Source organism: Bacillus sp. 22483 (genome assembly GCF_052044605.1).
GTDB lineage: Bacteria > Bacillota > Bacilli > Bacillales > Bacillaceae > Bacillus > Bacillus altitudinis.
This window is the reverse complement of sequence record NZ_JBQENU010000003.1, coordinates 228,545-343,887: the sequence shown is the minus strand read 5'-3', so window position 1 is coordinate 343,887 and position 115,343 is coordinate 228,545. Positions and strand designations below refer to the sequence as shown.

At 41.1% G+C, this 115,343-nt stretch carries 114 protein-coding genes and 1 other RNA gene (2 of these 115 running past the window's edge); 34 read left to right on the top strand and 81 right to left on the bottom strand.

Going from position 1 to position 115,343, the window contains the following annotated elements; translation table 11 throughout:
* The 3 genes from nirB (ACTJJQ_RS07155) to nirB (ACTJJQ_RS07145) form a co-directional block, all read right to left on the bottom strand.
* Positions 1 to 2,085 carry the 5' portion of a nitrite reductase large subunit NirB gene (nirB, locus tag ACTJJQ_RS07155; RefSeq protein WP_108611633.1) on the bottom strand. 327 nt of this gene lie to the left of the window's left edge, so 2,085 of the gene's 2,412 nt are visible here — the first part of the coding sequence; the start codon lies at positions 2,083 to 2,085; its stop codon lies beyond the left edge, outside the window.
* An 89-nt stretch (positions 2,086 to 2,174) separates the two neighbouring features.
* Complete coding sequence (gene nasC, locus ACTJJQ_RS07150; protein WP_440600064.1) at positions 2,175 to 4,313, bottom strand: assimilatory nitrate reductase catalytic subunit NasC; 2,139 nt, start codon at positions 4,311 to 4,313, stop codon at positions 2,175 to 2,177.
* The gene (nirB, locus tag ACTJJQ_RS07145) at positions 4,310 to 6,571 is read right to left on the bottom strand and encodes a nitrite reductase large subunit NirB (protein ID WP_268450498.1); all 2,262 of its coding nucleotides are present in this window, start codon (positions 6,569 to 6,571) and stop codon (positions 4,310 to 4,312) included. The genes nasC and nirB (ACTJJQ_RS07145) overlap by 4 nt, the downstream gene beginning before the upstream one ends.
* A gap of 170 nt (positions 6,572 to 6,741) precedes the next feature.
* Between nirB (ACTJJQ_RS07145) and ACTJJQ_RS07140 the strand changes: the two genes are divergently transcribed.
* Complete coding sequence (locus ACTJJQ_RS07140) at positions 6,742 to 7,944, top strand: nitrate/nitrite transporter (RefSeq protein ID WP_048002875.1); 1,203 nt, start codon at positions 6,742 to 6,744, stop codon at positions 7,942 to 7,944.
* A 63-nt stretch (positions 7,945 to 8,007) separates the two neighbouring features.
* On the opposite strand, the gene gltD is transcribed toward ACTJJQ_RS07140, so the two are convergent.
* On the bottom strand, positions 8,008 to 9,492 hold the full coding sequence (gene gltD / locus ACTJJQ_RS07135; RefSeq protein ID WP_440600063.1) for a glutamate synthase small subunit: 1,485 nt from the start codon (positions 9,490 to 9,492) through the stop codon (positions 8,008 to 8,010).
* 16 nt (positions 9,493 to 9,508) lie between these two features.
* A complete protein-coding gene (gltB, locus tag ACTJJQ_RS07130) occupies positions 9,509 to 14,080 on the bottom strand; it encodes a glutamate synthase large subunit (RefSeq protein WP_440600062.1) in 4,572 nt (1,523 codons plus the stop codon).
* A gap of 153 nt (positions 14,081 to 14,233) precedes the next feature.
* Between gltB and ACTJJQ_RS07125 the strand changes: the two genes are divergently transcribed.
* The 3 genes from ACTJJQ_RS07125 to ACTJJQ_RS07115 all read left to right on the top strand — a co-directional run bounded on the left by ACTJJQ_RS07125 (position 14,234) and on the right by ACTJJQ_RS07115 (position 18,790).
* Complete coding sequence (locus tag ACTJJQ_RS07125; RefSeq protein ID WP_024718330.1) at positions 14,234 to 15,136, top strand: LysR family transcriptional regulator; 903 nt, start codon at positions 14,234 to 14,236, stop codon at positions 15,134 to 15,136.
* A gap of 94 nt (positions 15,137 to 15,230) precedes the next feature.
* Positions 15,231 to 16,964: an ABC transporter ATP-binding protein gene (locus tag ACTJJQ_RS07120; protein ID WP_046526851.1), complete on the top strand. Its 1,734-nt coding sequence runs from the start codon at positions 15,231 to 15,233 to the stop codon at positions 16,962 to 16,964.
* Complete coding sequence (locus ACTJJQ_RS07115) at positions 16,961 to 18,790, top strand: ABC transporter ATP-binding protein (protein WP_017367415.1); 1,830 nt, start codon at positions 16,961 to 16,963, stop codon at positions 18,788 to 18,790. Before ACTJJQ_RS07120 ends, ACTJJQ_RS07115 begins: the two co-directional genes overlap by 4 nt.
* 59 nt (positions 18,791 to 18,849) lie before the next feature.
* Here ACTJJQ_RS07115 and ACTJJQ_RS07110 read toward each other — a convergent pair whose 3' ends face one another.
* The gene (locus tag ACTJJQ_RS07110) at positions 18,850 to 19,671 is read right to left on the bottom strand and encodes a MerR family transcriptional regulator (RefSeq protein ID WP_017367416.1); all 822 of its coding nucleotides are present in this window, start codon (positions 19,669 to 19,671) and stop codon (positions 18,850 to 18,852) included.
* An 88-nt stretch (positions 19,672 to 19,759) separates the two neighbouring features.
* On the opposite strand from ACTJJQ_RS07110, the gene ACTJJQ_RS07105 reads away from it, so the two are divergent.
* Entirely contained in the window at positions 19,760 to 20,329 is a 570-nt protein-coding gene (locus ACTJJQ_RS07105) for a GNAT family N-acetyltransferase (protein ID WP_056704317.1), read from the top strand.
* Between the two features lie 199 nt (positions 20,330 to 20,528).
* Here ACTJJQ_RS07105 and ACTJJQ_RS07100 read toward each other — a convergent pair whose 3' ends face one another.
* From ACTJJQ_RS07100 to proC, 3 genes are read right to left on the bottom strand one after another with little or no spacing between them, the layout of a single operon-like run.
* The gene (locus tag ACTJJQ_RS07100; protein ID WP_025207480.1) at positions 20,529 to 21,797 is read right to left on the bottom strand and encodes a glutamate-5-semialdehyde dehydrogenase; all 1,269 of its coding nucleotides are present in this window, start codon (positions 21,795 to 21,797) and stop codon (positions 20,529 to 20,531) included.
* A gap of 18 nt (positions 21,798 to 21,815) precedes the next feature.
* Positions 21,816 to 22,934: a glutamate 5-kinase gene (gene proB / locus ACTJJQ_RS07095; protein ID WP_058214074.1), complete on the bottom strand. Its 1,119-nt coding sequence runs from the start codon at positions 22,932 to 22,934 to the stop codon at positions 21,816 to 21,818.
* A 27-nt stretch (positions 22,935 to 22,961) separates the two neighbouring features.
* Complete coding sequence (gene proC, locus ACTJJQ_RS07090) at positions 22,962 to 23,759, bottom strand: pyrroline-5-carboxylate reductase (protein ID WP_240688397.1); 798 nt, start codon at positions 23,757 to 23,759, stop codon at positions 22,962 to 22,964.
* Positions 23,760 to 24,230: 471 nt separating this feature from the next.
* Between proC and ACTJJQ_RS07085 the strand changes: the two genes are divergently transcribed.
* Entirely contained in the window at positions 24,231 to 25,427 is a 1,197-nt protein-coding gene (locus ACTJJQ_RS07085) for a cytochrome P450 (RefSeq protein WP_317327483.1), read from the top strand.
* 118 nt (positions 25,428 to 25,545) lie between these two features.
* Positions 25,546 to 27,585 carry a molybdopterin oxidoreductase family protein gene (locus ACTJJQ_RS07080; protein WP_048002184.1) on the top strand — a complete coding sequence of 680 codons (2,040 nt, stop codon included), beginning with the start codon at positions 25,546 to 25,548 and terminating at the stop codon, positions 27,583 to 27,585.
* Between the two features lie 46 nt (positions 27,586 to 27,631).
* Here the strand turns inward: ACTJJQ_RS07080 and ACTJJQ_RS07075 are convergent, their stop codons facing one another.
* From ACTJJQ_RS07075 to xylA, 3 genes are all read right to left on the bottom strand, one after another.
* Complete coding sequence (locus ACTJJQ_RS07075; protein ID WP_007500674.1) at positions 27,632 to 28,318, bottom strand: glycoside hydrolase family 11 protein; 687 nt, start codon at positions 28,316 to 28,318, stop codon at positions 27,632 to 27,634.
* A gap of 94 nt (positions 28,319 to 28,412) precedes the next feature.
* Positions 28,413 to 29,906, bottom strand: a complete 1,494-nt coding sequence (gene xylB / locus ACTJJQ_RS07070) for a xylulokinase (protein WP_440600061.1) — start codon at positions 29,904 to 29,906, stop codon at positions 28,413 to 28,415.
* Between the two features lie 33 nt (positions 29,907 to 29,939).
* Complete coding sequence (gene xylA / locus ACTJJQ_RS07065; RefSeq protein WP_251185740.1) at positions 29,940 to 31,277, bottom strand: xylose isomerase; 1,338 nt, start codon at positions 31,275 to 31,277, stop codon at positions 29,940 to 29,942.
* Between the two features lie 212 nt (positions 31,278 to 31,489).
* Here xylA and xylR point away from each other — a divergent pair, with 212 nt between their 5' ends.
* Positions 31,490 to 32,650 (top strand): transcriptional repressor XylR, encoded by a 1,161-nt coding sequence (gene xylR, locus ACTJJQ_RS07060; RefSeq protein WP_251185741.1) that lies wholly within the window; start codon positions 31,490 to 31,492, stop codon positions 32,648 to 32,650.
* Positions 32,651 to 32,696: 46 nt separating this feature from the next.
* On the opposite strand, the gene ACTJJQ_RS07055 is transcribed toward xylR, so the two are convergent.
* The 3 genes from ACTJJQ_RS07055 to csaA form a co-directional block, all read right to left on the bottom strand.
* A complete protein-coding gene (locus tag ACTJJQ_RS07055; RefSeq protein ID WP_440600060.1) occupies positions 32,697 to 34,304 on the bottom strand; it encodes a glycoside hydrolase family 43 protein in 1,608 nt (535 codons plus the stop codon).
* A 24-nt stretch (positions 34,305 to 34,328) separates the two neighbouring features.
* Positions 34,329 to 35,720, bottom strand: coding sequence for an MFS transporter (locus tag ACTJJQ_RS07050; RefSeq protein ID WP_007500679.1), 1,392 nt, complete (start codon positions 35,718 to 35,720; stop codon positions 34,329 to 34,331).
* Positions 35,721 to 36,229: 509 nt separating this feature from the next.
* Entirely contained in the window at positions 36,230 to 36,562 is a 333-nt protein-coding gene (gene csaA, locus ACTJJQ_RS07045) for a chaperone CsaA (protein ID WP_008346544.1), read from the bottom strand.
* Between the two features lie 266 nt (positions 36,563 to 36,828).
* Between csaA and ACTJJQ_RS07040 the strand changes: the two genes are divergently transcribed.
* Positions 36,829 to 37,308: a hypothetical protein gene (locus tag ACTJJQ_RS07040; RefSeq protein WP_007500681.1), complete on the top strand. Its 480-nt coding sequence runs from the start codon at positions 36,829 to 36,831 to the stop codon at positions 37,306 to 37,308.
* Here the strand turns inward: ACTJJQ_RS07040 and ACTJJQ_RS07035 are convergent.
* The 7 genes from ACTJJQ_RS07035 to ACTJJQ_RS07005 all read right to left on the bottom strand — a co-directional run bounded on the left by ACTJJQ_RS07035 (position 37,305) and on the right by ACTJJQ_RS07005 (position 43,311).
* Entirely contained in the window at positions 37,305 to 38,930 is a 1,626-nt protein-coding gene (locus ACTJJQ_RS07035; RefSeq protein WP_440600059.1) for a YndJ family protein, read from the bottom strand. The two genes, ACTJJQ_RS07040 and ACTJJQ_RS07035, sit on opposite strands and share 4 nt — an antisense overlap.
* Entirely contained in the window at positions 38,923 to 39,528 is a 606-nt protein-coding gene (locus ACTJJQ_RS07030) for a DUF4166 domain-containing protein (protein ID WP_440600058.1), read from the bottom strand. The genes ACTJJQ_RS07035 and ACTJJQ_RS07030 overlap by 8 nt, the downstream gene beginning before the upstream one ends.
* Entirely contained in the window at positions 39,491 to 40,372 is an 882-nt protein-coding gene (locus ACTJJQ_RS07025) for a hypothetical protein (protein WP_440600057.1), read from the bottom strand. Before ACTJJQ_RS07025 ends, ACTJJQ_RS07030 begins: the two co-directional genes overlap by 38 nt.
* Positions 40,373 to 40,523: 151 nt before the next feature.
* Positions 40,524 to 41,096 carry a TetR/AcrR family transcriptional regulator gene (locus ACTJJQ_RS07020; protein WP_008346533.1) on the bottom strand — a complete coding sequence of 191 codons (573 nt, stop codon included), beginning with the start codon at positions 41,094 to 41,096 and terminating at the stop codon, positions 40,524 to 40,526.
* Between the two features lie 3 nt (positions 41,097 to 41,099).
* The gene (locus ACTJJQ_RS07015; protein ID WP_440600056.1) at positions 41,100 to 41,819 is read right to left on the bottom strand and encodes an MBL fold metallo-hydrolase; all 720 of its coding nucleotides are present in this window, start codon (positions 41,817 to 41,819) and stop codon (positions 41,100 to 41,102) included.
* Positions 41,820 to 41,857: 38 nt separating this feature from the next.
* Entirely contained in the window at positions 41,858 to 42,334 is a 477-nt protein-coding gene (locus tag ACTJJQ_RS07010; RefSeq protein WP_440600055.1) for a GyrI-like domain-containing protein, read from the bottom strand.
* Between the two features lie 53 nt (positions 42,335 to 42,387).
* Positions 42,388 to 43,311 carry a helix-turn-helix transcriptional regulator gene (locus ACTJJQ_RS07005; RefSeq protein WP_242730558.1) on the bottom strand — a complete coding sequence of 308 codons (924 nt, stop codon included), beginning with the start codon at positions 43,309 to 43,311 and terminating at the stop codon, positions 42,388 to 42,390.
* A 118-nt stretch (positions 43,312 to 43,429) separates the two neighbouring features.
* Between ACTJJQ_RS07005 and ACTJJQ_RS07000 the strand changes: the two genes are divergently transcribed.
* On the top strand, positions 43,430 to 43,954 hold the full coding sequence (locus ACTJJQ_RS07000; RefSeq protein WP_035391760.1) for a hypothetical protein: 525 nt from the start codon (positions 43,430 to 43,432) through the stop codon (positions 43,952 to 43,954).
* Between the two features lie 35 nt (positions 43,955 to 43,989).
* Here ACTJJQ_RS07000 and czrA read toward each other — a convergent pair whose 3' ends face one another.
* A complete protein-coding gene (gene czrA, locus ACTJJQ_RS06995) occupies positions 43,990 to 44,319 on the bottom strand; it encodes a Zn(II)-responsive metalloregulatory transcriptional repressor CzrA (protein ID WP_007500691.1) in 330 nt (109 codons plus the stop codon).
* A 187-nt stretch (positions 44,320 to 44,506) separates the two neighbouring features.
* On the opposite strand from czrA, the gene ACTJJQ_RS06990 reads away from it, so the two are divergent.
* A complete protein-coding gene (locus ACTJJQ_RS06990; RefSeq protein ID WP_242730560.1) occupies positions 44,507 to 45,832 on the top strand; it encodes an APC family permease in 1,326 nt (441 codons plus the stop codon).
* 97 nt (positions 45,833 to 45,929) lie between these two features.
* Positions 45,930 to 46,592, top strand: coding sequence for a lysozyme family protein (locus tag ACTJJQ_RS06985; protein ID WP_017359484.1), 663 nt, complete (start codon positions 45,930 to 45,932; stop codon positions 46,590 to 46,592).
* Between the two features lie 34 nt (positions 46,593 to 46,626).
* On the opposite strand, the gene prpB is transcribed toward ACTJJQ_RS06985, so the two are convergent.
* The 4 genes from prpB to ACTJJQ_RS06965 all read right to left on the bottom strand — a co-directional run bounded on the left by prpB (position 46,627) and on the right by ACTJJQ_RS06965 (position 50,845).
* Positions 46,627 to 47,544: a methylisocitrate lyase gene (gene prpB / locus ACTJJQ_RS06980; protein ID WP_039963936.1), complete on the bottom strand. Its 918-nt coding sequence runs from the start codon at positions 47,542 to 47,544 to the stop codon at positions 46,627 to 46,629.
* A gap of 12 nt (positions 47,545 to 47,556) precedes the next feature.
* On the bottom strand, positions 47,557 to 48,993 hold the full coding sequence (locus ACTJJQ_RS06975) for a bifunctional 2-methylcitrate dehydratase/aconitate hydratase (RefSeq protein ID WP_163116367.1): 1,437 nt from the start codon (positions 48,991 to 48,993) through the stop codon (positions 47,557 to 47,559).
* A gap of 2 nt (positions 48,994 to 48,995) precedes the next feature.
* A complete protein-coding gene (gene mmgD / locus ACTJJQ_RS06970) occupies positions 48,996 to 50,138 on the bottom strand; it encodes a citrate synthase (protein ID WP_440600054.1) in 1,143 nt (380 codons plus the stop codon).
* 167 nt (positions 50,139 to 50,305) lie between these two features.
* Entirely contained in the window at positions 50,306 to 50,845 is a 540-nt protein-coding gene (locus tag ACTJJQ_RS06965) for a DUF420 domain-containing protein (protein WP_008346516.1), read from the bottom strand.
* A gap of 204 nt (positions 50,846 to 51,049) precedes the next feature.
* Here ACTJJQ_RS06965 and ACTJJQ_RS06960 point away from each other — a divergent pair, with 204 nt between their 5' ends.
* A complete protein-coding gene (locus ACTJJQ_RS06960; protein ID WP_440600053.1) occupies positions 51,050 to 51,556 on the top strand; it encodes a hypothetical protein in 507 nt (168 codons plus the stop codon).
* A 152-nt stretch (positions 51,557 to 51,708) separates the two neighbouring features.
* Here ACTJJQ_RS06960 and ACTJJQ_RS06955 read toward each other — a convergent pair whose 3' ends face one another.
* The 8 genes from ACTJJQ_RS06955 to ACTJJQ_RS06920 all read right to left on the bottom strand — a co-directional run bounded on the left by ACTJJQ_RS06955 (position 51,709) and on the right by ACTJJQ_RS06920 (position 57,427).
* Positions 51,709 to 52,500 (bottom strand): LysM peptidoglycan-binding and 3D domain-containing protein, encoded by a 792-nt coding sequence (locus tag ACTJJQ_RS06955; RefSeq protein ID WP_007500712.1) that lies wholly within the window; start codon positions 52,498 to 52,500, stop codon positions 51,709 to 51,711.
* 256 nt (positions 52,501 to 52,756) lie between these two features.
* Positions 52,757 to 54,538 (bottom strand): DNA helicase RecQ, encoded by a 1,782-nt coding sequence (gene recQ / locus ACTJJQ_RS06950; protein WP_327855393.1) that lies wholly within the window; start codon positions 54,536 to 54,538, stop codon positions 52,757 to 52,759.
* A 135-nt stretch (positions 54,539 to 54,673) separates the two neighbouring features.
* Positions 54,674 to 54,859, bottom strand: a non-coding RNA gene (ssrS, locus tag ACTJJQ_RS06945) — 6S RNA.
* 133 nt (positions 54,860 to 54,992) lie between these two features.
* On the bottom strand, positions 54,993 to 55,493 hold the full coding sequence (locus ACTJJQ_RS06940) for a TraR/DksA family transcriptional regulator (protein WP_440600052.1): 501 nt from the start codon (positions 55,491 to 55,493) through the stop codon (positions 54,993 to 54,995).
* 90 nt (positions 55,494 to 55,583) lie between these two features.
* Positions 55,584 to 56,231 carry an SDR family oxidoreductase gene (locus ACTJJQ_RS06935; RefSeq protein WP_007500715.1) on the bottom strand — a complete coding sequence of 216 codons (648 nt, stop codon included), beginning with the start codon at positions 56,229 to 56,231 and terminating at the stop codon, positions 55,584 to 55,586.
* 177 nt (positions 56,232 to 56,408) lie between these two features.
* On the bottom strand, positions 56,409 to 56,750 hold the full coding sequence (locus ACTJJQ_RS06930; RefSeq protein WP_008346505.1) for a PH domain-containing protein: 342 nt from the start codon (positions 56,748 to 56,750) through the stop codon (positions 56,409 to 56,411).
* Between the two features lie 277 nt (positions 56,751 to 57,027).
* Positions 57,028 to 57,165, bottom strand: a complete 138-nt coding sequence (locus ACTJJQ_RS06925) for a YozQ family protein (protein WP_017359491.1) — start codon at positions 57,163 to 57,165, stop codon at positions 57,028 to 57,030.
* Positions 57,166 to 57,214: 49 nt separating this feature from the next.
* Positions 57,215 to 57,427 (bottom strand): DUF6501 family protein, encoded by a 213-nt coding sequence (locus ACTJJQ_RS06920; protein ID WP_017367443.1) that lies wholly within the window; start codon positions 57,425 to 57,427, stop codon positions 57,215 to 57,217.
* Between the two features lie 209 nt (positions 57,428 to 57,636).
* Between ACTJJQ_RS06920 and ACTJJQ_RS06915 the strand changes: the two genes are divergently transcribed.
* The 4 genes from ACTJJQ_RS06915 (at position 57,637) to ACTJJQ_RS06900 (ending at position 63,015) form a co-directional block, all read left to right on the top strand.
* On the top strand, positions 57,637 to 59,121 hold the full coding sequence (locus ACTJJQ_RS06915) for an aldehyde dehydrogenase family protein (RefSeq protein WP_440600051.1): 1,485 nt from the start codon (positions 57,637 to 57,639) through the stop codon (positions 59,119 to 59,121).
* 100 nt (positions 59,122 to 59,221) lie between these two features.
* Positions 59,222 to 61,099, top strand: a complete 1,878-nt coding sequence (locus tag ACTJJQ_RS06910; RefSeq protein WP_440600050.1) for a terpene cyclase/mutase family protein — start codon at positions 59,222 to 59,224, stop codon at positions 61,097 to 61,099.
* Positions 61,092 to 61,913 (top strand): superoxide dismutase, encoded by an 822-nt coding sequence (locus ACTJJQ_RS06905; protein ID WP_039165508.1) that lies wholly within the window; start codon positions 61,092 to 61,094, stop codon positions 61,911 to 61,913. The genes ACTJJQ_RS06910 and ACTJJQ_RS06905 overlap by 8 nt, the downstream gene beginning before the upstream one ends.
* Positions 61,914 to 62,064: 151 nt before the next feature.
* Entirely contained in the window at positions 62,065 to 63,015 is a 951-nt protein-coding gene (locus ACTJJQ_RS06900; protein ID WP_045034993.1) for a bile acid:sodium symporter family protein, read from the top strand.
* A 31-nt stretch (positions 63,016 to 63,046) separates the two neighbouring features.
* On the opposite strand, the gene odhB is transcribed toward ACTJJQ_RS06900, so the two are convergent.
* The 7 genes from odhB to cdaS form a co-directional block, all read right to left on the bottom strand.
* Positions 63,047 to 64,303, bottom strand: a complete 1,257-nt coding sequence (gene odhB, locus ACTJJQ_RS06895) for a 2-oxoglutarate dehydrogenase complex dihydrolipoyllysine-residue succinyltransferase (RefSeq protein ID WP_007500721.1) — start codon at positions 64,301 to 64,303, stop codon at positions 63,047 to 63,049.
* 14 nt (positions 64,304 to 64,317) lie between these two features.
* A complete protein-coding gene (gene sucA / locus ACTJJQ_RS06890) occupies positions 64,318 to 67,152 on the bottom strand; it encodes a 2-oxoglutarate dehydrogenase E1 component (protein ID WP_017359494.1) in 2,835 nt (944 codons plus the stop codon).
* 224 nt (positions 67,153 to 67,376) lie between these two features.
* Positions 67,377 to 69,293, bottom strand: a complete 1,917-nt coding sequence (locus ACTJJQ_RS06885; protein ID WP_440600049.1) for a vWA domain-containing protein — start codon at positions 69,291 to 69,293, stop codon at positions 67,377 to 67,379.
* An 11-nt stretch (positions 69,294 to 69,304) separates the two neighbouring features.
* Entirely contained in the window at positions 69,305 to 70,183 is an 879-nt protein-coding gene (locus tag ACTJJQ_RS06880; protein WP_017359496.1) for an ATP-binding protein, read from the bottom strand.
* An 89-nt stretch (positions 70,184 to 70,272) separates the two neighbouring features.
* Positions 70,273 to 70,851, bottom strand: a complete 579-nt coding sequence (locus ACTJJQ_RS06875) for a superoxide dismutase family protein (RefSeq protein ID WP_440600048.1) — start codon at positions 70,849 to 70,851, stop codon at positions 70,273 to 70,275.
* A 77-nt stretch (positions 70,852 to 70,928) separates the two neighbouring features.
* A complete protein-coding gene (locus ACTJJQ_RS06870) occupies positions 70,929 to 72,260 on the bottom strand; it encodes a C40 family peptidase (protein ID WP_048002271.1) in 1,332 nt (443 codons plus the stop codon).
* Positions 72,261 to 72,662: 402 nt separating this feature from the next.
* Entirely contained in the window at positions 72,663 to 73,289 is a 627-nt protein-coding gene (gene cdaS / locus ACTJJQ_RS06865; RefSeq protein WP_024718575.1) for a sporulation-specific diadenylate cyclase CdaS, read from the bottom strand.
* A gap of 81 nt (positions 73,290 to 73,370) precedes the next feature.
* On the opposite strand from cdaS, the gene ACTJJQ_RS06860 reads away from it, so the two are divergent.
* Both ACTJJQ_RS06860 and ACTJJQ_RS06855 read left to right on the top strand, forming a co-directional pair.
* The gene (locus tag ACTJJQ_RS06860; protein WP_003215647.1) at positions 73,371 to 73,496 is read left to right on the top strand and encodes a hypothetical protein; all 126 of its coding nucleotides are present in this window, start codon (positions 73,371 to 73,373) and stop codon (positions 73,494 to 73,496) included.
* A 59-nt stretch (positions 73,497 to 73,555) separates the two neighbouring features.
* Positions 73,556 to 74,923 carry an MATE family efflux transporter gene (locus tag ACTJJQ_RS06855; protein WP_440600047.1) on the top strand — a complete coding sequence of 456 codons (1,368 nt, stop codon included), beginning with the start codon at positions 73,556 to 73,558 and terminating at the stop codon, positions 74,921 to 74,923.
* Between the two features lie 21 nt (positions 74,924 to 74,944).
* Here ACTJJQ_RS06855 and bshB2 read toward each other — a convergent pair whose 3' ends face one another.
* The 4 genes from bshB2 to rarD form a co-directional block, all read right to left on the bottom strand.
* On the bottom strand, positions 74,945 to 75,610 hold the full coding sequence (bshB2, locus tag ACTJJQ_RS06850) for a bacillithiol biosynthesis deacetylase BshB2 (RefSeq protein WP_024718573.1): 666 nt from the start codon (positions 75,608 to 75,610) through the stop codon (positions 74,945 to 74,947).
* A gap of 17 nt (positions 75,611 to 75,627) precedes the next feature.
* Positions 75,628 to 75,978: a YojF family protein gene (locus ACTJJQ_RS06845; RefSeq protein WP_008346474.1), complete on the bottom strand. Its 351-nt coding sequence runs from the start codon at positions 75,976 to 75,978 to the stop codon at positions 75,628 to 75,630.
* Positions 75,975 to 76,256: a hypothetical protein gene (locus ACTJJQ_RS06840; RefSeq protein ID WP_008346472.1), complete on the bottom strand. Its 282-nt coding sequence runs from the start codon at positions 76,254 to 76,256 to the stop codon at positions 75,975 to 75,977. The genes ACTJJQ_RS06845 and ACTJJQ_RS06840 overlap by 4 nt, the downstream gene beginning before the upstream one ends.
* A gap of 78 nt (positions 76,257 to 76,334) precedes the next feature.
* Positions 76,335 to 77,246, bottom strand: coding sequence for an EamA family transporter RarD (rarD, locus tag ACTJJQ_RS06835; protein ID WP_039165518.1), 912 nt, complete (start codon positions 77,244 to 77,246; stop codon positions 76,335 to 76,337).
* Between the two features lie 86 nt (positions 77,247 to 77,332).
* Between rarD and ACTJJQ_RS06830 the strand changes: the two genes are divergently transcribed.
* Positions 77,333 to 77,806 carry an Hsp20/alpha crystallin family protein gene (locus tag ACTJJQ_RS06830; RefSeq protein WP_326377957.1) on the top strand — a complete coding sequence of 158 codons (474 nt, stop codon included), beginning with the start codon at positions 77,333 to 77,335 and terminating at the stop codon, positions 77,804 to 77,806.
* A gap of 40 nt (positions 77,807 to 77,846) precedes the next feature.
* Here ACTJJQ_RS06830 and ACTJJQ_RS06825 read toward each other — a convergent pair whose 3' ends face one another.
* Both ACTJJQ_RS06825 and ACTJJQ_RS06820 read right to left on the bottom strand, forming a co-directional pair.
* Positions 77,847 to 78,065, bottom strand: coding sequence for a hypothetical protein (locus ACTJJQ_RS06825; protein ID WP_003215921.1), 219 nt, complete (start codon positions 78,063 to 78,065; stop codon positions 77,847 to 77,849).
* 75 nt (positions 78,066 to 78,140) lie between these two features.
* The gene (locus tag ACTJJQ_RS06820; RefSeq protein ID WP_008346466.1) at positions 78,141 to 78,473 is read right to left on the bottom strand and encodes a winged helix-turn-helix transcriptional regulator; all 333 of its coding nucleotides are present in this window, start codon (positions 78,471 to 78,473) and stop codon (positions 78,141 to 78,143) included.
* 141 nt (positions 78,474 to 78,614) lie between these two features.
* Between ACTJJQ_RS06820 and ACTJJQ_RS06815 the strand changes: the two genes are divergently transcribed.
* From ACTJJQ_RS06815 to ACTJJQ_RS06805, 3 genes are all read left to right on the top strand, one after another.
* A complete protein-coding gene (locus ACTJJQ_RS06815; RefSeq protein WP_017359679.1) occupies positions 78,615 to 79,232 on the top strand; it encodes a nitroreductase family protein in 618 nt (205 codons plus the stop codon).
* 237 nt (positions 79,233 to 79,469) lie between these two features.
* Positions 79,470 to 79,688, top strand: a complete 219-nt coding sequence (locus tag ACTJJQ_RS06810) for a DUF3311 domain-containing protein (protein ID WP_017359680.1) — start codon at positions 79,470 to 79,472, stop codon at positions 79,686 to 79,688.
* A complete protein-coding gene (locus ACTJJQ_RS06805) occupies positions 79,673 to 81,166 on the top strand; it encodes a sodium:solute symporter family protein (protein ID WP_138278642.1) in 1,494 nt (497 codons plus the stop codon). The genes ACTJJQ_RS06810 and ACTJJQ_RS06805 overlap by 16 nt, the downstream gene beginning before the upstream one ends.
* Before the next feature lie 89 nt (positions 81,167 to 81,255).
* Here ACTJJQ_RS06805 and ACTJJQ_RS06800 read toward each other — a convergent pair whose 3' ends face one another.
* A complete protein-coding gene (locus ACTJJQ_RS06800; RefSeq protein ID WP_039165527.1) occupies positions 81,256 to 82,170 on the bottom strand; it encodes a class I SAM-dependent methyltransferase in 915 nt (304 codons plus the stop codon).
* A gap of 383 nt (positions 82,171 to 82,553) precedes the next feature.
* A complete protein-coding gene (locus ACTJJQ_RS06795) occupies positions 82,554 to 83,939 on the bottom strand; it encodes a S41 family peptidase (protein ID WP_041507072.1) in 1,386 nt (461 codons plus the stop codon).
* A 151-nt stretch (positions 83,940 to 84,090) separates the two neighbouring features.
* Between ACTJJQ_RS06795 and ACTJJQ_RS06790 the strand changes: the two genes are divergently transcribed.
* Positions 84,091 to 84,789, top strand: a complete 699-nt coding sequence (locus tag ACTJJQ_RS06790; protein WP_440600046.1) for a class I SAM-dependent methyltransferase — start codon at positions 84,091 to 84,093, stop codon at positions 84,787 to 84,789.
* A gap of 92 nt (positions 84,790 to 84,881) precedes the next feature.
* Positions 84,882 to 85,133 (top strand): hypothetical protein, encoded by a 252-nt coding sequence (locus tag ACTJJQ_RS06785; RefSeq protein ID WP_047946638.1) that lies wholly within the window; start codon positions 84,882 to 84,884, stop codon positions 85,131 to 85,133.
* A gap of 49 nt (positions 85,134 to 85,182) precedes the next feature.
* On the opposite strand, the gene ACTJJQ_RS06780 is transcribed toward ACTJJQ_RS06785, so the two are convergent.
* From ACTJJQ_RS06780 to ACTJJQ_RS06760, 5 genes are all read right to left on the bottom strand, one after another.
* Positions 85,183 to 86,013 carry a M15 family metallopeptidase gene (locus ACTJJQ_RS06780; protein WP_017367458.1) on the bottom strand — a complete coding sequence of 277 codons (831 nt, stop codon included), beginning with the start codon at positions 86,011 to 86,013 and terminating at the stop codon, positions 85,183 to 85,185.
* A gap of 68 nt (positions 86,014 to 86,081) precedes the next feature.
* Positions 86,082 to 86,777 carry a purine-nucleoside phosphorylase gene (deoD, locus tag ACTJJQ_RS06775; protein WP_007500754.1) on the bottom strand — a complete coding sequence of 232 codons (696 nt, stop codon included), beginning with the start codon at positions 86,775 to 86,777 and terminating at the stop codon, positions 86,082 to 86,084.
* 110 nt (positions 86,778 to 86,887) lie between these two features.
* A complete protein-coding gene (locus tag ACTJJQ_RS06770) occupies positions 86,888 to 87,205 on the bottom strand; it encodes a YodL domain-containing protein (protein WP_007500756.1) in 318 nt (105 codons plus the stop codon).
* Positions 87,206 to 87,259: 54 nt separating this feature from the next.
* Positions 87,260 to 87,868 (bottom strand): phosphatase PAP2 family protein, encoded by a 609-nt coding sequence (locus ACTJJQ_RS06765; RefSeq protein WP_212360172.1) that lies wholly within the window; start codon positions 87,866 to 87,868, stop codon positions 87,260 to 87,262.
* Between the two features lie 51 nt (positions 87,869 to 87,919).
* On the bottom strand, positions 87,920 to 88,090 hold the full coding sequence (locus tag ACTJJQ_RS06760) for a YozD family protein (protein ID WP_008346445.1): 171 nt from the start codon (positions 88,088 to 88,090) through the stop codon (positions 87,920 to 87,922).
* 119 nt (positions 88,091 to 88,209) lie between these two features.
* Between ACTJJQ_RS06760 and ACTJJQ_RS06755 the strand changes: the two genes are divergently transcribed.
* Complete coding sequence (locus tag ACTJJQ_RS06755; protein ID WP_017359686.1) at positions 88,210 to 88,344, top strand: hypothetical protein; 135 nt, start codon at positions 88,210 to 88,212, stop codon at positions 88,342 to 88,344.
* On the opposite strand, the gene ACTJJQ_RS06750 is transcribed toward ACTJJQ_RS06755, so the two are convergent.
* From ACTJJQ_RS06750 to cgeC, 7 genes are all read right to left on the bottom strand, one after another.
* Positions 88,341 to 89,021, bottom strand: a complete 681-nt coding sequence (locus ACTJJQ_RS06750; RefSeq protein WP_008346441.1) for a hypothetical protein — start codon at positions 89,019 to 89,021, stop codon at positions 88,341 to 88,343. The genes ACTJJQ_RS06755 and ACTJJQ_RS06750 overlap by 4 nt on opposite strands.
* A gap of 147 nt (positions 89,022 to 89,168) precedes the next feature.
* Complete coding sequence (locus tag ACTJJQ_RS06745) at positions 89,169 to 89,393, bottom strand: YozE family protein (protein ID WP_003215834.1); 225 nt, start codon at positions 89,391 to 89,393, stop codon at positions 89,169 to 89,171.
* 79 nt (positions 89,394 to 89,472) lie between these two features.
* Positions 89,473 to 89,754 carry a YokU family protein gene (locus ACTJJQ_RS06740; RefSeq protein WP_024718564.1) on the bottom strand — a complete coding sequence of 94 codons (282 nt, stop codon included), beginning with the start codon at positions 89,752 to 89,754 and terminating at the stop codon, positions 89,473 to 89,475.
* 2 nt (positions 89,755 to 89,756) lie between these two features.
* Positions 89,757 to 91,157 carry a lysine 2,3-aminomutase gene (gene ablA / locus ACTJJQ_RS06735; RefSeq protein ID WP_008346434.1) on the bottom strand — a complete coding sequence of 467 codons (1,401 nt, stop codon included), beginning with the start codon at positions 91,155 to 91,157 and terminating at the stop codon, positions 89,757 to 89,759.
* A 116-nt stretch (positions 91,158 to 91,273) separates the two neighbouring features.
* Positions 91,274 to 92,650 (bottom strand): sigma-54 interaction domain-containing protein, encoded by a 1,377-nt coding sequence (locus tag ACTJJQ_RS06730; protein ID WP_024718563.1) that lies wholly within the window; start codon positions 92,648 to 92,650, stop codon positions 91,274 to 91,276.
* Between the two features lie 157 nt (positions 92,651 to 92,807).
* Positions 92,808 to 94,103: a glycosyltransferase family 2 protein gene (locus ACTJJQ_RS06725; protein WP_440600045.1), complete on the bottom strand. Its 1,296-nt coding sequence runs from the start codon at positions 94,101 to 94,103 to the stop codon at positions 92,808 to 92,810.
* 18 nt (positions 94,104 to 94,121) lie between these two features.
* Entirely contained in the window at positions 94,122 to 94,442 is a 321-nt protein-coding gene (cgeC, locus tag ACTJJQ_RS06720; RefSeq protein ID WP_050827307.1) for a spore maturation protein CgeC, read from the bottom strand.
* Positions 94,443 to 94,650: 208 nt separating this feature from the next.
* On the opposite strand from cgeC, the gene ACTJJQ_RS06715 reads away from it, so the two are divergent.
* Complete coding sequence (locus ACTJJQ_RS06715) at positions 94,651 to 95,052, top strand: hypothetical protein (RefSeq protein WP_007500770.1); 402 nt, start codon at positions 94,651 to 94,653, stop codon at positions 95,050 to 95,052.
* Positions 95,053 to 95,235: 183 nt separating this feature from the next.
* Entirely contained in the window at positions 95,236 to 96,030 is a 795-nt protein-coding gene (locus tag ACTJJQ_RS06710) for a CgeB family protein (protein WP_440600044.1), read from the top strand.
* Between the two features lie 28 nt (positions 96,031 to 96,058).
* Here the strand turns inward: ACTJJQ_RS06710 and ACTJJQ_RS06705 are convergent, their stop codons facing one another.
* Complete coding sequence (locus tag ACTJJQ_RS06705) at positions 96,059 to 96,781, bottom strand: acylneuraminate cytidylyltransferase family protein (protein WP_017367462.1); 723 nt, start codon at positions 96,779 to 96,781, stop codon at positions 96,059 to 96,061.
* Positions 96,782 to 97,034: 253 nt separating this feature from the next.
* Between ACTJJQ_RS06705 and ACTJJQ_RS06700 the strand changes: the two genes are divergently transcribed.
* Entirely contained in the window at positions 97,035 to 98,063 is a 1,029-nt protein-coding gene (locus ACTJJQ_RS06700; RefSeq protein ID WP_050827309.1) for an SDR family NAD(P)-dependent oxidoreductase, read from the top strand.
* 52 nt (positions 98,064 to 98,115) lie between these two features.
* Here ACTJJQ_RS06700 and msrB read toward each other — a convergent pair whose 3' ends face one another.
* A complete protein-coding gene (msrB, locus tag ACTJJQ_RS06695) occupies positions 98,116 to 98,547 on the bottom strand; it encodes a peptide-methionine (R)-S-oxide reductase MsrB (RefSeq protein WP_050827310.1) in 432 nt (143 codons plus the stop codon).
* Positions 98,547 to 99,080 carry a peptide-methionine (S)-S-oxide reductase MsrA gene (msrA, locus tag ACTJJQ_RS06690; RefSeq protein ID WP_017367464.1) on the bottom strand — a complete coding sequence of 178 codons (534 nt, stop codon included), beginning with the start codon at positions 99,078 to 99,080 and terminating at the stop codon, positions 98,547 to 98,549. The genes msrB and msrA overlap by 1 nt, the downstream gene beginning before the upstream one ends.
* A 138-nt stretch (positions 99,081 to 99,218) precedes the next feature.
* Between msrA and ACTJJQ_RS06685 the strand changes: the two genes are divergently transcribed.
* The 3 genes from ACTJJQ_RS06685 (at position 99,219) to ACTJJQ_RS06675 (ending at position 100,749) form a co-directional block, all read left to right on the top strand.
* On the top strand, positions 99,219 to 99,650 hold the full coding sequence (locus tag ACTJJQ_RS06685) for a MarR family transcriptional regulator (protein ID WP_007500780.1): 432 nt from the start codon (positions 99,219 to 99,221) through the stop codon (positions 99,648 to 99,650).
* A gap of 52 nt (positions 99,651 to 99,702) precedes the next feature.
* Positions 99,703 to 99,963 carry a hypothetical protein gene (locus ACTJJQ_RS06680; RefSeq protein ID WP_008346413.1) on the top strand — a complete coding sequence of 87 codons (261 nt, stop codon included), beginning with the start codon at positions 99,703 to 99,705 and terminating at the stop codon, positions 99,961 to 99,963.
* Between the two features lie 117 nt (positions 99,964 to 100,080).
* Positions 100,081 to 100,749, top strand: coding sequence for a DUF4397 domain-containing protein (locus ACTJJQ_RS06675; protein WP_286108367.1), 669 nt, complete (start codon positions 100,081 to 100,083; stop codon positions 100,747 to 100,749).
* Positions 100,750 to 100,937: 188 nt separating this feature from the next.
* Here the strand turns inward: ACTJJQ_RS06675 and ypmT are convergent, their stop codons facing one another.
* From ypmT to ilvA, 7 genes are all read right to left on the bottom strand, one after another.
* Positions 100,938 to 101,135, bottom strand: a complete 198-nt coding sequence (gene ypmT / locus ACTJJQ_RS06670) for a protein YpmT (RefSeq protein ID WP_008346409.1) — start codon at positions 101,133 to 101,135, stop codon at positions 100,938 to 100,940.
* 24 nt (positions 101,136 to 101,159) lie between these two features.
* A complete protein-coding gene (locus ACTJJQ_RS06665) occupies positions 101,160 to 101,726 on the bottom strand; it encodes a YpmS family protein (protein ID WP_024718556.1) in 567 nt (188 codons plus the stop codon).
* Between the two features lie 9 nt (positions 101,727 to 101,735).
* Positions 101,736 to 102,497: an SGNH/GDSL hydrolase family protein gene (locus tag ACTJJQ_RS06660; RefSeq protein WP_242730585.1), complete on the bottom strand. Its 762-nt coding sequence runs from the start codon at positions 102,495 to 102,497 to the stop codon at positions 101,736 to 101,738.
* Between the two features lie 69 nt (positions 102,498 to 102,566).
* On the bottom strand, positions 102,567 to 103,157 hold the full coding sequence (locus tag ACTJJQ_RS06655; RefSeq protein WP_007500791.1) for a cytochrome c oxidase assembly protein: 591 nt from the start codon (positions 103,155 to 103,157) through the stop codon (positions 102,567 to 102,569).
* A gap of 22 nt (positions 103,158 to 103,179) precedes the next feature.
* Positions 103,180 to 104,022 carry a DegV family protein gene (locus ACTJJQ_RS06650; protein ID WP_135227108.1) on the bottom strand — a complete coding sequence of 281 codons (843 nt, stop codon included), beginning with the start codon at positions 104,020 to 104,022 and terminating at the stop codon, positions 103,180 to 103,182.
* Between the two features lie 184 nt (positions 104,023 to 104,206).
* Positions 104,207 to 104,458 (bottom strand): YpmP family protein, encoded by a 252-nt coding sequence (locus ACTJJQ_RS06645; protein ID WP_008346400.1) that lies wholly within the window; start codon positions 104,456 to 104,458, stop codon positions 104,207 to 104,209.
* A gap of 36 nt (positions 104,459 to 104,494) precedes the next feature.
* Positions 104,495 to 105,763 (bottom strand): threonine ammonia-lyase IlvA, encoded by a 1,269-nt coding sequence (gene ilvA / locus ACTJJQ_RS06640; RefSeq protein WP_008346398.1) that lies wholly within the window; start codon positions 105,761 to 105,763, stop codon positions 104,495 to 104,497.
* 180 nt (positions 105,764 to 105,943) lie between these two features.
* On the opposite strand from ilvA, the gene ACTJJQ_RS06635 reads away from it, so the two are divergent.
* Positions 105,944 to 106,912 (top strand): sigma 54-interacting transcriptional regulator, encoded by a 969-nt coding sequence (locus ACTJJQ_RS06635; protein ID WP_047946650.1) that lies wholly within the window; start codon positions 105,944 to 105,946, stop codon positions 106,910 to 106,912.
* Positions 106,913 to 106,925: 13 nt separating this feature from the next.
* A complete protein-coding gene (gene trhA, locus ACTJJQ_RS06630; protein WP_025207512.1) occupies positions 106,926 to 107,561 on the top strand; it encodes a PAQR family membrane homeostasis protein TrhA in 636 nt (211 codons plus the stop codon).
* A gap of 38 nt (positions 107,562 to 107,599) precedes the next feature.
* Here the strand turns inward: trhA and ACTJJQ_RS06625 are convergent, their stop codons facing one another.
* From ACTJJQ_RS06625 to ACTJJQ_RS06585, 9 genes are all read right to left on the bottom strand, one after another.
* Positions 107,600 to 108,223, bottom strand: a complete 624-nt coding sequence (locus ACTJJQ_RS06625) for a lysophospholipid acyltransferase family protein (RefSeq protein WP_035703293.1) — start codon at positions 108,221 to 108,223, stop codon at positions 107,600 to 107,602.
* A gap of 19 nt (positions 108,224 to 108,242) precedes the next feature.
* On the bottom strand, positions 108,243 to 108,731 hold the full coding sequence (gene folA, locus ACTJJQ_RS06620) for a type 3 dihydrofolate reductase (protein ID WP_281201271.1): 489 nt from the start codon (positions 108,729 to 108,731) through the stop codon (positions 108,243 to 108,245).
* Positions 108,728 to 109,522, bottom strand: coding sequence for a thymidylate synthase (locus ACTJJQ_RS06615; protein ID WP_017367468.1), 795 nt, complete (start codon positions 109,520 to 109,522; stop codon positions 108,728 to 108,730). Before ACTJJQ_RS06615 ends, folA begins: the two co-directional genes overlap by 4 nt.
* Positions 109,523 to 109,625: 103 nt before the next feature.
* Entirely contained in the window at positions 109,626 to 110,153 is a 528-nt protein-coding gene (locus tag ACTJJQ_RS06610) for a phosphatidylglycerophosphatase A family protein (protein WP_008346387.1), read from the bottom strand.
* An 18-nt stretch (positions 110,154 to 110,171) separates the two neighbouring features.
* On the bottom strand, positions 110,172 to 110,789 hold the full coding sequence (locus tag ACTJJQ_RS06605; RefSeq protein ID WP_024718552.1) for a YpjP family protein: 618 nt from the start codon (positions 110,787 to 110,789) through the stop codon (positions 110,172 to 110,174).
* Between the two features lie 266 nt (positions 110,790 to 111,055).
* The gene (locus ACTJJQ_RS06600) at positions 111,056 to 111,853 is read right to left on the bottom strand and encodes a class I SAM-dependent methyltransferase (protein ID WP_099496570.1); all 798 of its coding nucleotides are present in this window, start codon (positions 111,851 to 111,853) and stop codon (positions 111,056 to 111,058) included.
* Positions 111,854 to 111,918: 65 nt separating this feature from the next.
* Positions 111,919 to 112,353 carry a BrxA/BrxB family bacilliredoxin gene (locus ACTJJQ_RS06595; protein ID WP_025207515.1) on the bottom strand — a complete coding sequence of 145 codons (435 nt, stop codon included), beginning with the start codon at positions 112,351 to 112,353 and terminating at the stop codon, positions 111,919 to 111,921.
* Between the two features lie 81 nt (positions 112,354 to 112,434).
* Positions 112,435 to 114,111 (bottom strand): dihydroxy-acid dehydratase, encoded by a 1,677-nt coding sequence (gene ilvD / locus ACTJJQ_RS06590; protein WP_281201272.1) that lies wholly within the window; start codon positions 114,109 to 114,111, stop codon positions 112,435 to 112,437.
* 310 nt (positions 114,112 to 114,421) lie between these two features.
* Positions 114,422 to 115,343, bottom strand: partial view of a conserved virulence factor C family protein gene (locus tag ACTJJQ_RS06585; RefSeq protein WP_272753719.1) — the 3' portion only. It continues 218 nt past the right edge of the window; the window shows 922 of its 1,140 coding nt (coding positions 219–1,140); its start codon lies beyond the right edge, outside the window; it ends in the stop codon at positions 114,422 to 114,424.

Here is a 115,343-nt window from a genome sequence, read left to right as displayed (position 1 = left end):
TTCAAATCCCCCATCGATACCTACGATGCCAAGATCTTTAATCCCAGATTCAGCACAGTTTCTTGGACAGGCTGATACGGCCATTTTGACTTTGTGCGGTGTGGCAAGTCCTTCAAATTTCTTTTCAAGTGCGATCCCAAGAGAAATGGAATCTTGCGTTCCGAATCTGCAAAATTGTTCTCCAACACAAGTTTTGACGGTTCTTAATGATTTTCCGTAAGCATAACCAGACGGCATATCTAAATCAGCCCATACTTTTGGTAAATCTTCTTTTTTGACACCTAAAAGGTCGATTCGCTGCCCTCCAGTCATTTTCACAAGCGGTATCTCATATTTGTCAACGACATCCGCTATTTTTCTCAGGTCATTAGCATTTGTCACGCCCCCGTACATACGTGGAACGACCGAATAGGTACCATCGTTTTGGATGTTGGCATGCATTCGTTCATTCACAAATCGCGAGCTTTTTTCATCTTTGTAGTCAAGCGGATACATCATCCCTAAATAGTAATTCAGTGCAGGCCGGCACTTTGAACAGCCTTCTTCTGTTTCCCAGTCAAGTACATTCATCACTTCTTTGACATGCTGCAAACCTTTCTCTTTTATTTCATGAATCACTTCATCTCTTGATAAGGTGGTGCAGGCGCAGATGGTTTCTTTTTGCGCAGTGCGGTTTGCATCATCGCCTAAAGTGTGCCATAAAATCTCTTCCACAACAGATTGACAGCCTCCGCATGACCGAGAAGCACTTGTACATTGCTTGACCTCTTGTATAGTCGTTAGGCCTTCTTTTTGAATAGCTGCCACTATTTGACCTTTTGAGACACCATTACAGCCACAAACGATATGGTCGTTTGCCATTTGTTCAATCGTGTTTTCTTGCGCCAGCTCATTTGATGTTAAGACAGATACTTTTTCCATATCTGACATATCAACACCTTCTCTAATGTACGAGAATAAACGTGGTCCATCGCTTGTTTCTCCAAACATGACGGCGCCGACTAATCGGTTTTGCTGGAAGACTAGTTTTTGATAAATGCCTTGCTGTTCGTCAAAAATCTTAATCGCTTGTTTCTCATCGTTTTCTATAAAATCTCCAGCTGAAAATACATCAACCCCTGATACTTTCAGCTGTGTCGATAGAACAGATCCTTCATAAGGCGTCGGGGCCATATCACAAACATGCTTCGCAAGCACGTTTGCTTGATCGTATAATGGCGCAACAAGACCGTACGTTTGTCCTCTGTGTTCAACACATTCTCCGACTGCGTAAATCCGCGGGACACTTGTTTCCATGAAATCATTGACGATAATTCCCCGGTTCACTTCAATGCCGCTCGTTTCGGCAAGCTTGTGATTCGGTTTAATTCCTGCTGCCATGACCACCATATCTGTCTCTAATGTAGAACCATCTGAAAATGTTAGCCCTTCTACTCTTGTATCTCCTAAAATTTCATTTGTCTGTTTTCCTAATAAAAAGCTCATGCCTTGTTTTTCTAATGCTGTTTGCAGAAGTTGACCTGCCACCGGATCGAGCTGCCGGTCCATTAGATGAGAGCCAAGATGAATGACGGTCACTTCCATACCTAAGTTTAATAGACCACGTGCTGCTTCAAGTCCAAGGAGCCCGCCTCCAATAACGGCTGCTTTTTTGTACATCGTAGATGCTTTGACCATTTCCTCTGTGTCTTGTAATGTACGAAAAGCTGTTACCCCTTTTTTATCGCTCCCTGGAATGGGCGGGATGAACGGGAGGGACCCTGTCGCTAAAATTAAACGGTCATAATGCACGGTCCGTCCTTGATCACTCATAACGGTTTGATTGTCTGGATCGATCTTCACAATGGTCTCATTTGTAAACAGCTGAATATGATGTTCCTTGTACCAATTCCAATCGTTTAACGTAATATCCTCTGTCTTTGTATCCCCTTGGAGAACTTTCGATAAAAGAATCCGATTATAGTTAGGATACGGCTCAGTTCCAAATACAGTCATGTCGAATCGTTCATTGTCTGTTTTTAAAATGTTTTCGAGCGTTCGGATACCAGCCATACCATTCCCTACTAATACGAGTTTTTCTTTCATGAAAAACACCCCTCATGTGATCGTTTTTTAGAAAGTACCATAATCTAAACAAAGATGGAAAATACATGTTAAAATTTCTCACATAGTTTTCAATTCTTGTAGGCTGACAGCTGTACAGGACAATATTTAAAACCTGGCATTTTACTGTGTGGATCTAACTGTTTACCAATTAATAGGTTAATTGATTGATGTTTATTCCAGTGAAATGGAACAAACACAGTATCTTTTCGGGTGGTATCTGTTATGTGGCACCTCATGATGACACTACCTCGTTTTGACTGGATGGTGACGAGTTCCCCGTGCTGAATCCCGTAAGCTTCGGCTGTATCAGGATGAAGCTCTACATAAGCTTCAAACTGCCGGGCAACAAGAGAGGTGCTTTTTCTTGTTTGAACGCCCGTTTGGTAATGAGCCATCACCCTGCCGGTCGTTAAATAGAGTGGATATTCTGGACTGACTGGTTCTTTTGCACCCTGTTGTCCATGTGCAACGACTGCAAATTTTGCTAATTTATCAGGATGTGAGAATTGATGCTCAAATAGTCTTTCTGTTCCTCGGTCTTCCAAATGAGAGCAGGGCCATAATATGCCTTGCGTCTTCCTTAACCTGTCATAGGTCATACCGGAATAATCGGCTTTGGCTCCTTTCGTTGCTGTTCTCAATTCCTCAAAGATGTCTTCTGCAGATGAAAAAGAAAAAGAGCCGCCTTTGCCTAATACTGCTGCTATATCACAAATGATTTGCCAATCGTGCTTTCTTTGGTGTTTGAGTGGATAGGTTGCTTCTCTCAGCGTAACGCGTCCTTCTATGTTCGTCATGGTCCCTTCGTCCTCTAAATATGACGAAGCTGGTAAAATAACATCTGCAAGTGCAGCCGTCTCAGAGATAAATAAATCAATTGCGACAAAAAAGGACAGCTGCTCGATGGCTTTTTTGATAAAACTTGCATGCGGACCTGATTGAACGGGATTAGAACACATTAAAAAGAGCGCTTTTATCTCTCCTTTCTGCATTTTTTCAAACATTTCAAAAGCAGATATACCTTTTCCAGGCAGTTCTTTTTCATCGATATTCCATATTTCGGCCATTTCTTTTCTATGTACTGGGTTTGTGATATCACGGTAACCAGGAAGCTGATCTGCTTTTTGTCCATGTTCTCTTGCACCCTGTCCATTTCCTTGCCCAGTAATGGCACCATATCCACACCCAATCTGGCCAATTTTCCCAGTAACAAGCAGAATATTCAGGAAATTACGAACGGATGCTGTCCCGTCTATTTGCTGCTCAATGCCTCTTGCAGTCAGAATCATGCCTGTTTTTTCGCGTGCGAATTTTCTCGCTATTTTTTGAATGACTTTCATCGATACACCGGTTTGCTGCGTAATGTCAGGCAGGGACATGTGTGAAATATGCTGTTTCATTTCTTGAAAACCTGATGTTCGTTTTTTAATAAATTCTTCGTCTAGTAACTGTTCATGAAGCATGACGTGTAAGATTCCATTTGCGAGTGCAGCATCTGACCCAGGCCTTAAGCTGACATGTAAGTCAGCTAGTTTGGCTGTTGCTGTTTTTCGCGGATCGATCACGATGATAAATGCCCCGTTCTTTTTAGCTTCTTCTAAGTACGGCATGAGGGTCGGCTGACATTCCGCTATATTGGTTCCAACCAATAGTAAAACCCGGGCATGCTTGATGTCACGAAGCGGAAAGGTTAGACCCCGATCAAGTCCAAATGTTTGGTTAGCTGCTGTTGCTGCTGAAGACATACACAGTCTTCCATTGTAATCAATGTATTTCGTTTTAAGGGCGACCCTTGCAAATTTTCCGAGTAAATAAGCTTCTTCATTTGTAATCGATGCACTACCATAAACACTGATAGCATCGTTCCCATGTTCCGTCTGAAGGGTTTGAGTACGTGCTTTGATTTCGTCAAGTGCCTCCTGCCAAGTCACTTTGACAAATTGACCGTTTCTTTTGATGAGGGGGTGATTCAATCGTTCCTTGTGCAGTGCGTGCTGGTGAGCATGCTGCCCTTTCATACAGATCCTGCCGAACGTGGTTGGATTATGAATACCTATCGTCTGGTAGCGTGTTCGCCCTTCTGCGTGCTGCTCGACTAATTGCATTTTGCACTGCATACTGCAAAACGGACATTGAGATGGGAACACCCTTTTTCGCTCTTGCTGCTCTGATGTTTGCTGCACATATTGTAAAAAAGATTGATTCATACATTCACACCCTTTTGTCTACTTTGCTCAAATTGCTCGCAGAGCTCTTCTCTCATTTCCTCATCGAGCAATTTTTCTCGGATGGAAATGCTGCCGTTTTTTTGGATCCAGTCTCCAATAGATTCTTGAAAATATGCACGTTTTCTATAGTCTTCAAGCAGTGCTTTTAAAAAAGGAATCAGCTCATCCGTTCGGCTCACAGAATAAAAAAGCTGACCTGCCTTAGGTTGACGTATGCTGCCTCCTATATAAATGTCCCATTCATCCAGCTGCTTCTTGATGCAGATGTCATAGATGGGGCTGAAATGACATACGCAGGAAGGACCAGCGATATGAATCGATGTGACTGCAGGTAAAAGCGTGTTTTCTAGTTGTCTTTCGATCTCCATGACAAGTGTTGTGACAGATGGATCGTGACGACAATCACATGAAAGAACATGAGAAAGTCTCTTGCTTTCTTGTGGCATGATGTGTCCATGTTCTTTTACAATATGGGCGGCCTCTTGTGAAATACCGATCAGCCGAATTCGTTTATTCTCCGTTAGTTCTACGTGCTGAATTTGCTTTTGCTCTAACAATCCGGTTATCATCTGTAAAAATGTCAGATCAAGACGGCCACCATATAACTGAGGCATTAGTATGTGCTCATGATCTGATGGGCTGTCTTTTACGAAAAGATCTTGAAACTGCTCAAGATAGTATGGAATGCCTGCTCGGCACTTGTCACAGCCGTTATCTGTCATCCAATTAAATTGTCTTCTTACTTGCTCTTCATTCAGCGGATGCTGATTTTTTATATACGAAAAAATGGTCTGTTTCTCTACATTTGTGCACGAGCAAAACGTGTCCAGTGCTTCCGTTAGCTGATTTGATGAGACATGGCAGCAGGCACGAACAAGCTCTTGACAGCCTCCGCAGCCCGTTGCGGCCCCTGTCTGTTTTTTTATCTCTTCTAAATTTGTCAGGTGATGGACCGATATGCTTTTGAATATCGCTCCCTTCGTCACCGTGTGGCATTGGCAGATGAGATCCTCTGCTTTTAATGAATCTAAAGGGGATATCTGCTCTTCATTCAGCGATTTCATGACTACGCTTTTATCACGCCCCACTTTTACATCCTGCAAAAGCTGCTCAGCTCTCTCAAGTTGACCAACTAATACAACGCCTGTGAGCACATCATGTTCAAACACTAGTTTTTTATATACTTCTTGTTCTTCATCTAAGTAAGTCACCACTGAAGCGGAGGGGGATCGGTTTACAATACTGCCAGCAGAATAAATAGATATGTCATTTGCTTTCAATTTTGTTGAATAAATGGCAGGAGGTAAATTCGTGACCAGTTCATCTAATAAATGATTCGCAAGCACGTTTGCTTGTTCATAAATAGGCTGCACAAGACCGTGCACCATCCCCTTATGCTCTGCACATTCTCCAATAGCATAAATATTCTCAACGTTTGTCTGCATGACATCATTTACAACAATGGCTTTTCTTGTATGAATGCCGTGCTGTTTTGCAAGCTCTATATTCGGACGGACCCCTGTTGTGAAAACCACGAGATCAGCATCCACGATGTCTCCACTTTTTAACAGAACGCCTTCTACTCTCTCGTTTCCTAAACATGCAATCGTATGAGCATTTGTTTTTACCTGAATCCCCTTGCGACTTAATTGTTGAGACAAAAGCCCTGCAGCGGTTTCATCTAATTGGCGTTGCATAAGCCAATCCGTGTGATGAATCAAGGTTGTCTTCAGTCCAGCGATCTGTAAACCAGCGGCCACTTCCACACCAAGTACACCACCTCCAATGACTGCTGCACGCTCATAGCGTAAAGAATCAGCGTAAATGGCCTCATAATCGTCAATCGTACGAAAAGCATAGACCCCTTTTTTGGATACGCCTTGTATAGGCAGAAAATGAGGCGATGAGCCTGTGGCGATAACCAGTTTGTCATACGGGATATTCCGGCGTGCTTCTGTCATGAGCAATTGACGCTTTGTATCGATGTGGACAACTGCTTCGCCTGTTTGGATGGTGATGTCATGTTTGGTGTACCATTCTTTTGGCTTTAGTTCAATTTGAGACAACGATTCACTTTTTTGTAAAACTGACGAAAGTTTTATTCGGTTGTAGGCCGGGTGCTTCTCTTTTCCAATGATCGTGATGGAATAGCGTTCTGGCTGTTTCTTTACGATATGTTCGATACATTTCATACTCGCCATGCCGTTTCCGATAAACACGAGTTTACGTTTTGCCATGTGAGATCAACCTTTCTAGCTTTTTGCGCCAAAGCAATGTTTGCCATAGATTATGGCACACATTTGTAAAAAAGTGTTTATCCATGTCATTTTTTCTAACACAACACTTCCATTCCTTCTATCAACTCGCTATCTTTAAGTCAGAAAATTCAAAATAAAGGAGGGGTTTTGTGAAACTCTCAGAATTGACTTCTAGTGGTCATCCTAAGACATTGTTTGGTTCATTTTTATATTTTGACGTGAGTTTCATGATTTGGGTTTTGCTGGGGGCACTCGGTGCTTTTATTGCACAAGATTTTGCCTTATCGACAATAGAAAAAGGCATGATTGTAGCCATTCCGATTTTATCCGGATCTTTTTTTCGAATTGTGCTAGGCCTATTAACAGACCGAATGGGACCTAAAAAAACAGCGATGATGGGCATGATTTTGACCACCATTCCGCTTATATGGGGGTTTTTCGGTGGTACAACCCTTTCAGAGCTAGTACTGATCGGGATTTTATTAGGGGTTGCAGGTGCGAGTTTTGCGGTCGCTTTACCGATGGCAAGCCGCTGGTACCCTCCTCATTTACAAGGGGTAGCGATGGGAATTGCCGGCGCCGGAAACAGCGGAACACTGATCTCGACACTCTTTGGACCAAGGCTTGCGGAGATGTATGGCTGGCATACAGTGATGGGGCTCGCTCTTATTCCTTTAAGTTTCGTCTTTTTGTTTTTTATTTTCACAGCAAAAGATGCACCAAACCAGCCGGCCCCTCAGCCGCTTCGGTCCTATTTTTCAGTCTTTAAAGTAAAGACAACGTGGTTTTTCTGTCTTCTTTATGCAATTACATTCGGTGGTTTTGTCGGACTTTCAAGTTTCTTGAGTATTTTCTTTGTGGACCAATATGCTATTTCAAAAATTCATGCCGGTGATTTTGTGACGCTTTGTGTGGCGGCAGGCAGCTTCTTTCGGCCAGTTGGCGGTTTGATTGCCGATAAAATTGGCGGGATGAAAGTACTGCTCGGTTTATTTGCTTTGATTGGTATCTGTTTAGGGGCAGTGAGTAGTCTACCTGCTTTACCAGTGGTCATTGCGCTTTTATTTGTCGGAATGATGTGTCTTGGTATGGGGAATGGGGCGGTGTTCCAGCTTGTGCCGCAAGTGTTTCATAAGGAAATTGGGATTGTGACTGGAATTGTAGGGGCTGCAGGAGGCATTGGGGGATTCTTTTTACCAAACGTTCTTGGCAGTTTAAAAGAAATGACGGGCTCCTATACGTTTGGCTTTTTGACCATTTCTCTTTTTGTTCTTGCTGTCTTCCTCTGTTTGGTTGTCTCCCAGTTCAAACGTAAAAAAGTCATTATCCAGCCAACCATATCTGAATCATAAAAAGCCATGACCACTCTTTGGTCATGGCTTTTCTCTATATATGGTAAACACCCTTTGTTTGACCTATTTTGGCAGAACCGAACTCCCCATTAAATAACGGTCTACCTCATGCGCCACTTGTCTGCCTTCGTTAATTGCCCAGACAATCAAGCTTTGACCGCGTCTTGCATCTCCCGCTGCAAATACGCCTTCTACATTCGTTGTATATTCCCCATATTTTGCGTCAATCCGATTGTTTTTGCTGTCCACGCCAAAGTGTTTCACTAGCGGCTGTTCAGTTCCCTCAAAACCAATCGCAATAAAGACTAGCTGAGCTGGCCATACCTTCTCTGTTCCTGGAATCTCATGAAATTCAAACTTCCCTTGTTCGTTTTTCACCTTTTCCATTTGAATGGTATGAAGCTCTTTTAACTTCCCATTTTTATCAGCCACAATCTTTGTGGTTTGAACCGAATATTGGCGCGGGTCTTCTCCAAATTTTGCTTGTGCTTCTTCGTAAGCATAATCTAGAGAGAAGACATAAGGTTGTTCTGGCCACATGTTATCCCCTACACGTGTATCTGGAAGCTTTGGATGCTTTCCGAATTGAACAACACTTTTTGCTTTTTGGCGAAGTGCAGTTGCGACGCAGTCAGCGCCTGTATCTCCTCCGCCAATTACAATGACGTCTTTCCCTTTTGCGTCAATAAAGTTTTTATCTTTGAATCCTGAATCAAGCATGCTTTTTGTTGCGAGTGTTAAATAATCCATTGCCAGGTGAATCCCTTTTGCTTCCCTGCCTTCAATTAACAGGTCACGCTGCTTTTGTGCACCTGTACAAAGGATGACCGCATCAAATTGCTCTTTCAGTTCATCAGCCGTGATATCCACACCAATTTCTGTATTGGTCACAAAGTCAATGCCTTCTTGTCTTAAAAGTTTGACTCTGCGCTCAACGACTTCTTTGTCGAGCTTCATATTCGGAATACCATAAGTGAGCAGTCCGCCTAGACGATCAGATCGTTCAAACACGGTTACAGCGTGTCCTGCTTGGTTTAGTTGGTCTGCACTTGCCAGTCCTGCTGGTCCTGATCCGACAATGGCGATCTTTTTCCCTGTACGACTTGAAGGAATTCTTGGTGTAATCCAGCCATTTTCAAAACCTTTATCAATGATCGTCCGTTCGATATTTTTAATCGATACTGCTGGATCATTGATCGCGACGGTACATGAGCCTTCACAAGGTGCTGGACATACTCTTCCAGTAAATTCAGGGAAATTGTTCGTTTTTTGTAGTCTTTCAAGCGCTTCTTTCCATCTGCCCCGGTAGACAAGGTCATTCCATTCTGGAATCAAATTGTAGATCGGGCAGCCAGAAACGCCGCCCCTGATCTCCATTCCAATTTGACAAAACGGTGTTCCGCAATCCATACATCTAGCACCCTGCTGTTTCAATACCTCATCTGTATAAGGAGCTGAATATTCTTTCCAGTCATTTTGACGAGTGAGAGGGTCACGTTCATTTGGCTTTTCTCTTTTATAATCCATAAAACCTGTTGCTTTGCCCATTGTCCTCTCCCCTTTCTTAATGAGCGAGGGCTGCTTTTTGCCCGTTTGCCATTTCTTTATTTTTCGGTTTTGTGTTTGCTTCAAATGCGAACATAACAGCTTCCTCGTGGCTGAGGCCTGCTTGTTTTTGTTCCTCAATGCTTTGAAGCATCATTTTGTAATTTCTCGGAATGATCTTAATGAATTGATTCTTTTCTTGTGCCCAGTTCTCTAGAAGAGCTGCTGCTTTTGAGCTGTTTGTATAATCAAGGTGTTCCTGAATCATTTGCTTCACTTCTTGTTCTTCTTCGTGATCTGTGAGTTTTTCAAACATGATCATTTCCATGTTACACATTCTTTTGAACTGTTTTGCATCAGATGTATGCACATAAGCGATACCGCCAGACATCCCTGCACCAAAGTTTTTCCCGACGTCACCTAAAATGACAACACGTCCGCCAGTCATGTATTCACAGCCGTGATCACCGATTCCTTCAACGACCACATTGACACCTGAATTACGAACCGCAAATCGTTCACCTGCACGGCCGTTAATATAAGCTTTTCCGCTTGTCGCGCCGTAAAATGCAACGTTACCGACAATCACGTTCTCATGTCCATTTTGTACAAAGTGATCAGATGTTTTGACAGCAATTTTGCCTCCAGAGAGTCCTTTGCCGATATAGTCATTTGAGTCACCTGTTAAATATAAGGACATCCCCTTTGGAACAAATGCGCCGAAGCTTTGTCCAGCTGAACCAGTGAACCGAAGTGTGATCGTATCCTCTGGCAGACCTTCTTCTCCGTAGCGCTTAGACACTTCACTGCCCGTAATCGTTCCAGCTACACGGTGAATGTTGCGAATGTTTAGTGACAGATCAACCGGTGTTTGATGATCGAGCGCTTTCTGTACATAAGGAAGAATCTCATTCATATCCAGTGATTCATCAATTTTATGATTTTGCGGCGTTCTGAATGAGCGTGCTCCCTCTGGCTGATAAAGCAGGGTTTCAAGGTTCAGCTGTCCTGCTTTCCAGTGTGCTTTTGCTCTTTCACTTACTGATAAAACATCCGTACGCCCAATCAATTCATCCATTGATGTAAAGCCAAGTTCAGCTAAAATTTCTCTTACTTCCTCTGCAATAAACATCATGAAGTTGACAATGTGATCAGGGTCACCCATGAATTTTTTGCGAAGTTCAGGGTTTTGCGTAGCGACACCGACTGGGCAAGTATCTAAATGACATGCTCTCATCATGACGCAGCCTAATACGACAAGTGGAGCTGTCGCAAAGCCGTATTCTTCTGCTCCTAAAATCGCAGCCATGACAACGTCGCGGCCTGTCATTAATTTGCCATCCGTCTCAAGAACGACTCGCTCTCGAAGACCGTTTAAGACAAGGGTTTGATGCGCTTCTGCCAATCCAAGTTCCCAAGGAAGTCCTGTATGTTTAATACTTGTTTTCGGAGAAGCCCCAGTACCGCCATCATATCCACTAATCACGATAACATCCGCTGTCCCTTTTGCGACACCTGCTGCAATCGTTCCAACGCCCGCTTTAGAGACAAGCTTGACACTAATGCGTGCGTCACGGTTTGCATTTTTCAAATCATGGATCAGTTGAGCCAAATCCTCGATTGAATAAATATCATGGTGAGGCGGTGGTGAGATCAGCCCAACACCTGGCGTAGAACCGCGTACGTCTGCGACCCAAGGATACACTTTATTTCCTGGCAGCTGTCCGCCTTCTCCAGGCTTTGCACCTTGCGCCATTTTAATTTGCAGTTCATCTGCATTGACTAAGTAATGACTCTTCACGCCAAAGCGGCCAGAAGCAATCTGTTTAATCGCACTTCTGCGATCATCCCCGTGCTCATCTACTGTAAAGCGTGCAGGATCTTCCCCGCCTTCTCCGCTGTTGCTTTTGCCGCCAATTCGGTTCATCGCAATCGCTAGTGCTTCATGCGCTTCTTTACTTAATGAACCAAATGACATCGCACCTGTCTTAAAGCGGCGCACAATGGATTCTGCAGATTCAACTTCTTCCAGACGAACTGGCTTTTGTTTTGAATGAAAAGCAAATAGATTTCTAAGGAAACCAATTCGTTCTTCATCCGCTGCCTTCGTATATTGCTTAAATAAATCATAATCTTCGTTGCGGCATGCCCACTGAAGGGTATGAATGGTTTTTGGGTTAAAGGCATGATGCTCTCCATTTTTTCTCCACTGGAACTCACTGCCTGATTCTAGCGTTTGATCAGTTGATGCCTGATACCCAGCCTCATGACGAAGCTTTGCTTCACTTGCAATGGTGTCAAGATCAATACCGCCTAGCTGAGAAGCTGTTCCTGTGAAATACGCTTGGATGACATCTTCACTAATGCCGACTGCTTCAAAAATTTGTGCGCCTCGATAGCTTTGGACAGTGGAAATTCCCACTTTAGACATTACTTTAACGACGCCCTCAGTCACACTTTTCCCAAACTTTGTGACAGCCTCATCAAAGCTAATCGCAATCGCTTCTTCAGCAATAAGCTGTTTGTATGTTTCGTAAACGAGGTACGGATGGATCGCATCTGCACCGTAGCCAATCAGTGCGGCAAAATGATGAACCTCTCTTACTTCTCCAGATTCGACGATTAAGCTCACCTTTGTTCGTAAGCCTTGACGCACAAGATGCTGATGAAGTGCACTCAATGCAAGAAGTGGTGGAATCGGCACTTTTTCTTCCGTCATGTCACGATCGGAAAGAATTAGTAAAGATACCCCTTCACGAATGGCTTTTTCTGCCTCTTCAAACATCGCATCAAGACCGCGTTTTAGGTCATCAGTGAAAAGTGTATGAATCGTTTTGCTTTTAAAGGCGTTATGAACAATTGTTTTCAAGCCGTTGAACTGACCGCTTGTTAAAACAGGTGTATAAAGTTTAATTCTTCGGCATGAATATTCATTTGGATGTAAAATGTCTCCTTCTGCACCTAACCAAGTCATGGTCGATGTAACAAGCTGCTCACGAATGGCATCAATCGGCGGATTCGTGACTTGAGCAAACAGCTGTTTGAAATAAGAAAACAGCGACTGTGCACGATCTGATAACACAGCAAGCGGTGTATCACTTCCCATTGAGCCAATTGGGTCCTTCCCTTCTTCGAGTAAAGGAATTAAATACTTTTGAATGTCTTCGTACGTATAATGGAAAGCACGCTGACGCGTTAACAAATCACTCATTATACTAGAATTTTCTGAATTTTCTTCAGAGCGATTGACGTGAACCATTTCTTCATCGAGCCATTTTTGATAAGGAAGTTCATTCGCAATCGAAGATTTCACTTCTTCATCAGAAATAATGCGTCCTTCTTCTAAATCGATTAACAGCATTTTACCTGGTTCAAGACGGTCTTTATACTTCACATCTTCTTCATTCGTGTCGATGACGCCGACTTCAGATGAGAAAATGATATGATCGTCATTTGTCACATAGTATCTCGCAGGTCTTAATCCGTTACGGTCTAAGATGGCGCCGATTTGTTTACCATCCGTAAACGAAATCGCTGTTGGGCCATCCCATGGCTCCATTAACGAACTATGGTATTCATAAAATGCCCGTTTCTCTTTTGACATGTGCGTATTCTCCGTCCACGGCTCAGGAATCAGCATCATCGCTGTATGAGCAGGAGTACGCCCTGCAAGCACGAAAAATTCAAAGGCATTGTCTAAAATGGATGAATCACTTCCGTCTGCATTCAGCACTGGCAAAATCTTGTCTAGATCTTCTCCGAAGGCTTCAGACACGAATTGTTGTTCTCTTGCTCTCATCCAATTGATGTTTCCTCTTAATGTGTTAATTTCTCCGTTATGAATTAAGTAACGGTTTGGATGCGCTCGTTCCCATGTCGGGAATGTATTTGTACTAAATCTTGAATGAACGAGTGAAAATGCAGAAACAAATGTTTCATCCTGTAGATCAAGATAAAAAGCATCAACTTGATCTGATGTTAAAAGCCCCTTATATACAATGGTTTGACTAGACAGGCTGACAAAGTAAAATTGTTTTTCCTCTGCTGTTCCCCAATTTTCAGCCTGCTTACGGATGACATATAATTTTCGTTCAAATGACAAACGGTCTGTTACGTTGTCGTTTGCTCCGATGAACACCTGCCGGACAACCGGACAGCTCTTCGCTGCAACCGTTCCAATTTTCCCAGCATCAACAGGGACCGTTCTCCAGCCAATTAATGTTTGCCCTTCTTGTTTAATGAAGCCGTTGATCTTTTGTTCGATCGCTTGACGCGTTTTGGCATCATCATCTTTTGAAAAGAACACCATTCCTACCCCGTAACGGCCCTTTTCAGGAAGTGCAAAGTCTTGACAGTTCTTTCTAAAAAAAGCGTCTGGCAGTTGTACCATTAAGCCGGCACCATCACCTGTATACGGATCACTGCCTTGCCCGCCGCGGTGATCAAGCTGGCACAGCATTTGCAATCCCTTTTTGACGATGCTATGTGTCGCCTCCCCTTTTAAATGGGCGTACAGTCCGATTCCACATGCATCATGTTCAAATTCAGGACGGTAGAGACCTTGTGGTTGTGGTAGTTGATTATAAGTCATCGTTTCTCTCCCCCGTTTAAAAGATCCGTTTTTTCACAGTAATAAAATCTCACAAACTCTGTAACTTATTTTAAGTTTTCAAATTGATATAAACAATATATAATTTAGATCAAAACAATCTCTTTTTGAGATAGATGGGTGTGAAGTGCAAAAATGGAGCTTCGTCAATTACGTTATTTTGTAGAAGTTGCTGACCGTGAACACGTGTCAGAAGCGGCTGAAAACTTACACGTTGCCCAATCTGCCATCAGCCGGCAGATTGCCAATTTAGAAGAAGAACTTGGAGTGGCTTTATTCGAACGAGAAGGACGAAATATCAAATTAACGAAAATCGGCAGACAATTTTTGGACCATGTCAGAACCGCCCTAAAAGCGATAGATTACGCCAAAGAACAAATTGATGAATACTTAGACCCACACAAAGGGACAGTGAACATTGGATTTCCTACAAGTCTAGCAAGCCAAGTGCTCCCTTCTGTCATTTCCGCATTTAAGCTGGAATATCCAGAGGTCGATTTTTTACTTCGGCAAGGTTCCTATAAGTTTCTGATTGAAGCTGTTAAAAATCGAGACATTGATCTTGCCTTTTTAGGACCCGTCCCGACAAACGATCCTCAAATAGAAGGAAATATCTTGTTTTCCGAAAGCATTTATGCCCTTTTGCCTATTAGCCACCCCTTTAGCGGGCAAAGAAGTATTCATTTAAGTGATTTGAGAAAAGACCATTTCGTTTTGTTTCCTGAAGGATATGTGCTGAGACAAATTGCGGTTGATGCCTGTAAGCAGGCTGGCTATGAGCCTACTATCTCATCTGAAGGAGAAGATTTGGATGCCATTAAAGGTCTCGTGTCAGCGGGTATGGGCGTTACCTTATTACCCGAAAGTGCCTTTTATGAAACAACACCGCGATTTACAGTGAAAATTCCAATTGATTTCCCTCAAGTGAGGAGAACGGTCGGAATTATTGCTTCTAAATCGAGAGAGATGTCTCCTTCTGCCCATGATTTTTATATGTTTGTAAAGGACTTCTTTTCAAAAATTGAACAATATAAATAATTCATTAAAACAAGACATTTCATTTGTAGAAATAATCCCTCTTTGTATATGATGAGTTACAGAACAACAGACTATATGGAAGAAAGGTAATCGTATGAAATCAATTTTATCGTTTTTAAAGCCCTATCGGCTATCCGTTGTGTCCATTGTGATTCTCACCTTTTTAAGCAGTATGCTCCAGCTGTATTTACCGACGCTTACAGCAGATATCGTTGATGTCGGGATCGTCCAAGGAGATGTCGCTTATATATGGAAGGTTGGGGGCTGGATGGTGGCTTGTTCTTTACTTGCCATCTTGCTCACGATTTGGAAGTCCTACTTGTCATCTAAGACAGCTCTAGGCTTCGGGCGTGATATGAGAAGACAGCTGTTTGTGCATGTCGAACAATTCTCATTAGAAGAATTTCAAAAAATCGGGACATCTTCCTTTATTACAAGATCCACAAATGATGTGAAACAAGTTCAAGATGTCACGATCATGATCTTACAAATGATGACACGGGCGCCTCTAATGCTCGTTGGTGGAATTATTTTGGCTGTATCTAGAGATGCTGTGTTATCTCTCATCTTTTTAGCAGCTCTTCCCCTTCTTGGCGGGTTCATTTATTTGGTGTCAAGAAAAGCGATCCCCCTCTTTGGCCAGCTTCAGAAAAAAACGGACCGGCTGAACTTGATTATGAGAGAGTCGCTTTCAGGCATTCGGGTCATACGTGCGTTTAACCGAGTAGATGACGAAAAGGAACGTTTTCAAGAAGCCAATACATCGTATAAGGATACTGGTCTTAAGGTCAATCGATTAATGGCGTACTTGTTCCCTTTTATGCTCATTATCATGAACTTCACGAATATCGGCATTGTCTGGATTGGCGCTAATCGGATTGATGCCGGACAGATGGAAGTCGGGAATCTGATCGCCTTCATTCAATATGCGATGATGATTTTAATGGCACTCATTATGCTTTCTATGAGTTTTATTATGGTGCCTAGAGCTCAGGCATCAGCTAAACGGATGAATGAAGTGTTAAATCTAGAACCCAAAATTAAAGACAAAAAAGAAGCTGTCACTAAACTTGATCAGCCAGCCCAGTCCATTCGCTTTGAGGATGTGTCATTTTATTATTCAAATGCTGAAAAACCAGCCGTTCAAGACATGACGTTTGAAGCCAAAAAGGGTGAAACGACGGCGATCATCGGCAGTACAGGTTCCGGGAAAACGACCCTTCTTCAGCTGATGACACGTTTTTACGAGGCAACAGAAGGAAAAATTACATTAGATGGTGTCGATATTAGAGAATTGCCTCAAGAGAAACTGAGAAGTCAGATGGGTTATGTTTCTCAAAAAGCCATTTTATTTAGCGGAACCATTGCTGATAATGTGCGCTTTGGCAAACGCGATGCAACAGATGACGAGATTTGGCAGGCATTGCGGACAGCACAGGCCGAAGAATTTGTTTTGCAAAAAGATGGCGGAATTCACGCAGAGATAGACCAAGGGGGTTCGAATCTCTCTGGCGGTCAAAAGCAGCGTCTTTCGATCGCAAGAGCACTCGTAAGAAAACCTGCATTCTACCTGTTTGACGATAGCTTCTCTGCCCTTGATTACAAAACGGATGCAAAACTTCGGTCAGCGCTAGAAGCTGAAAAAGAGCATGCTGCTTTGATTATTGTGGCCCAAAGAATCAGCACAGTGAAGCATAGCGATAAAATCATTGTGTTAGATGATGGAAAAATAGCAGGTATCGGTACACATGAACAGTTACTGAAAGATAACCTTGTCTATCAAGAGATAGTCGCATCACAGGAAGGTCAGGAGGTGGAGCAAGGATGAGTAAAAAAATGTCTTCTGGAATGGGACATAAAGGCGGTCACCCAAGGGGTCCAGTACAAAAACCGAAGGAATTTAAAAAAACACTTCTTCGTTTAACGGGCTATTTAAAACCGAGGAAATTTCAGCTGATCATTGTCCTGATTGCAGCGATCGGTTCAACCGTTTTTAATGTCGTCAGTCCAAAATTACTTGGGGATGCCACCTCTTCCCTATTTGAAAGTTTTACACAAGGAACTGGCGTTCAATTCGATGTCATTTCACGCATTTTATTGCTGCTTGTTCTATTATATGTCGTAGCATCTCTCTTCTCATTCGTGCAGCAATATGTAATGGCGGGTGTCTCGCAGCAGACTATTGCTGAATTAAGGCAAGAAGCAAATGACAAGCTCACACGTCTCCCCCTTCGTTATTTTGATAAAACAACACATGGAGACACGCTGAGCCGGGTGATGAACGACATTGATAATATTAATACTTCTTTACAGCAGGCACTCACGCAAGTGATCACATCTGTCATTACAGTCATTGGAATTGTCGTCATGATGCTTTTCATCAGTCCGCTGCTGACGCTGCTTGTTTGTTTGACGCTGCCTCTTAGTTTGTTTGCGATTCGAGGCATTACATCATTTTCGCAAAAGCATTTTAAAGCACAGCAAAAAGAACTAGGGATGATCAATGGACATATTAATGAAATGTTCACAGGACATCAGACGGTTCGTGCGTATGGCTATGAAAAGAAAGCCATTGATACATTTGATCAATTAAACGAACAACTATATGAATCTTCAAGAAAAGCACAATTTATCTCCGGCTTAATGATGCCGATGATGACCTTTATTGGGAATCTTGGCTATGTGGCGGTAAGTGTTGCTGGCGGAATTCTTGTCATTAATGGGAATATTCGTGTTGGGGATGTGCAAGCATTTATCCAATACACACAACAAATGTCGCAGCCACTTGTGCAAGCATCCAGTGTTGCAAACTTAGTTCAATCTGCTATCGCTTCTGCTGAACGGGTGTTTGAAATTCTAGATGAGGAAGAAGAACATGCGCAAGAAGATGCAGCGATTGATCTTAAATCCCTTTCCGGAGATGTGGCCTTTGAGCACGTTCACTTCGGTTATGAGAAAGATCAACCCATTATTAAAGATTTGAATTTACAAGTCCGAGAAGGACAAACGGTGGCCATTGTTGGGCCAACAGGCGCTGGAAAAACAACGATTATTAATCTGTTAATGCGCTTTTACGAGCTAGATCAAGGCTCCATTCGCATTGGCGGCGTAAAAACAACCGACCTCAGCCGAGAGCAAGTGCGTGACTTATTTGCGATGGTTCTTCAGGATACATGGCTCTTTGAAGGCACAATTTATGACAACATCGCATATGGCAGACCAAATGTTTCAAAAGAGGATGTGTTGAAGGCCGCTAAACATGCCTATGCAGACGATTTCATCCGCACCCTTCCAGATGGATATGACACACTCTTAACAGAAGATGCCGGCAACCTCTCACAAGGTCAGCGTCAACTGTTAACCATCGCCCGTGCCATCTTATCTGATCCGAAGATATTAATCTTAGATGAAGCAACAAGCAGTGTCGATACACGGACAGAGATGCATATTCAAAAAGCGATGAATCAATTAATGAACGGCAGAACAAGCTTCGTCATTGCACATCGACTTTCAACGATTAAAGATGCCGATCTCATTTTAGTCATGAAAGATGGCACGATCATTGAAAAAGGAACTCATCGTGAGCTTTTGAAAGAAAAAGGCTTTTATGCCGACCTCTATATGAGTCAATTTGCCGAAAACCAAGTCGGTTAAACAGCACCAAAAAGGATAGACAGCATGTGAAAATGCCTGTCTATCCTTTTTGTGATGCCTTAAGCTTCCCGTTTTCTGACTTTCACACTAAGTTTCGTCATGTAATCCGCTTCATTTTTAGACATCAGAGAATGAAGTAAATACTCCTCAAAGACATCACCATCCAGTATCATATCCTCTGCTTCGATTCGATCTAATAAACGTGAATAGGCAGTCTCCATCTCTTCATATGTTCCTTGTTGATACATGACTGCATATAGACCCGCAGGCTTTTTGACTGCATCCGGCCCTTCCATTCGGCAAAACAGCCTATCAGATTGATGATAATGACGCTGCAAAAACTGCTCCTTGTTTAAAACAGAACCATTTGCCGCGGCACCTTTAATACCAATCCCTTTCAGAAATTCTCCTACAATTCGAGAAATTTCTTCTATAGGTGTGTTTGAATCAATCGGGTTTGATGTACTAAGGACGATCGGTTCTTCTGGCAGTTCTTGAAACAAGACCTCCCCTGTTTTCACTGATGATAATTCATTCGTTGTCTCGATCACACGAAAAAGAAAAGATTGAATATCCTGTAGTTTTTGGATCTCCTCCCCGACCTTTTCTGCTTGCTCAACCGCAAGACTTTGCAATTTATCCTGAGAAGGCTCAGTAAAGTATTGTTTTAATTGTTTGATCGGAAATTGAACAGCACGAAGAGATTGAATGGCCATGAAATGATCAAACTGTTCAAATGTATAATAACGGTACCCATTTTCCTGAACACCTGCCGGCTTAAACAAATCGATCTTATCATAATAGAGCAGTGTATCTTTTTTCACTTCAAATAATGCCGCAAATTCTCCAGTTAAAAATGTTTTTTGAACATCGCTCATCATTTTTAGGGCTCCTTTCTTGACTATGGAGTTACTCCATCCTTTATGATAACATGCAGAAACACCACATATGTGGAGAAAGGATTTACACATGAACAAAATCGCACAAGATCAAGTCACATTATCACTTGCAAATCAAGAAGACTTCCCTTTGATGAAAAAAGAACTGCAAGATGCTTTCACAGCTGGCATCATTGATGCATTTGGCGATGCAGAAGGTGGACCAATTCCTCCTGATGAGTCGATTGATGAATCTTTTTATTCGACTGAGAACCTTGTCTATCATATTTTACTAAACGGTCAAAAGGCAGGAGGGGTTGTTTTAAAAATCAACCCTCTCACACACCGCAATTCGGTGGACCTGTTATATATCTCTTCATCATCTCACAGCCGAGGCATTGGTCAGGCAGCATGGAAAGCCATTGAGGCGCAATATCCAGAAACGAAGGTGTGGGAAGTTGTCACTCCTTATTTTGAAAAGCGCAACATTCATTTTTATGTGAACAAATGCGGGTTTCAGATTGTTGAGTTTTATCACTTACACCATCCAGATCCGAGCTTCCCTCATGAGAAGAATCAAGAAAATGACCCTTTAGCACCTGAGACATTTGAATTTTTCAAATTTGAGAAAGTCATGAAAAAAGATTGTTCAAGTTCATAAAAAAACTCCCTCTTATCTGGAATTTCAGATTGTTGACAAAGGGCTAAAATGGACTTTATTTTAGCCCTTTGTCTTCTTTTTCAAGAGTTGTCAGTGCTTCAGCATCGTTTCCATGTCGTTCCCCCTTTTTCTCTCTTCTTTTCTCATACACTAAAAAAACACTACCCCAAGAAGAAAGGTAGTGTTCGTTACATTCATTCTAGCTTCTAATCTGACCATCACCAGATAGAAGCAGCTTTGTTGTTGTCAGTGCAGGAAGTCCCATTGGCCCTCTTGCGTGCAGTTTTTGAGTAGAAATGCCAATTTCAGCGCCATATCCTAGTGCACCGCCATCTGTAAAACGTGTAGATGCGTTATGATAAACAGCGGCCGCATCGACTTCGTTTAGAAAGATTTGTGCGTTTTTTTCATCCTCTGTTACGATGGCTTCTGAATGTTTCGTTCCGTACTGATCAATGTGATGAATGGCGTCCTCAATTGAGTCAACGACTTTCACCGCAAGATCAAGACTTAAATACTCATCTGTCCAATCTACTTCCTCCGCAGGAACCGCTTCGGAAAAGAAAGATTGAGCGTCTTGATCTCCATGCACAGTGACATGGTGCTGAAGGAGTGCTTCATTCAATGCTGCACCATTTTCTTTCAGCCAATCGCGATGAACGATCAGAGTCTCAAGCGCATTACAAACGGCCGGACGATTTGTTTTCGCATTGATGACAATCTGAATGGCTTTTTCTACATTCGCTGTTTGATCAATAAAAATATGGCAGTTCCCTGTCCCTGTTTCAAGAACTGGAATGGTCGATTCTTCTACAACTGTTTTGATTAAAGAAGCCCCGCCTCTCGGAATTAAAACATCAATCCACTCTTTTAGATGAAACATCGCTTGAACCGATGAACGGTCTGTTTGTTCAATAAACTGTACCGCATCACGAGGGATCTTTGTTTGATCCAATGCCTCATGAATGACGCGGACGATGGCTTTGTTGGAAGAAATAGCGGAGGAACCGCCTTTTAAAATCACTGAGTTGCCTGCCTTGAGGGCAAGCCCTGCTGCATCGACAGTGACATTCGGTCTCGCTTCATAGATCATCCCGATCACGCCGAGCGGTACTCTTCGGCTTTTCACATGTAAGCCGTTTTCAAGAGTCCATTCATCCAATATTTCTCCAACAGGATCTGTTAATCTCGTCACAAGCCGCAAACTTTCCGCAAACTCATGAATTCTCTCTTCATTTAACATTAATCGATCCATTAATGCTTCAGAGAAGCCCTTTTCTTTTCCAGCCTCTAAATCCTTTTGATTTTCCTGTAAAATAAAATCACTTTGCTGTTCGAGTGTTTCTGCTATTTTCAGCAGCGCCTCATTTTTTTCCTCTGTTTGAAGTAAACCTAGTTTTTTTGATACGTGCTTTGCTTTTTTCGCTTTTTCTTTGACCGATGTGACAACTTCAGCTGTCAGTGTCATGAAATTCCTCCCTTATGATTAGCAAACTGGTATTGATAAATCTAAATGACAAACAAACGCTTCAAGATCTACGACATGCACCACTTCATCCTGTAGCAAGTCACCGTTCAGTGCGAGTTCGTCGGACGCATAATTGACAATGCCAAGCCCTATTTCTCTTTCATCTTGATCTAAAATACGGACAACATCGCCTTTTTTAAACGAACCCTTTACATTGACTATGCCGTCAGAATCCAGACTTTTCTCACGATGCATGAGAAGCTCCTGTGTTTTCTCTTGAACAACGATTTCGCCTTTTGGGCCAGAATGAAAAGCAATCCACTGTTTTTTATAATTCAGCGGCGCTAAATTTTCGTCAGCTGTAAAATAAGTGCCGTCCTCTGTCCCATTAATGGCTTTGTCTAAAATGTGAGGCGTATCGGCTTTTCCCAAAAAGCCATTGATGCCTGCGGCCATTGAAATTTTAAAAGCATCGAGTTTTGATTTCATTCCGCCTGTGCCAACGCTGCTTCCCGCATCTCCAGCGGCTGCTTCGATGTCTTCTGTGATTTCTGTGACTTCGAGAATTCTCTTCGCATTCGGGTTTGTATGAGGGTTATCTTCATACAAGCCATCAATATCAGATAAAATAGCGAGGAAATCCGCATCAATCAGTCCAGCTACTTTTGCAGACAATGTATCATTATCTCCAAACTTCAAACGATTGATCGTCACTGTATCATTTTCATTAATAATCGGGATGATCCCTCGATCTAATAACACATTCATTGTATTTCGCACATTTTGATAGCGCGTTTCATCTGAAAAATCGCTTCTTGTAATTAATAGCTGTGAAGCAATATAACCGTGCGATAAAAATAAAGTAGAATATGACTCCATTAAAAGCCCTTGCCCTATTGAGGCAGACGCCTGTTTTTCTGGCAGTGTTTTCGGTCTATCAATAAATCCTAATTTTCGGTAACCAGCTGCAACCGCACCAGATGAGACCAAAATGACTTCGTGTCCTTCATCTTTGAGTTTTACAATTTGATTGACGAGGTTTTCTAGTTTTTTTAAACTAATCTCACCTTGAAAGCTAGTAAGAGAGCTGCTTCCGATTTTCACAACAATTCGTTTTCTCTCTTTATCTGCGTACACCTTATCACTCCTGTATTGAGGCTCTATTTATATCGTTACTTTTTGTTTTTGCTGTTCACTTATTTCTTTTGATCGATTGGCGGCATGTTTGACGGCCTGCTTGATGGCTTCTCCTCCGCCAAAATCATCTAATGCATCTAGTCCTGCAGCAGTTGTTCCATTAGGTGACGTAATTTTTTCTCTGAGGACAGAAGGGTTTTCAGCTGTTTCTTGCAGCATCTTCGCTGCACCGAGAAGTGTCTGTGTACCGATTTGACGGGACATTTCTTTTGATAAGCCAGCTTCTTCTCCAGCTTCTTCGATTCTTTCCATTAAGAAATAAAAATAAGCTGGACCGCTTCCGGCAATTCCTGTGAAAATATCCATTTGCTCTTCCTGAATGGTATACACTTCTCCCATTTCAGATAAAAGAGCCCGACTCGTGCTTACATGTTCATTTTTCACATAACGTCCAGCAGATAAAGCGGTCGCCGACGCCCCAATCGTACTTGACGTATTTGGCATTACTCGCATAACAGGCTGCCCTTCATGCAGCATGTCTTCAATATACGATGATTTCACACCTGCAAGTACAGACAGGATGAGCTGATCTTTCTGAATATGAGGTTTTAATGATTCAAGTGCTGTTTCAGCATCCTTTGGCTTCATCGCCAGGATCAACATATCCATTTCTTCAAAAGGAAATGAATCCATTGTGGCTGTTTGGATTCCGTAGCGTTTCGTTAGTTCGTTTAATCGCTGCTTATTTTGCTTGTTTGTTGCGTAAATTTGGCTGAGCGGCATCTGACCTGATCGCACAATACCTGCAATCATTCCTTCCGCCATAGAACCTGCTCCAATGAAAGCAACTTTCTTTTGATCAATGATATTGATCCTCTCCCTTGTTCGCTTTTTGTTCGTGTTTTTCGCACGTTAGTTATCGTAACATGATGAGAAATCGTGTCAAGAAAGAGCCAGCGCTTTTCAAAAGTCCCGAATACCAGCTGAACAGCTTGCGGTATGTATGTTAGCCGTGTTTTTTTAAATCATCAATTTAGATCAAAAGAACTATACAGATTTGAATCATAGTACCCTTTCGTTCGACTGAATTCACCATTTTATTTTTGGTTTCGGTGACTTCAATTCTAGTTTTTAGAAAGCGCTATCATTTTTGATGACTTTCTATTTTCCTATAGGATGAATGTGTTTGAATCTTTCGATTAGACTATTGACATATTTTAGAAAACATGTCCGTTGAAATGCGTTTTTCGTGGTGATACCGTGAAAGGGAAATCAAGTGAAAAAGGAGCGTTCATAATGAAAGTAAAAGAAAATTACGTCAATGTCATCCCAATGAAAGAAATCCGATCTACTGATGACCTTCTTTTCCCATTCCCTATCTACAATGAATTACGATCGCAGGGTGATATTCGATACGATGAAACGAGAAAGTGCTGGGATCTCTTTCGATATGCTGATATTCAGTCCGTTCTGAAGCAGCCAAAAGTGTTTTCATCACAGCGAGGAAGAAGTACATCTAAAACGAGTATTTTAACAATGGACCCTCCAAAACATACCAAAATGAGAGCACTCGTCAATAAAGCCTTCACGCCAAAAGCGATCAAACAAATAGAAGAAAAGATCAAAGACTTGACCCATGATCTATTACATCAAGTAAAGGATCAACGGACCTTCGATATTGTGCAAGATCTGGCCGCTCCCCTACCTGTCATGATCATCGCCGAGCTTCTCGGTGCAGAAGTGAAAGACAGAGAGCTGATCAAAAAACATTCAGATGCTCTAGTTGCAGGAGCCAAAGATGATTCAAAAGAAGCTATACAAGCCGTTGTCGACATGCAAAAACAAGCAGAAAAAGAGCTGTCAGCATACTTTGCTCATTTGATCCAAAAACGAAAAGAAACGCCAGCCGATGATTTAATCTCCCTTCTCATCCAAGCGGAAATTGACGGTGAGCGTTTATCAGAAAATGAACTACTTGGCTTTTGTATACTCTTACTCGTTGCTGGTAATGAAACAACGACGAATTTAATCACAAATGCCGTACGACTTTTAACAGAACAGCCGCATATCGCCGAATCAGTGCGGCAAGACCTGTCTCTCATTCCTCAATTGACGGAGGAAACGCTGCGCTATTATCCGCCTGTTCAAGCGATTGGGCGAGTTGCAGCAGAGGATGTTCAGATTGCCGGTTCTCACATTGAAAAAGGAGACTATCTCATCAGCTGGGTGGCATCTGCGAATCGTGATGAACGGAAGTTTGACGATCCAGATACGTTTCGTCTTGACAGAAAATCAAATCCGCATTTGAGCTTTGGCTTCGGCATCCATTTTTGTCTTGGTGCTCCTCTCGCCCGGCTTGAGGCTCATCTAGCACTTGAGATTTTACTCCGTACGTTTCGAGAAATCACCCGTGCGGCAGATCAGCTGAAACCAATTCAAAGCACGTTTGTGTTTGGGGTCAAAGAATTCCCTGTGCAGGTCACCCGTTTTTAAAAGCCCCTTTCATCAGGGGCTTTTTTTCATATGCTTATCCTTACCTTCCTGCTCTGAACATGCTAAAATAAAGTCCATATGTACAGTGATCACGGAATTCGGAAAGGAAGCTAAACGTATGACCGATTACACAGCAATGAAAGACGGAATATTCAAATCAGTTTGTTCGTTAGATTGCCCTGATCAGTGCGGTCTTTTAATACATAAAGAGAACGGAAAGATCGTTAAAGTTCAAGGAGATCCAGATCATCCAGTCACTCAAGGAAACATTTGCAATAAAGTGCGGAATGTCACAGCTCGTTTATATGATGAAAAACGTCTGACAACGCCATTAAAACGTGTAGGTCAAAAAGGTGACCGGCAGTTTGCACCAATTACGTGGGAAGAAGCGATTGAAACGATTCGTCAAAAATGGACAAAGCTGATCGAAGAAAAAGGACCAGAAAGCATTTTGCCTTACAGCTTCTATGGGAATATGGGGAATCTTAATGCAGAAGGAATGGACCGCCGCTTTTTCTATCGACTTGGCTCAAGTCAGCTAGACCGAACCATTTGTCAGTCAGCCGGAACAACTGGCTATAAATATACAATGGGCGCAAGCATTGGGACAGACCCAGAAGAAACCATTCATACAAAACTATTTATCTTTTGGGGCATCAATGCGGTTTCAACCAATATGCATCAAATCACGTTGGCACAAAAAGCTCGAAAGCAAGGGGCTAAAATTGTCGTCATTGATGTGCACAAAAACCAAACGGGCCGGATGGCAGATTGGTTCATTCCGCTTCGCCCTGGCACTGACAGTGCGCTAGCTCTTGGGATCATGCATGTCCTTTTTAAAGAAGACCGCACAGATGCGTCATTTTTAGAGACTTACACGGTCGGTCACAATGAGCTTCGCGAGCATGTGAAGCAGTACGATCCAGAAACGGTTGAACAAATCACGGGTGTCCCTAAAGAAGACATTGTCTCACTTGCGAGAATGTACGCAGAGACAACGCCGTCTCTCATTCGTATTGGCAATGGGCTTCAGCATCACGATAATGGCGGCATGAGTATTCGAACCATCTCCTGCCTCCCTGCCCTCACCGGTCAATGGCTGCACAAAGGCGGCGGTGCGATGAAATCGAACTCTTCTTTTCTTAGTTATAATGAAACCGCTCTTCAGCGACCGGAATTATTAAAGGAACGCGAACCTAGAACATTTAATATGAATCAGCTGGGCAGCGTGTTAACGAACGCAGAACCTTCAATTGATTCTCTTTTTGTCTACTCTTGCAACCCGGCTGTTGTGACACCTGAAGCAAATAAAGTAAGAGACGGTTTGATGCGGGAAGACTTATTTACGGTTGTCCATGACTTGTTCATGACAGAGACAGCCACTTATGCGGATATTGTTCTGCCAGCGACATCTGCCTTTGAAAACGAGGATTTTTATACTTCTTACTGGCATCATTACATTCAAATTCAAGAACCTGTTATAGAACGTTATGGAGAAAGCAAATCAAACACTGAAGTGTTTCGTCTTTTGGCTCATGCGATGGGCTTTGAAGATGAAGCCTTTAAAGAGACAGATGCGGAACTAATGGAACAAGCTCTTCATCATCCTGAAAACCCGCACTATGAAAACATTTCATATCAAGCGTTAAAAGAGAAAAAGTGGATCAAAGCAAAACGAGGGCCTTTCGAAGATTTAAAGCTCCCTACCCCAAGCGGGAAAATTGAACTTTACTCTGAACAAATGAAAAAAGATGGATATCCAGCCCTTCCAACCTATGTACCTTTATTCAAGGAAAGTGATTATCCACTAACGTTTATACCGGGACCAAACCATAATTTTCTTAATTCCACCTTCTCTCTTCATGAGAAGCATCAAAAGCTTGAGAAATTTCCGAAGCTTCATATGAATGAACAAGATGCAAAAGAAAGACAGATTGAAGATGGGGACATGGTTCGTGTGCTGAATGATCGAGGAGAATGCGAGCTGATCGTGTCAGTCGGACAAAATGTGTTATCTGGTGTTGTTGTCAGTCAGGGATTATGGGCAGACCAAAAAGGCAAAAAACATTTGGTGAATGGCCTCACGCCTGATCGTTTGGCAGATATGGGCGGTGGTGCGACGTTCTTTTCCGGCAGAGTCGAAGTTGAAAAATTATGATAGAAAAAGCCAGGAGTTTTGCTCCCGGCTCTTTTCTTTGACTTTTTTAGTTGCCAATAAACAGCTGATTGGTCATCACATTTGCACTTCCGCTGCTTTGGTAGCCTTCTACAGTAAATGCCGTTTCATACATCTTCCCCATTGGCATCCCTAAACTTTCCCATTTTCTAAAATGCGCACTGACGGAGACCGTTCCGCTTGTACGTTTCGTTTGACGTACACTCCAATATTGCTTGAAGGTTGCGATCCCGATAATGGAAGGCTGATTGACACGGGTTGTTTCATAAATGTCATATGTGCCTCCATCAGCATAAAATGATCCTTTATACGCTCCTGTTGGACGATATGTGCCCCATGAATCAACAATGTAGTATTCTGCTAATGGAGATTGTGTCCAGCCATAGACACATAGATAGGAATTCCCGCCTGGGTTAAAACTTGCGTTGTAATTGATGGAGATGTTGCCAAGCTGATGGTGAGTTCTAGTGGAATCAAACTTTTTCCCTTTTCTAAATAAAGCATTTCCGATATTGTTCCAGCCTGCACTAAATGCCCCGCCGTTATTGAGTGTCATCGAGGTGTTTCCATAATCCTTCCATAATTCATAATCGTACCCGCTATGGTTACCCATTTCATTATTCGTAATGGTTCTCGCATGGGCTGGTACAGCCGTCAGAATAAGCGTCAGTCCAATACACATCACAAACAACAGTCTTAATTTTCTCAAATTCATCTTCCATTCCTCTCCTTTTTCATCCTTTTGATTCTGTCATCTCTAAGATGAAACGAATTCATCACCTCCTTTCATGCCCCCACTCACGACTAGATTATCGATAGTGTGCTAGACCCGCATGAATGTCTCTTGTGTGTGTATAAATGCTTTGATACAAACGAAAGAGATGATCATATACATCGACATGCTGTTGATTTGGTGTCAATACGGCCGCTTGATGGATAAACTGATCCGCGCACGCCTCAAGTGACTCGTACCAGCCGCATCCAACTGCTGCAAGCATCGCTGCACCTAATGCGGGCCCTTGCTCATTTTCAAGCTGAATCACTTCAGCTTGAAAAATGTCTGCCTGCATTTGAAGCCATGTATGACTTCTCGCACCTCCACCAATGGACACAATAGCATCTATTCTTTTTCCGGCCTGCCTGAATAAAGCGATCGATTCATTTAATGAAAAAGTGATTCCTTCAAGCACAGCTCTAACCATATGCGCTTTTTCATGCCGGCTGTCTAATCCAATGAAGCTTCCACGAATGACTGAATCTGCATGAGGCGTTCTTTCCCCAACTAAATATGGCGTAAATAGCAATCCATTTGCCCCAGGCGCTATATCCTTTGCTCCGGCTAAAAGGGCTTTAAACGACTCATTCGGAGCAAGTAAAGATTTAATCCAATCGAGGCTATAACCTGCTGATAAAGTGACTCCCATTGTATAAAAAGCGTCTTTTTTTGCATGATGGAACAAATGCAAGTTTCCATTCAGCTCTCTGTTATGATTTTCTTCATAGGAAAGAATGACACCTGATGTGCCAATGCTGCATAATGTGTGACCTGATGATAAAATGCCGGCGCCAATGGCACCGCAAGCATTATCCGCTCCACCCGCAAAAACCTTCACCTCTTCTGTCATCCCGGTTTCCTTTGCGATCTGCGGCAAGAGTGTTCCAACCTCCGCCTCCGATGAAACGAGTGGCGGGCAAATACGAATCGGAATATCAAAGGTTTGACAAATCTCCTGACTCCATGTTTGTTCTCCCATATCCAACAGTAACGTACCAGCCGCATCAGAATAGTCCATATGAATAGCGCCGGTTAATCGATATCTGACATAATCTTTTGGAAGTAAAAACAAATGGATTCGTTGATCAATTTCTGGTTCATGTTCCTTTACCCATAACAACTTTGGCAGTGTAAACCCTTCTAACGCCTGATTTTTTGTGATCGCTTGCAGCCTGCCTCCTAGCTTTTCTGTCATGCGCCCACATTGCGCTGTTGTTCTTGTGTCATTCCACAAGATGGCAGGCCTGAGCACCTGAAGGGATTCATCCAATAAAACAAGGCCGTGCATTTGTCCAGAAAAACTGATGCCTTCTACCTGCATTGACTGAACAGGCTTTCTCTCCATAAGTTCTGTCATTGCGGCAATCGTCTGCTCTACCCAGTCTTCAGGATTTTGCTCACAATAACCTGGTTTGCTTTGAATGAGGCGGTAAGATTTAGTCGTCTCGCAGCATACCTTCCCGCTCTCATCTACTAATATCGCTTTAACTCCACTCGTTCCAAGATCAATTCCCATCACATACTTCATGTGTTCACTCCTTCAAAACATCCGCCCGCTCAATTAATCTTCTAACAAATATTGATTTAATCTGGCTTTCAGCTGTTCCTCTCTGCCAGATTCGTTTCTGATGAGCGGATGTTTCAGTGCATATTCTTCTAATGTATGAAAGTTTGCCTTTCCTTCTGAAATCTCCCGTCCAATTCCTTCAGAAAAACTGCGGTACCGGTGCTTGATCACATCTTCAAACACACGGTCTTCTATGAGTCTATGAGCCACCCGCAGCCCTTTTGCGAATGCATCCATCCCCGCAATATGGGCATACAGAAGATCTTCCAGTTCAAAGGAGGCTCTTCTGACTTTTGCATCAAAATTGAGACCGCCTGTTCCAAGTCCGCCATTTTGCAAAATTTCATACATGGCGAGTGTTGTGGCATATAAATCCGTTGGGAATTCATCAGTGTCCCAGCCTAGAAGGGAGTTTCCTTGGTTGGCATCAACGGAACCGAGCAGTCCATGAATTCTTGCTACACGCAGCTCATGCTCAAACGTATGACCCGCTAATGTCGCATGATTGGCCTCGATATTTAATTTAAAGTGTGTATCCAATCCATATTGTTTTAAAAAGGCGATTGATGTCGCTGCATCCGTATCATATTGATGAGTTGTCGGTTCCTTCGGCTTTGGCTCAATTAAAAATTGACCTGTAAATCCAATTTCTTTTGCATAATCGACCGCCATATGCAAAAAGGCCGCCAAATGGTCAAGCTCTCTTTTCATATCTGTATTCAGTAGTGTGTCGTAACCTTCTCGTCCTCCCCAGAAAACATAATTTTCTGCGCCGAGTTCCTTTGCTGTTTCGATGCCCTTTTTCACTTGTGCAGCTGCATAGGCAAATACATCTGCATGACAGGATGTCGCTGCACCGTGAACAAATCTTGGATGCTTAAACATATTAGCCGTGTTCCATAGAAGCCGAACCCCGCTTTGCTGCATGTAATCTTTCATTCTTTCTACGATGATGTCTAGCTGCTGATTGGTCTCTTGAAGCGTGTCGCCCTCTGGTGCAATATCACGGTCATGGAATGAAAAATACGGAACATCCAATAGATCAAAGAGCTGAAAAGCCACTTCCAATCTAGCCTTCGCCAAATCCATTCCACTATAAGAATCCCAAGCTCTTTTCATCGTGCCAGTTCCAAACATGTCTGTTCCATCAGCAGTCAGTGTATGCCAATAAGCGACGGAAAATCGCAGGTGGTCTTTCATTGTCTTTCCGCCAATCTTTTCGCTCGGATTATAATATTTAAATGCGAATGGGTTCTTTGAATGTTTTCCTTCATATTGAATGTTGCCAATCCCCTGTAAACTACTTAACGAAGTCATATTTGATTTGACCATAAGTGATTCCCCCTATATATTCACTTAGTAAGTTGATTCAACAAACGAACGAACGAGTTGACCAACTAATCTCTTTGAATTTTCCATATTTTTTAGTTTTTTAGAAATATTTTCGTTATAATAAAGTGAAAAGCATGTTTTATAGAGAATGAACACGACAAAAACGGCTTTTCTTCACTTAATCTAAAGATGAAACAAATGGAGTGGATACAATGGATATTGCGGATCAGAACTTTGTGAAAAAAATAAATCAAAAGCTATTGCTAAACGAAATTCTGCACCATGCACCAATTTCCAGAGCAAAATTATCTGAACGCACTGGGTTAAATAAATCGACCGTTTCTTCTCAAGTGAGTACTTTAATGAAAGAACATCTTGTTTATGAAATCGGTCAAGGCGAATCTAGCGGCGGAAGAAGACCCGTGCTCCTCATGTTTAATAAACGTGCAGGTTACTCTATCGGCATTGATGTCGGTGTTGATTATGTCAACGGCATTTTAACAGACCTTGAAGGGTCGATGATTCATAATGAGCAGCTCAAGCTCCCATCCAGCACACCTGATGTGACCGTCCGTATATTAATTAAATTGATTCAGCAGTTACGTTCACACATTCCTTCTTCTCCATACGGGCTGATTGGTATAGGGATTTGTATACCAGGTCTGGTCGATGCAGATGAACAAATTGTGTTTACGCCTCATTCAAAATGGAAAAATGTCGATCTAAAAACAAGTCTCCAAGACACATTCCAAGTACCGGTTTTTATCGAGAATGAAGCAAATGCCGGTGCTTACGGTGAAAAAATCTTCGGTGCTGCTAAACATTATGACCATCTGATCTATGCAAGTATCGGCACTGGTATTGGAATAGGCATCATTATCAATCATCATTTATATAGAGGCACAAACGGTTTTTCTGGTGAAATGGGACATATGACGATCGACTTTAATGGACCGACATGTAGCTGCGGAAATCGTGGTTGCTGGGAACTGTATGCATCTGAGAAAGCACTGTTCCAATCGCTCCAAACAGATGGTCAGTCATTCACCTATCAAGATATTGAGCGGTTGGCGAAGTTAAATGATATGAAGACACTCAATGCCTTGCGTAACTTTGGCTTTTACATTGGGGTAGGTCTCACAAACGTTCTGCATACCTTCAACCCACAAGCCGTTATTTTACGAAACAAGGTCATTGAATCTGAGCAGGCCGTTCTAAGTGTCATTCAAGATGAAGTATCCTCTAGAATGGATGCACAATTCAGCTCACGGGTGGAGCTGCTTCCTTCGTCATTAGGACAAAACGCACCAGCCTTAGGGATGACATCTCTTGTCACTGAAGCTTTTTTACGTGATGTCACGCCTTCACCATAATGGAATACATGTTAAAGAGAGACAGCCTTTAGAGTGTTGTCTTTTTTTATTCAGTTGTTTCTTCGTATCGAAAATACTTAAAATCGGCAGGCAGACGTTCGCCGCTTGTGTCTTGGCACTGCATTCCGACAAAAGCCCCTGTAAAGAACCCCCCTCCTCGAATAAAATCATCTGATAAATGAGTCGATTCAAGCGGTACATCTATTTTTTCCCACTCTTGTTGATCAAAAGAATAAGAATACGTGTACGTCTCTCTCTGAACGGTCACTTTTAAATACACATACGGAATCTCGTCTGGGATGATGATTTTTTTAATTAGCGGCTGAGAAAAGACCAGGTTTTCACACACAGATAATTCAAGGATACGGCCAAGCGTTTCGTCATAAGTCACCTGAAGTGCAGTCCAATTTTCCGTATTATAATAATTCACAAGACCTGCCGCTTGCTGAAAGTTTTTCGGAAAGAAGGAAACCGCTGTCTCTGCTTCAAAATAAAAACTTTGCCAGCGCCTCGCAACAAACGCTTGGGTAAATTTAGACGTTAAAGATTCCTGCCCATACAGCCTTAAATGATGAGGATTTTCCGTCACTGAACCAATCTGATCCGTAAATGGGATTCTTAATGTTTGAAAATGTCTATTTAACGATGAATCTTTAAATTCATCGACTATGTGATAGGTTGGAGAGAACTCTTTTACGCTCATCGCAGGCGCTTCAACCTCTAGGAGCCCCTCTTTTCCGCCTACCACATACGGCCAGCCATCTTTCCATTCAAGCTTTTGTATGGCTGTCTCTCTTCCTAAAGGGCACCAGCCTCTTTGCTGAAAAATGGATTCCTTCCTTGAATGAATTGGGCGGCCAGTCAGATGAGCCATATACCATTCATTTGTATGCGTTTGTACAATGGAAGCATGCCCGCATTTTTGTAGTGGATGGCTAGGCGTATGAAAAGCCGTTAAAATTGGGTTGTCAGGATGAACCTCGTACGGCCCATCAATACGCGAGGAACGGGCGATTGTGGCTGCATGTTCGTAACGCGTGCCCCCTTCAGCTGTTAATAAATAATAGACATCATTGATGTAATAAAGATGCGGGGCTTCTGTCAGTTTGATTGGCGTGCCTTTAAAAATGACCTTCCGCTCACCAACTAGTTTTTTTTCAGATACACTATATTCCTGCAAGGCTATACCTGCAAAGGAGTGATGTTTTTCTCGATGGTCCCACAGCATATTCAACACGTATTTCTTTCCGCTTGGATCATGGAACAAGGAAGGATCAAACCCAGAACTATTGAGTCGAACCGGATCGCTCCACTCGCCATCTACTGCATCAGCTGTGACCAAATAATTATGACCATCCTTAAACGGACCATCTACTACTTTAATATCAGAATAGATGAGCCAAAACTGACCATCCGCATAACTTAAACACGGTGCCCAAACCCCGCCGGAATCAGGATTTCCTTTCATATCGAGTTGAGAAGTTTTTTGCAAGGGACGCGCGGTGAGCCGCCAGTGGACGAGATCCTTCGAGTGATAAATTTGCACCCCCGGGAACCATTCAAATGTAGAAACCGCCATGTAATAATCCTCTCCCGCACGGCAAATACTTGGGTCAGGGTTAAACCCTTTGAGCACTGGATTGGTAATATTCATTGAATTTCCTCCTCTTTCAGAGATCTACATTTTAAAGTCGTCCATATGATCGATATACACCTTGTCTCTATTCTCAAGCTCTCGTATGACTTTTTTATGTTTTTCTTCATCTAGGTTATAAAAATTAATATCAACCATCGCTAAAATGAGTAAGCATACAGGAATCACCGTTGTCGTGATTAAAATGCCCAGTAAAGCTTCTGGTGTTTGCACTTGATTTGCAATATAACCAAATCGGTCAAGGACAAGCCCTGGAACGATGCCGCCTAAGGCCATCCCAAATTTAAAAAAGAAGCCAATCACTGCGTAAATCAGTCCACCCATTCTTTTCCCTGTTTTATATTCGCCATATTCAACGGTTTCAGGAATGAGTGCCCACATGTAAGCACCTGCTGTAATACTCCCTGCAGCCGCAACGAGCCTGAAAATAAGTATTAAAGTGATTTGACTCGGCGGGATCACAAGTAATGCAAGAAGGCCTACAATATTCAGCAATAATGAATAATTCAGCAGCTTTTTCTTTCCTAATAGTTTGTGCAATTTTGGAATAAACGGCAGCACCATTAAAGCTGGCAGACTGCCAATCAGGCCGTACCACTTCACTAAATCCTCTCTGCCGAGGTTATACGTCACATAATAGATCCCGACTGAGTTGCTGATCGAGTTCACACCAAAGATAATGATAAAGAAAATGCTTAACACAACAAGCGGACGATTCACTCGTAACTGGACAAAGAGATCACTGAACTTGATCTTTTCCTCTGGCTTTTGAAGCGTGACGCGCTCATTCGTACTTTTAAAACAGAAAATCAGTAATCCGCCCCCAAGTACGCCGAGAAATGCCATCGTGATCTGCCAGCCAAGTGCTGTATTTCCTGTTGTATCACTCAAAAACGTCGCAAGAAACGGAACAAAAAAAGCAACAACTAAACCACCGAGATTTGCAAAAAGCATACGAACAGACGTAATACTGACGACCTCTTGGTTATTTCTTGTCATTGCGGAAGTTAAAGCACCATAAGGAACATTGATGAACGTGTATGTAAGCGATAAACCAACATACGTGATGTACGCATAAATGAGTTTTCCCATTTCGGAAAAATCCGGTGTCGTAAAACAAAGAATGGCAAGAACGGCAAAAGGTAACGCACCAAATAACAAATAAGGTCTAAACCGGCCAAAACGGCTGTTCGTTCGGTCAACCATCGCCCCAATAAACGGATCTGCAAGCGCATCGATGGCCCGAACCACCAAAAACATCGTCCCTGCTGCTGCTGCTGATAATCCATACACATCCGTATAAAAAAATAATAGATACGTAGAGACAGTTGCATAAATTAAATTACATGCGAAATCTCCTGAAGCATACCCCACTTTTTCAGACATACGAATCTTCTTTAAATTCTCACTCACCATGAGTTTTCTCCCTTCTTCACTTAGCCTCTTCTAGCGGACAGATGGTGCAGGGCAGCAGCAATCAATAGGTCGAAAATAAAACGCTTTCAATTTGTTGTAAAAATGAAGCTGAACATCTCTTTCTTTCAGCTTAGCCCACATAGCAGCAAATCATTTGCTTTAAACAATAGATGATCACCATCTTAGTTTATCGATTAAACAAACTAAGATGAATTCATTTTATAAAATATGATCTGACTTTTCAATATTTTTTGAAAAAATAATCCAAATAATTGATTTCCTGTCATTTTTTCTATGCTATGAGGAGATGAACCTTCTTTTTATATTCCAAAAACAAAGAGAACTCAAATAATGGTTGCATTCATACTGATCCCATGCTATATTAATCAAGCGATGAGCTGAATTGTGTAAGTCGGGTAACACGTCTCTTTGAGACACACACGAATGTGGCGTGTGGTTATTCCGCCTCAATACGCAAAAGACATCTTCTGATGAAGATGTCTTTTTTCTTACCCTATTTTGGTGCCATTTTCAACCGGCTCATCTGTGGCAAGCAAAACAACGTCTTCTTTTGACGGCATGCCTCCTAAGACAAGCACCTCTGATTTAAACCCGGCAATTCTTCTTGGCGGGAAATTAACCACTGCAACAATTTGTCTCCCGGTGAGATTCTCAGCATGATAACGTTTTGTCAGCTGTGCACTAGATTGTTTTATGCCAATCTCATCTCCAAAGTCAATCTTGAGCTTGAAAGCAGGCACTCTCGCTTCTGCAAAGAACTCTGCTTCTACTATCGTCCCAACACGAATGTCTAACGCCAAAAACTGTTCAATATCTGCCATCAGAATCTCTCTCCCTTTCATTCTTTCATAAAAAGGTCACATTTTTCTTCTGCTAGATGACCACTTGTCTCCCACTAATTTCTTTATTGTAGCACAACCTACTCTTCTAAAAGAAAGGGTTAAAAAGCCTATTCATTGAAAATCCCCGTTAGTTTACATAATGATTTTATAGTAGTCTATTAAATATTTGCAACATGAAAATGAATTCGGTAAAATGGCAAATAATCCTACTGCTTCCTCTCGAATATTTCAGGGAGGGTTAACACTTGTTTACATTATCGGATATGTGGACGTTTTGCTGGTCGTTTTTCGTCATTCTTCCTATCGTTGCCATCTTGCATCAGCTGGGCCATATTGTAGTCGCATGGCTGTTTGGAGCAAAGGTTTCGTTTGCGCTTGGCCGAGGCAAAAAAGTATTGAAAATAGGCGTCGTTGAAATTAGAAGAATCTATTTTCTAGATGCTTTTTGCCACTATGAAGAAATGAGGAGAAATAACCGTTTCTCACACATTCTTGTCTACTTAGGCGGATCATTATGCAACCTGCTCAGTGTTCTCATATTGAACACAATGATCGCCAACGATTTCCTGCCAGAACATCAATTTTTCTATCAATTTGCTTACTTCTCAGTCTACTATGTATTTTTTGCTTTACTGCCAGTACAGTATGCAGATCATCATCCGAGTGATGGGCAAGCGATTGTGAACATCATTCGTCACGGTGAACCATGCGACATCATTGACTAAGATGAGTGGCTTTCACTGTCGATTTGATACTGAATCGTTAAAAAAGGAATACCGAATAGCTTCATTTGATGAATCGCTGTGAGACTTTTTTCCGTCTTCGCTTTCATATGAAAGCTTTCTTCCATTGGCAGTTTCATGGTGATGAAAGACGTATGCAAATACAATCCTTCATCACCCGTACTGCCTTTTGGACTTTTACTTTTTAATAGAAAATCTTCCTTTTCATTCAAAGGTTTTAAAATAGCCGTAAGCTGTGAAAAAGGAAGCGGCAAAGCAATATTCATATAGACTGTCTCTTCATCATGGTGCTGGGCATAGAGCGCATAAAAGACTTGCTCGCCTTTCTCATTGCGCCTGACCCACACACGTACATTCTCCCTTTCTTCAAGAGGATGTTGAAATCTTGAAAGACTCCCCGGCATTTCATATGGCATTCGTGATGACCCTAAATAGAGCTGTCCTATTTGTCTAAAAACAGGCTGAAGCAAAAAGACAAACGGCCTTACCCACCAATGAAAACAGACGGCTGCTTTTAACGTAAAGGACATCGGGTCTTCATAAAATCTGCGAATAACAGGTGACACACTCTCTGCTGAAAATGCCTTTCCATTTAATTGGTCAAGAGAATCGACTAAACCAATCTTCTCATCATGCTGCATGTCGTCATGTTGAAAAGACATGATCTGAAAACGACCGTGAACTCTCGATACCGGAAAATCCTTCTGTTTCAATCGATCAGCTGGTCTTTCAATCAACCATCCAATGAGGCCTGGTAAAATAACCAAACTTGCATTGATACTGCCATGAAACCAAATCATTTGATCCATGCTGATGTAGGTAACATGTAAAAGCATTCCGGCAGAATAAAGGAATGATAGGACGATCGTTCCCATTAACATGATGCTAGAAAACACAACGAACCCTTTTGCGACAGTTGAACGAAAAGAAGTTGTCATACATAAAATTCCATACAAATAAAGTGCGATCACATAAAGAACGACGCTGAACGTATCAAACAGGCGAGAATAGCTGATTCCCACAGCAATCATCACTGGCGACAGTAAAATAACCCAGCCACCCACTTTGTATAGCGTCGTCTCTTTTTTCCGCTGCCTCCCCAATAATCCATAAAAGATAGGGATAAAAAAAGCCGAATAATGAAAATGAATAGCGGTCAAAAGTACAATCATCGGTGAAAATGTCATCACTTGTATATCTGCTATGTACAGCCAGAACCAAAGCCCACCTAGAGCGATATACATACATGCGCCATCGATCATCAGCTCATGAAGCGGATGGGCCCCTCTTTTCAGCAAACGAGTGAAACCAAATAAAGCCAGAATCATTGTAAAGAAAAGCCATCCCAATGCAAGCCAAAGAGAATGATAGATGAATGCGCCTGTTGCACATAGAGCTGCTACTGGAAAGGCTTTCATTATGAAGCCGATCAGCCCCTTCTGCTGCCGTTTCTTCTCTTCCTGATAAAAAAAGTGTAAGAAAGCGGGAAGAAAAAATAACATCGCAATCAAAACAAAAAATTCTGGTATGGGAGCTGTCGTCAAACGGGTAACGAGAAAGCAGGACAGCAACATGATGCTACACATCAAATGCCATTTATTCATGAGGTGACACCCTTTCCGTAAACCGGCCCTTATAAGTAAAAAGAGTGCCAAAAAGGCGATTTTTCACTTGAACATCAATGGTATACTCACCTGCATGCTCATCGTAACCTTCTGTTACATCAGATTCACCATAAAGCCAAGAAGGCAGTGGCCACTCCCGCCCAAACAGCAAAAACTTTTGCTTACCTGATTGAATGTGCAAGAACCCTTTTTCCGTGACTGTAAAATGAAGCTCTGACACAAGAAGCCTAGGTTTTCCAAAGTAGTCCAGTACTTGATGGCTCTTCTGATCAATGATCATATCTGCATCAAAATGTCTTTCCTTTTCAGGAAAATAGAACGTTCGAAACCAGTGCATCCCTTCTTCTCCCTTACTTGTCGTAAAAGGCTTGTTCACAATTTGGAAGGGAATATTTCGCCCTCTTTCAGGAAAAAAACAGCGAAACAATGGGCCGATTTTGAATAACAATCGGATGAGCTTTGTCCCGCCTCCTATTTCCTCCATGATGCCTTCGGCCGTAAACGCGCGGTTATAACGTTCTTTTAATGTTGGATGCAGCTTATCGTAGTCCTTTACTTGATGATGATGAACGACCATGTCTTCCTCCCCTTTTTCGTTTGATCGAAAACACATCTACACAATCTTTTAAATTGATCATTCCTGCAACGGATAAAATGAAAAATGCACTCAGCACCAGCGGCTCGTGCAGAGTCGTTTCTGGCGATAAAATCCCTATACCAAGCATCAGCAGCAGAAAGATGCTTTGAAGGATGAATATATATTTCTTTGGTAGTTTAGGCATGAGCCATGATACACCTAATAGCGCATAAAACAATTGAAATCCGGTGCTATGTTCAAAAGCAGAAGGTGAAAAAGGAATGATCGCTTGACATAACCAGACGATAGCAAACAACAAACAAATGCCATAATGGGCAAGTGTTCTCTCTAGCAGCAACCGGGGATGCGTGCCCTTTTCAAGCCACGTCTTTAATGCGCCAAAGCTAAAGGCAGTCATAAACCCCATCATTGGTCGAAAAAACAAACGGTCTGCCCATTTCCACCCTTTTCCTTCCTTTGTTTCATAATCAAATTGCGTTTGAAACACAATGTGATCATTCGTTTTCATGTATTTCCAATACCCTCCGCCTTCTTTGATGAAAGACAAAGGGTGTGATGATTTAAATTGAAGTGAGGATGCTCTTTCATGACGCTCATCCTTCACGCTCGTTCGATACGCTCCTGTCCCAGTTACACTAATGCCGAATCCAAGGTGTTTCTCATACAAAAAGGATTGGGGCTGTTCATCACTAGGTCCATTTAATGAAATGGTCGAAAATCGCAAATCCCATTGTTCATGAAGCTTTGGATTTTGCGTATACTCCCATACTTTTTCAATAGGTGCTTGAATGGTTGTTTCCACATAAACAGGCTTTCTTTTCATCTGCCTCTACTCCTCTATGTGAATTATTTCACATAATAAGCATACCATGTTTCACAAAACTGTCAAATCTTTATTGGTTTTTTACCCAAAAAATGTTTTGATTTGTTTACATCTCCTTCATCATATCGGTTCGATACATAAAAAAGACCTGTCAATGAGACAGATCTTCTTGCTCTTTGATGCCTGCAATATAAAGACGGACCGCATAGCTCACACTATCTTCAAGCTGTTCTTTCCGTTGAAATCCTTTTTTGTTTGAAATATCTCCAAAGCCGTGCAGTAAGCTTCTGAGCCCTCTGACGACATGCGTCATGTCCTCTTCTTTTACACCAAAACGAGACATGATGGATTGGACAAAATCAGCAAGATTCTCTGCAGCCACACTGACTTCTTTTTCATTCATATGTGAAAAAGCAGCCTCATAAAGACCGGGATGCTGACGGACAAATTGAACATATTGTCTTGCAAATGCTAAAACAGCGTCTTCTTTTTCCAGCCCCGCTGTTACTTGTTTGCCGGCCTCACAAAGCATTGTCAGCCCCTTGACAGCAAGAGCTGCCTGTATTTCATGAAGACCGGATATATGGTTGTAAAGAGATGGTGGTCTGATGTTAAGCCGTTTGGACAATGTAGCAATGGTCAAAGCGGAAAAGCCCTCTTCATCGACAAATTCGATGGCAGATTCAACAATTTTTTCTTGTGTGATACCCATTCTTGGAGACATGGCTTACTGTCCCCCCTTTTGTAGCTGCTGCTTCCTTTTTTCGATAGCGGCTCTGAGCTTTGTCTCAGGCTCTATGATGAGATCACCATGCCCTGCTGCGAGACAAGACAAGGGAAGTGCCAGTAATTTTTCAGCGCTTTTTAGTGCTGTTTCTGCATCCCAAGTGGCAAAAGCCGGGAATGGAAAGGTGAAGCGAAACTCACCCGTTACAAATAAACCGCCTTTTGTCACAACTGCATCACCCGCAATGACAACCCCTGACTTTTCATCGTATAAAGAGATGCTTCCTGGTGTATGTCCTGGTGTGGCAATGACTTTCAGGGACCCAATCTTGTCCCCTTCTTCAACAAGCACGTCTGGTTTTGTGTGAATGTCTTTTGAAAAACTGCCTTTGACTTTTTTCTTCGGCTCACCAGGAAGTAAAGAGAAATCGCCAGCAAACAGGCGAGCATCTCGTTTCGATAAATAAACAACTGCCTCTGGAAAAGCCTTTTTCACTTCATCTAGTGCGCCAATATGATCCATATGACTATGAGTCAGAATAATTTTGTTAATGGGTTTGTTTAATTGATGTGCAAATTCAATTATCGAGCTTGCTGCCATTTTCAAAGCTGCATCAATTAAGATGAGTTCATTCTCTTCCTCAAATACATAACAATTTACCGGAAAAATACGCGGCATTAATGTAAGCTGATGCAAACGGTCAAATGTTGTCAATCTCATCTTGTTTTCCCCCTAAAACTAATGTCGTTAGTTTTATATTAACTAATAGCATTAGTTTTAGCAACTATTTTTTCATCGACTGCAATATAAATATCAATTTGTGCTTCTTTTGGATCAATCGATCGTTCGTCGTACCATTCAAAATCGACAGTATATGTTCGCAAGTGACGCTGATCCCAACTCCAAATCTGCTGCCATGTTTCAAACACAACCTCTTCAATCGGGCCCTTTCTCGTTTGAAACCTTGCGTAGGTGGAGCTTGGAATCTCTTTTGCATCTTGTGCTAGCTGCTGGTCAACCAATTGCCCCGCTGTGAACAAATAAGTTCCATTTTCATCCTTTTCATAATCTGAATACAGCCCTATGACTGGCGCATGGCCCCCGCGAAGCTGCTGCGTGAAAAATTGCTGCCAAAGCGGTGCAATCTTCCGCTCGTTTGTTTGCTCCATTTCATTTGTTGTTCGAACAGATAATCCCTTGATCCATTGTTTCTGTAAAATCACGATATCGTACATACATTCTCATCTCCTTTTTTCCATCATATAAAAAGAAACCTGACAACATTGTGTCAAGTTCCTTTTGGTTTTTGAAATTGTTTCAACTTGAGATCAAATGCTTCCCGAACGGATAGCGGAGAGACAACCTCGACATCTGGCCCTAAATAAAAAAGAAAGCTATATAACCAATCATCCTGAGGCAACGTGATTGTGGCAAGATACGTACCATCTGCACATACGGTAAATTCATTTTCATCTATCCATTCCTTCACTTTACCAACAGAATCTTCAGTCAACCTGAGCGTTAGTGTACTGACGGAAGGTTCTTCGTGCCAAGAATCATTCCAAGGCTTTTCTTCATTTTTTATTCGTTTAGGAAGAAAAGATACTGAATGCGTGATAAGGTCTGACATTCTTTTAAGTTTAAACAGGCGAAACGCTTTTTTCACGCAGCAATACGCATACAAATACCAATGTCTTCCTTTTAAGACAAGTGTATAAGGCTCTACTTTTCTAGGAAGTGTTTCGCCTTTTGCATTGCGATAGGTGAACTGGATATATTGATGCGCTGAGGCAGCGGTATGAATGAGCTGGAGCTTCTTTTCTAAGTAGCTGTCTTTCCCCCAAGAGCTTAAATCAATAAATACATGTTGCTGTTTTTCATTTTGAGGCGGAATCAGGGATTTCATTTTCTTTAGAACATGTTCACTTTCTTTAAAGGTGTATGCACTCGTAATGCCTTCAAGAGCTGTTAAAATCAGTTCAATATCATCATCGGTGAATAATTTTTTCTCTAGACGATAGTCGTCAACGAGTGAAATTCCACCCCCTGCGCCTTGTTTTGTGACAACCGGAATCCCCGCTTGATTAATCGTATCAATGTCACGGTATATGGTTCTCACGCTCACTTCATGTAGTTCAGCGAGGTCTTTCGCCTGTACTTGCCGTTTGCTAATCAGTATCATCACAATGGACAAAACGCGATCGATTTTCATGACTTTTCCTCTTTTTCTTAAATATAGGTTTTGATTTGATAAAAAAAGAAAGAATGGTAATGATAAGTAACAGCCAGCATTCGTTTACATCCCTGCCTGTGCAGGAGGAGGTTGCATCATGACACATCACGTATGGCAGTTGTTCATGATCGGGATCGTCATGCTCGTCTGGATCATCATTCGAATGAATCGAATGAGACGCTATCAGCTTGTGCGCCCGGTAAATCTTTTCATGAGAATGTATGTATTTAGTCTCACTGCCCTTATTCTCTTATCAGAAGGATGGCAAAATCACAGTATTTTTATCTATGCCGTCATTGGCATGATCTTCGGGAGCAGTCTCGCCGTTCACGCCTATCAGACGATTCAGATGAAATTAGAAAATGGCCGGCTGTATATGAAAACAAGTAAATGGATTGAAAGCTTTATTTTATGTTTGTTTTTATCTAGGCTAGCATTTAAATCGGTCAATCTGACAACACATGCGATCACCAAAATGGATATCGTTGAATTGTATCAGCATATTGTCAGCGATGATGCGCTGACAATACTCAGCTTTTTCCTTCTAGCGGCTTACTATATTGTGTTTTCTTATCAAATGATGAAAGCAAATAAACGATCAACCCAAGTACATCATGCATAAAAAACCTTCCTATATAAAAGTAGGAAGGTTTTTTCTCAATCATGCTGTGCATGGTGTATCATTTGTTCAAGCACTTCCATCACATGCTGATCTTCAGGACTGTAAAAAATCGAGGTCCCTGCTCGTCTAGATTTCACGAGACGAAGATTTTTTAAAAAGCGCAGCTGATGAGATACGGTTGATTGCATAAGGTTTAGTGTTTCTGCTATATCATTTACTGAATGTTCACCTTGAGACAGCAAATGCAGAATACGAATACGCGTCGGATCAGATAAGGCTTTAAATGTTTGGGAGACAAGAAATAGACTTTCTTCGTCCAGCTCCATCCGTTCCTGTTCTTGATTTGTATTCAGTTCTTCCTTCATTTCGCTTCACCTTTCTTGTCAGTCAACTCACGACTTATTCTATGTATCATCATATACCAAAACGTGTAGCATGCAAAGCTTCCACACCTTTTGAAAAAAGATTTATTCAAATAGCATTGACACGTGGTAGCATTCTTTTTAAAATGAGCATTATTTATTCATTTTTTTAGAGGAGCTGATAGGCAAATTGACTGAAGAGCCAAGACTAAAACGCAGCCTGACTGTTTTTCCGCTTGTTGTGATCGGGCTTGCTTATATGGACCCACTTGTCGTATTTGATTCATACGGCATTGTTGCTCAGCTGACGAAAGGACACGTTGCTGCAGCTTATATCTTTACTTTACTGGTATTACTATTGACAGCGCTTAGCTATGGGAATATGGTGAAGGCTTTTCCAAAAGCAGGATCTGCATATACATACGCGCAAAAAAGTATTCATCCTCACGTTGGCTTTCTTGTAGGCTGGACACTATTGCTAGACTATTTATTTTTGCCTATGGTGAATTTTGCAATCGGAAGTGCTTATTTAACCGCAGCCTTTCCTGATGTACCTCATTACATTTGGATCATCATACTTGCTATCGCCATAACGACTGTCAATGTAATCGGTATACGTCTTACAGCCAACATTACAGCGCTATTTGTGACCTTTCAGGTGATTGTCGCTGTTACATTTGTTGGGTTTATTATTTATGGGCTCACGCAGCATGCAGGCACGGGAGAGTTACTGTCAACCCGTCCATTTTATTCAGCAAGCTTAGATCCCGCCCTTATTTTTTCCGGCGCGACGATTTTATGTTTTTCTTTTCTAGGATTTGATGCGATTTCGACTATGTCTGAGGAAACAATTAAGCCAAAAAGAACGATTCCTCTCGCTATATTTTTAACGGTCGCTATTGGAGGTGTGCTGTTTACCCTCACCTCTTATTTTTTACAGCAGGTGTTTCCAAATTTTCAACAGTTCAAGCATCCAGATGCGGCATCACTTGAGATTGCGGAATTTGTAGGCGACGCGTTTCTCCACTCATTCTTTTTAGCCGGCACCATGGTCGCTGTCATCTCTTCCTCCCTATCATCACATGCGAGTGCCGCAAGACTCTTGTATGCGATGGGAAGAGATCAATCACTACCAAAGCGTTTCTTCGGTTATATTCACCCAACATTGAAAACGCCTGTATTTAATATTTTATTAATTGGTGTTTTTTCGTTAACCGCAGTTGTTGGTGAGCTTGAGGTCATTTACTCGTTTATCAGCTTCGGGGCATTAATTGGATTTACGTTTGTTAACTTGTCTGTTTTCGCCTACTATTTCATCAAACAAAAACAAAGAGGTGTATTAAACACACTGAGGTATGCCATCATCCCTCTTTGCGGAACGGCTTTTTGTATTTGGCTCTTAACAAGCATCAGTACAAATGCATTAATCATCGGCATGGTGTGGCTCATGATCGGTTTTGTTTATTTCTGCTATAGACTGAAAACAAGAACAGAATTTACGTTTGGCTATGATTGAATATAAGGTTTTCACTTGGTATCCTGTGCAGGATATGGCATAATATAAAGGCTGTACTTCCCTTTTAAAAGCGGGGCAAAACAGGGGTGAACTGACCTTGAAAAAGAAAAAAACAGGATGTTTTGCCATTTCAGGCTGTTTCACGATTTTTCTGTTTGTTTGCGTATTAGCGGCCATTGTCATTTCCTTTAATCAAAAGGAGTTAAAAAAGCTGCCGATTGATACGGAATCAATTGTTTTGTCGAGACTGGATGATTACAAACCGCTTGTAGAAACAGAGTTAAGAGATCAAGATTTAGATCAATATACCGCGTTAATTCTCGGTATGATGTATCAGGAATCAAAAGGCAGAGGCGGAGATCCAATGCAGTCCTCTGAATCTCTTGGTTTGAAACGAAATGAAATCAATGACCCTCAGAAAAGCATTAAACAAGGAGTCCATCATTTTTCAACCATGTACAAGCATGGGAAGAAAAAAGGCGTTGATTTGGAAACCATTATTCAAAGCTATAACATGGGAATCGGCTATATTGATTTTGTTGCAAAAAACGGGGGAAAACATTCCGAAAAATTGGCAAAGCAATACTCCAAAAAGCAAGTGAAGCGAAACCCTGAAGTCTATACATGCGGGGGCGACAAAGATAACTTCCGCTATCCGTATTGCTACGGTGATTTCACTTATGCTGAAAAAGTAAAAGAAAAAACGAAAACAGTTGAAGAAAAGATGAAATTGGCTTCATCATCCACACCATCATCGTAAAAAAAGCACTTCCGTTTAGGAAGTGCTTTTCATTTTATGAATGCTCTTTCCCGATTTCCGGCAGGATCGTTTTGGCTAAATGCTGATCCATTTCTTCATATTCATCATAATGAATCGTTTCATATAGCTCTTTTCTCGTTTGCATGTCCTCCAGCATCCCCTGCTGAGTCCCCTTTTCCTTAATCTCTGTAAATAAACGCTCATACGCTTTTGCAGCAACTCTCAGGGATGACACTGGATAAATCACCATTTGAAAGCCAAACATAGAAAATTCGTCTGCATGATAATAAGGTGTTTTTCCAAACTCCGTCATGTTTGCAAGAAGCGGCCCTTTTATATTGTTTGAAGCATACGTGAAATCTTCTGCTGTAATCAGCGCCTCAGGAAAAATGGCATCTGCTCCTGCTTCTAGATAGAGATTAGCCCGGTGAATGACATCCTCCATCCCGTTTACTGACTTCGCATCTGTTCTTGCGATGACGAGAAGTGTAGGTGCCGCTTGTTTGATCGCTTTGATTTTCGCCATCATGTCTTCTACAGAAACGAGTGATTTTCCGTTTAAATGTCCGCATTTCTTCGGCATTTGCTGATCTTCAATTTGAACAGCCGCTACCTTGCTCTCAACCATTTCTTTTGCTGCCCTGGCTGCATTTAATACCCCGCCATAGCCAGTATCCATATCAACTAAAAGAGGCAGCTGAGAAGCTCGAATGATTTCCTTTGCCTTTTCCGCCATTTCAGTGGAATGAATCATACCGAGGTCAGGAAGCCCTTTGCTTGCGCAAAAAGCGGCACCCGATAAATAAAGCCCTTGAAATCCCATTTTCCTCGCATAGAGCGCAGACATTCCATCGTGAACGCCTGGAATTTGAAATAAAGCGGATTTGTGCATTTGCTCTTTAAAAGCTGCGGCTAAGTCAGCTTGATTTACTTCATCATTCACGATCCACACACTAGCTCCCCCTTATATGACAAATAAATCCATAAATGCTGGTACTGTCGTTGTTTTTAATTGATTTGGATTTTGGCAAAGTGAAACAATTTGATCGACTTGTTTTTGTGGAAATCTCGTTTTCAAATGATATGCCCATTTCTTTTCAAGTAGCGGGATCCCTTCCTGCCTTCTTCTGCGATGACCAAGCGGATATTCAATTTCAATTCGATCTGTCATCGTTCCGTCTTTAAAGAAGATTTGAACACAGTTTGCAATTGATCTCTTTTTCGGATCTAAATAGTCTTCTGTATACCGTTTATCTTCTTTGACGATCATTTGATCACGCAAACGGTCAATGAGCGGATTCTGCGCCGTCTCTTCTTCATAATGATCAGCAGTCAGCTCACCATAGATTAACCCAATGGCCGTAATATACTGCAAGCAATGGTCACGGTCTGCCGGGTTGTAAAGCGGTCCTTTTTTATCAATAATTCGAATGGCTGATTCATGTGTCGTAATCTCAATTCTGTCAATCTCATCTAAACGGTCTTTTACCGCATCATGTAGAATGACAGCGGCCTCAGCGGCAGTTTGCGCATGAAATTCTGCTGGATAGGCAATTTTAAAGAGTACATTTTCGATCACATATGACCCGAGCGGCTGGGCAAGTGTGAGTGGTTTTCCTTTCATTAACACATCTTCAAATCCCCACTTTTCTGCACTGAGGGGCGTCTGATAGCCCATTTCTCCTTTCAATGTCATCATCGCTAGTCTCACTGCACGGCTTGTGGCATCCCCTGCTGCCCACGATTTCCTTGATCCTGTGTTCGGGGCATGCCGGTACGTTCTAAGCGGTGAATTATCCACAAATGCTTGTGATAACACATGCTGCACATCTTCTTTCGTTCCGCCAAGCATTGCACAAACAACTGCACTTGATGCCACCTTGACAAAAAGAACATGATCCAAGCCATTTCGATTCAAACAATTTTCTAAAGCAAGCACACCTTGTATTTCATGTGCCTTTACAATCGCATGCAGTACGTCATTCATCGAAAGCGGTTCTTCTCCGTTTGCAAGCCTCGTTCTGCTAATATAATCACTTACAGCCAATATCCCGCCCAGGTTATCTGAGGGATGTCCCCATTCCTGTGCAAGCCACGTATCATTATAATCTAACCAGCGGATCATACATCCTATATTAAAAGCCGCTTGAACAGGATCTAATACAAATGAAGTGCCGGGCACTCTTGCTCCGTTAGGGACAACAGTTCCAGGTACGATGGGTCCAAGATGCTTCGCGCATTCTGGAAAGTTGAGCGCCAGCATTCCGCAGCCGAGTGTATCCATGAGTACATACCGAGCTGTTTCAATGGCCTCTTTGCTCGTAATTTCTCCATCCACGGCATAGGCTGCGATATCTTCTAATAGTTGGTCTGTTTGATTGGCTACTGCTGTTTTATTCATATTCATTCCCCCGTTTTTCCATCATCATTTGAGACTTTTAATCCTCTTGGTCCTAAATACCTTACTCTCGGTCTAAAAATCCGATTGTGTGAATGCTGCTCGATGACATGCGCTGCTAATCCGCTTGCTCTCGCAGCAAAGAAAATCGGTGTATAAAGTGAAATAGGAATGCCGAGCACGTAATAAATAGGTGCTGCGTAATAATCAAGGTTTGGATAGAGGTTTTTCTTTTCTTTCATGTATGCCTCGCCTGCGACGCACATGTCATAAAGCGTCGTGTCTCCTTTTGATTCGGTAAGCGTTTTCAACGATCTTTTTAAAAGAGCCGCTCTTGGGTCCATTTTTCTCATATATACCCGGTGTCCAAAGCCCATCATTTTTTCTTTTGCGGCTAATTTACGTTCAATGAGCGCAAGGAAACCTTCTGTTGTTTTGCCTTCGAGCAGCATGTGCATGACTGCTTCGTTTGCGCCTCCGTGTAAGTCACCTTTTAATGAAGAAATCGCTCCAGTAAAAGCACCATACATATCAGAATGAGTAGATGCAATGACTCTTGCTGCAAATGTGGAATTCGGCAGCTCATGCTCACTATAAAGCGTGAGCGTTTGGTCAAATGCTTTGATTTCGTCTTGTGCCGGAGTGCGGCCTGTTAACATCGCTAGGAAGTTTTCAGTGTAGGATTTGGTCTGGTCTGGAGTAGGTGTGGTGTCTTGTGTGAGAATATGATAGCTTCCCGCAACAATCGCTGGTAGCTGGCCAAGTAATCGAACGGCACGCGCTTGTTGGCATGCTTCTGATCGATCATTCAGTTGTTCATCGTACCCTGCAAGAGCTGATAAACACGTTCTCATGGCATCCATTGGGTGAGTGGTTTTTGGCAGTTTTGTCAAAATGGTTTGAATGGTTGAATGTAAGCTTGTTTGTGAGGAAATATCTTGCTGAAATTGGTGATATTCCATTGCATCTGGTAATCTTCCATAAATGAGCAGATAGGCTGTTTCTAAGTACGTCTTGCTTTGTGCCAGCTCGATGAGGTCATAACCGCGAATCACAATTTCTTCTTGCTGGACATCTAGGAACGAAATTGACGTTTCGCTTGCCACAATGTCTTCAAGCCCCGGTTTGTACTGCAATTGTTCAGTCATCATATAACCCCCGTTTCGTTCAATTGTGTTCTCCAAACGAGCAAACGGCCAGACATGATGTGATTCTATAGGTGGGAAGATACCGTGCAAGTCGGATACCCAATTCCCATTTTATCCAAAGCACTTCATCTTGTAAATAAAAGAACGTATGTCCAGATGGACATACGTTAGCTGTAGTATGGAGAAATCATGATATATACGATGACACCTGTTAGACTGACATAGAGCCAAAGAGGCATGGTCCATCTGGCAATTTTACGATGACGTTCGACTTGCATTTGTGCGCCTCTAAAGAGAGTGATCAGTGCAAGCGGTACAATGACGGCAGATAAGACGATATGTGTGATGAGAATAAAGAAGTAAATCGGACGAATGATTCCTTCTCCCCCGAAGTGTGTATCAGCTGCCATTGAATGATACGTCACATACGAAATTAAAAAGACAAGTGTTGTTGAAAAAGCCGCAAAGATAAATCGTCTATGGGCTTTAATGTTCTTTTGTTTAATCATAATGAGCGCTGAAAGTAAAAAGATAAACGTAAAACTGTTCATCACGGCATTCAGTAACGGCAGAAATGTAATATCCAGATGACTAAATTTATCTGTTTTTGGCATGAAAAATAATAAAGCAATTAAGCCGTTTATGGCAATTGTTAAAAAGACAACAATGCCGGTGAAATTTTTCGGTTTTTGATTCTGTTCGTTCATGTTTGAAAACCTCTCTTTATTAGTTCCGACTAAGAGTATGTTATTTAACTTTGTCTCTAAAGTCAATGAATTCGCTGTCTTCGTCGAATTTTAGACAAACTTGCCGATTGCCTGCCTTCTAGCGGCTTGAAAGATCCACTCACTTCCTTTAGAATGGGAATTTGTGTGGTTTTTATCAACTCTTCTATGAAAGGAGCAATAGACTTGTCAATCTTACAGGAAACAACAAAAGATGTGAAGACATTAGAGCAAGAATTACAGCAGTTGCAGTTCCAAATGTATCGAATGCAAGAAAATATAAAAGATATTTCAAAAAAAGCAAAGATTATTGGCATTGATCAAGCGAAGGAAGATGAATGGATGATCGTCTCTGCAATTGAGAATGCAGATACGTGCAAAATCATGTTAAGCGATTGTGAAAAAGCTTTTCGCGGACAATCTGATTTTTCCTTGATCGCGGAATATCCTGAAGAAGGAAAAATTCACATTGCCGATATTAAAGGCCCGCCTGATAATGGCTATGGATCCATCTGTATGAAGCATTTAAAAGAAATCGCAAGAGAGCAAAACATTCCAGTCATTACTGGGGATCTCGTCAAAAGAGATTGGAACCATGTGGACCGCCTGATTCATTTTTATGAAAAACACCATTTTGATGTTCAAATTAATTGGGAAGAGCAAAGCGGAGAAATTTATTGGGTGGACAGCTAACGACACAAAAACCAGCGTTGAGATGGACTTATACGCTGGTTTTTGTCGAAAATGCAAATTTTTCAGAAAAATATGTGTATTTCCGGCCAAAAAAAGGTATAATAAAAGCATCAGGCCGCCACCTGATGCTTTCTTCCAAAAACAATAGACTACTAGTTAAGTACTTTCACTTTGACTGATTTTACGCCCCAATTTTTAGCTTGGGATTTGCTTGGTACGTGTACATCAATTTTGTTACCTTTAATTGCGCCGCCAGTATCTGCTGCGATGGCTTCACCGTAGCCTTCAACATAAACCTTACTTCCTAATGGAATGACATTAGGATCTACTGCGATTACTTTTGCATTTGGGTTTTTGTTTAAGTTTACCCCTGTTGCAGTGATACCTGAGATGCCACCATCATTTGCTGTATAAGCCGTAGCCGTTACAGTCATTTCTTTTTGAACACTTTGACTAGCAGAAGATGATTCTGCTTTAGCTGTTTCCTTTTTAGGAGCAGCTTTTTTCGTTGTTTGCTCTTTTTGGACAGGTGCCTGTTTTTGAACAGGTTCTGAGCTTACCGGAGCTGAGCTTTGACCAGCAACACTTAATGTTGAACCAATCATAATTATATCTGAGTTTAAGTTATTCCAAGACTTAATATCGCTAATTGACACATTGAATTTTTGAGCGATTTTCCAGAGGCTGTCCCCCTTCTGGACTTTGTACTGCTCCTGAGTTTTCTCTTTTGAAGAGATTGTCAATTTATCTCCTACATAGATCATGTCTGTAGATAAATTGTTCCAACCCTTTAGGTCCTTTAGAGACACATCATTTTTTTGAGAGATTCCCCAAAGTGTATCACCTTTCTGTACAGTGATTTCCTTTGCAGAAGCTTGCTGTGCTCCTAATGCTGTTGTTGAGATTGCTGCAACAGCAACCAAGGACATAATAGTCTTCTTCATAAAGTAAATCCTCCCTTGTTAGCTTTTTATGGCGGCTAACGAGTGCTATCGTAACATATGTAAATGTCATTTCAATAACAAAACGATATGTTTTAGATTACAGTTCCTTTACATGAAACATCTCTCTCCATTGGTAAATCAGCCCACTAAATGGCTCAATTCCGCATCATATCAAGGTTTTAAAGAGATGGAAATCATCATGATGAAAACGCGTCCAAGTGAAACGAAAAAAATTTATTTTCCTTCTTCAAACTCTTTATTTTTTCTCTTTTTCTATAAATAAACGAATTTCTTCTAAAAAAACATCTCCATATTTCTCTCTTTTTTGTGCGCCGACACCTTTAATATTTAAAAGTTCTTCTTCTGTTTTAGGCTCTACTGCTGACATTTCCTTCAATGTTTGATCAGAAAAGACAACAAATGGCGGAACGCCCTGCTCTCTTGCCAACTTCATTCTGACCATTCTTAAATGCTCAAATAATGCATCATTTTCTTGAATAGCCTCTGCCTTTATCGCCTGCTTTTTATAGACGGTCTCCTGCCCCACTAGCACTTTCTTTCCTTTTTGTGTCACTTTTAGTGTTGGAAAAGCTCCTTCAGACATGTGTAAATACTCTTCCGTAATTAAAAATTCAATGAAATCACTGATATGTTGGACTGAATGCTGTTTCATTAAAGCATAAGTAGGCAGCCGGTCGAAACCAAAATCAAGCACTTTTTTATTTTTAGAGCCGGCTAATACTTGAGCTATCATCATTTTTCCGAATCGTTCGTTCATTCTAACGGTACACGACAAAACCATTTGTGCTTCTCTCGTGACGTCTTCACGCTCTCTCTCGTCTAGACAGTTGCTGCATTTTTGACAAGGGGCACTTGATGATTGGTCAAAGTAATCCATCACAAATTGCTGAAGGCACTGTTCCGTATGACAGTAGTCTACCATTTGTCTCAACTTGAGCAATTCATGCTGATACCGCAATTCATCTTCTGTTGATTGTTCAATGAGAAAGCGCTGCACGCGTACGCCTTGCGGTGAAAACAGTAAAATGCATTCACTTTCAAGCCCGTCTCTCCCGGCACGTCCTGCTTCTTGGTAGTAACTTTCAATATCTCTTGGAATTTGATGATGAATGACAAAACGTACATTAGACTTATTAATCCCCATACCAAATGCAGATGTAGCTACCATTACTTGAATATCATCATTTAAAAAAAGATTTTGCTGTTCTTCTCTCACTTCATCATCTAATCCTCCGTGATAAACACCCGCTTTGATCTTTTGCTTTTTTAGACGATGATAAATTTGATCTGCTTCTTTTCGTGTGGCTGTATAAATAATGCCTGACTCAAGACTGTTTTTCTTCATATATTGTGTGATGAATTGGTCGCTGTTCTGCCCTTTCACCACTTGAAAAGACAAATTTTCTCTAGCAAAACCAGTAAAGATTGTTTCTTCTTCGTCCATGCCAAGTTGCTCACATATATCCTGTTGGACCTTCTTTGTAGCAGTGGCTGTTAATGCTACAATAACAGGCCTTTTTGAAAGCTTGTTTACACATTCTTGTATAAAGCGATAGCTCGGTCTAAAATCATGTCCCCACTCAGATATACAGTGCGCTTCATCAATAGCCATTAAAGGAATCGTCAATCGATCAAGCAGCTGAAAAAAACGTTCATTTTGTAAGCGTTCAGGGGTGATATAAAGCAAATCATACTCCCCCTGTTCACATTTTTTCAGCCTTGTATTCATTTCACCTGCTGAAAGTGTACTATTTAAAAAGGACGATCGTATTCCCATCTCATTTAACGCATCAACCTGATCTTTCATTAAAGAAATAAGCGGAGATACAACGATTGTCGTTCCTTCCATCATAAGGGCAGGAATCTGGTAGCAAACCGATTTCCCTCCGCCTGTCGGCATAATGCAGACCGTATCCTTCCGTTTATTCACAATCGATTCAATGGCTTGTTTTTGTCCTTGTCTAAAAGCATCAAAGCCATAATATTGTTTAAGAAGTGCTTCTGCTTGTTGTAACATCCAATTCCCTCTCCGTCGTTTGTTTTGTCTATTTTAACATACATTTGTACATCCACATTCGGTCTGTTCAAAATCGTATTTTGGACAAAATAAAAAGCCATTTTCCAAAAATGGAAAATGGCTTGAATCATCCTAGGAAAAGCTGCGGATGCCGTAATCTAAGTAAGAAAGTTTTAAACCACCACTCCTCAAAGTGGGTGTTTGCAGAAACGTTCCTGTCTTCCTCTCGAAGGAGGCGTGACATTCCGGCTTCAATATAAAACTCCCTATTACAGCTTAAAGGTTAAAACTTAATTAACATTACGCGCATCGCAGCCTTTAAACTATACTACACGAAAGTTTATTAAATTTCAAGATATGTTTTTTCTAAAAAAATACTCATGTATACAAGATTTTTGTCCATGTAGACGTGGGAAAACATTATGGTGAGAAAACATAAATTCCTCTCATCATGTTATTTTTCCTCATCTACATCAACATCTTGCTCTTCTTCTAGCCTTTCATACGTATCTGAATGTAATTGATCCATTGTTTCTCTATTTGTTAAATCACGCATTTGCTCAGAAAACGAACGGTCAAATTCATTTGGATCTTGATTGGTTTCTTCATTTTTCTTTGCATCAATTGAATAACGAGTATAGGGTATTGCTTTCAAACGTTCATATGGAATGTCTTTTCCTGTTTTTTCACAAATTCCATATGTTCCGTCTTCCATCCGCTTAAGCGCTGCATCAATTTCACCTTCGAGCTGATCATCGACTTGATCCAGCGTCTGTTCGGTCATGCGATCTAAATAGATGCTTCCGTGATCTGCGATATGGTTTCCAACACCATTTGAAATCTCATTCGATTCGACCAGCATGGATTCTTCTTTCTTTTTTGATCCTTTCACATCTTCTTTTAATTGAATAAGTCTTTCATATAAATCAGCTTTTTGCTCTTTCGTTAAGCTCACGGTCAATCACTCCTTTCTCTTTACCTTCCCGCTCCATGCGAAATGAAAACATCAAAAAAAGCCACCGCCTTTGGCAGCAGCTTTCTTCATTTAAAGATTGCGAAGTGCTTCTTCTACTGGTGTATCACCTTTGATTAAGTCAAAGGCTTTATTTTTCACATTGGATTCCGTTAAGCTTTCCACTAAGACAGTGGCTACATCTTCTCTTGAAATCTCAATGTCTCGATCGTCTGGAATATGAGCAGCCGCTTCTATTTTCCCTGTCTTCTCCTCATGCAGCAGTGCTCCTGGCCGCACAATGGTGTAAGAAAGACCAGACTGTTTTAAATGTTCATCGGCTTTTCTTTTCGCTTCATAATAAATCTCCATACTGCCTTGTCCTTTTCCTTGATGAGGATCGTCGGCATTATAAGAACTCAGCATCACAAAATGCTGAATATTTTCTTTTTTGGCTGTATCAACGAGGCGTTTTGCCCCCTCTTGATCAACAGCGATGGTTTTATCTGCACCTGTTTTTGAGCCTGAACCAGCTGCAAAGATGACAGCTTCTGCTTGCTTCACAGCATCTGTCACATCCTCTTCAAGATCACCGATGACAGGCGCTGCACCAAGTTCTTTTAGCGCATCTGCTTGTTTTTCATCTCGAATGAGAGCAAGCGGCTCATGTCCTTTTTCTTTTAAATATCGAATGACAAGTCTCCCTGTATGTCCGTTTGCTCCAGCAACCAATACTTTCATTGTTCATTCTCCTTTCTGTATCTGTTTCATCTTTATCCTTTTTTGATGTGATTCAAACACACGAATAGAAAAAAGCCTTCCCCACTGTGTTGGGAAAAGCTCAAGGGATATGCGATAGATAAAAATAAGAACAAAGAATGAGAAAAGTGCATGTGATCTATGTAATCGCATCGTTGATCAGCAAAGATGTTTTGTTAAAATGGCCTGCACGTCACTCAAATCTGTATCTTTAGAAAAATCGAGTTCAAATACTTTTGAGCTTGTAACAAGCAGCATACCAGTGTCCTGATCAAACACGCCAGCTTCTTGAATGGCAAAACTTTCAATAGATCGATACGGCAAGGAGACCCTGACTTTCTTTTTAGAAAATACGCGGTTATCGCCAAAGATCAGTCGTTTATTGGTGAAACAAATTTGGTCGTGACGCAGTCTGTAAACAGCCTCAATTCTTTCTCCTTCAATTAATAAGGATTCGAATTTTTTATGATCATTTTGTTTACTGACAGAAAAAATACCCACGTAAACCCCCTCTTCCTGCATCAAATTCCTTTATGACAAAACGGCCACACGGCTCTGTGGGTACGTTTTATTCTCACTTATAGAATACGCTATAAATCGTCGTTATTCCATTACGAATAGATTAAATTTCATTTAACTTTTTCTTTTTGATCCGATGCTCTTTCCTCTACTTATTTAGACTGTTAAAGCAGGAAAAAAGTTTCAGTTTTTTTCAAGAAATCATTCGTTGTGAGACCATAAAAAAACAGTGATTATGTAAAATCACTGTTTTAAATGACTATTCATCTTTCGGGGTATCAATCGTTCCTTCGGCATATACATCAGAAATTTGCTCAAGTGTAATCGCCATATCAGCATCTTCATTATCATGCCAAGCATTTTGATGTTTCTGCTCTTCTTGCTGCTGCTTTTTCATCATCATCACCCTTTACTGTTTTTCTTAGTATGAGTGATGACCATCAAAATCATTCAGCAGAATTGTCTTCGAAATACTCTTTGTAATACCCGCCTACTTTACCCGTATTATCAACGACAAAGAGAAATTCCTCTGTTTCATTTTTCACATCATATGTGTGTCCAACCGTTAATGCCCGGTCAACCATATATTTTTTCGCATTTGTATGTACACATTTTACTTGTTTTACCGTTTCAGCCGTTTGCCAGTTTTGATGGATCATGATTTAAAAACTCCTTTTTTCATCTATACATTTATTGTAGCCAATTTTTCGTGAAATGCAATGAGTGTTATCGATTGCTTTCAAAGATGTCGTGTAATATGATAAATGTATACGTTTACATGCGTGTGCGTATACAAATGGCTTCATGTCCGCTTTTTCCACCTAGAACTCGCAGAACAACCCATATCTTTAAGGAGGTTTGTTTATTTATGAGCTCTACAACACTTCAAATCAGTTCAAAACTCGAATCTTTTCTCCAAGGGACGAAAAAACTCTACATTAACGGTCAGTTTGTCACAAGTCATGATAACAAAACATTCTCTACGCCTAACCCTGCCACAGGAGAAACCCTTATTGATGTATATGAAGCAGGTGCAGCCGACATTGATGAGGCAGTAAAAGCTGCTAAAAAGGCGTTCCATGGACCTTGGCGTTCTATGTCTGCAGCCGAACGTGCCCGCTTGATGTTTAAGCTGGCAGATTTAATGGAAGAACACCTAGAAGAACTGGCTCAGCTGGAAACACTTGATAATGGAAAACCAATTAATGAAACAACCAATGCGGATATCCCTCTTGCCATTGAGCACATGCGCTATTATGCAGGGTGGACCACAAAAATGACTGGACAAACCCTTCCTGTCAGCCAGGGATATTTTAATTATACTCGCCATGAGCCTGTGGGCGTTGTGGGACAAATCATTCCTTGGAACTTCCCGCTGCTCATGGCCATGTGGAAAATGGGTGCTGCACTAGCAACAGGCTGCACCATCGTTTTAAAGCCAGCCGAACAAACGCCACTATCTGCTTTATATTTAGCTGAATTAGTGGATAAAGCCGGATTCCCAGAAGGCGTGATTAACATCGTTCCTGGATTCGGTGAAACAGCCGGTGAAGCATTAACCGATCACCCTGATGTCAATAAGCTGGCTTTCACTGGATCAACAAGTGTTGGGAAATTGATCATGGAGAAAGCAGCCAAATCCATCAAGCGTGTTACTTTAGAGCTTGGCGGAAAATCGCCGAATATTATTTTACCAGATGCCGATTTAAAGAAAGCCATTCCAGGTGCATTAAACGGCGTGATGTTTAACCAAGGTCAAGTGTGCTGTGCAGGATCAAGGGTCTTTGTGCACCGGAGCCAATATGATGAAGTCGTCGATCAAATGGCTAAATATGCGACATCATTAAAACAAGGAGCTGGTCTTCATCATGATACCCAGATTGGGCCTCTAGTGAGTAAAGAGCAGCATGAACGTGTGTTAGGTTATATCGAAAAAGGGAAGTCAGAAGGTGCAACAGCCGTAGTCGGTGGTGACTGCCCTTATGAAGCAGGCTATTTCGTCTCCCCTACTGTCTTTAGAGATGTAGAAGATGAAATGACAATCGCGAAAGAAGAGATCTTCGGTCCAGTTCTATCTGCGATTCCTTACGATTCCATTGATGAAGTGGTCGAACGGGCCAATCAATCTGACTATGGGTTAGCGGCAGGACTTTGGACAGAAAACTTAAAGCATGCTCACGATATCGCTGCACGCCTAGAAGCAGGAACCATTTGGGTCAACTGCTATAATGTCTTTGATGCCGCCTCCCCGTTTGGCGGATATAAACAGTCAGGCCTTGGCAGAGAAATGGGATCATATGCCCTTAACAATTATACAGAAGTCAAAAGCGTGTGGATTAATCTGCAAGACTAATCATTTAAGAAAGCCGATGACGATGTCATCGGCTTTTTTTGAGCTGTCATGTGACAGGCCGACTCCTGAATATAGTGATAAAGGAAAGGAGCATGGCCGAATGCAAGATTTTAAAACGAGAGTCAACGAATATATCGATGAACTGCACATGCAGGTAGAACGCAGACAAAGAGAAGATGGCGCATTTATTTTCTGCTTTGAAGGACCTATGATGACAAATGCTTTTTTCATTATGCTGTTAAAAGCCGTTGGTGACCCTGATCAGCAATTGATCCATCAATTGGCCGAAGCAATACATGCCAAACAAAATGAAGATGGTTCCTTTTCTTTGTATCATGACCAGTCGGGACATCTCACAGCTACAGTACAAGGTTATTGCGGCATGCTCGCATCTGGCAGATTTCAAAAAGACGAGCCCCATATGGAAAAAGCAGCACAATATATTCGCTCAAAAGGTGGACTAAAGAGCGTTCATTTTATGACAAAATGGATGCTTGCCGTAAATGGCATGCACCCTTGGCCCTACTTCTATGCACCTCTTTCCCTTTTACTCATCCCTACGGCTTTTCCACTGCACTTCTACCACCTTAGTGCCTATGCAAGGATTCATTTTGTACCCATGATGATCGCACTGAACAAACGGTACACCTCTCATGCTGCGTTTCCATCATTAGCCCATCTTGATGAAAACATGTCTAAAAATCCATTTGACTGGTTTATGGCAAGAGAAGAACGTTCGACTGATGACTTCCTCATGTATATGCGGTCATATACAGCCCTCGACAGCCGGCTCGACTTTTTCGGATATGAAGCGGCAAAGCGATACATGTTTGACCGTCTTGAAAAAGATGGGACGCTGTATAGTTACTTAAGTGCAACCATCTTTATGGTCTATGCCCTCATGAGCCTTGGGTACTCCCCTGGACATCATCTCATCCAAAAAGCAGTCAGAGGTATGAAAAGGCTCGTCACCTCCTGTCAAGGCAAGATATATGCTGAGAATTCCACCTCGACTGTGTGGGATACAGCGCTTGTCAGTTACGCTTCTCAAAGAGCAGGAAGAAAACGAGAAGATCCCATGATCATGAATTCCTTCAACTATTTGCTGGACCGGCAGCAAATGAAGAAAGCGGATTGGGCAGTTCATAACCGTCATGCTGCTCCCGGGGGCTTTGGTTTCTCACATATCAATACGAATAATCCTGATTGTGATGACACGCAAATTGTGTTAAAAGCGATTCCAAAAGAATACGATCCACTTCAGTGGAAACGAGGATATGACTGGCTTCTCTCCATGCAAAACCGTGATGGCGGCTTTTCTGCTTTTGAAAAAAATCAAGATCACTTTCTACTTCGTCACCTTCCGCTTGAATCTGCGGATGATGCGGCGATTGATCCGTCAACTCCTGATATTACTGGTCGTGTGCTCCATTTGATTGGTTTAGAAGAAAAAGATACTGCTTCACCCTCGATTCTCAGGCAAAAAGATCGATGTGTAAAATGGCTCATTGACCACCAAGAGAAAAACGGATCATGGTTTGGCAGATGGGGTGTTTGTTATATTTATGGAACTTGGGCGGCGTTAACAGGACTGAAAGCGGCCGGCGTTCCCTCCTCACACCCTGCTGTGCAACAAGCGTGCCGTTTCCTAAAGCAGATTCAGCTTGAAGATGGCAGTTTCGGAGAATCGTGTAAAAGTGCAGAACTGAAAACCTATGTCCCGCTTCCCTTTGGCACAGTGGTTCAAACCGCATGGGCGACCGAGGCGCTCCTCCAATATGAGAAAGCAAATAACGCAGCCATTTTGAAAGCTGTCTCCTTTTTAGTGAACCATCACCATACTGAAGAAGCCATGTACTATCCAGTCGGCATTGGACTGCCAAAACAATTTTACATCACCTATCATAGCTACCCATTTGTGTTTCCGATGATGGCTTGTTCTACATTTTTAGACGAAATGAGGCGTATACATGAATAAAGAAGAATATCGCTCACAGCTCAAAGAGTGGCTTAGCACGATTCAACATGTGTGGCAAGATGATAAAATTCATCGAAAAGTGGAAAATTTACGACTCAAAATGGAGGATGATCATTCGAGTGAACAAGAATGGTACGAACTAGCCGAAAGGATTGCAGAAGACATGCAGCCACACGAAGAAGTGCGCGATGTAGCAGCTGGAAATCATCAGTTACCACCACTGCCTTATCGGTATGACGCGCTCGAACCTTATATTTCAAAAGAAATTATGTACTTGCACCATCAAAAGCATCATCAAACTTATGTTAATGGTCTAAATCAAGCTGAACTTGCGCTAAAAAAAGCAAGAAGAACCAATGACTTTACGATGATCAAGCATTGGGAACGTGAACTTGCCTTTCATGGGGCAGGACATTATTTACATTGTATCTTTTGGTTTTCAATGAGTCCTTCAGGAAAAAGAAAACCTACTGGTCAAATGCTTCGTCTCATTGATCAATCATTTGGCAGCTATGAGGCGTTCAAGTCACATTTTTCAGCTGCTGCCAAACAAGTAGAAGGTGTCGGATGGGCGATCCTTGTATGGTCCCCGAGATCTCAGCGTTTAGACATTTTACAAGCAGAGCGCCATCAGTTCCTCTCGCAATGGGACATCATCCCCCTTCTTGCTCTTGATGTGTGGGAGCATGCCTATTACCTCCAATATCGAAATGAGAAGGCGCAATATGTAGACCAGTGGTGGAATGTCGTTGACTGGCGTGAGCCAGAAGCAAGACTAAAACAGGCTCAACAAGTGAAATGGACACCTTTTTGATCGCATACTCCACATAGTTCATATACTATGTGGTTTTTTATTAGTTTACATAATAATATTATGAATACCTAATACAAAATCATAGGTTGTTTTTTCAGAAAATTCATTTAAAATAGAAAAGATATGAAAAGAAAGAGAGTTGAATGATAGTATGAAGACCCTTTTACACATTAGTCATTTTGCAGGAAGAACATTTGCTATATGGGTCATTGTCTTTGCTTGTCTAGGCTTTACTTTTCCTGCGGCATTTTCTTTGATTGGACCTTATATCCCTTTTTTACTTGGCATTATTATGTTTGGCATGGGGCTGACACTGTCTTCTGAAGATTTTAAAGAGCTTTTTAGAAAGCCTCTTTATGTATTGATCGGGGTTTTAGCGCAGTATACATTAATGCCACTCATTGCATTTTTATTGGCCTATGGGTTACATTTGCCTTCTGAAATCGCTGTCGGTGTCATTCTCGTTGGCTGCTGTCCAGGCGGGACTGCATCCAATGTAATGACCTTTTTGGCGAAAGGAAATACGGCCTTATCCGTTGCCGTGACAACGATCTCGACACTACTTGCTCCCATTTTGACCCCTGTTTTTATTTATATTTTTGCAAAATCTTGGTTATCTGTATCACCGGGTGCTTTGTTTTTGTCGATTGTCCAAGTTGTCTTAATTCCGATTATTTTAGGGGTCATCGTCAAATTGTTTTTTAAAAAACAAGTGACGTATGCTGTACAAGCACTCCCGCTTGTATCTGTGGTTGGCATTGTCGCCATCATTGCAGCTGTTGTCAGCGCAAATAAAGAACAGATTCTGCAATCTGGACTGCTTATTTTTGCCGTTGTTGTTTTACATAATGCTCTTGGTCTATTATTGGGTTACCTCATTGCAAAATGGTGTAAAATGGACATTCCTTCTCAACGAGCAATTTCAATAGAAGTAGGGATGCAAAATTCTGGACTTGGCGCAGCCCTTGCAACCGCACATTTTTCTCCACTTGCCGCCGTTCCCAGTGCCATTTTTAGCGTATGGCATAATTTATCTGGCTCTTGGCTGGCAACATTTTGGTCAAAAAGAGGCTACCCAGAAAATAAAGACCAAAAAAGCTAGTACCCTCATCGGTACTAGCTTTTTCTTTCGATTATCCTTCAAGCAATAGCTGTTCAGGATCTTCAAGTAGATTTTTAATCGTGACAAGGAACCCAACAGCTTCTTTACCATCGACAATACGGTGGTCGTATGAAAGAGCTAAATACATCATTGGACGGTTTTCAAAGCGTTCTTCATCAATTGCAACAGGACGAAGCTGAATTTTATGCATACCTAAAATTCCAACTTGAGGACTGTTTAAAATTGGTGTTGAAAGCAGAGAACCAAATGTTCCTCCGTTTGTGATCGTGAATGATCCACCTTGTAATTCATTGAGCGATAATTTGTTATCTCTTGCTTTTTTCGCAAGATGACCGATTTCTTTTTCAATTCCAGCAAATGATAGTCTGTCTGCATCACGGACAACTGGTACCACAAGCCCTTCATTGGCGGCTACAGCAATACCGATGTCATAGAATTTTTTAATGACAAGCTCATCACCTTGAATTTCTGCGTTGAGAAGTGGATATTTTTTAAGTGCTGCTACCACTGCTTTTGTGAAGAAGGACATGAAGCCCAGTTTCACATCGTTTTGTTCAAGGAAGGCATCTTTGCGACGCTTTCTTAGATCCATGACAGCTGTCATATCGACTTCATTAAATGTTGTCAGCATCGCTGCCGTTTGTTGAACTTCAACTAAACGTTTTGCAATGGTTTGTCTGCGGCGTGACATTTTTTCACGCTCAACTGGTTTCCCTGCTTGATCATTTTGCACCGCAGCATTTGCTTTTGGCGCGGCTTTCGGTGCACTTGCAGGAGCTTCATTCTTTTGGTAAGAAGCTACATCCTGCTTTCGTACCCTGCCCAGCGGATCTGCGGTTGGAATCTCAGATAAGTCTAACCCCTTCTCTCTTGCTAGTTTTCTAGCTGCTGGAGAAGCGATCGTTCTGCCATTACCAGATTTCGGCTCTTCTTTTGCTGCCTCTTCTTTTTGTTCAGCTGCTGGTTCTTCTTTCGAAGCTGGTGCAGAATCTTGCTCAGGTGCTGGAGCTGCGGACTCGCTTCCGCCAGCTTCACCTGCTGCAATCGTTCCGATGACTTCTCCAACTTGGACAGTGTCACCAGAATCTTTCAGTACTTCTTTTAGAACACCAGATTCTTCAGCTGTCAATTCGACATTGACTTTATCTGTTTCAAGTTCTAACAGGTATTCCCCCTGCTCAACATAATCGCCCGGCTGTTTTAGCCACTGAGCAATTGTTCCTTCCGAGATTGATTCCGCTAGTTCAGGTACTTTAATTTCCGCCATTTTTCATTTCCCCCTTAGTTTTTGCGAGTCAAGCTATCAGATACAATTCGTTCTTGTTCTTTTTTATGAACAGTTGGATCACCCTCAGCCGTACTTGAACGTCTTCTGCGGCCGATGTAACGTACTTTTACTTTTTCAGATGCAATTTCACGTAAATATGGCTCAATATATCCCCAAGCGCCCATATTTTGCGGTTCTTCTTGTACCCATACGATTTCTTCTAAGTTCGTCAGTTTTGATAAAATGGCTTTAATATCTTTGGCTGGGAATGGATATAATTGTTCCACTCTCGCAATATGAAGCCAATCTTTTGAGTCTTCCATTTGAGTAAAACGATCACTAATATCGATTGATACCTTCCCGCTTGATAGCACAAGGCGTGTTACTTTTTCATGATCATGTACAAGGCCCGGCTGTTCAAGAACTGGACGGAACTGTCCATCTGTTAGCTCTTGGACTTCGGATAATGTGTTCGGGTTACGAAGCAGACTCTTCGGTGTCATGATGACAAGAGGACGAATCTCTTCACGAAGCAGCATTTTCGCCTGTCTTCTAAGAATATGGAAGTATTGAGCTGCACTTGTCAGGTTCGCAACTGTCCAGTTATTCTCAGCAGCTGATTGCAAGAAGCGTTCTGTTCTTCCACTAGAATGTTCTGGACCTTGTCCTTCATATCCATGTGGCAAGAGCATCACAAGCCCTGACTTTTGTCCCCACTTGGCGCGGCCTGCTGAAATAAATTGATCAAAATACACTTGAGCCGCATTTGCGAAGTCTCCAAATTGAGCTTCCCAAATTACTAATGTTTCAGGAGAATAGACATTATAACCATATTCAAACCCGATGACAGAGCCTTCTGACAGTGGACTATTATGGACTGTAAATGATGCATTTGCATCACTCAGTTCATGAAGAGCAATGAATTCATCTCCCGTTTGACTGTCGTGAAGAACAAGGTTTCTTTGAGCAAATGTGCCTCGCTCAGAATCCTGTCCGGTCATTCGAATTGGCGTACCGTCTTTTAATATAGATGCAAATGCCAGTGCTTCACCAAGTGACCATTCCACTTTGCGATCATCTGTAAACACTTTTGCACGTTTTTCAAGGATCCGCTTTAGCTTACCGAATACTTGGAAGTCTTTCGGCCAGCTAATTAATTCTTCATTCAGCTTTCTTAATACATCAAACTCTACAGATGTATCAACTGCAGGGAAGCCGTTAGATACAGGCTCTGGCAGTTCGATTTCTTGAATCGTATGTTCTTTCTTTGAAGGCACTTTTTTATAAGCTTCTTCAATTTTTGCCGTGACAGCCTGCTCAATTTCTTCTCTTTGTTCTTTTGACAGAAGGCCCTCAGTGACAAGCTTATCTGCGAAGATATTCTTGACCGTTTTGTGCTTTCTGACCGCATCGTACAGCATTGGCTGAGTAGTAGATGGCTCATCCATTTCGTTATGGCCATATCTGCGGTAGCCAATCAAGTCAATTAAGAAATCCTTTTTAAACCGTTTACGGTATTCTACCGCCAGCTGAACAGCTGCTAAACAAGCTTCTGGATCGTCTGCATTGACGTGAACAATTGGAATCTCGAAACCTTTTGCAAGGTCACTAGCGTATTTTGTTGAACGAGATTCATTGCTTTCTGTGGTAAATCCAATCATATTGTTGGCAATGATATGGATCGTTCCCCCCACTTGATAGCCAACTAATTGACTTAAATTTAATGTTTCTGCGACAATTCCCTCTCCAGGAAATGCAGCATCCCCATGAATTAAGATGGCTAACGCTTTTTCAACGTCTTGAACTGGATAGCCTTTTTGAGTACGCGATTCTTGAGCTGCACGAGTGCTTCCTTCAATAATCGGGTCAATAAATTCCAAGTGACTTGGGTTATTGGCAAGTGTGACTCTTGCACTCTTTGTATCTTCATCTTTGATTTGGCGGTCAGCACCGAGATGATATTTTACATCCCCTGTCCATCCGTAGCTGATGCCGATAGAGCCTTCTGATGGTACAAGCTCTTTATTAGGCGCATGCTGGAATTCCGAGAAAATGATCTCATATGGCTTTCCTAACACATGTGCTAATACATTTAAACGGCCTCTATGTGCCATTCCAATGTTAATATTTGAAGTCCCTTGTGTAACAGACTCGGATATAATTTCATCAAGTACTGGAACAAGTGCGTCTAATCCTTCAATAGAAAAACGCTTTTGTCCAACAAATGTTTTATGAAGGAACTGCTCAAATTGCTCAACTTCTGTTAATCTTTTGAATACAGAAACTAGTTTATCTGCTGGTTTTTTCTTAAATAATTCGCCAGACTCAATAGATTTAGAGAGCCAGTTGCGCTCTTCGAAGTCATGTACGTGATCAAACTCAAATGAAATGGTACGCTTATACGTATTTCTCAAATGGTTAATGGCTTCTATGCCGTTTGAAATGTGTTTAGGTGCATCTGGACTAATAATTGATATTGGAATATTCTTAACGTCTTCTTCAGTTAAACCGTATTCCTTTAATGGAAACAGCTCTTGTAATTCCTTTTCTTTGCGAAGAGGATTGACGGAAGCATTTAAATGGCCATACGTTCTGATGTCTTCTGCCAGTTTAACGACTGATGCTATCTTTTGGATTTGTTCAGAAGTAACTACGCTATTTTCTTTTTTCCCAATTTCCTCCTTCATTTCACTCGGTGGTGCACCAAGTTCATCAAATATGCCTCTTATGTCTTCATCAACACTAGTAGGATCCTGGACATATTGATCGTAGAGCTCGAGCACGTAGCCGAGGTTCGGACCATGAAATTCTTCCCAACTCAACGGTTGTTTCACATCATTTTGAAACATTTTGAACACTACCCCCAACTTTGATCATCAAGTGATTGAACACTATCTCGATATAACTTCCAGAACACAATGACCAAATTTATGTAATAAAACGCTTCCAATCATATTCTACCACTGTTTCGGATTACTTTCTACATTCTTTGTTCAATTAAAGATAAAAAATTCAAAGAAAAACAAAAAATTTAAATCATTCCGAAAAATATTTTAAAGAAAGGGGCAAAACCTTATGCCCCAATGCTTTTATGCAGCAATTTCTTGAGTAATGGATATAGCACATCTGGCAATGTATCGACATCCGGTACAAAAATGCTGAACTTACCATACATATCTTGGATCGTTTTCATCTGCGCCTCTTCAATCGGAGAATTGGATAAAAACACATTGATCACTTCAATTCCCTTTTTTCTCGCTTCGAGAACCGCTTCATGTGTATCCACGATCCCATTTTGTTCGTAGCTGAATGCAGCCGGCTCTCCGTCTGAGAAAACAATGAGGAACTTTTGCTCTTCTCTTCGTTTTAAAATCATTTTTGTCATTTGGCGAATCGCATAGCCATCCCGGTTATCCTCTTCTGGCTCAAGTGACATAATGGATGGTCCTGCGTCAAATAAGGAATCTTTGAACGATACGACGGTGTTAAAGTAGTTCGGTTGACTTGTTTCAGTTGCATCATTTGTATCTTCCCAGAACCCTACAATTTGATGAGGTACCTGCACTGATTTTAAAGCTTCATGAAACAGAACAATCCCTTTTTTTGTCTCATCCATCTTGTCAAACATACTTGCCGAACAGTCAACTAATAAAGTGAACACAGCATCAATTTGAGAAGATGGCGCTTGTTTTTTATAAAATAGTCGAGGATTGGACTCTGTAAAATAACGAATGAGCTTTTTACTGAGACGTCCTGCATGAAGATCTGTTTTTGGCCATGTTTTTTTATGCTCAAGTGTTTTTTGAATCATTTGTTTTAAGCGTTTCTGATAAGGCTCGATTGCCTTTGCGTGCTGCTTGTACACATCTATTTGCTCTGGTGAAGGAGGTTCTGGTGAAATCATGACTGGAAACGCATATTTGTTTTCTTTTCCATTCTCATGCCCATCTGCTCCGCTTTCTTCTCCTTCTGCCTCTTCTAGTGCTTCAAGCTTTGAATAGTCTTTTCGATGGGTTTGTTTGGCTGAACCTTGAACCGTTCCAAGCGCCTGATCTCCATCGTCACCTTCTCTTGCCGCATCTTTACCGAGATCGCTTTTACCACCGTGTTCTAAATCAAATTGAAGGAAACTTTTAGATGGTGCTTCCGTTTCTCTATGCCATACTTCCATATATTCATTATGGATGTCTTCATCCCCCTCTTTTTCCCGATCGACTTTTATATCCTCACTTAATTTAGGCTTTCTTTTGAGGTCATGGAAAAGCGGTTCTTTTGCCGCTTTTTCATAGTCCAATTCTGGGAAGAAAAAGTATGTGTTCAGCATATCCTTTTCAAGGAGCTCATCGAAGCCTTCTGTCAATTCCTTCACAATGATGGCGATATCAGATGTCGAGCGTGCGTCATATACACGTTCAAGACTTGACTCAATAAACGGAATCATTGGATCTATCCGCTCATGAAGGGGTGGAATTTCTTCAAGCGGAGATTCGGCTGTCAGCTTCACGTATATCGCACAAAAGAGTGCATCTGTTAAAATACTGCGCTCTTGGTTAATCGTTAATTGTGTTTTAAAGTGACGTCTGTAAAGCTCTCTTCTCCGTTTAAATACCTTTTTTGTTCCTGGGCGGTCACGTTTAATCCGCTCTTCAATGCGGATATCTTCAAACAGCATAAACAATTGTTTGCACACATCAGGAATGGATAATGTGTGGGCATAGCGAATGATGTCTTCAAATACTGTAAGATCGCTATACACCGTCCCTACCGCTCGCAGGAACACATCACTTTTTAGGCCTGCCATCATATCCTCTTGATGACGATCATCCCAAAAATGGCTGATGAAAATTTTCTTTTCAAACGGTTCATAGTACGACTGAACACCGTATTCAAGCTCCACATCATCACTTTTGGCAAGTGTTTTGGCTAAATCCGTTAATTCCATAAATAGAAATGAATCGATTCTGCTGTCATTAAATTTGATGAATTTCAAAAGTCAGAACCTCACTCGAATAATGTTTGAGCGATATTTCTTACCGCTGCTTTTTCCCGGTCATCTTCTAGCTTCTCTACAATTCCTCGTTCAATTGCACGAAGCGGCGGGATATATTGCGCAAGATCACATGTATCTAACAGTGCGCGAATGGATGCGGCTTCTTCACTGACCTGTCCATTGTGTGCTTGGACGATGAGATCTGATGAGAGCTGTACGAATTGATCGATTAACCGCTCATCCTTTAATACGGATTGAGTGTGCAGTACTTCTTTTAAAATGCCGCCGCCAATGTAAGGAACTTCAATGACGACAAAACGGTTTTTCAGCGCTTCATTGAGCGGCACTGTCCCCACATATCCCTCATTGATTGCTGCAATCACGCCAAAACCTTCTTCTGCTCTAACGACTTCACCTGTAAATGGGTTTGTCATCATTTTTCTGTAATCAAGCACACCGTTTAAAATAGGCAGTGTTTCTGGTTTTGCCATGTTGATTTCATCAATATATAAAAGGTGTCCTTTTTTCATTGCTTTTGTAACGGGTCCTTCAATGAATTCTATAGAAGCAACTTGTCCATCATTATGGATGGTTTTATAGCCAATAAGACTTTCTGCATCAAGGTCAACTGAGCAGTTTACACTGTGCATCGGCTGTTGAAAAAACGCGGATAAAGTTTCTGCTAGTTTTGTTTTACCTGAGCCCGTCGGTCCTTTTAACAGAACATTTTTTCCTAGGGCAAGTGCAATCATGGCATCTTGAATAATAGACGTATCTTGTGATTCATAGCCGCCTGTTCCGATAAGCGGACGAAATTCTTCTTCGAGAACTTTTCCTTTTGCTTCGATCATTGCTTGAATTTCTTCTGGGAGTGCTGGTTGGTTAAACATATATGATTAATTCCTCTCTTCGATCATTTTCCTCACCAAGTATACTAAAAAAACCTTTATGCACTCAATACATAAAGGTTCGTCTTCTGTTATTTTACCATTTCTTTTGTGATGGCTCCGCAAGCAATGCGTTTCCCTGAGTTGCCAGAAGGGTTGCTTAAGTAATCATCTGCTTCTGCATGGATGATGAAACTTCGCCCGTTTTGATCAACCAATTGATTCGGGCCTCCTTTGACCGTCACATTCGGAACATTCACAACGACGTCAATTTGACCATTTGCCCCTACTTCTAAATTAGGCATATCTCCAGCATGATGCCCTTTTGGGTTGTCGAAGCCATGCTCTCTATGGGTCGGATTAAAGTGAGCCCCCGCCGTTTCAAAATCTGGCGTTTCACATATTCCTGTTTCATGAATATGAAAGCCGTGAGGACCTGGCGGCAGTCCTTTCGCTTTCACATGCAGATCCAGCCCATTTTCTGAGGACTCTCTTATTTCAATGCTCCCTATTTTTTGCCCGCTTTCGTTTATGAGTGACGTTGTGACTGGTGCTTGTTTAGGTGCGGCAACTTCTCTTGTTTCTTCTGTCGTTTCTTTTTTCGGCGGTGCATGACATGCTGTTGCGGTAAAGATCAAACATATCATGATCATCCACACTGACTTTTTCATTTATGACTGCCCCCTTTTGCTATCAGTATGGACAAACTGATGAGAAGGCAAACAAAAAAAGCCGAAAATCGGCTTTTTTAGAAGAAACGTTTCGCACCTAGATAGGCTTTTTTCCAATAAGGATTGCTTAAGTTTGAAATTCCTACTCCGCTGTCACTTGCATGAAGGAAATCTCCTCCACCTAGGTATAGTCCCATATGAGAAGGACCTGCTTTGTACGTTGTGAAATAAACAAAATCTCCAACTTGTGGTGTGCTGACAGGCGTCATCATATTCCAGTATCCTGCTGTACTCAATCTAGATACTGATGAAACCTTATTAATGAGATAGTAAACAAAGCCGCTGCAATCAAATCCAGCTGGTGTATTGCCGCCCCATCTGTAAGGTATGCCTGTGAGCTTTTTACCTTCTTGAATCATTGTCGTGATTTTTGCATTCATTGGAACGTCATTTTTATTATTGTTGACCGGTGTTGTTGAACCATTTGACGTAGAACCATTAGATCCAGTTGAACCGGAAGCTGTTCCGTTGATTTTTAATACTTGTCCAATTCTCAGCACATCACTTTTCAAGCTGTTTGCTGTGCGGATTGATTGAACCTGCACCTTAAACTGATTCGCAATTTTCCATAATGAATCACCTGATTTAACCGTATAAGATGTGGTTTTACTACTTGAAGACTGATTGCTGTTTGAAGGCGTGCTAGGTTGAGCAGGTGCTTTCGGCTGACTTGGTTTTGACGTCACCGTTCCTTTTACCTTCAATACTTGATTTGGATAAATCATATCAGATTTTAGCGAGTTCAATGTTTTAATTTCACCAATCGACATGTTTAACGAATTGGCAATTTTCCAAAGTGAATCGCCTAATTTTACTTTATATGTACTAGATGCTGATGATGAACTATTAGAATTCGTTGATTTGTTACTTGAGCTGGAATTAGATGTTGAGTTTGAATTTGAGGACTGGCTGCCGCTCGTTTTCGTCGTTCCAGACACTTTCAGCTTTTGTCCAGGACGAATGAGGTCACTGTTTAAGCTGTTCAAACTTTTCAAACTTGCAACTGACATTTTGTGATTCTTCGCAATCAGCCATAATGAATCCCCAAGCTTGACTGTATAGCTAGATGTTGTTGAAGCACTTGATTTCGTTGCTTTTGAACTTGTTGATGAGCTGGATTTTGAACTTTTTGCACCAGGAATCTTTAAGCTTTGTCCTGCAAAAATCATCGTCGTTTTTAATTGATTAAGAGATTGAAGTTCCGAAATACTTGTGTTGTACTGTTCGGCAATCTTCCAAAGTGAGTCACCGCTTTTCACCTTGATCGTCTGTGCTTCTGCCGGTGCAGCAATAACAGCTGAGCCCGCGATCGCTGAAACTGTGAGGCCGGTTACTACTTTTTTCTTCATAGATAAATCTCCGCCTTTCATGATTTCGTTCCATAAGACTTATGTACTAGTTTTGAGTTTAGCATTTAATGGTTCTGCTTCTCTTGCACTATTTTATCTTTATTTCTATTATATTACTCGACATGAAGACGTTGGGCAATACTAAATAGGTTAGAGCAACAAACTCAAAATGCTAAAACAAAGCCATATCGTTTCTATCGGCTGTTTGCTGTATTTATAAACATTTTTTAAGGAATTTTTAAGTTGACGTTTAGAAATTTGTCAAAACAAGCACGTTGCTAGTTTCATAGTTCTATTCTACATGACAAATTTTTCTGTATCAAATGACTTTTTACTTAATTGCCTGTTTTTTCTCCTCAATAAAAAAAGCACCCTTCCCAATGAAGAATGCTGTGTTCATGTTTACTTTCTGATTTCTTGATCTTTTACAGTTAACGGATAGAGGACGCCTTCTTTCGCAAACGACATTTTCCCTGTTTCTTCTGATACCACAAGAACAAGGGCATCGGTCATGCCAGAAAGTCCAATGGCTGCCCGGTGTCTTGTGCCTAGAGAAGGGCTGACTTTTTTCGAGGTGAGCGGTAGGACATTTGCAGCGGAAACAAGCGTGTTTTCTTTCACTAAAAGGGCGCCATCATGAAGTGGGTTTCCAGGATAGAAAATGCTTTCTATTAATGATGCGCTAATTTTCGCATGGAGGTTTGTCCCTTTTTGTATATAATCCTCCACCTCATCTCTCCTTTGAATCACAATCAGTGCGCCATGCTTTTGTTTTGATAAGTTCTCAATGGCTAAAGAAAATTGAGCAAAACCTGGTGTGAATTCTTCCATATATGCTTGTAAATAAAACGAGGAAGCCTCTGCATGCATTTCATTAAACTGATCATGCAATGATTCGAGTTCACAAAGAAGGCATTGTTCCGTCTGGTCAAGGGAATCGACGATTTTCCTTGCATCCATCATAATTTGCGTTAAATGAGATTTCATTTCTAACTTAAACATCGCTTCTTCATTTGTGCGATTGATCATCTCACCATGTCCCTCCTTCTTTCGCTAGTGTCATAAAATAACAAATTGTGCACATTCTATTTGTATGGAGGTGAATTCAATATGACCATTCAAAAAGTGATTCAATATGCTTGCAGCATTTTAGGTGTTGTCAGTCTTTCTTTTATTTATGCCCAAATGTTCAAAAAAACGAAGCCCTCAAAGAAAAATAATCCGACGGAGAATTGATTTTTTTACATAGCGTGATATAATTCCTCTCGTTATTTCTGTTCAGAGAGGAACTTATGATGAGAGAAACGAATAGTATTCGAGCAAAGTTGACACAATTTTTAACCATATTGATTCCGATTTTAATTACACAAGCAGGTCTTTCGCTCATCACATTTTTAGACACGGTGATGTCTGGAAAAGTGAGTGCAGAAGACCTGGCAGGTGTAGCGATCGGTTCGAGTATTTGGACACCTGTTTATACTGGTCTCGCTGGTATTTTAATGGCTGTTACCCCTATAGTGGCTCAGCTGATGGGCGGCGGCCGCAGGGAAGACGTTCCTCGTGCAGTCTTCCAGGCCATTTATTTATCTTTTCTTTTAAGTATCGTGGTGATTGTTATTGGATCGTTATGTGTTCCTTTTATTTTAGGGAGACTTGGGCTTGAACCATCCGTAGAAACCATTGCCCGTCATTTTCTCAGCTTCCTTGCTATTGGGATCATCCCGCTTTTTGGTTATTCAGTCATGAGATCGTTCATTGATGCATTAGGAAAAACACGTGTGACGATGTTCATTACGTTAACCGCACTTCCTATTAATTTTGTTTTAAATTATCTCTTTATTTTTGGAAACTTTGGGTTTCCAAAGCTTGGCGGTGCAGGGGCAGGTCTTGCATCTGCGCTGACGTATTGGGCAATTTTCATCATGAGTATTTGTATTGTCATCAAAGCCGAACCGTTTGCATCCTTTCGGTTGTTTCAGACATTACCTCGTTTTAACGTCTCCCGAATGGGTCAAATACTGAAAATCGGTATCCCTATTGGGTTTGCGATCTTTTTTGAAACAAGTATTTTTGCAGCTGTCACGCTCTTAATGGGTCACTTTGATACCGTGACAATCGCCAGTCACCAAGCAGCGATGAACTTTGCTTCTATTTTATATATCCTGCCGCTTAGTATCTCAATGGCTTTAACGATTGTTGTAGGTTTTGAAGCCGGTGCCATGCGGTATAAAGACGCAAAAAGCTACAGCTATATTGGCATTGCAACAGCTGTTTTGTTCTCATTATGTACCGCAGCACTCATCTTGTTATTTAGACCTGAGATCGCTGGTTTATATACAACTGAATCAGCTGTTTTACAAATGACACAGCACTTTTTGATGTATGCGATCTTTTTCCAGCTGTCAGATGCGATCGCCGCACCAATTCAGGGAGCTCTACGCGGGTATAAAGATGTGAATTATACACTGATTGCTGCGTTTGTCTCTTACTGGGTCATCGGCCTTCCAGCTGGCTACTTGATTGGCACGTATACCTCATTTGGAGCGTTCGGTTATTGGATTGGTCTGATTACTGGGCTTGCCGCAGGTGCCATCGTCCTATTTGTTCGTCTCAGGTTGATTGAAAGACGTATGCATTCTGATACAACAGGAAAAGGCAGCTGACTTCAGTCAGCTGCCTTTCATTTAGTCATTCCATTGATACGTCCAGAAAATTTCTTCATCAAACCATTTTTGGACGACTGGTTCTTTGTTTTTCAACTTTTGTTCAAGCTCTCTTAGCATGCCTTCTGTTTGTGTTCTATGCGCTCTTAGTGCATTTAATTTGATATCGGCTACATCCGTAATATCAATCACAATATCGGCATTTCCTAGCACTTCTTCTCGATTTTTTGTAATGGCCATGCAGTATGTGACGGGACGGTCTTCTTTTTTCTTTCGGTATAGAGCACGAATGACCGCTTCACCTGTCGCGTCATGATCAGGGTGTACACCATGACCTGGATAAAATGTGACAATAAGGGTTGGTTTCACTTCATCAATAATACTTTCCATCACATCCGCTAAATACTCATCATCTTCAAATTCCAACGTTTTATCCCGAAGACCAAGCATTCGCAAGTCTGTGACATCCATTTCTTTACATGCATTGATTAATTCCTGTTTTCTTAATTCAGGGAGTGTCTCACGGTTAGCATATGTTGGACTTCCCATATTTCTTCCCATTTCTCCAAGTGTCCCGCATGCATACGTCACTGGAATTCCACGTTTTCTGCTTTGCGCGATGAGCCCTGCGACCCCGAAGGATTCATCGTCGGGGTGAGGCAGCATCACAAGTACATGTTCGTTCATCACTGTTCCCCTCTCTCCTACACCTGAAATGGTGTTTCACTAATTTGTAATGAGATCGCTAGTTTTCCATCTGGCAGGTGTCCTGCTAACAGCAGGCGGCCTTGTTCATCAAACACGTAATCGGTTAAACCTTCTGCGTAAATCCAGCCATCTTCTGTTTTCATCCCGACACGGTATGGACCTTGTCCTTTTATTTTTGCCTGTGAATAGACGACTTTTGCGTTGCGGATATACGCCACGACCGTCATATTTTGCTCATTCACATGAGCTGAATAAGAACCAGTTGTCGTTTCAAGATGAACGAAGACTGGCCGATTTAAAAACGATTCAAGATGTGCTGTGACATCTTCCGTTTGAATTGGTTTCATGAGTGGTTCCTTCCTTCATTTTGAATTAGTTCTCGCAGCTTTTTCGTATGTAAGCTGATCAGCTGTAGTTGATGACCCTGTTCAATCGTGCTTTCTAAAATTCTTTCCACAGCGAGTACATACTTTTGATGCAATGACTTTCTTGCGCGAGGATGGGTGCGTGCATCAAGCAAATCATCTCGTATCGCCTCGTGTAATGAAGTCATATCCACTACATCAAGCTGCCGATTTTTCCATAAAGATTGATAAGCGTGTGCAAGCTCATCGACTGATGACATGTGATCACCTCTACAGTTTTGGTAACAACTTATTATGACATGATCCGCCTGCAAAAAAAAGCAAACTGCTTCGTCTCTTTAATGAGAATTCGCTGTTTTTTTCATTCGCAGTTGAGAGGTTGTAAATAGTAAAATCGCCACCCAAATACAGAGGAATGTCACGATTTTTGCTGCAGATAAGTGTTCGTGATACACAAATAGCCCCAAAAAGAGTGTAATGGTCGGTGCAATATACTGCAAAATACCAACTTGGTATAAAGGAATTCTTTTGGCTCCTTCAGAAAATAAAAGAAGCGGTACAGCTGTAAAGACACCTGCAAAAAATAATAGCCCAAGAGAGCCGAAGCTGCTCGGATTCATCGTGACAACAGGTTCTTTTAAGAAGAAGAATAAGTAAACAAGCGCAGCTGGTGCAAGAAGCAGTGTTTCAATGGTTAATCCAATGGCACTCGTAAAACTCATTCTTTTTTTAATCAGTCCATAAAACCCAAAACTAAAAGCCAATACGAAAGCCACGACAGGAAATGAGCCGTACTGAACAGTTGAGATGATGACCCCAGCTGCAGCAATGAGAATGGCGGTGGTTTGCATTTTATTCAGTCGTTCTTTTAAGAAAATGATGCCTAGTAAAACTGATACAAGCGGATTAATATAATACCCTAAACTCGCTTCCAGCATAAGATCGTGATTTACAGCCCAAATGTATACATACCAGTTGACCGAAATTAAAATAGCCGATAAAAGTAATGAAAAAAGTGCTTTTCCATCTATCATCAGACCTTTCACAGTCTGCATCGCTGGACGGACTTGCTTTAAATATAAAAGAATACCGCACATAAAAATAAAGGACCATACTATTCTGTGCGCTAAAATTTCGCCTGACGAAATATGCTCCATCAGTTTCCAATATAATGGGAACAATCCCCATAATGTAAAAGATGCAGCCGTATATAAGACACCTTTTGATTGTTGTTCGTTCAATCTAACCATTCCTTTCTAAACCTATCGTATATTATAGCACGCACATCACTTTATGGGCATATACTAATTCAGGGCATTTAGAAAGGATGATTTGCATGTTTGACTGGAACCGATTATTTCCTTTTCAAAAGCAATTTTCAAAAGAAGCGTTAAAAAATTCAGATCCTAAAGACGTTGAGCAATATGTCAATCAAGTCATGGAAAGTGTTTTCGGCTCCAATTATTCTGCTCAATTCCCCTTTCAGGATCCGCTGTCTCAGCAGCAGAAAACAAGAGAGACAGACGATAAAAAAAAGAAAGAGTCGAATGTTGAAGTATTTGAGACGACAGATCACGTGTTTGTCAAAATAGAGCTCGATCGTCCGAACACGGAAAAGGTAAAAATCAAACATACAGCCAATCTGCTGTTTATTGATCATTTTCCTGAAGAGAATAAACAAAAGAAGGTTGTCCTGCCTGCTGCTGTGAAAAGAAAAGGAACGAAGGCTTCGTATCAAGATGGTATTTTAGAAATTATGTTTTTAAAGCATGATGATCCAGGCATTTCTGAAATTGATATTCCATTATAAAAAGCCTGCTTTGAAATGGAAGCAGGCTTACTCTTTTTTCTTAATAATATGGTGGATATCCGCCGCCATAAGGTGGTGGAACAGGCGGTGGTGGTGGCGGGTAATATGGACGAGGATAATTAAAAATCGCACTTCCTAGAAATCCGCCAAGCAGTCCGCCGACTAAAGGAGCGCCAAAACCAAAAAACAAAGGGACTCTAGATTCATATGGCGGAATGCCAGGGGCACCGCCTCGAAAATACGGAGTATGAGGGTACATGCTTTTCTCCTCCTTTGTCATGTGCCTAACATCAGCATATTCATTAGGAGACAAAACGTTTGGGCAAACCTAAAACTAGGCTTGCTCCTTTTTTACATGAGATCCAGCATACTCCCCTGCCCAGCGCGATACTTCTCCGAACACACCATGTAATGCACTCCCTTTTTCGGTTAGACAATAGATGACTTTGACTGGCGTTTCAGGAAGTACAGTGCGCTTTATGATTCCTTCTTGCTCAAGCTCTTTTAAGCGTTCTGCGAGCATTTTTTGACTGATGGATGGAATAATGTCCGTCAGGTCTTTAAACCGCTTCGGACCGTCAAGCAATACATGAATGATGAGACCATTCCACCTTTTGCCAAGAAGCAAAAAAGCTTGCTGAATGTTTGGACATAATTGAAATTCCATATATTTCAGCCTTTCTTTTCATAATCGTTTGACAAACTAACGGTATACAATTTAAAATATATCTCTAGTTACAATAAGTAAGTTTCTCACTTTTTTATTTATTGTACCATACTATTTGCAAAAACGGGAGGAAATATCCATATGGCGAGCGATCAAAAAACGATTGACATTTTAAAAGAAAGAGCTTCAGTAAAAGAGTATGATACAACTCATGAAATGACAAAAGAAGAGTTAACAGAGCTTCTTGATATCACAACAAAAGCACCATCTGCTTGGAACCTTCAGCATTGGCATTTCACTGTGTTCCATAGTGCTGAATCAAAAGCAAAGCTTCTTCCAATTGCTTACAACCAAAAACAAGTCTCTCAAGCATCAGCTGTGATTGCTGTGCTAGGTGACCTTGAAGCCAATCTAAAGGGTGAAAAAATCTACAGTGAGCTAGCAGAACAAGGCTTCATCACAGAAGATATTAAAGAAACACTGATGACGCAAATCAATGGTGCTTACCAAAGCGAGCAATATGCACGTGAAGCTGCGTATTCAAACGCTTCGTTAGCTGCTATGCAGTTAATGATTGCGGCGAAAGCAATGGGATATGATACATGCGCAATGGGCGGTTTCAGCAAAGAAGCGTACGTGAAAGAATTCAATGTGAGTGGTCGATACGAACCAGTGATGTTGATTTCTGTCGGGAAAGCAGCAAAAGAAGCTCACAAAAGCAATCGTTTTGACATCGAAGAAGTATCTGATTTCCTATAAAAAACGGCACAGTCTCAGCGTCATGCTGGGGCTTTTTTATTTGCTCTAAATATTATTTTTCCATACTTATTTTCAAGTCTTCCTTTCTCATTCTTCAGTATTTACCTCTTTTTAAAAATGAAAGCGTTATATTAGTATGATATTCATAAAAATGATTGTTTTTTCTGAAAATGGTCTTGTGATCTAATCTGACAACTGCTATTATTATGAAATTACAAAATATTAGAGGAGGAAAACATGAACAAAAAACTGATACTGGCGCTACTTATTGCGATTCCATTCATTGGACAGCTTGCACTGCTCCCCTTTGTGAATCGTATTCATCCATTTGTCATCGGGCTGCCTTTTTTCCACTTCTGGCTCTTACTATGGATTGTACTCACACCCGTTTGCACATTTATCATTTACAGGATGCAACATTCAAATGGAGGAACTGACGAATGCAAGGAAACTTAACAGCTTTATTGATAACTGCAAGTATCATTTTCATCGTCGTGGTCATCGGTTTTGCCGCTGGTCGTGATAAATCATCAAGACAATCAGTCGAAGAATGGTCTGTTGGCGGGAGAAAATTTGGCGGGCTTCTCGTCTGGTTCCTTGTTGGCGCAGACTTATATACTGCTTATACCTTTTTAGGGCTCACAAGTACAGCTTATACAGCGGGAAGTGTTGCTTTTTTCGCTATCCCCTATTCAGTTCTTGCTTATTTTATTGCGTATTTCTTCTTACCAAAACTTTGGACGGTTGCAAAAAATCACAAGCTGACAACACTTGCTGATTATGCACGTGAGCGATTTGACAGTAAACTGTTATCTAGTTTGATTGCCATTGTTGGTGTACTCATGCTCATTCCATACATTTGTCTTCAGCTAAGCGGGATTCAAGATACGTTAACTGTCGCTGGAACGAGTTATATTAATGTGAATGCAGTTGTTATGATTTCATTTATTTTAGTTGCACTTTATACATTTTTCAGTGGTATTAAAGGTCCTACATATACAGCCATTATTAAAGATATTCTTGTTTGGGTGATCATGCTCTTTATGGTCGTTTCCCTCCCGATTATTCATTTTAACGGCTGGACACCAATGATGAATACGTTAGCTAAGGAGGCCCCACAGCTTCTGACGATTCCTGAAAGCGGCCCTAAAGGCATTTTGTGGTTTATTACCGCATCAGGTGTTTCTGCACTCGCATTATTTATGTGGGCTCATGCAGCAACTGGTGTTTTCACAGCCAAAAGCGCAGATGCCATCCGTAAAAACAGTATGTTTTTACCTCTTTACAACATTGTATTGATTTTGGTCATCTTCCTTGGCTTCATTGCCTTTTTAGTCTTACCGGAAGATACAAATCCAAGATTTGCTCTTCTTCATTTAATTCAGACGTCATATGGCGGCGTGATGCAGGGGCTTGCGTATTCAACGATTGCACTTGCTTCTCTCATTCCATGTTCGATCATGGCCATTGGGGCGTCGAATTTATTTGCCAATAATTTGTACCGTGATTTAATCCATCCAAATGTGTCACCTAAACGGTTAACGATCATTACACGTTCGATGGTATTTATCGTGATCGGGCTTGCTCTTTTATTCGGTATGCTGTTCCCGACTGCGCTTGTCACGCTTCAGCTGATCGGTGTTTCTGGAATGGTTCAAATTTTCCCAGCCATTGCCATCAGCTTGTTCTGGAAAAAACAATCGAGAGAAGCAACGATTGCGGGTTTGGTTGTTGGCATCATCGTCACCTTTACAGCTAATATCTCCCAAGTCACGTTTGGTCTTTATGAAGGATTTCTTGGTTTACTAGCAAACGTTGTGGTCATCCTGATTTTGAATCCATTCTTCCAAAAGAAGATCACATCCAATTCTGTCATGAATGATCTATTTGAAAAAGATCACGACAAAACAGCGATGAAAGTAAACGAAGTGTGAGATTAAAAAAGCAGTCCTCATATGAGGACTGCTTTTATCTTGTAGACAAGGTCTACAAATTTTTGGTATAACACCATGTTCGTTGTGTTTTATTTTTTTATAGCATGAATGTAATGAATGGTCTCAAAAGCTGATAGGTAATCTTCTCTATTGTTAAAATACAGTTCATTAACTTTTTCAGGAGATAAATGTTCATAAATAAGTAGATCTGATTTTTCTAACATCTTTTCGATTTCAAAGTACGAAAAACATGATTTCATCGGTTCTCCGCCTATTGAAGCCATTTTCACCATATTCTCAACTCTATTAGAGATTCCTTTTTCTTCGAATAGTTTTTCGTCTGCATAATCAAAAACGATTGAACTTCCTGATGGAACATTGGTGAATAGATAATCTATTAAGCTTGTAACTTCCTCTTTAGTTAAATAGTAAGAAACACCTAAAAGACTAAAAAACGTCTTTTTGTTATCAAATCCTCTATCTTTTAGGTTTTGATAGGATAAATTTTTGGTGAAGTCCATAGAAATAAAATGAAGATTACTTGGGATTTTTAATTTAGCCTCGTCCAACCTTTGCTTTTTAAATTCCTGTGTAGCGGGATGATCAATTTCGAATATTTCTAAGCTATTTTCCAATTCTGGATGTCGGAAACTAAAAGTATCTAATCCAGCACCAAGTATGACGTATTGTCTTAATCCTAACGCTACCTCAAGAAGTAATACTTTTTCGCAATACGCAGCTCGTGACAAGGTTATTGGAGAAAGTTGGACTTGTGTAATCCATTTTAATATTTCTTCTGTATTTCCCTCGAATTTTTGTGCGATATCTTTGTTGAAGAAGTGTATGCCTTGGACCATATTTTCTTTGATATCAGTGAATTCTTTTTCCGAAATGAATTCTTTAGCTAAATAATCATTAAAGATTTTAGGGGTATCAAATTGACTATGATAGGATCTGGCAAAAGCCGATATTAACGAAGTCACACTTGATTCATCTTTCTTCATACAAACACACTCCTTCATTTTAGAACAAAAAAATAGGGTTCTCCTGGCCAGGAGAACCCTATTATATACTCAAAAAATACAAAAGTAAATTATAGCATAATTGAATTATTTTGTCAAGATAAATTATTTGTCACAGCTTTTTTCGTACAAATATTCACACTTAGCAAGTGTTACATGGCGCAAAAAAGAAGAAATTCTTACCTTATCCCAAAAAGGTTTCAGTGCATGCAATGCTTACTTTCACTGCCATGAATACAAGGGAAGAACCATATCCAACGTAAAATACTTTAAGTTTTTATCAAAAAATATAAAAACCCCACTTTACTTAAAGTAAAGTGGGGTTAATCTACAGTTCGAAACCAGTCCTCTAATGAGACTGTTTTTTATTTCATTTCTTTTTTCAACACTTCAATGGCTTTTTTCATTTGCGTATCATTTTTCTTGAGCTTATCTTGGATGTTTGTCATCAGTACCGTCGTTGTGTCCCCTGTCAGAATACCATCAGCCTTTAGATCGTGATCTGATTGGAACCTTTTCACGACCGACTGGAATGCTTGATCATATTCTCCATTGGCTTTTGCTTTGTAGCCAAGCGCTTGGAACATTTTTTGAGCCGCTTTGACTTCATCTCCATCATCATTCAGTTGATACGTCTTTTTCGGACTTAAGTATGGCAGCTTCGCATAACTCGGCAGAGATGCTTTCACCTGTGGCTCAATTCCTTTTTTGTGAATCCAAGATCCGTCTGGTGTCAGCCACTTGGCAATGGTTAATTTCACACTAGAACCATCATTGTAGCTTTGGGCATTTTGAACAGTCCCTTTACCAAATGTCTTTTCTCCAACAAGTTGAATGCTAGAGGATTGGTGCAGAGCTGCCGCCATGATTTCAGCAGCACTCGCTGAACCGCCGTTTACAAGAACAACTGCCGGCTGATGAACTTTGCGTTCTTTTTCCGCTTTGTACACTTGTTTCTTTCCTTTTTCCTCAACCTGCATAATGACTTTTCCTTTATCGATAAAGTCATTGCTCATTTCAATTGCTTCTGTCATAATGCCGCCTGGATTATCTCTCAGATCAATGACAAAACCTTTTGCCCCTTTTTTCTCGAGGTCATCAATCGCTTTATCTAACTCTTTAGACGTCGTTTCAGCAAAAGACGTGATTTGGATTTCGCCTATTTTATCTTTTGTTAGTTTTGCATACACCGTTTCAAGTGGAATCGTATCTCTTGTGATCGTCACATCCACATTTCCAACACCTTGTCGGTTCAAATGCAGTTTGACATCCGTTCCTTTTTTCCCTCTGATAAGAGAAACGGCTTTATTCACTGACATGCCTTTTGTACTTTTACCATCCACTTTTAAAATACGATCATGAGGTTTCAAACCAGCTTTTTCAGCAGGAGAGCCTTTAATCGGTGCGACAATTAAAATTTGTCCATCCTTCTCTTCTACTTGTGCACCAATTCCTTCAAATGAAGATGAAATGGTGTTGTTAAACCCTTCGGCTTCCTCCTGATCCATATATGTAGAGTATGGATCATCAAGTGATGCAATCATTCCTTGAATCGCACCGTCTACTAGTTTTTGATCATCCGTTTTTTCGTAATACTCGTTTTTTACCTTCGTATATGCAGCCATGAGTTTACTAAACTTCTCATCTCCTGAAACGCTGACAGCACCTTGTTTTGTGATCACAAATGTAATCGCTGAGGAAAGCGCTGCTGTCACCAGAATGGCTATCACGAACTTGAATTGTTTTTTCAAAAAAACACCACCTTTATCTCCTTTCATTATTATCAAGGACGATTCTTCATCCGTCAACCAAAGGATCAAACTTCTATTTGAAAAGATAAGCCATTTCGCCCTGCAATGCATAATCTTTAGAGAGAAACATGATAAAGAAAGAAGGGATTCCATGAGTGACTATGTAGAAATGCTTGCCTATTTTGGGGTATCAGGTGCCCATCCTGGTGGAATTGAGCTAACAAAAACGATGATTGAGCATCTTAACCTGACGTCTGACGATCGTATACTGGATGTTGGATGCGGCACAGGACAAACAGCCGCCTATTTAGGACATTTAGGTTATGAAGTAGAGGCGATTGATACACACCCTTTGATGATTGAAAAAGCCAATCTGCGATTCGAGCGGGAACAACTACCTTTCCGTGCACAGCAAGCATCGATCGAACACCTGCCATTTGCGGATGACTCGTTCTCTCTACTGATCGGTGAATCTGTTTTAAGTTTCACCCATTTACCTGCTGCGCTTGCTGAAATAAAACGGGTGCTTGCTCCTGGAAAACAATTGATCGCAAATGAGGCTGTGTTAAAAGTGCCGCTTCCCTCAAAAGAACAGGCAGCCATTCGGGAGTTTTATGGGTTTCACTCCCTCTTTTCATTTTCCGAATGGAAAAAACAGTTAGCGTCCGCAGGATTCCGTGACATTCAGATTCTCTCATTCGATGAGCACATGGTGCAGGAGGAGCCGACCGAAATGGAATTATCAGATGAAATACCACCTTCTCTTTATGATACATTACAGACACACTATGACCTGATTCAAACACACCGAGAACATCTGAGTCACCTTGTATTTGAATGTACAGTATAAAATGAGCGAATCTCCTATATGTTTTGTCCAAACTCTATGAAGTCTTTCGCATAGGATAAGAGTGAAAAGAGTTTGTCATAAGGAGGAAAAACATGGAGCGCTACTACAAACTTTGTCAGCAGCATATGGGGAAAGTAGCTAGAATTACTGATCGAAATGGCAGAGTACATGTTGGACGTATTGAGCGGGTGACAAACCGAAAAGTTTATATTCGTCCAGTCGGCGGGTCCCGCGGGGGCTTTGGTTATGGATATTACGGAGGTTATTATGGCTGGGGTGCAGCTTATGGCATCGGTCTCGGTTTTATTACCGGCTTCGCTTTAGCAGGTTTGTTCTTTTTTTAAAACGGCGTATAAAAGAAGGCCTCCCAGCTTCGGGAGGCCTTTTATTTGTTTATATTTTCTTCACTTTGTTCATGTACTCTTCGAATGTTAAATCATGATCGTGCATCGCTTTTGCAGCTTCTTTCCCAACATAGCGCAGGTGCCACGGCTCATATTCATATTTCGTGATGTCTTCTTTCCCTTTTGGATAACGAATGATAAAGCCATATTTATAAGCATTTTTGGCTACCCATTTACCATCAGGTGTTTCACCAAATTTTTCAGAGATTTCAAAGCCGGCACTTTTTGAGGAAATATCCATAGCTAGACCTGTTTGATGTTCACTTTCGCCTGGTAAGGCTACGGCTTCTTGGGCTTTTTCTTTCCCTTTTAGTTTCACTTCACTATCAAAAATGACTTTTTGACGGTCATAGGAACGATAGCCCGATACTGCAGCAAGCTCAAAGTTTTCCTTTTTAGCACCTTTGAATAACTTCGCAAGTGCCTCCGCTGCTTCTTTTCGAATATATCGTTTTTCAATATCCTCTGAAAAAGAGAATTCCACTTTTGGTACAACGAGATCAGAAGGTTTATAGGTTCCTGGCAGTGCATATTCTTTGTTCACTAAAGCAAGCACATTTTCAGGGTTTTGAATGGTCTTCAGTCCGCTCACTACCTTGATGTCATTGAAATATTCACTCTTTAACGTCAGCTCTTGATTAGATGAATCTGCCGTATCGTTTGAGTTTTGCTGGGGTGATGAACTTGCTGCGTTCTTTTGTTCGTTTGTTTTGTTAGATTCAGTGGTACCGCTTTTCTGATCCAGCAACTGGCAGCCTGATAATGCGGCCGTCAAACCAAGAATCGATGCGATTGAGAGTATTTTATAGCTTTTCTTCATGACATACCTTCCTTTTGCTCTACTAAAAAAATAAAGATGCGCTACATCGTAGCACACCCATTATACTATTATAAAACAGAATCTAGTGCAATTAAGATCATTTCGTCAAATGTCGTTTGACGCTCTTCAGCAGTTGTTTCTTCTCCTGTTAGCACATGATCACTCACTGTCAGAATCGACAACGCTTTTCTGCCAAATTTTGCAGCAAGCGTATAAAGAGCCGTTGTCTCCATTTCGATCGCTAGAATTCCATATTGGTCCATCAGCTCAAGTGGTTTTTCATTATAAAACTGGTCTGCTGTAAATACATTCCCAACACGCACAGCTACATTTTTCGCTTCTGCTGTGTCGTAGGCTTTTTTCAGTAAACCAAAATCAGCACATGGCGCGTAATCAATCGGTCCAAATGCCACACGATTCATTTGAGAATCTGTTGATGATGTTTGAGCTAAGATGACGTCACGTACATTGACATCTTTTTTGATCGCTCCGCAAGAACCGACACGGATTAAGTTTTGAACATCATAGCTTTGGATCAGCTCATTCACATAGATCGAAATAGACGGTACGCCCATTCCAGTACCTTGTACAGAAATGCGTTTTCCTTTATATGTTCCAGTATAACCATACATGCCGCGCACTTCGTTATAGCACACAACATCTTCTAAATATGTATCTGCAATATATTTCGCACGAAGCGGATCGCCTGGCAGCAATACCGTTTCTGCAATTTGTCCTTTTTCTGCTCCAATATGTACACTCATTTTTTAGCCTCCACTTACGTTTAACATGTGTTTAGTCCCATTTATTATAAACGATTGAGATCAAAAAAGAAAATACCAGCTGAAAGTAAAGCTGGCATCGTCGTTTATATTTAACTCATCGTCATTAGGCGTTCACTGCGTTTCCATCCTGCCGGAAAGAGCTGGTAGTAGCACTTCCCTTTTTTCTGGTCATCAATCACAACGATATCCCCTGTTGTGATAAACCGTGCATTGTAATCATTAGGGACTGTATCTTGTACATTAAATGTCGAGAATGCTTTTTCCAGTACATCAAGGTGTGTCCTGCCGCCAATCTTTGTCCGGTACACAGGCTGATGCCCGCTTTCTGCACCATATTCAGGTGTTTGATAAATGGTTAAGTGATAAGCTGAAGGTTTCTTTTGAAAAAATCTCAATGTCAATTGCATTCAAATCCCTCCCCTTTTATATAAAATTGGCTGGGATCTATGAATTTCCTTCTTCTATTTTTGTCGAATGACGGACAATTTTTCGTCAATCTTTTTACATATGAGAAATAAAGCTAGTCCTATCGCAAAGCCCCCTGCTACATCAGTGACATAATGAACACCGATATACATCCTGCTGATGCCGATCATCAGCACACAACATCCTGTCACCATGTAGACTGCTTTTTGTCTCTTTTTCAGCCACGGAACCATTTCAATTAATAGATAGGCGATAAATGGATAGATCGTTGCTGCATTCATAGAATGACCGCTCGGAAAGCTGTAATAGGTCTCATTCACTAGATGATCAAAGGCTGGACGCTCTCTAGCAAACAGTCCTTTCAGTTCATGATTGACCGTTTTTTCTGCTATATATAGTAGAAAAAGCAGCATAATAGAGTGGTAGCGTTTATACATAAACAGCAGCACGCTAAAGATGAGCATGATTGGGACAAGCAGCGCACTGATACCAAAGTCAGTCAAAGTCAGCATGACATCATTTAAAAAAGGAAGTCTGATGTTTTCAAACGATAAGATGATCTGGTTGTCCAACTCCTGGAACATGCCAGACACCATAAGCGCTGCGATGGCGCCAAACAAAAGGAAAAAAATGATGACATACACGCGAAACAATTCCCCTCCCTTTCTACTCAGAATCTCTTCAAAGTATAGTGCCTACCGCGCCTCTTCTTCAACTATCATTGCTTTCCTCAGCATATATTCAAATGTAATATCGGCAAGCTCAAACGTTTCCAGCTCAGATGGTATGTACCCTCTTTTGACCAGCTCCGTGTAGAAGAATTCTGCAATTTCCTCTGTATCAATCACCAAATCTGCTTCTTTCATTGCTTTCCGCCTCCTTTTTTATGATGTATGAACGCTGCCTTATTTTTATTACAGTTTGTCATAATGGCTCATTCCATACATATAAATGCAGTAAACGAAAAGAAAAGGGGCATGAGGCAATGAAATGGTTAAGCATTTTAGATGGACATACTTTTGATCAGGTGATGGGCCGTATCTTGAGGGGATGGTTTTATGTGATTGCTTTTTTCTGTGTTCCTTACTTTTTATTCGTGTTAGGACAAGTCTTCTTTTAACCAAAATGCTCGTTTAAACTTTCCAAAATAAAGTCCATCATATCCTTATATTCTGGGTCTTTGAAAAATTCATAGAGAATTTTATAATCATTGTAAATATCAAGAAGCTCATCCACTATAGATACAGCTAGAAATTCTAGTGATGCTTCGCTTTCTTGTTTCTCTTCTAACTGTAATAGAGCGGTTTGCACCATATCTTCCTCTATTTCTTTTGAGGTTTCTCCAACGTAATGCACAAAAAGAAGCTGATGAACAAACTGATCCATCTCATATTTCCTTAGGACAAGCGTCAAGTCTTCTTCTTCTGTTTCCAGCCATTCTCCGTCTTTTAACCTTGTCAGTTCATAAATGACATCTTCCCAGCCATCTTCAAGGTAGCGCCATATCTCAGTCCGATGGCCAATGATTTTAAATAGCTCTTTCCCGTAATCCTTTACATATACAACATCGCCAATGAGGAACTCATATTCAATGTCCAGCTTTTCTGTATCTACAATCACCCCGTCGTACTCATCGTAAAGCTGAAGTGATGTTTCAAAATAAAGCACCTCATTATGATTGACCTCATATAGATAATGTTGGTCAATTTGATGGACTTTTGTTATCGTTCCAACTGTGCCGTACATGACAACGACGACAATATCCCCTACTTTATATTTTGGTGCTTTCGCCTTCATTCTGTCTCCCCCTTGCCCGACTTTTGGTCTTAACGTATCGTATGCCGGCGCAAGGAATTCTGCATGGGCAACCACACCATGCAAAACGCCATTTTATTTCTTCATGAAAAAACCGCTTCTTCCATACGGAACAAGCGGTTGTGTGTGTTATTTTTTTTTGACTTCTACTTCGTATTGCTCAAAAGCCTCATCAAATGTCGTCATGGAGCTTAAATAGTCCCCATTTAACTCTAAATAGGCACATAGCTCATGATAATCAGTGGATGCTTTAGGAAAGCTGTGATCTTCATAAGCAGCATTTGCAAAATGACTGATTTCATCCTTCGGTTTTGGATGTCTGTACTTCATTAAATAATGGTAAAACGACTTCACCTGTTTTTCCCTCCGCGACACTCTATTTTGTTGTTATATTATACAGGAATTTGATGACTTGTATAGGCGGAGGTACAACTTATGAAGAAAAATCAAAGTAATTACGCTTTAATAACCGCTCCATGCTCATTAATTCTTCATATGAGATTTTTTCTGGAAGTTTTGTTTGATCGACTAAAATTAATTGATCTTCTATCTCTTTTACTGTCTCATCCTTCTGATACGTCATCCCGCAATGCGTGCAAGAAATCGAAGGCGTTTCCAAAATTTCAATCGATTGTGTGCCCGTGATGAGTTCCCAATAGACTGTGGTCTGTCCTGCGTTCGCTTTCTTCTCCTCACACCAATCACATGTCAGCAACGTTATTTCTCCTCCTTTACGGTTTGTTCTTTTTTGAGCTGGGCTTGATATTTCTTCTCTTTTAATTCATCTCGTTTTTCGCGTTTGTTTTTGAGCGTATCATGTTCAGGATTCGTTTCATAAGACTCTCTTCGTTTCATTCGGCTTAAATTTTCTGGCGTAAAGGATCTTGCTTCATCCTCAAATAGAGCTGTTATGCCAATGGCGGGTTCTTTCTTTTCTTCATAGATTTCATTAAAATACGCATCCGCTTGGCCGGCGACGTAATGTTCTGGCTCCGGATAAGAGGTGATCACACCTTCAAAGTTACGCAGGACCACTTTCTCTGGGCTTTGAGATAATAAATAATTTGGCTGTAAGGTGATCTTACCTCCTCCACCTGGTGCATCTACAACAAAGCTTGGCACAGCATAACCACTCGTATGTCCTCTTAAACCTTCAATGATTTCAAGGCCTTTTGAAACCGGTGTTCTAAAGTGGCCGATCCCCTCAGATAAATCACATTGATAAATATAATAAGGTCTGACGCGAATCATGACGAGATCATGCATCAGCTTCTTCATAATTGGAACACTGTCGTTAATTCCTGCTAGGATCACCGCCTGATTACCAACAGGCACGCCAGCATTGACAAGTCGCTCACACGCTTCTTTCGCTTCTTTTGTGATTTCAATGCTTGTATTAAAGTGAGTGTTCAGCCAAACAGGATGATATTTTTTTAAAATCTCACACAATTCATCTGTAATTCGCTGTGGAAACACGACCGGCGCACGTGTTCCAATTCGAATGATTTCAACGTGAGGAATGTCTCGTAAGTTTTTCAAAATGTATTCAAGCACTTGATCATTAATTAACAGCCCGTCACCGCCTGAAATTAACACATCCCGCACTTCAGGGGTTTCTCTAATATATCCAATGGCGGCATCTAATTGCTTTTTCGGCACACCCATCCCGATCTGACCGGAAAAACGCCTTCTCGTACAATAGCGGCAGTACATGGAGCACTGATTTGTGACAAGAAACAGCACACGATCTGGGTAGCGGTGCGTTAAACCTGGAACAGGTGAATCCTCATCTTCATGGAGCGGATCTTCGAGGTCATATTTTGTTTTATGAAGCTCCTCTGCAATCGGTACAGACTGCATACGAATTGGGCATCTTGGATCGTCTGGATTCATCAGTGAGGCATAGTAGGGTGTAATGTTGAGTGGAATGGTTTTCGTAGAAATCTTCACCCCTTCTTTTTCCTCTTCTGTTAAGTTCACGACTTTTTCTAAATCTTCTAGCGTTTTGACCGTATGCGTCAGCTGCCAAATCCAGTCGTTCCACTTTTCCTCGGGTACGTCCTTCCAAAGTTCAATGTCCTTCCAATGTCGCGCAGGTTGATACAGTTTTTGATTCATATCCATTCCCCCTATCAGCATTCACTTTATACTATGCAAGTTATGTGCCAACATGGGAAAATGCCCCTATTCTTTACAAAAGGAGCTTTTCCGTCACATTCACCTGTTTGAAGTGCCTACTTTTCGGCATCTGTATATTTTTTTAGTTTATACTGCAATGTTTGTCGAGGAATTTTTAAAGCGGCTGCCGTTTGCTTAATATTCCCTGCGTGCTGTCTTAAAGCTTCTTGAATCAGCGTTTGTTCAAATGACGTCACTTGACTTTTTAATGAGGACTCTGGCGGATGACTTTCTATCTGATGCGTCCGCAAATGGGCAGGGAGATATGCTGGGGTGATTTCTTCTGCTTCCTTTGGCATCATCAAGACGGCATGCTCGATCGTATGTTTTAATTCTCTGACATTCCCTGGCCACTGATGGGCCATAAATACTTGGACGGTTTCTTCAGAAAGGCGGTTGACGTTTTTAGAAAATTGCTGATGATACGTTTGAATAAAGTGGCGGGATAACAGCTGGATATCATGCTTCCTTGTGCGAAGCGGCGGGATATGAAATGATGACACATGCAGTCTATAAAATAAGTCTTCTCTTAACATTTGTTTTTTAACGGCTTCAAATGGGTCGATATTGAGGGCAGTAATCACTCTGACATTTACTTGAACCGCCTTTGCATCACCTATCCGGCGGACAACACCATCCTCTAACACACGCAGTAATTTTGTTTGAAGCGTAAGCGGCATCGCTTGCAGCTCATCAAGAAAAAGAGTACCGCCATCTGCTAACTCAAACAGCCCCTTGCGATCTATTGCGCCCGTATAACTTCCTTTGACAGACCCGAATAAAAGACTTTCAAGCAGCGATTCTGGAAGAGCAGCGCAGTTTTGCGGGATAAAGACTTGATCTTTCCGGTCAGATGCATGAACAATCGCTTGTACGAGTACCTCTTTTCCTGTCCCAGTTTCCCCGAAGACCATAACCGATGAAGGATATGCAGCAGCTTTTTTCGCTTTCTCCAGCATCTCTTTTAAGTGTGGATCATTTGTTAAAAATGAAGAAAAATCGAGCATTTGAGTGGTCTCCGCGGCACCATCCGTTCGTTTTTTTTGATCTAAACGATTCGAAAGCGCCGACAGCTTCGACACATCCTTCGCTACTTCTACCGCCCCAATTAACTTGCTGCCTTCCATAATGGGCAGTGTGGTGTTGACAGTCTCAATTTTTTCTCCATTTTTATTCAAATAGGTTTGCAACGAATGATAAATGGGTTTTCCTGTTCTAAGTACATGCATGAGTGTACTTGTCTTTTCAGTTAATGAAGGATACACATCCAGTATGTACTTGCCAATCACCTCTTCTTTCGCTAAACAGTCGAACTTCGCTGCATTATGATTATAAAAGATGGTGACCCCTTGATCGTCTACAACGTGAATCGCTTCATCGATGGCTTCTAAAATTAATTCAAACCAATCCGCTCTTTCGACAACCTTCCCCACTATTTCCCCCTCACTTTCTATGCCGAAAATCCGGCACTGTATTGCCCAATTTTCAGCGGCTTGATGATATTCAACGTGTTCCCCTATCCTTTTCACGTTTCGCTTTTTCCTTTCGATCTCCTGCTTTTTTCGTCAATTCTAAAAAAAAGCACCCCACTTATGAGGAGTGCTTTCGTCCTGACATCTGATAAAGAGACAAGTCAAATTCCTGAAGAGACTCCATATACAGCGGCACAATTGGCTTTCCTTCTTGAAAAAATGCAAATTGAGAAGGTTGTAGTTTGATTGGCTGATGGTAAAACGCAAATATTTTCACTACCTCAGGGACAATTCGGCAAAAGGTATCATGCACAAATAAATAGACATCTTGTTTCCATTTAAACAGCCGTCTATTTGGCGGGCTGAATATAGGAGATACTTGAATGATCTTGCCATCCTCAAACGTCTCCAGCTGCTGTTTTGTGACCGTGTATATCTCCTTTTGATGAAACTGAAAATATTGCACATCACGTTTTGAAGCAAACCGTCTTTTTGTCTGATGTTCAATATAATAAAATGTTCTGCCGTTATCTGCGGTGACGACTGTATAATTTGGGACTGTCAGCGGCTCGTTCATTTCATATTTCATCGCACATAACGAGGGAACACGAATCGCACGCCTGTTCTTTTCATTCACCCAGCGCTTGTCAATGCGATGAAGATATCCGCTAGCGATTTGATAATAAGCGCCTTCTCTTTCAATCACAGCTCCGTCAATTAAATCGTAGGGCATACTCGCAAACATATGATGGAATGATTGTGGCGTTTTATATGTGGTATCTAGTACTTCTTGTAATGGAAAGAACGCAGCAAAATGATTCAGTCTCATCCAAAACACAGAGTCAGCATGATGCCAATGTTTTGGTTCGTCGGCCCAGTATTGTCCGTATTTTTCATGAATAAGCGAAAGCAGCCGGCTTCTATGCATAACAGAGCAATGGTCGACTTGAAAGGATGCATGCTCCAACACTTGATCTGCTTCTCGAACGAAGCTCGCCGTTTCCACCAAATGCTGATTCACATGCACGACACGCTGCGAGGAATAGACGATATCTATGTGAGGCTTCGATTGAAAAACCTCGACCATTTTCTCTAAACGATCTTTTCTGTAGACTGTATCATCAGTTACATAACAAACCAGCTCACCTGTTATACGTGTTAATGCTTCATTAATTAGCGTTGCATAACGTACAGTCTTCAGCCGGTTTGCAGGATGAATTTGATGAGAATACAATTGAATGCGCTTATCCACTAAATAAGGCTGCATCTTTTGGATCGTTTCTTGTTCAGAGCCATCATCCATGATCAAAAGCTCCCAATGCTGATACGTTTGTTCTACCACACTCTTTAGCACACGTTCAATGAAATCAGGTTTGTTGTAGCTTGTTAATATCACTGATACTTTCATGACCATTATCCTTTTTTAAATAGATTAAAAAGCCCCCCAGCTGACAATGTTCACATAAGGAACACTTACTCTTAGCTGATTTGTCGCATTTTTAAAGACTGCTACTGAGTCAAACAATTGTACGACAACCACGTTTTGCAGCACATCTCCATTGACTAAATGAACACGCGGCAGCGGAATGCCGAGCTCAAGCCACGGGCGCAGCAATTCTTTAATCTCTGACGCATTCCCTTCCTCACTTTCCTCTAAAAGATGAAGAAGAAGTATTATCAACACAACTTCAAGTATTCCTTCTGTTTCTAGTAATTCTTCGTTCCAGCCATTTAATAGTTGTTCAAATTCCATTCAGATTCCCTCTTTCTTCTCGTTTGATCTTTACTAGAGTATGAGGATCACTTCATTTAGCATCAGCATTTGAAAACATTTTTCAAAAATGTGTGAAGTCATTAAATGAAAAAAAGAACAAGGAATGAGCATTATGCTTATACCAAAAAAAGAGAACGGCATATACATAGTGGTGTGTTTGAATGGATGAAGAAAGGATGGGGAAAACATGAGCGAAAAGCGTGCCGAATTAAAAAAAGAGCTATTAAAGCTGTTTTTCAAACCGCTTAGTCATGCGTTAACAGTTAATCTCGAAGAAGGAGGAGTTCAAGTGGAAGAAAAATTGAACGATTTATTTAGTGAGGTAGCTGCTGAAGCATCACCTTCAGATTCTGCTACAACACTCGACGTATCTCAACCAGCAAGATGGATTTTCGCAAGACTTGCACCTGGAACAGTCATTAGCATTGTCATGGACTCAGGTGACTTAATCGGACCCGTTCAATTCGTATCATTCGATGCTTCAACAGGTGTTGTTTTCGTCACACAAGAAAGCTCTGTGACACCTACAGGCTCTGCAACGACTCTATTAGATGTAGATAAAGTAGAAAGTGTTACGTTCACATCTTAATGTGAGAGGGCCATCATGAAGCTTCTTTATATCAGCTCTGGCTACGGTGGAATCTATCGGATGTTCGATCAATGGATAGAAGATAGCTTCATTGATTCCCCCTTTTCATGCGTCAAGGTGGAAAGGGAAACTCTACCCGCTCATATGCACAAAATCCGGACATTTTCTCCGGATTTTGTTTTCATGATGATCGGTGATCATATTCCAACAGAACTGCTTCATCAATTCAAACAAGAAAAGGTCCCCGTTGTACTGTGGATGACAGAAGACCCTTTTTATATAGATGTGTCAGCTGCATGCGTAAGTGATGCACAGCTGATCTTAACGATTGACGAAGGTGCTTTGTCATTTTACAAACAACTAGGCACTAATCACACGCACTACTTTCCCATTCCGACCAATACACACGTATTTCAGAAAAAAGAATCACCACATGAGTCGTGCATCTATGACATTGCACTCATTGGCTACCCTTATCCAAACCGCATCAAAGCCATCAATACACTCTTACATCAAAACAAATGGCGCATTCTCGTAGCAGGAAAAGAGTGGCATCGCGTGTTGAATAAATCACGCAGACGATATCGTGATCTCTCACTGATGACCCACTGGCTGAGTCCCGAGCAGATGGCAGACATCTATCAAACATCAGCCATTGTTCTGAATCCGCACAGGCCCGCGCAATTTGCCTATAATCAAAACAAAGCCAATGTTCAAAATATGAGCCTCAACAACAGAGCATTTGATATCGCTGCAAGCGGAGGCTTTCAGTTGACAGATCTACAACCGTCACAGGCATTTTCAAGCTTCGCTTTTTACACACATGAAAACGATTTGATTAAAAAGGTCGAGCACTATGTAACAAACCCTCAACAAAGACAATCGGTTGCAGAGAACAATTACGAGCAAGTCGTTCGCTGGAACACATTTGATACGCTGCCTTACAGACTTTATGAAATAGTCAAAAGCGCCCTATGACCGGGCGCTTTTTTTAATTGCCATCATCTTATGCCGTTCCTTCTGCATCTTGTCGAGCCAATAAAATCTTCTCTGCCTTTTTCCGATCTTCCTCACTTTTTACAACAAGCGATTGCGCATGATCCATCATATATGCACCAACAGATCCTTCTAAAAAGGAATGAATGCATTCTTTTGCATATGGAACATGAAACGCATAGACAGCTCCATTTAAACGTCCATACGTATAAGGGTGCTCCTGAGTTGGTACAAAAAAATAATGATTGTCCTTATACAGGCTGGCTTCATTGGTGTCATGAAGTGTCCAAGTTTCATTTGGATTTTCTAATGCCTCTGTAAAAGAAGCCGCACAATCATATCCCCCCTCTACTAGAAGCTGCAAGCAGTTCTCAATATCTGCCGTCTGCCTTAGTGGTGATGCTGGATGCAAATACAAAACAATATCAAACGTCTTTCCCTCTCGTTCTAAATAAGCAAGCGCATGCTTCACAGCTACTAAAGAAGGTGTTTGTTCTGTCACATGTGTGCTTGGCAGTTCAATCACATTTGCTCCGTAGTGAGATGAAATGATTTGAGTATTCACATCCTCTGAAGATACGATGACTTCATCTAATTCAATCATTTGTAATAGTGGCTGAATGGTCCAATAGATCAGCGGCCGCTCCGCCAATACGCGAATGTGTTCAGCATGATGTCCCTGCTTGCTGCTAAAAGCTGGTATCATGGCTAAAATACGATTTCCCCTATACATGTATGATCTTCTCCCCTCGCGCAGCTCAGTATCAGTGAATACATTCTGAGAGCTGAACTGATCGCCGTACTGAAGTCTTCAGGTGCCTCGCTATTCTACTTAATCTTCTATCTCTACATATTCTATTAAGTCGTCAAGCAGATGGTTATAATTGGTTCACCTAATTTATGCATGAAGTGGTTCTTTTCCTCAAACGTCTTCCTCTCTTTCACATATGATGCAAAGTAGAGAAATGAGAGTTGGGGGATTAGATATGTCCAAACAAATAGAAACGAGTTTGAAGACCTTTTTTCGTGACAAAATCATCTTGGTCACAGGCGGTACGGGTTCGATTGGCCGGCAGATTGTGAAAAAATTAACAGCATGCTCTCCTAAAAAGGTCATTGTCTTCAGTAAAGATGACAGTAAACAATACATGATGAAAAATGAATATGCGGCAAATCCAGAGGTTGTATTTGCACTTGGAGATGTGAGGGATGCCAGCCGCGTCAGGCAGCTTGTCAAAGGGGTAGATATCATCTTCCATGCAGCTGCACTCAAACAAGTACCCACCTGCGAAGATAATCCGTTTGAAGCTGTCCAAACCAACATCATCGGCGGACAACATGTCATTGAAGCAGCACTTGAACATGAAGTTAGTCATGTTGTCAACATTTCAACTGACAAAGCGGTTTCTCCGACAAATGCCATGGGAGCTACAAAATTAATTTCAGAAAAATTGTTTTTTCAAGCGAATGAAAGTATTTCAAATCAGAAAACGAGGTTTTGCTCTGTCCGGTTTGGCAATGTGCTTGGATCAAGGGGTTCCGTCATCCCCATCATGCTTCAACAGTTGTTAAATGAACAACCTCTAACTGTAACTGATCCTAAGATGACACGCTTTTTTATGTCTATCGAAGAAGCTGTATCTCTCACGCTTGAAGCAGCTATCATGATGAAAGGCGGCGAAACATTCATCCTCAAGATGGAGTCATTACAGCTGGCTGATCTATTGAAAGCATTTCATGAATATGCCGGTCTGATCAATGTTCCTTCTCCTGATATTCTCGTTGTCGGAAAAAGACCTGGAGAAAAACTTCACGAGGAGCTCACATTCCCTCACGAGGCAGATGCACTGTTTGAACATGAACAATTTTATGCCATTTTACCAAGACCACATCTTCACCCTCATTTTCAAAAAGTTCATTTGACCCATTACACATCAAACGAAGCACCGCTCATTACAAAAGAGAAGCTGTTTCACATCATTGAACAATTACATCATACCCATCATAAAAAATAAAAAAATCGTCACACGGAAGCAGCTGACTTCCATGTGACGATTTTTAAATCAATTATTGAAAGATGTGTTTCAAATGACCATAGCCTTCTTTTTCAAGATCATCCTTCGGGATAAACTTTAAAGCGGCAGAATTAATACAATACCTTAGACCGTTTGGCCCTGGGCCGTCAGGGAATACATGACCAAGGTGAGAGTCGGCCGTCTTGCTGCGAACTTCAGTCCGCACCATGCCATGGCTCGTATCTACTTTCTCTTCTACCTCTTGATCTTCAATCGGTTTTGTAAAACTTGGCCAGCCGCAATGGGCATCAAATTTATCTAAAGAAGAAAACAATGGTTTGCCTGAAATGATATCTACATATATGCCCTCTTCCTTATGATCCCAAAATTCATTTTGAAATGGCGGCTCAGTGCCATTATTTTGCGTCACTTCGTACTGCATTCGGTTTAATTCTTTGATGCGCTGCTCTTTTTCGTTAACCATTATTTATCACTCCAATGAGATTGAATAAAACCTGCTCTGCCCGAACCGACATGGTATCGTTCGTAGTGCATTTTGTTCTTTTTATAATAATGCTGATGATATTCCTCAGCAGGATAAAAAGGACCAGCCTCTAAAATTTCTGTCACGATTGGCTTTTGGAAAATTCCGCTTTGGCTCAGCTGCTCTTTTGATGTTTCTGCAAGTTGCCTTTGTTTTTCATTGTGGACATAAATCCCTGTACGGTAGGACTCTCCTCTATCACCAAATTGTCCTCCATCATCTGTTGGGTCTATTTGCTGCCAATATAGTTCTAATAGCTTCTCATACGGAAAAACGTCTGGATCAAAGGTAATTTGAACGGCTTCTCTATGGCCTGTCGTATTTGTACATACTTCCTCATAGGTTGGATTCACTGTATGTCCGCCAGTATACCCTGATTCAACTTTGATAATGCCTGGCTGTTCATCAAAAGGTTTAACCATACACCAGAAACAGCCTCCAGCAAATGTGGCTAATTCTTGTTTTTCAGACATATTAGTGCCCCCTTCATTTAAAAAATGGTATCATCATATTATAACATGATAAAAAATAATGAAAATGATACGACTTGTATACCTAAAAACAAAAGAAAGCATTCTGTCGTATCTTAAAATATAATGGGGGTTTAATGATTGGAACAAAGAAAACAAATGATGTATGAAATGGATACTTTACTGAGAACCGTATTTAAGCAAATACGTTATGAAATTAACAGCTTGCTTGAAAACGAATTATCTCGGAATGAATTTCTCATTTTAAATCTGCTGCGTGAACAAGGCGCAAAAAAAGTAACGGAATTCGCCTCAATTCTCGGTGTATCAGCAAGCCATATTACAGCTGTAACCGACACACTTGTAGAAAAAGGCTGGATCACTCGTATCCGTTCAAAAGAGGATCGACGCATCATCAAAATTCACTTAACCGATAAGGGTAAGGAAATTACTGAGCATTTTGAGAAAAAGAAAACAGAATACTTCATGGAACGATTTGAATCATTTGATGATGAAGAACTGAAAACGATGATCAAATTATTTAAAAAGCTGGATAAAAGTCAAAAGGATTAAGCATAGATTTTAGCGTGGAGGACATGCTACGGATAAAAAGGTGGAATGAACCATGACAAGTCCATATCTTTGTCCGAACTGCAAGACCAACAGAACGCGTTTTAATCTCATCGAGCAGCATTCAGAACCCGTGAAACTTGATCCAGCAACTGGAGCCATTGTCGAAACATATGAAGGAGATCAGCTTTCTCCTTTTCACATGAACTATCAAGGACCGAAAATCAAAGTCCAGTGCGGCGTTTGCGGATTAATTGAGGATGAAAAAACGTTCATTAAGCTGGCTGAATATCATCAATATTCATCTCCTTCTTAATACGAGAGCCTGACACTTTTTGTCAGGCTTTTTTCTATGTTTCTTTTGCCTATACAGATCGTCCCTTTCTTGCATACGCTACAAAAAACACATTGCAGAGAAAGAAGGGATAAAGACGTGCAGCAGCTCTACGAGATGAATCAATTTCAATATCGTCCATTAGCTACCTTCCCCCCATACCATCCGAGAAACACCATTTCCAAAGCTGTTATTCGATTATTTCACGCTGCACCGGATTTAAGTGAGCTTGCTGTATTTGTAAATCAGCAGCCAATCCAAAAAAAGCTGCCATACGGTCAGCTGTCTGCTTATATGGAATGGGATGAGGGTGTTTATGAGATAGAAGTATTCAAGCTGGCTACAAAAGAAAGAATTCTTTCTTCTCGTATGATGATTAATGGAAACGAGACTTACACGCTATGTATCACGGGAGCTCGTACCGGCTTTGCGCTGCTCACAGAAAAGCAAGACTCGCTGATTAAGCAAGATGAGCTATCAGCACTCACGTTTATCCAGCTGTCACCAGACCTCCCTTTCATTGATATATATGAACGAGATCAAGGCATGTTATCAAAGGAGCTCGGATATGTGAACGGCACCCAAACCCACCACTTCTCTCCGAATAAGTATCACTTTGAATTAAAAGCTGCCGGTACTCAAAGTGTACTGCTTGATATTCCGAAAGTTCACCTGCAAACAAAGCGGGCCTATCTTATTTTACTTCATGGATTTGCAAACGGAGAGCCAGAGCTAATGGCAAAAGTCGTCTTGTCTCACCAAATGTAAAAAGAGCCTTTCCAAATGGAAAAGGCTCTTAGCGTGTAGACAAACCCTCGCATTCGGTGTCAGTCCTGCGTGCCGGTGCTCACGAATGTCACATTCACTCTGCGCCGGTACTCGTCCTTCCTAGAATGCAAAGATTTTCAATCACGCTGAAAATAAGATAAATAGCCTTTCCAAATGGAAAAGGCTATTTACGAGACATCTTCAGCTTTTTCTTGTTTTTGAAAATCAAAAGCAAGAATCATGGTACCTAAAAATAATGCACAATAGGCGATATTTAAGTAAAACTGGTCGATATTTTCTGCTTTTAAATGAGAGGCAGCTGTCATGCCAAAGTATGCAGCAAATAAGAGCGACAGTAAACTAAAATATTGATAGACTCGCTTCATAGTTTCACTCCTGACTTACACGTTCTATTGCTTTGGATGATAATATGAGAATTCAATTTCATCATTCTCAAGATCAATTTTGTTCGCTTTGACATACATATCATTCGTCAGCGGCATTTCTGAAAGGCGCACTTCCACCGTTTTTTGGTCTGGTTTCACATGAACGAAATCAGGCAGTTCATAGAATTGACCCATGTAGCTTAAAACAAAACTGATTGGGATGCTTAATTGTCCAATTGAAAAGTCATCTACTTTCAGCAGAACATCCCCATTATCTTCAACAGATGGTGTAAATGATACATTTGCATTAATCGTTGAAGAAAAAGCTTTGATTGCACCTGTTACTTTCACATCTTGGTCAATCGCAACATGAAAGTCGGGCATATCGCTTGATCCTTGGTTTTTCAAATAATCATTGACAAAGCTGGTAAGCGACTCTTTTGAACTAGAAATGTTAAAAGCATACTCGCTGTTCACTTCTTTTTTCGAAGCGGATTGATCGCTCGGCAGCAGCATAAAAATACCGCATACAAGAACAATCAATAGATTAATTGACAGTAAAATAAAAAATAAACTCTTCCATTTTTTCATCTTTTCACCCTATTCCTTCGGCAGTCCTTCTTTTTTCACTTCTGAGAATAAACGATTTGCCATAAGAGAGTACCCCTTTTGGTTTGGGTGGAAATCATCATCTGCCAGTAATTTTTCATCTTTATCATCTTCAAATAAATCTGCTACATCGATCATATCAGCATTGCCGTCTTTTTTTAGTTCTTTTTCGGCAGCAGCATTCCAGTCTTTGACGACCTCATCAATATCTCTCAGCTCAGACAAGCTGAATTTAAAAGGATTGTACATACTGACATACATGATCTTTGCATGGTCATTATGCTCTCTTAATTGAGCAAGAATGGTCTTAAAACGCTCTTCAAAAGGACCTTGCTCTTTTTGAAAAGGAGCAAATGTCAAGTTGAGCACATTTTGACGGACGACATGCATTAAGTCATTTCCGCCGATCGTAAAGAAAATATAATCAGCGTCTTTCAGTCCATCCTGCACTTTTTTTTCTTTTAATCTTTTTAATAAATCTACCGTTCTACTGCCTTTAATGGCATAGTTTTTTAATGTAACAGACTGTACGCCGTCCACCGCTTCTATCTTGTCACGGGTGATACCTGCATACCCTTTTTTATTTTGATCTCCGATTCCTTCTGTTAAGGAATCTCCAACCGCTGCGATCGTAATATGTTCTTTTACGTTTTGTGTGTCTTCTAGTTTATCCTTTATGCCAGCCTCTTTTGCGGAACATGCAGAAAGAACAAAAGCTAGAGACATCACAATCAAAATCAAACGAGCCTTCAAACGATGATGTCCCTCCTTTTTCTGATTAAAAAAGTGTATCATGTTTTCGCTCATTTGAACATCCTTATGCTAGCTTCGATTCAGTGTTTTGATGTCCTTGATGATTTCATCATATGGCGTATTTTGAACGCCATCATAATTTTTCATCACTTTTCCTTCTTGATCAACGAGGAAAAACAGAGATTGATGTATCACTTGGTCTTCGTCTTCAGGTTTTTTCACAATCGTCTTAAAGCTTTTCATTGCAAATTTTTCAATCGCTGACTGCGAGTAACCAGTGAGAAAATCCCAATTTTTAAAGGATAATGGATATGCTTTTGCAAATTCCTTTAGCTTTTTCGGTGAATCCACCTCTGGGTCGACGCTAAATGAAATGATGTGCGCATCCAATTTTTCTTCTTTTAACCGTTTTTGTAGCTCTGTCATATGTGCCGTCATCGGCGGGCAAATCGTTTCACAGCTTGTGAAAATAAAATCTGCCACCCAGACTTTCCCCTTTAAATCGTCGAGCGACACCTTTTGACCATCCTGGTTTTGATACTCAAACGGCTGGATTTGATAATTTAATGCATCCTTGATTTGTCCATTTGAACATGAGACTAAAAGAAGCACGCTTATGATCGTAAGCGCACCAAATAAGGCTCCCCTTTTTGTATACATGACAATTACATCCCCTTTTCAATCAATCGGTATAAAAAGTAAAGCCTATAGCGCCCTTACCAGTATGACAGGAAATAATCGGAGTTGTATAAGCAATGTCAACTAGTGCATCAGGTGTGTGATCAAGCAGTGCTGCTTTAAGCTTTTCTGCAAGTTCTAATGCGTCTGCATGTGCAATCCCAATTGCCTGAACGGTTTTCCCTTTCACCGCCTGTACATACTGTTTTGTCAAATAGCGGACAAGAGCGGAGTAACTTCTCACATTCGCTTCTGGTGTGTATATGCCGTCTGTTAAGCTGGCAATTGGTTTAATATGAAGAAGTGAACCGATCAGCGCCTTTCCTCTTCCAATTCGTCCACCTTTCACGAGATTTTCTAATGTATCGATTGTGACAAATAGCTTTGTTTTAAGACGAATTTTGTCCATTTCTTTGAGGATGTCATCACGGCTTGCCCCTTTGTTTGCAAGCTCTGCTGCTTTGGTGACTTGAAACCCTAAACCATAGGAAATAAAATTCGAATCAATGACAGTGATATTCCCGTCTACCATTTTAGAAGCGCTTTCAGCAGTTTGAACCGTACCACTCATCCCACCAGTTAAATGGATACTAATGACTTCGCTTCCATCTGCCGTCAGTTTTTCATATAATTCGACGAATTGACCGATCGCAGGTTGAGACGTTTTCGGCAGTTCCTCAGCGGCCTCCATTTTTTCAATAAATTCATCTGGCTGTATGTTCACTCGGTCAATATAATCAACCCCAGAAATGGAGATATTGAGCGGAATGACATGAATGGAAAGATCATTGATTTTTTCTTGCGGAAGGTCCACAGTTGAATCTGTTACAATTTTAATTTGTTTCACTATCGTCTCATCCTTGCTGTCTTAGTCTTTACTTAAGATATTACCTTATTTCCTTCAATCTTCAAAACAACTGTCAGAACGTTTTTGAAATTGTCACATTTTCTTCTTTTCATGTAAAAAATCCTTGCCAAACTGAGCAGGCGCACTTGAAGCGGCCTTTTACTCCTTTGACAAAGATTCTTATTTACGCATTGTGTTTCAATGTAGGCTCTTGATAGATCTGTTCATATGTGCTCCACTTGACGTTACGTTTCACATCCTCCCTGAAAGAGTACACATGCCTCTTTCCCTTAGATACATAGACTTTTTTCAAGAAAGCTTCAAGTCTAAAGGTGAGCATGAAACCATAGGATTCATCTCCCTTTAAAACAGGGACTTCTGTTACCTTGATCTGAGCTCCATCCATCCGTCTAAAACATATTGTTTTGAGCAGCACAAACGATCAATCCTCTTTTCCAATTATCTGTTAAGCCTAAATAAATAGGTGGAATAAATCTTGATCTTTATTCACTTCAACATAGTGAAAGCCTTTTTTATTCATTCGGTCAATCAGCGCTGCATAGTCATCTCTTTCTTTCAATTCGATACCAACAAGCGCAGGCCCTTTGCTTCGGTTATTCTTTTTCGTATATTCAAAGCGTGAGATATCATCATTTGGCCCTAACACTTCATCTAAAAATTCCCTGAGAGCACCTGCTCTTTGCGGAAAATTAACGATGAAATAATGCTGGAGACCTTCATAAATCATGGAGCGTTCCTTGATTTCTTGCATCCGGCCAATGTCATTATTGCCTCCGCTGACAATACAAACGACATTTTTCCCTTTAATCTCCTCACGATGTGCATCTAAAGCCGCGATCGGTAAAGCACCCGCTGGCTCAGCTACAATTGCACATTGATTATACAGCTCTAGAATGGTTGTGCATACTTTTCCTTCTGGTACAAGACTAATCTTATCGACAACGGACTGAAGCGACGTAAACGTCTTTTCGCCAATCCGCTGAACCGCTGCTCCATCTACAAACTTATCTATTGAATCAAGTGTGACAACCTCCCCTTTCTCATGGGAAGCATGAAGTGAGGCGGCACCAAGCGGCTCGACTGCAATAATTTCTGTTTCTGGTGCGATATTTTTCATATACGTGCCAACGCCAGATAACAAACCTCCGCCCCCAACACTTGCAAATAAAAAGTGAGGCTCCACTTCGATATCATTTAATATTTCTACAGCAGTTGTTCCTTGTCCTGCCATGACATCTAAATCATCAAATGGATGGATAAATTCCCGCTTTTCCTTATCTCCGCATTTGACTGCTTCATGATACGAATCATCAAAGGTATCTCCGGTTAAGATAATGTCAACATATTCTTTTCCGAAAAGCTCCACTTGAGATACTTTTTGCCTTGGCGTGGTAGCAGGCATAAAAATTTTCCCGTGGATACCTAAATATTTGCAAGAATAGGCAACGCCTTGTGCGTGATTTCCTGCACTGGCACAGACAATGCCGTTTTCTAGTTTTTCTTTTGGCAACTGGCTCATTTTATTAAAAGCGCCTCTTAATTTAAAAGAACGAACAACTTGCAGGTCCTCTCTTTTTAAGTAGACATTACATTCATATCGTTCAGAAAGTCGCTCATTTTTTTGAAGTGGTGTATGAATCACTACATCCTTCAAATTTTGATGGGCTTTTAAGATGTCTTTCACTTGAATTAGCGTGTTTTCTTTGAGCAACGGTTTCATGTACAAGATCCTTTCTCTTTAACCTTATTTAATTTGTCATTATAACATGAATATTCAAAAAATAAACCAATAGATCATGGATCGGAGATAAATTTCATGAACTTTTTCGTTTTTCTATACATTTGTTCTAATTGGGTGTTATAATAAAACCAATTAGAACCAAAAGAAAGGAATCGCTCGATGACCACACATCCGTTTGCCAATATATATGGAGAACACCAAGATATAAAACACGCCATTCATTTGGCAAAACAATTCACGAAAAACGATCAGCCTGTGTTGATCACAGGTGAAATTGGAACAGGCAAATCACGCTTTGCACAAGAAATGGCCCATTCATTTGCTGCGCAGGCTTCGATGAAATATATCTATTGCCCCATTGTAGATGAAGTGACTTTGCAGGAAGCATTTACTCATGCGGCAAATCATGTGCTTTATTTAGACGAAGTCAGCGCATTTAGTATTCCTATGCAGCATCAGGTCATTCGTTTTCTCGAAGATTCTCCTGCAACAAAAATCATTGCTTCTTCGTCTTTATCATTAGAGGCGATGAGCGTTTCGTCCAGTTTTTTACCTGAGCTGTTTTATCGGCTCAATGTGCTTCATATCCCTCTCCCGCCTTTGGAAGATCGAAAAACAGATATTCCTATTTTAACTGCTGCTTTCTTTCGAGAACTGAACATGACGCCTGATATCGACTCAAGTGTGTGGGAAGTCTTACAGCAATATTCGTTTGAAGGGAATGTCCAGGAGCTCAAAAATATCGTTCATTATGCAGCCGCGATTCTCGAAGGGCAAACAGTTTTCTTGCATCACTTGCCACCTTTTGTATTATTACCTCAACAAACAGCTGGTAAAGGAAAAAAAGAAGAACACCAGCTCACGCTTATGGAGAAACAAGAATTTGTTTTCTTACTCGAAGCCATTAAGTCTCTAAATGAAAAAGGAGAAGCAGCCAGCAGACGTATCTTGTCTGAGTTAAGCAAACAAGGCGACATCCCGCTGACCCCTCAGCAAGTCAGGAGTCGATTAGATGATCTTGAGAAAAAAGCCTATGTGACGAAAGGGAAAGGCAGAGCTGGAACGAAGATTACACTTGAAGGTCTCTCATTTCTGAAGTCGCTTGATGGTTATATACCGGTTCAATAAAGGAGGACATCCATTGTTTACTGTAAAAGAAGAAATTGCCAACGCAATTACACATGGCATTGGCGTCATTTTATCCATTCCCGCCATTGTTTTTCTCGTTTTATTCGCTGTTCAATACGGTACTGTCACTGACATTATTAGCTTTTCGATATTTGGCGCGTCGATGCTGCTGCTTTATTTAAGCTCTACTTTGCTTCATAGCATTCGGCACAAAAAAACAAAAGATATATTTGAAATCCTTGACCACTCTGCGATTTATGTATTGATTGCTGGTACATATACGCCATTTTTGCTTGGCCCATTAAAAGGCGCACTGGGCTATACTCTTCTTGCAATCGTATGGGCGCTTGCTGCAGGCGGTATCGTTTTTAAAATCTTTTTCGTCAAACGGTTTATCATTGTATCCACCCTTGTTTATTTATTAATGGGCTGGATGATTATCATCGCAATTAAACCTCTGTACATTCAATTAACAGGAGCTGGATTCAGCCTCTTACTATTAGGCGGTATTTTGTATTCAGTCGGAACGATCTTTTATATTTGGCGGAAAATTCCCTATCATCATGCGATTTGGCACAGCTTTGTTCTCGGCGGAAGTGCATCCATGTTCTTCTGCATTCTATTTTATTGCGTCAACATCCCAGCATGATCAAAAAACCAGCATCCGAATGTGGATGCTGGTTTTTTCTATGCGCGCTTTTGTGCGTAATCACTCATCTTGACCGGTGCTTTGATATGGATATCGACATTAACTGGACGAAGTCTTTTGACGATCTTCCCTGTTAAAAGACGGTCTGTGCCGCTTGTTTCAACCGGAACAAGTGAGCAGTTACATTCTTCAGCAAGCGTTTCTGCCATGACACGATACTGTTCAGAAAGCAACAGACTCTGGCCAGATAGAACTCTTTCTCTAGCTTCTTCTAATAACGCCTCATCAGATTGATTCTGCTTGATCACCGCCATCTTCTTCAACCATTGTTTTAAGATGGGATAGCGAAACAGATGCGGTTTTGCCATAAAAGCAAATGGCTTCTCTAAGTGACCAATCAGCAATGTCGTCGTCACTGGATGATGTGCTTCTGTGACATAAATAACAGGACCATCTGGCAGCTTTTTTTGCTGATGAATGGTCATGACCGATCCTGATTGATCAATACACCCTCTGGCAAACCTTTTTGCATGCTCATGGATGAGATGCATTCGTTTCGTATAGGAAATGCGTGGATCCGTTAATTCATGATCATACAAATGCCTTATACTTTTAAAAAAGGATACAACAACATAAATCGTTAAAAACCAATAACGAAACAACCGTACTCCTCCTACTCACTTATCCTTCTTTTCTGTCATAGACGACAAATTCATAATTGTAGGGGTTCTTTTCGTCACGTTGGCCTTTTTCACGTGATACAACCGTCCAATTCTCTTCATCGTAATAAGGGAAGAAACGGTCGCCTTCAAATGAATGATGAATGTGCGTGATATATAGACGATCTGCGTATGGCATCATTTCCTCATACAGCTTAGACCCGCCAATGATCAATAATTCTTCCTCGGTCTTCGCAATGTTTAAAATATCATCGATTGAATGAACTACCTCGCATCCTTCAGCTTGAAAAGAAGAACTTGTGGTTAACACGATATTCCGGCGGTTAGGCAGTGCTCGTCCAATTGATTCAAACGTTTTTCTGCCCATGACAATGGTATGGCCACTTGTGACTTTTTTAAAATACGCTAAATCAGCGGGTAAATGCCAAGGCATTTGATTATCTTTGCCAATGACTCTGTCTTTTCCTGTCGCCACTATCATGGAAATCATACACTGACTTCTCCTTTAATATGCGGATGTGGATCATAGTTCTCGAGCACAAAATCATCAAACGTAAAATCAAAAATACTTTTGACATCTCTAGTGATGCGAAGCTGCGGAAGTGTGCGCTCCTCACGCTCTAACTGCATTTTGACCTGCGGAAGATGATTTTGATAAATATGAGCATCTCCTAGCGTATGAATAAACTCTCCTGGCTCAAGGTTTGTCACTTTGGCAATCATCATCGTTAGAAGTGCATACGAAGCAATATTAAAAGGCACACCTAAAAAGATATCTGCCGAACGTTGATAGAGCTGGCACGATAATTTACCGTTTGATACGTAAAATTGAAACAAGCAATGACAAGGAGGCAGCGCCATCTGATCAATTTCTCCTGGATTCCACGCACTGACAATCAATCTTCTCGAATTAGGATGATTCTCAATATCATGGATCAGCTTGCTGATCTGATCCACTGTCTCTCCGTCTCCGCTCGCCCATGATCTCCACTGCGCACCATACACACGCCCTAGCTCTCCATTTTCATCTGCCCATTCATTCCAAATACGGACACCATTTTCTTGAAGATATTTGACATTTGTATCACCTTTTAAAAACCACAGTAACTCATGAATGATTGATTTCAGGTGTAATTTCTTTGTTGTTAATAGAGGAAATCCTTCCTGTAAATCAAATCTCATTTGGTAACCGAACGTGCTGATAGTGCCTGTTCCTGTTCTGTCACCTTTTTCATCCCCGTGCTGTAATACATGACGGCATAACTCTTTGTATTGTTTCATTTTTTTCATCCTTTATTTATGTTCTTGTTGTAGTTTACCTTATTTCTGCTTTTGTTGAAACCAAAAAAACATGTCTGCAAGATGAGCAGACATGTTTTTCTTTTTATGCTTGATTCACTCGATCCTGCTCTTCGTCCTTAATATCTTGGTGAGAGTGAGCTATGCGACTTGCGGCGGCGGCGGCAAGCGCAGCGACAAGGTCATCAAGGAAGGTGTGTACTTCACCAGGACGACCTTCATCTAATTCTCTAATAATACCAAATTTCTCTTTGTCTAGATAACCGAAGTTGGTCAAACCGATTGATCCATATACATTGACAATGGAAAGCGGAATAATCTCATCAATTCCATATAGCGGTTCATCTGTTTCAACTAAATGCTGCAAAGGTTCTGGCAAAAGCTTTTTTTCTGCCAGCTGATCAAGAGCAAGTCCTGTCAAAACTGCGTGGACAATTTCCCTTTTATTCAGCACTTTTTCAACATTTTCAATGCAGACACTAAGTGGAAGATTTGGGTTGTATTTCTCTTGGAGTTTCAGCACAATGTGTGCAATATCTTCTATTTTCACTCCACGCTCGTTTAACATCTGTTTTGTAATGCGAACCATTTCGTTCATTGTATACTTTTTCAATTGGCATGACATCTCCTTCTAGTGGCTCATCCAGCTCGGCGGGGTGTTTTTATCCCAGTAAATATTACCGAGTTCATGATGCGTCTGGAATCCATCTTCTGCTGTATGGTAGTGAAAGTTAAACCAATATCCGCTGTGAGGCGGCTGATCTCTCCTGACATGAAAACGAAGCAAATCTTCTCCAGTCTTTCTATTATAAATGTGGAAGATTTTTTCCCCATTTCCGCTTGAAGGCTGATCAGTTAAAACAACATCTTGAAATTTTTCGTCATCTTTGAAATTTGTTAAAAAGTCGGTTAACACTTGTTCAATTTTTGGTTGAATCTCTTCTCTATACTCGTCCTCAATGACAGGTGTGATTTTACGACCAAATTTGAGAAAGGATTGGTTTTCTGCACTTGATAGAACCTCTTGCTTATATTGCTCAAAGGGGTCTACCCGCTCTTTGTTGTCTTCTTGCGATAATTCCCAGCTGCGCGTATCATCTGATGTATCATAAACTGCTGTATAAGGTGATTTATCAGATGAAGAAAGTTCAGATGGCTTGTCTGTCATCAAAGCTGATGGAGGAGAGATTAAGCCAAAAGTCGCAATCGTAAAGAGTGCAACGAGCGTTTTTCTCATCCACATTTTCATGATATCTAATTCCTTCCATAAGTTATCATACTGCTATTCTAGCATATAATGAATTTTCAGTCATTCAATTTGGTCATTCAGTTGAGACTTTCTTTTTCATGATAAAACGTTTACAATGACAGTAACGACGACTAAAATTTGGGAGGAATGGATATGCTTGAAGGGTTTTTCATCACAGCTTCCTTGCTGACGTTATTTTATTTTGTCTATATGGAGATCACCGATTAAAAGCCCTGAAATAGGGCTTTTTTTATTGTTAAGAGTGATTAAAGTTTTGTTGATTTGTCTTCTTCTATTGAGATATATCCGTAATGGAATTGGGCGGTTTTACGTTTCATCACCTGAAATTGATAGGAATCAGTGGTAAATCGTGTGCTTTTCCAATGATCTTTTAAAACCACTCTTTTTCTAGCCACTCTCATTGCTTCTTTCACAGCGGTTTCATGGTCAAAATGATGCTCAGCTGCATGACGAAGCGGCATCATACTAGCAGACTCTTGTATGGTTTCTTCAAACATTGGATCAAAATAGACGATATCATAGGATCGATCAGGGAGCTTCTTTAACTGCTCAATACTATCCCCGCTGATGACAGATATCCGTTTCATCGCCTCGTCTGCCTCTCTCACACCCGTTTCCCATGTGCTGAGTCCTTCTCGAACAAGCAATGCCGTCATCGGATTTTTTTCAATGCCTGCCACTTCTCCATTGGCGCCTGTAGCGCAGCTTGCGGTAATCGCATCTGATCCTAACCCAAGCGTACAATCTAAAAAGGAATCGCCCGGCTTTAATTGTGCTGCTTCTATTAATGGATCTTTTTCACCACGAAGGACCCGCTTCACCCTAAACATCGCTGAGCTTGGATGGAAAAAGAACTTTTCACCATTTGGCTGATACCATTCAAATCGTTCTTTCCCAACGACGAGTACATCCCCCCGCTTAATCGCAAGCTGTTTGACAGATTGTTTGCGCCGCTCGATATACTCACCATGCAAGTCCTTTGCGAGGGCCTTTGCCGTTTCAATTGTTTGTTCATTTGCTCTAAAGCTTGTTGTAATGAGCATGACGTTCCTCCATCATAATCAAGAAAAAATGCCCTGATGGATCACAGGACATTTCAACATTTGTATTAGCAATGTTTTTCAAATGCAGATAAGACGTTCTTCATAATATCTTCCATTTCATGACCTTCAATTTCGTCACGCGGGATAAAGTGAACAAGTTCATTTCCTTTTAAAAGTGCCATAGATGGAGAAGATGGCTCCTCACCTGTGAAGTATTCTCTCATTTTAGCCGTTGCTTCCCGGTCCTGACCAGCAAAGACCGTCACCATTCGATCTGGTGCTTTTTCTGCTTTCATGACAGCTTGAGTAGCAGCAGGGCGTGCTAAACCAGCAGCACATCCGCATACGGAATTGACGACAACAAATGTTGTTCCTTCTGCTTTCTGCATCGTTTTTTCTACTTCTTCTTCAGTCGTCAACTCTTGAAACCCTGCACTTGTTAGTTCTTGGCGCATTGGTACGACGAGCTGACGCATATATTCTTCATATGCCATTGACATAAAAAAGCCCCCTCTATAATCCTTATGTTGTGAATAAAGGATACTATAGAGAGAGCCAATTTTCAAATGATCAATTTCACATTAAATTTTCATGATTCCGCCTGTATTGGCTGATGTCACAAGTTTTGAGTATCTGGCAAGGTAACCTGTTTTTACTTTTGGCTCAAAGCCTTTCCAGTTTGCTTTTCTTTTTTCCCATTCTTCTTCCGGGACATCTACGCTTAAAATGCGTTTTTCGATATCAACAACGACATGATCACCATTTTCAACAAAGGCAAGCGGGCCGCCTTCTGCTGCCTCTGGAGAGACGTGTCCAATAGACAATCCACGAGAAGCACCGGAGAATCGTCCGTCTGTAATTAAAGCAACCTTTGGACCAAGTCCCATTCCAACAATTTGTGAAGTTGGTGCTAGCATTTCAGGCATACCTGGACCGCCTTTAGGTCCCTCATAACGAATAATGACAACATGTCCTGCTTCTACTTTTCGATTAATAATTCCTTCAAGTGCTTCCTCTTGGGATTCAAATACGATCGCAGGTCCTTCATGACGTGTGATGCCGTCTTGTACACCGCCTGTTTTAATGATCGCTCCATCTGGCGCAAGGTTTCCAAATAAAACGGCTAAGCCGCCCTTTTCAGTAAATGGCTTGTCAATTGGATAAATGACGTTATAATCTTTTACTTCATGACCTGCAATGTTCTCGCCTAACGTTTTCGCTGTGACGGTCATGGTATCTAAATGAAGAGCCCCATCTTTTTTGGACAATTCATTTAGTGCAGCGGTCACTCCGCCAGCTTCATGTAAATCTTCAATATATACATCTGAAGCTGGAGCAAGTTTCGATAAATGCGGCACACGTTCTGCGACTTCATTGATACGCTCAAGTGAATATTCAACGCCTGCTTCGTTTGCAATCGCCAATGTATGAAGAACTGTATTGGTTGAACCACCAAGTGCCATATCTAAAGCAAATGCGTTATCAATCGCTTTTTCGGTGACAATATCACGTGGTTTAATGTCTTTTTTGATTAGCTCCATCAATTGTTTTGCTGACTTCTTCGCAAATTCTCTTCGTTCTGGTGAAGTCGCCAGAATGGTTCCATTTCCAGGAAGAGCAATCCCTAGCGCCTCTGCTAAACAGTTCATTGAGTTTGCTGTAAACATACCAGAGCAAGATCCGCATGTTGGACAGCCAAATTGCTCTAATTCGTTTAACTCCTCTTCATTAATTTTCCCTGATTGGTATGCGCCTACGCCTTCAAAGACAGAAGAAAGAGAAATTTTTCTGCCATCACTTGTTCTACCAGCTTCCATCGGTCCACCACTGACAAATACAGTTGGGATATTCACACGCATGGCAGCCATCATCATACCTGGCGTGATTTTATCACAGTTAGGAATACAAACCATGCCATCAAACCAGTGTGCAGACACCACGGTCTCTACTGAATCAGCTATGATTTCACGGCTTGGCAATGAATATCTCATCCCAATATGCCCCATCGCAATACCATCATCTACCCCAATTGTATTAAATTCAAATGGAACACCGCCAGCTTCACGAATGGCTTCTTTCACAATTTTTCCGAATTCCTGAAGATGGACATGCCCTGGGACAATATCAATATAGGAATTACATACGGCAATAAACGGTTTGCCAAAATCCTCATCTTTTACCCCAGCTGCTCTTAATAAGCTTCGGTGAGGTGCTCTGTCAATTCCTTGTTTAATCATATTACTGCGAAGTTCTGCCATCTGTTTAAAAAGCCTCCTATACTACTAGTCTTGTTGACTGTATGATTTTGAGTTCATTTTATTTTACAAATTTTCTGTTTATTTAGCCACCTATAATAGATAGTGACTGATTTCTCTGCTGAAGCAAGTGCTCAGCAAGGATTGTGTCATAAAATCTGACCTCCAATATTCTATATTGGTACTACTATATAGAGTTTTTTCTCATATTTCAACAATATTCAAAATAATTTTTCTGAAAAAATTTTTCTGCCAATAAAAAAGCCCTTTTCAGAAAACAAGCTGCCTTTTATTGGCAGCCTGCTCGTCTTTCTTATGATTCTGATGCATTTTTTCTACTTTCTGTCATTTGCTTCCACACAGAGCCTTTTGCTTCTTCTCCGTGCTCAATTCGTTCGATGGCCATTTTCACTTGAAGACTGACTTCAAATTCAGGGTCCTGCTCCGCTTCTTTTAAAGCTTCGAGTGCTGTTTCGTCACCTTCTTCATAAAGGAACATGGCCGCACGCCAGCGGACAAGCTTACTTGGGTCCTTTAAGGCTTGGATCATCGCTTCAATCGCACTAGAATCACCAAGATCCGAAATACAATCTCCTGCAGTTCTTCTAACCGTCACTGTTTTATCTTCAAGCCCTTTATACAAAATAGGCAAAATGTCTGGATCTTCAATCATGCCAGCGTTCACAACAGCTTGTCTGCGAATTGATGTTTTTGGGTCCTCCATCGCTTTCATTAAAACAGGTATATCTTTTTTCTCAGGCTGCATTTGCTCTAAATGAGCAAAACGTTTCTTCCAATCTTCATCGCGCAGCATCTCTTCTGTCACATCATATGCTTTTCGGTTCACTTGTTTATCTACAGCCTCTTGACCTTCCTTCACTGCCTCTGTTAAACGGGATAAACGCTCGTCGTCATATGCAGCTTGCAGCTCTTCTGTGACTTCTTGACCGATATCAGCAAATTCTCCAAAACGTACGCCATGTTCTTTCCACACACGTTCAAATACAACATTATCTGAACTGCTTCTTAGCTTTAAAATCGCTGCCTGGAAACGTTCAGGCATTCCAAATCGTTCTTCTCTTTCACCGTCTGTCAGCTTCACCTGCATCGGAATCCCATTAAACATTTGAACATGCACTTTGACTTCTCCAAATGTGTCATCACCTGACTGCGATTCTCCCTGAAGACCTTCAGTTTCTTGTCCAAAGGCTTCTCTGACTTGCTGTAAAATACCT

Coding starts and splice junctions, on each gene's coding strand:
- nasC (WP_440600064.1), bottom strand. CDS start 4,313: ATGAATCAATCTTTTTTACAATATGTGCAGCAAACATCAGAGCAGCAA.
- nirB (WP_268450498.1), bottom strand. CDS start 6,571: ATGGCAAAACGTAAACTCGTGTTTATCGGAAACGGCATGGCGAGTATG.
- gltD (WP_440600063.1), bottom strand. CDS start 9,492: ATGGGCAAAGCAACAGGTTTTATGGATTATAAAAGAGAAAAGCCAAAT.
- gltB (WP_440600062.1), bottom strand. CDS start 14,080: ATGACTTATAATCAACTACCACAACCACAAGGTCTCTACCGTCCTGAA.
- ACTJJQ_RS07125 (WP_024718330.1), top strand. CDS start 14,234: ATGGAGCTTCGTCAATTACGTTATTTTGTAGAAGTTGCTGACCGTGAA.
- ACTJJQ_RS07120 (WP_046526851.1), top strand. CDS start 15,231: ATGAAATCAATTTTATCGTTTTTAAAGCCCTATCGGCTATCCGTTGTG.
- ACTJJQ_RS07115 (WP_017367415.1), top strand. CDS start 16,961: ATGAGTAAAAAAATGTCTTCTGGAATGGGACATAAAGGCGGTCACCCA.
- ACTJJQ_RS07110 (WP_017367416.1), bottom strand. CDS start 19,671: ATGATGAGCGATGTTCAAAAAACATTTTTAACTGGAGAATTTGCGGCA.
- ACTJJQ_RS07105 (WP_056704317.1), top strand. CDS start 19,760: ATGAACAAAATCGCACAAGATCAAGTCACATTATCACTTGCAAATCAA.
- ACTJJQ_RS07100 (WP_025207480.1), bottom strand. CDS start 21,797: ATGACACTGACAGCTGAAGTTGTCACATCGGTCAAAGAAAAAGCGAAA.
- proC (WP_240688397.1), bottom strand. CDS start 23,759: ATGGCGGAAGGAATGATTGCAGGTATTGTGCGATCAGGTCAGATGCCG.
- ACTJJQ_RS07085 (WP_317327483.1), top strand. CDS start 24,231: ATGAAAGTAAAAGAAAATTACGTCAATGTCATCCCAATGAAAGAAATC.
- ACTJJQ_RS07080 (WP_048002184.1), top strand. CDS start 25,546: ATGACCGATTACACAGCAATGAAAGACGGAATATTCAAATCAGTTTGT.
- ACTJJQ_RS07075 (WP_007500674.1), bottom strand. CDS start 28,318: ATGAATTTGAGAAAATTAAGACTGTTGTTTGTGATGTGTATTGGACTG.
- xylB (WP_440600061.1), bottom strand. CDS start 29,906: ATGAAGTATGTGATGGGAATTGATCTTGGAACGAGTGGAGTTAAAGCG.
- xylA (WP_251185740.1), bottom strand. CDS start 31,277: ATGGTCAAATCAAATATGACTTCGTTAAGTAGTTTACAGGGGATTGGC.
- xylR (WP_251185741.1), top strand. CDS start 31,490: ATGGATATTGCGGATCAGAACTTTGTGAAAAAAATAAATCAAAAGCTA.
- ACTJJQ_RS07055 (WP_440600060.1), bottom strand. CDS start 34,304: ATGAATATTACCAATCCAGTGCTCAAAGGGTTTAACCCTGACCCAAGT.
- ACTJJQ_RS07050 (WP_007500679.1), bottom strand. CDS start 35,720: ATGGTGAGTGAGAATTTAAAGAAGATTCGTATGTCTGAAAAAGTGGGG.
- csaA (WP_008346544.1), bottom strand. CDS start 36,562: ATGGCAGATATTGAACAGTTTTTGGCGTTAGACATTCGTGTTGGGACG.
- ACTJJQ_RS07035 (WP_440600059.1), bottom strand. CDS start 38,930: ATGAATAAATGGCATTTGATGTGTAGCATCATGTTGCTGTCCTGCTTT.
- ACTJJQ_RS07030 (WP_440600058.1), bottom strand. CDS start 39,528: ATGGTCGTTCATCATCATCAAGTAAAGGACTACGATAAGCTGCATCCA.
- ACTJJQ_RS07025 (WP_440600057.1), bottom strand. CDS start 40,372: ATGAAAAGAAAGCCTGTTTATGTGGAAACAACCATTCAAGCACCTATT.
- ACTJJQ_RS07020 (WP_008346533.1), bottom strand. CDS start 41,096: ATGTCTCCAAGAATGGGTATCACACAAGAAAAAATTGTTGAATCTGCC.
- ACTJJQ_RS07015 (WP_440600056.1), bottom strand. CDS start 41,819: ATGAGATTGACAACATTTGACCGTTTGCATCAGCTTACATTAATGCCG.
- ACTJJQ_RS07010 (WP_440600055.1), bottom strand. CDS start 42,334: ATGTACGATATCGTGATTTTACAGAAACAATGGATCAAGGGATTATCT.
- ACTJJQ_RS07005 (WP_242730558.1), bottom strand. CDS start 43,311: ATGAAAATCGATCGCGTTTTGTCCATTGTGATGATACTGATTAGCAAA.
- ACTJJQ_RS07000 (WP_035391760.1), top strand. CDS start 43,430: ATGACACATCACGTATGGCAGTTGTTCATGATCGGGATCGTCATGCTC.
- czrA (WP_007500691.1), bottom strand. CDS start 44,319: ATGAAGGAAGAACTGAATACAAATCAAGAACAGGAACGGATGGAGCTG.
- ACTJJQ_RS06975 (WP_163116367.1), bottom strand. CDS start 48,993: ATGAATAAAACAGCAGTAGCCAATCAAACAGACCAACTATTAGAAGAT.
- mmgD (WP_440600054.1), bottom strand. CDS start 50,138: ATGACTGAACAATTGCAGTACAAACCGGGGCTTGAAGACATTGTGGCA.
- ACTJJQ_RS06965 (WP_008346516.1), bottom strand. CDS start 50,845: ATGAACGAACAGAATCAAAAACCGAAAAATTTCACCGGCATTGTTGTC.
- ACTJJQ_RS06955 (WP_007500712.1), bottom strand. CDS start 52,500: ATGAAGAAGACTATTATGTCCTTGGTTGCTGTTGCAGCAATCTCAACA.
- recQ (WP_327855393.1), bottom strand. CDS start 54,538: ATGTTACAACAAGCAGAAGCACTTCTTAAACAATATTATGGCTTTGAT.
- ACTJJQ_RS06935 (WP_007500715.1), bottom strand. CDS start 56,231: ATGAAAGTATTGGTTGCTGGAGCAAACGGACATACAGGGAGACTTGTC.
- ACTJJQ_RS06925 (WP_017359491.1), bottom strand. CDS start 57,165: ATGAAAAAGCAGCAGCAAGAAGAGCAGAAACATCAAAATGCTTGGCAT.
- ACTJJQ_RS06920 (WP_017367443.1), bottom strand. CDS start 57,427: ATGATCCATCAAAACTGGCAAACGGCTGAAACGGTAAAACAAGTAAAA.
- ACTJJQ_RS06915 (WP_440600051.1), top strand. CDS start 57,637: ATGAGCTCTACAACACTTCAAATCAGTTCAAAACTCGAATCTTTTCTC.
- ACTJJQ_RS06910 (WP_440600050.1), top strand. CDS start 59,222: ATGCAAGATTTTAAAACGAGAGTCAACGAATATATCGATGAACTGCAC.
- ACTJJQ_RS06905 (WP_039165508.1), top strand. CDS start 61,092: ATGAATAAAGAAGAATATCGCTCACAGCTCAAAGAGTGGCTTAGCACG.
- ACTJJQ_RS06900 (WP_045034993.1), top strand. CDS start 62,065: ATGAAGACCCTTTTACACATTAGTCATTTTGCAGGAAGAACATTTGCT.
- odhB (WP_007500721.1), bottom strand. CDS start 64,303: ATGGCGGAAATTAAAGTACCTGAACTAGCGGAATCAATCTCGGAAGGA.
- sucA (WP_017359494.1), bottom strand. CDS start 67,152: ATGTTTCAAAATGATGTGAAACAACCGTTGAGTTGGGAAGAATTTCAT.
- ACTJJQ_RS06880 (WP_017359496.1), bottom strand. CDS start 70,183: ATGTTTAACCAACCAGCACTCCCAGAAGAAATTCAAGCAATGATCGAA.
- ACTJJQ_RS06875 (WP_440600048.1), bottom strand. CDS start 70,851: ATGAAAAAGTCAGTGTGGATGATCATGATATGTTTGATCTTTACCGCA.
- ACTJJQ_RS06870 (WP_048002271.1), bottom strand. CDS start 72,260: ATGAAGAAAAAAGTAGTAACCGGCCTCACAGTTTCAGCGATCGCGGGC.
- cdaS (WP_024718575.1), bottom strand. CDS start 73,289: ATGATCAATCGCACAAATGAAGAAGCGATGTTTAAGTTAGAAATGAAA.
- ACTJJQ_RS06860 (WP_003215647.1), top strand. CDS start 73,371: ATGACCATTCAAAAAGTGATTCAATATGCTTGCAGCATTTTAGGTGTT.
- ACTJJQ_RS06855 (WP_440600047.1), top strand. CDS start 73,556: ATGAGAGAAACGAATAGTATTCGAGCAAAGTTGACACAATTTTTAACC.
- bshB2 (WP_024718573.1), bottom strand. CDS start 75,610: ATGAACGAACATGTACTTGTGATGCTGCCTCACCCCGACGATGAATCC.
- ACTJJQ_RS06845 (WP_008346474.1), bottom strand. CDS start 75,978: ATGAAACCAATTCAAACGGAAGATGTCACAGCACATCTTGAATCGTTT.
- ACTJJQ_RS06840 (WP_008346472.1), bottom strand. CDS start 76,256: ATGTCATCAGTCGATGAGCTTGCACACGCTTATCAATCTTTATGGAAA.
- rarD (WP_039165518.1), bottom strand. CDS start 77,246: ATGGTTAGATTGAACGAACAACAATCAAAAGGTGTCTTATATACGGCT.
- ACTJJQ_RS06830 (WP_326377957.1), top strand. CDS start 77,333: ATGTTTGACTGGAACCGATTATTTCCTTTTCAAAAGCAATTTTCAAAA.
- ACTJJQ_RS06825 (WP_003215921.1), bottom strand. CDS start 78,065: ATGTACCCTCATACTCCGTATTTTCGAGGCGGTGCCCCTGGCATTCCG.
- ACTJJQ_RS06820 (WP_008346466.1), bottom strand. CDS start 78,473: ATGGAATTTCAATTATGTCCAAACATTCAGCAAGCTTTTTTGCTTCTT.
- ACTJJQ_RS06815 (WP_017359679.1), top strand. CDS start 78,615: ATGGCGAGCGATCAAAAAACGATTGACATTTTAAAAGAAAGAGCTTCA.
- ACTJJQ_RS06810 (WP_017359680.1), top strand. CDS start 79,470: ATGAACAAAAAACTGATACTGGCGCTACTTATTGCGATTCCATTCATT.
- ACTJJQ_RS06805 (WP_138278642.1), top strand. CDS start 79,673: ATGCAAGGAAACTTAACAGCTTTATTGATAACTGCAAGTATCATTTTC.
- ACTJJQ_RS06800 (WP_039165527.1), bottom strand. CDS start 82,170: ATGAAGAAAGATGAATCAAGTGTGACTTCGTTAATATCGGCTTTTGCC.
- ACTJJQ_RS06790 (WP_440600046.1), top strand. CDS start 84,091: ATGAGTGACTATGTAGAAATGCTTGCCTATTTTGGGGTATCAGGTGCC.
- ACTJJQ_RS06785 (WP_047946638.1), top strand. CDS start 84,882: ATGGAGCGCTACTACAAACTTTGTCAGCAGCATATGGGGAAAGTAGCT.
- ACTJJQ_RS06780 (WP_017367458.1), bottom strand. CDS start 86,013: ATGAAGAAAAGCTATAAAATACTCTCAATCGCATCGATTCTTGGTTTG.
- deoD (WP_007500754.1), bottom strand. CDS start 86,777: ATGAGTGTACATATTGGAGCAGAAAAAGGACAAATTGCAGAAACGGTA.
- ACTJJQ_RS06770 (WP_007500756.1), bottom strand. CDS start 87,205: ATGCAATTGACATTGAGATTTTTTCAAAAGAAACCTTCAGCTTATCAC.
- ACTJJQ_RS06760 (WP_008346445.1), bottom strand. CDS start 88,090: ATGAAAGAAGCAGATTTGGTGATTGATACAGAGGAAATTGCAGAATTC.
- ACTJJQ_RS06755 (WP_017359686.1), top strand. CDS start 88,210: ATGAAATGGTTAAGCATTTTAGATGGACATACTTTTGATCAGGTGATG.
- ACTJJQ_RS06750 (WP_008346441.1), bottom strand. CDS start 89,021: ATGAAGGCGAAAGCACCAAAATATAAAGTAGGGGATATTGTCGTCGTT.
- ablA (WP_008346434.1), bottom strand. CDS start 91,157: ATGAATCAAAAACTGTATCAACCTGCGCGACATTGGAAGGACATTGAA.
- ACTJJQ_RS06725 (WP_440600045.1), bottom strand. CDS start 94,103: ATGGTCATGAAAGTATCAGTGATATTAACAAGCTACAACAAACCTGAT.
- cgeC (WP_050827307.1), bottom strand. CDS start 94,442: ATGGAATTTGAACAACTATTAAATGGCTGGAACGAAGAATTACTAGAA.
- ACTJJQ_RS06715 (WP_007500770.1), top strand. CDS start 94,651: ATGAGCGAAAAGCGTGCCGAATTAAAAAAAGAGCTATTAAAGCTGTTT.
- ACTJJQ_RS06710 (WP_440600044.1), top strand. CDS start 95,236: ATGATGATCGGTGATCATATTCCAACAGAACTGCTTCATCAATTCAAA.
- ACTJJQ_RS06705 (WP_017367462.1), bottom strand. CDS start 96,781: ATGTATAGGGGAAATCGTATTTTAGCCATGATACCAGCTTTTAGCAGC.
- ACTJJQ_RS06700 (WP_050827309.1), top strand. CDS start 97,035: ATGTCCAAACAAATAGAAACGAGTTTGAAGACCTTTTTTCGTGACAAA.
- msrB (WP_050827310.1), bottom strand. CDS start 98,547: ATGGTTAACGAAAAAGAGCAGCGCATCAAAGAATTAAACCGAATGCAG.
- msrA (WP_017367464.1), bottom strand. CDS start 99,080: ATGTCTGAAAAACAAGAATTAGCCACATTTGCTGGAGGCTGTTTCTGG.
- ACTJJQ_RS06680 (WP_008346413.1), top strand. CDS start 99,703: ATGACAAGTCCATATCTTTGTCCGAACTGCAAGACCAACAGAACGCGT.
- ypmT (WP_008346409.1), bottom strand. CDS start 101,135: ATGAAGCGAGTCTATCAATATTTTAGTTTACTGTCGCTCTTATTTGCT.
- ACTJJQ_RS06665 (WP_024718556.1), bottom strand. CDS start 101,726: ATGAAAAAATGGAAGAGTTTATTTTTTATTTTACTGTCAATTAATCTA.
- ACTJJQ_RS06655 (WP_007500791.1), bottom strand. CDS start 103,157: ATGTATACAAAAAGGGGAGCCTTATTTGGTGCGCTTACGATCATAAGC.
- ilvA (WP_008346398.1), bottom strand. CDS start 105,763: ATGAAACCGTTGCTCAAAGAAAACACGCTAATTCAAGTGAAAGACATC.
- ACTJJQ_RS06635 (WP_047946650.1), top strand. CDS start 105,944: ATGACCACACATCCGTTTGCCAATATATATGGAGAACACCAAGATATA.
- folA (WP_281201271.1), bottom strand. CDS start 108,731: ATGATTTCCATGATAGTGGCGACAGGAAAAGACAGAGTCATTGGCAAA.
- ACTJJQ_RS06615 (WP_017367468.1), bottom strand. CDS start 109,522: ATGAAACAATACAAAGAGTTATGCCGTCATGTATTACAGCACGGGGAT.
- ACTJJQ_RS06605 (WP_024718552.1), bottom strand. CDS start 110,789: ATGAAAATGTGGATGAGAAAAACGCTCGTTGCACTCTTTACGATTGCG.
- ACTJJQ_RS06600 (WP_099496570.1), bottom strand. CDS start 111,853: ATGCTCATTACAACAAGCTTTAGAGCAAATGAACAAACAATTGAAACG.
- ACTJJQ_RS06595 (WP_025207515.1), bottom strand. CDS start 112,353: ATGTCAATGGCATATGAAGAATATATGCGTCAGCTCGTCGTACCAATG.
- ilvD (WP_281201272.1), bottom strand. CDS start 114,111: ATGGCAGAACTTCGCAGTAATATGATTAAACAAGGAATTGACAGAGCA.